A 115,343-nucleotide genomic window follows, 5' to 3' on the forward strand; every position below is an offset into this window, starting at 1 on the left:
CAGGATTCATAGGCTCTCATGTAGTTAGATTATTTGTAAATAAATATAGCAACTACAACATCATCAACTTAGACCTGTTGACTTATGCAGGGAATCTTGAGAACATTAAAGATATTGAATCCTCCAATAATTATAAATTTATAAAAGGAGATATCTGTGATGCTGATTTTATAGAACAATTATTTAAAATAGAGCAAATTACAGATGTCATCCATTTAGCTGCCGAATCTCATGTTGACCGATCAATATCAGACCCTTTAAGCTTTGTAAAAACCAACGTTTTTGGAACAGTAACACTCTTAAATGCCGCGGTGAAGTTCTGGAAGCAAGATTTGTCAAATCATATTTTTTACCACGTTTCAACAGATGAAGTTTATGGCTCTTTACGTGAGGATGGCTTTTTCTTAGAGACAACACCTTATGATCCACAATCACCATATTCAGCTTCTAAGGCGAGTTCCGACCATTTTGTTAGAGCATGGGCTAATACTTATAAGCTACAAGTGAAGATCTCCAATTGCTCAAATAACTATGGTCCAAACCAGTTTCCGGAGAAGTTGTTGCCTCTCATGATCAATAATATAAAGAATAATAAACCCCTACCCGTTTATGGAAAAGGTGAAAATATTCGTGATTGGCTTTACGTAGTTGATCATGCAAGGGCCATAGATGATATTTTTCATAAAGGTACAATTGGAGAGACTTATAACGTGGGTGGTTTCAATGAATGGAAAAACATTGATATTGTCCACCTTCTTTGCAACCTCATGGACAAAAAATTAGGGAAATCTGAAGGCGAATCTGCAAAGCTTATTACTTATGTTACGGATAGAGCGGGACACGATCACCGTTATGCCATAGATGCCAGCAAAATCAAAAAAGAGCTAGGGTGGAAGCCTTCTCTTCAGTTTGAAGAAGGTATGGAAAAAACTGTGGAATGGTACTTAGAAAACCCCAACTGGTTAGAACATGTAACTTCAGGGTCATACAAAGACTATTATAAAAAGACGTACTTGGTGAATTGAATTATCAAATCAATTAATTTTCATGACTGTACCTAATAAAATTATATGAAGCACCTTTTTATATTTGGTACGCGGCCAGAAGCCATTAAAATGGCACCACTTATTAAGGAATTTCAAAAGGATGATACGCAAAAAGTAGTGGTATGTGTCACGGGTCAGCACAGGGAAATGTTAGATCAGGTCCTCAGTTTTTTTGATATCAAACCTGATTATGATTTAAATCTAATGTCTGATAATCAAACTTTGTATGATGTCACGGCAAAAGCACTTTTGGGATTAAAACCTATATTGGATAAGGAAAAGCCTAATAATATTTTTGTTCAAGGAGACACAACAACTGCATTCGTTGGTGCACTGGCAGGTTTTTATGAGAAAATAAATGTTTCACACATTGAAGCTGGGTTAAGAAGCCACAATATTTATTCGCCATTCCCTGAAGAAGGAAACAGAAAACTGGTAGGGCACTTGGCAAATATTCATTTTGCACCTACTAAAAGGGCTGTTCAAAATCTCAAACTTGAAGGGATTACTCACAATGTACATCAAGTAGGAAATACAGTTATTGATGCACTTTTATTAGGTTTAGATATTATTAAGAATCGTGGAGAAGCAACTTTTGAAAAGTATTTTGAAAATATTGATTTTTCCAAAAGAATTATTCTTATCACAGGCCACAGAAGAGAAAGCTTTGGGCCTCCTTTTGAAAGCATGTGTAAGGCAATGAAAGAAATTGCCTTAAAATATTCTGATGTGCAACTCATTTACCCAATGCACATGAACCCTAATATTAGAGATACTGTCAATAGTATTTTAAAGGGAATTGAAAATGTTAAATTGATCGAACCGTTATCATATCCTTATCTTATTTGGTTAATGAGTAAATCATATTTTGTACTTACAGACTCGGGAGGAATTCAAGAAGAGGCACCAACGTTAGGCAAGCCGGTATTGGTAATGAGAGAAGTAACCGAACGACAGGAGGGCGTTGAAGCCGGCACTGCCAAATTAGTGGGCTCCAATTTTGATAACATTGTTAAAGAATGTAAACGATTGCTTGATAACGAAACCTATTACCAAAGTATGGCGAATGCCATTAACCCTTACGGAGATGGCACTACGAGCTTGCAAATTTTAAAACTCATGAAGGACAATAACTAATGAATAAAAATACCAAAGTAGTTATGATGGGATTAGGGTATATAGGATTACCTACGGCTGCTTTAATAGCCAGCAATGAGATATCTGTATTAGGAGTTGATATCAATGAAAATATTGTTAAAACCGTCAACAATGGAGAAATACACATTGTAGAACCTGCTTTGGACGGTTTGGTAAGACATGATGTTGAGCGGGGATACCTGAAAGCAGCGATTAAGCCTGCAGAAGCAGATGTTTTCTTAATTGCAGTGCCCACACCATTTAAGGGTGATAACCATGAACCCGATCTAAAATTTGTAGAATCTGCTACTCGCATGGTTATTCCATATTTAGCTGAAGGTAACCTATTTATAATTGAATCCACCTCTCCTGTTGGTACTACCGAGAAAATGGCAAAGCTTATTTTTTCTGAAAGACCTGAATTAGAAGGGAAAATCTACATCGCTTACTGTCCTGAAAGAGTCCTTCCCGGCAATGTAATTTATGAACTCAAAAATAACGATAGAGCTATAGGTGGAATTGACAATGCTTCAACGAAGAAGGCAGTCGAGTTTTATCAACTTTTCGTAACGGGTGAGTTACACCAAACCAATGCACGAACAGCAGAAATGACTAAGCTGGTTGAAAATGCATCCCGCGATGTGCAAATAGCTTTTGCCAATGAACTTTCAATGATTTGTAACGAAGCTGATATTGACGTTTGGGAGCTAATAAAACTGGCTAATAAGCACCCTCGTGTAAATATACTTCAACCTGGAACAGGAGTTGGGGGACATTGTATAGCTGTTGACCCATGGTTTATTGTTTCCGAATTTCAGGAAAAGGCAAAAATAATTAGAACTGCCCGTGAAATCAATAATTACAAAACCGAGTGGGTTATTGAGAAAGTTAAAAACAGGGCATTAGAATTCGAACTTAAAGAAGGACGCAAACCTGTCATAGCTTGTTTCGGATTAGCATTTAAGCCAGATATTGATGATTTAAGAGAGAGCCCAGCATTATCTGTGGTGTTGTCATTAATTTCTAGTGGTTTAAAGGTAATATCCGTTGAGCCTAATATTAGTACTCAAAATTGTGAGGTTGAATTGTCTACTGTTGATGTGGCTTTAAAAAACTCTGATATTCAAGTAAAATTAGTTAACCATACCAAGTTCAAACAATTGCCCAAAAGTGTTATTAATTTTGTAGGATAAATTGCCTTATATCTTTCCTGCTTGATATATAAACCAGTATCCAAAATTTATCAGATTAATTTTTAAAGAAAATAATGGAAAAATCTCAATTAAGAAAGCATCTTAAATTCAGTATATTCAATAAATTTAGATCATGGGTTCTAAAATTCAAACTAAAGTCAATTGGTAATGAGGTATATATTGACAAAAATGTTGAATTCTTAAGATACCCTAACAACATAACTGTAGGTGACAATGTGGTGATAAAGGAAGGTGCTCGAATATGTAGCTGCAATGAAAAAGCAAAAATTTCAATTGGAAATCATAGTACTATTGGGTATCACACTTTTATTTTTGCATCAAATTCGATTGAAATTGGTGACGATTGTTTAATAGCTCCTTTTGTATACATTGTTGATAGCAATCATAAAATAGAAACAGGCTTGAAGATCAATCAGCAGTCAAATGATACCGCTCCAATAAAAATTGGGAATGACGTGTGGATTGCTAGTAATGTAACGATTCTAAAAGGAGTGACGATAGATAATGGAGCCGTGGTAGCTGCTAACTCAGTTGTTAATTCTGACATTCAGGAATTTGAAATATATGGGGGTACTCCGGCAAGAAAAATTGGAGAAAGAAAATGAAGATTGGTGCCGTAATATTATCTAGATATTCCTCAAGCAGGCTGCCTGGAAAGGCATTAATGAAAATACAAGGTAAAGCAGTGTTAGAGTACATTGTAGAGCGCCTTCTTCTTGTATTTAATAAGAAAGATATAGTTATTGCTACATCTCAATTAGAAAGTGACAATTTAATTGCTTCTTTTGCAGAAAGCCATGGTTTAAATTGTTTTAGAGGTTCTTTGGAAAATGTTGCTGAACGTTTTTTTCAAGCAGCTCAAAGTCTTTCTTTTGATTACGCAACTAGGATAAACGGTGACAATATTTTTGCTGACGTGAACGTAATAAGAGATATGGTTAAAATTACTCAGAATAACAATTACTCGTTTATTTCAAATGTAAAAGATCGCACCTTTCCGAAAGGAATGAGTGTTGAGATAGTGAAAATGTCTCATTATAAATCACTGATGCCAAAAATCAATTGCTCTGAAGAGTATAAGGAACATGTAACGTTATACTTATACGATCACGTTTTGGAAGACTATTATTTCTTTTATAATAGAACCTTTCCAGAGGCAGCTGGCATACAGATGGCATTGGATTCAAATGATGATTTGGATCGTGCAAAAAACATAATAGTCAAATTCAATAAACCTCATTGGCATTACAATATGCAAGAGGTTTTTCAAATTATGAAAGAATACAAATATGAATAACCCATTCGAAGGTAAGCATGGACCATTGCTAATTGCCGAAATTGGAGGAAACCATGAAGGTGATTTTGAATACGCAAAAAAACTAACTCAACTTGCCATTGATACTGATGTTGACTATGTCAAATTCCAAATATATACCGGAGACAGTTTAGTTTCAAGCATAGAGAGTCCAACAAGGAACAAGCATTTTAAAAGATTTGAATTAAGTAAGGATCAACACCGCCATCTAGCTCAGATGGTGCTGAATTCAGGCATAAAATATACCTCTTCCGTTTGGGATATCGACTCCATGTCTTGGATAGATGAATTCATTAGTCTTTATAAAATTGGAAGTGGAGATCTTACAGCCTATCCAGTTTTAAAAAAAACAGCACAACGTGGCAAGCCAATTATCATTTCAACTGGTCTATCTTCTGAAAATGAAGTGCTGGAAACTATTAAATATATTCAGCAAGTAAATCAAGTTTATAGTAATAAGGCCATGCTAGCTGTATTACAATGCACAAGTATGTATCCGATTAACCCTGAAGATGCTAATTTAAACGTAATTACTAGATTAAAAGAAGTTACGGATTTGACAATCGGGTATTCAGATCATACTGAAGGTTCCAAGGCACTTCAATATGCTGCAGCTATGGGAGCAGAAGTTTTAGAATTTCATTTTACTGATAATCGTGAAGGTAAAGAGTTTCGTGATCATAAAGTATCATTGACACCAGAAGAAGTAAAGTCATTAATAACTGAACTTAAGCTCATCAACTCTTATAAAGGAAATGAGATAAAGAAACCTGTACAAATAGAATTGGATAATGGGCATGAACTTTCATTTAGAAGAGCGGTCTATCCATCTAGGGACATTAAATCCGGTGAAGTTTTGACAAACAACAACCTAACAGTTCTAAGGCCAAATCATGGAATAGATGCTAGAAACTACGACCAACTCTTAGGGATGAAGTCAAAAATAGACCTTAAAAAGCATCAAAAATTAACTTGGGATTTGATTGAATGATACAACTAACACAATTTTATATAAGAAACTTTAGACCTTGGTTATTAGGAGTGTATACTCGAATAGTTTATTCTGGGAGTAGGGTAGAAATTGGAAAGCGTTTTAGAACCGATAGCATACCAAGAATAATTGTAGACAAGGGATGTGTTGTTAAAATTGGGAGTAATGTTGAATTCAGAAGAAATATAGAAATACGATCACATGGAATATCAAAAATAATAATTGGGAACAATGTGAGAATTGACAGAGGAGTTAGATTATTGGCAGCCAATACTGCAATTATAGATATTAACGAAAAAGTTAGAATTGGACTATATTCGGTTTTTAACGGTGGGGATTCAATTACGGTTGGAGCTAAAAGCTTGGTGTCAGGTTTTGTTTACCTTCAAACCAGTATGCATGGGTTTGCTCAAAAATCGCTATCCGTTCAAGAACAAGGTTATAATCATGCCCCAGTTGTTCTGGAGCAAGATACTTGGCTTGGAACTCATGTAGTTGTATTACCTGGTATAACCATTGGGAAAGGTGCTGTTGTAGGGAGTAATGCTGTTGTAAGTAAAAATATTTTAAGTTATCAAGTTGTAGCTGGAATACCGGCCAAGCCTATTAAAGAAAGAGAGTAATGTCAAATAGTCCGTTAATTACCATATACATAACCAATTACAATTATGGAAAATTTATTGAGCAATCAATCGAGAGTGTTCTAAATCAGACTTTACAGGATTTTGAACTTTTAATAATTGATGATGGATCAACTGATAATAGCAAAGAAGTCATAGAGAAGTATAGACAAAATGAGCAAATAAACATTATTTATCAGAAAAATAAAGGGCTTAATGTCACGAATAATATTGCTATGAGGGCATCAAAAGGCAAGTATATCATGCGACTTGATGCAGATGATTATCTGGAGAATAATGCGATTGCTGAAATGAGTGCTGTGCTGGAAAGTGATGATGAACTAGGCCTAGTATTCCCTGATTATTATTACGTTGATGCCGAAGGCATCAGAATTGGTGAAGAAAAAAGACACAACTTTGAAAAAGAGGTTTCATTATACGACAATCCTGCACATGGTGCTTGCACTATGATAAGACTTGAATTTTTAAAAAATCTGGGTGGTTATAATGAAAGTTTTACATGTCAAGACGGTTATGATCTTTGGATCAAATTTATCACCCATCATAAAGTAACGAATGTTATAAAACCACTATTTTCATATCGACAACATGGAAATAATTTAACCTCAAATGAGGAACGCATTTTAAGTACACGTAAAAAAATTAAAGAACTTTACGTGGAGGAACACCTAAAAATTCACAATACATTGGCAGTTATCCCGGTTAGAAGCAGCTTTCTTAAGGAGGTGAATTGGCCTTTATTTCAAGTAAATGGGAAAAGTATATTAGAAAGGAAGGTAGATGAATGCTTAAAATCAAAACATCTAAAAAAAGTTGTCATTTCAAGTTCAGATGTGGAAATACTGAATTATGCTAGAGAAAAATTTCACACATATGATGGGGTCAGTGTTTTGGAAAGACCTAGGGAGTTTTCAGGACCCAACGAAACTTTGGGCAGAACATTGGAACAGTCCATTCAATTTGTTAATAACAACTTCTTCACTGTAGAAGCTGTGATGTCCCTGTCATTAGAATACCCTTTCCTAAAAGCAGATACAATCGATGACGCAATAAATACGCTTGCTCTTTTTAAGGCTGATTCTGTTCTAAGTGTTCGACCAGATAATCGAATGTATTATCAACATTCTGGACATTCATTACTGCCTATTTTGGATCAAAGTAACTTCACCAAGCTAGAAAGAGAAGCTATTTATAAGGGAGCTGGAGGCATAGCAGTTTCCACGATAGAAAATTTTGGACAGAATAAAAAATTGGTTTCGGGCAGCATAAGTCATATTGTGGTTGATCAAAAAACAGCGTTTGGCGTATTTGAGCATTTTGATTTTGAACTTTACAGCTCTTTAATATAGTCAATGATTGATTTAAAAAAGTACAATTCTAGAATACTTGTTCTAGTATTAAGAGTGCTTACGATCGGAGTCCGCTTCCTATTTAATTTATTAATTATTAAGGATTTAAGTTTAGAAGAGTATGGCACATATGCAATATTTTATACTTCAATTTCCTTGTCAGTTATTACAATTGGATTAGATTACTATTCTTATAATACACGCGAAATTCTAAAGGCTTCGAAAATTGATCAACGTAGATTAATTGGTGATCAACTTATTCTTCATCTTTTTACTTATTTAGTTTTTATCCCATCGTCCTTTGTTATTCTCAATAACTTCATTCCACTCAACTATCTATTTGTTTTTTATCTAATTCTGGTATTTGAGCATCTTTCTCAGGAGGCGTATAGATTATTCATTGCATATTCAATGCCTATTTTTGCGAATTTTATTCAATTTATAAAAATGGCTATGTGGTGTGTTATAGTAATTGGTATTTCATTCTTCCGAATTGATACAATTGATATCAATTTAGAATCAATCTTTAATATTTGGCTAACCTTTGTTTTTCTTTCTGTTATTATATCTGGGCTATTTATTTGGCGCAAAAACCTTGTGTTTTTTGAAATCTCACGATCAACTTTTAATAGAATATCCAATGGTGTTAAAGTTTCATTTCTATTCTTTATTTCTACGATGCTATTCAAATGCATAGAATTCTCCTCGCGTTATTTCTTGGATTATTTTACAACAAAAGCAGAAGTAGCTATCTTTACATTTTTCAGTAATATTTCCAACTTAATTTATGTCACTGTACACTCTACTAGTATTGTGATTATATACCCACAACTTATTAAGACCTTCAATAGCGATAATTCCGATCAATTCAACATGCTAAGAAAGAGATTTCTTAAGGAGATACTTATAATATCTTGGTTAGTATTTTTTATAATATTAATCTTCACCCCCTATCTTTTAGAAATCATTGAAAAAGAAGCGCTTCAAGCTAATTTTGATGTGTTAGTAGTATTATTAATTGGCATGATGTTTTTCATATTCTCTTATTACCCCCACTACATGCTTTATTTGCAGGGACGTGACAAAAGTCTATTGGCATCATCAGTTATTGCCGCGTTTACAACAATTATTTTGAATTATTTTTTAACAAAAAAATACGGAATTTATGGCTCATCATATGCTACAACTTTAGGCTTTATGACTCTATTTTTTGTGAAGTTTGCATTTTTAAAAAAAGATCCTAAGAAAAAGAATTAGAGGATTCTATCCATTAGCAGACTGCAAAATCTTGGTACAATGAAAAAAATGATTATTAAAAAATTAAAGGATTTTAAAAATTGGGATGAGATTGATGAATTTTCCAATTTCTCTTATCCGTGGCAAAAAGAAGTACCTCCAAAAACTATCTTCAAGACTTATCACGATGAGCACTATTTACATTTTAAGTTTGATGCTTATGGATCAAAACCATTTGTATATGTAAAAGACAATAATAAAATAGAGGTGATATACTCTGAACGTGTTGAACTTTTTTTTCGCAGTAATGAAAAAATGAAGCCATATTTCTGCCTTGAAATGGATCCGTTAGGCCGTATTTTAGATTATAAAGCCAGTTATTATAGGAGTTTTGATCGTGCATGGAATTGGCCCGAACAATTGATGACGAAAACAGAAATAGAGAAAGATAGTTATTCTGTATGCGGAAAGTTAAGTTTAGGAGTTCTGAAAGAATTGGGTGTGTTAAATAATGGAAACGTAGAAGCTGGAATTTTCAGAGGACACTGTTTGGGACTTCGTGGTAAAGAAGCAAAAATAAACTGGATTAGTTGGATAAACCCAGGAACCGAACAACCTGATTTTCATGTTCCATCTGCATTTGGTCGACTGGAGCTTCAATAATTCTAAATTAATAATGGTCATAACTTTTTTCGGATATTACCACCTATTGCGGATTAAGTTTTAACTTTCTGTGTTATGGGTTACACTATAGTAGTTATTCTAACTCCTCTTCAACTTAAGCACTATTTGTATTTGTGCAATCAAGATAAAAACCTTGTCCCACAGCTAATATTTTTTTACAAAAAAAATATATCCATTGAGGCTTTTAGCAATATTGAAATATTAAAGAATGCTACAATTATAGGTTTAGACCATAAACAAATTCTATTTAATAGAATAATAAAACATAAGTTTAAAGAGCTTAAAAGAATTAAAAACCTATTGGTTTCCTTTAAAACTCAAATAGATAAATCCATACCTAAGAATCGGCAGATAAATTTGGTAATAGGTTCGGAAAAAGACCTGTTTACACAAGTGCTAATTTCCGCAGTCTACAACCAAAACCAACTTGAACAATTAATAGCGCTGGAAGAGGGCTCTGCATACTATCGAAGGATGACTGCAAAAGATTTCATATTCAAATTTCTCTACAAATTATTAACCCCAGTAATTATCGGATTCAAATACCACTATTTTTCCACCCTTGGGTCACACACATTAATTAATAAATCTTATGTTCGTTTTCCTGATTTAATACCTAATAAAAGTGATAAAATAGATTATTTAAAATTGGAAATTCCGGTAGAGTTCGCTGACCTAAATAAAATTAAAAAATCAAGGAAAATTCTTTTTTTGACGGCACCTTTCAGTGAAAAGGGAAAAAATTCTATTCAAAGAGATGTCGATATTGTAAAATGGGTTGAAGAGGCTGCAAGAAAATTTGAATATGAACTCTACCTAAAGCCACACCCTAGGGAACAAGCCAATAAGTATGAAGGAGTATTTAGTAATGGAAAAATTATTGAAAAGCACATTGCAGCTGAGTCATTAGAGTTAGATGATTTCCATGCAATCATTCACTTTGGCAGCTCACTAATCTTTAACCTAAAACAAATCAACTATCCCTTTAAAAAGGTAATAACTTTCAACAATCTTCTTGACTCATTAAATTTAGGAAATGCTCTAAAGGAGTCTATAATTGTTGACTTAAACTGTACTCAAAAAGACATAGATCGTTCTTTTCAAAAACTGGTTGAGAATCAAATAATCTAAAGATTGCAAATACATTATTTACTAAAATTCAAACTGAGCCATATCCTTGACATTTGACTTAGAAGAATTAAAATTTATTCTTTCTCAAGAGTAGTATCTATTACTTATATTGCCTATTTCTTGATTGAACGACTACCAAACAAATTGAGATTAGCAAGTTTTTTTTGAATTAGCTGAAACGATAATAACGAAGTAAATACTAAAATGACAAGTTTAAATAAATTCAAATCGCTACTCATAAAGCACTCTGCGATTTTTTGGCTATTAGGTTTATATATTGTCAATATTTATGCACTTTTTATCTTGTCATTAGCTTCGTTCAAAAAAAGTATTCTGAAAGACAAGCTAATAGTCGCTTTGATTATCTTTCTGTTAATTCAAGTTATCTCTTTAATAATAGCCCCTGCCTTTCATGACTACTATACCCTTTCCAGAGTATTTGCAATGGTTCATAACATAGCTGTGTATTCATTTATTTTTGCAGGCTACAATCTTGCAAAACAAGCCAATCAAAATTTTAAAAATGCATTCCCTAAATTTTTAATGTCATTCATTTTACTTGTTTTAATAGGCTTTTTTGTTTCGTCATATTTGCGACATGAGTTAAGCTATGATGGCCTCCTGTCCTTCATTTCAAAAAATAAATATACTACTGTTTCCTTTAACAGAATGGGCTGGACTTGGTTAGGCACTTCTCCAAGAAGTGAAGTCTTTGGAATCTATTCAAACTCTACGGCCTTACTATTATTTTTAACTTATGTCATGTCAGCTTTCTACACAAAAGTAAGAAAAAGAACTTCCATTTTAGTTTTAATATGTCTATTCACCATTGGTTCCAGATCCATGCTATTTTTTGGAGTGATTGCTGTGCTAATTTATCATATCAAATCTAAGAACCTATATCTTTTAGCTGTGTTCATGTTACCATTTTTTGTTTTAGCCCTCACTACTTTACTTCCCATCCTTTCGGAAATGAGACAAGGTTCTAATGATATGAGAATGGCAATCTATTCTGAATCAATCAGATTGACACTTGATACAAATTTCATATTCGGCTTGGGAGTCAAACCCATACTTCCAGATATAATGAGTTTTTCATATCCTGTTGGTTCACACTCAACATTACTAGGTTATTTTGTAAAGAATGGAATTCTTGGCGGTGCATTAGCTCTTACTCTTTACATAAGTGCTTTGTACTACTCAATAAAGTATTATGTTAATACCTTTTTCGTTAGTGTTTATAAATATAAACACAGAGATTTTTTCCTGGTATCATCATTCTTATTTTTGCTTATAATTTCATTAGGTGAAGACTTGGATTCGTATGAGCCTATAATGCTTTTTGTGGGAATTTTACTCTTCCATTTTAAAAAAGCTCTTTTTTGTCATAAAAAATACTTTGTTAAACACTACAAGTAATAAGAATATAGTAACATAGAATAGAAGAGGGTACCATTCAAAACCTAATATACCAAGCTTTACATCAATTCTTGGCTTTATACCAGGTATAGATGCATTAGTCAACTTAAATGATGAGTCAGTTTCTTGGATCTTACATCCAACAAAGCTATAATCAAAGACTTCGATTCCATTGTATAAAAACATATTTTCCTTCAAAAGAGTAACTGTATCTTTGGAGTACATGAAAGGAAACTCAATGGATATCATTGAAATACTCTTCGAATAGTTTTCTTCAGTAAAAACAAAACTTGCTTTCATTTTTTGCATCAATTCATATTGATAAGGAAGCTCGCCATCATGAAATTTCCCATTTACAAAATACACCATAAATCCTATTGACCTTGAGCCCAAGGCATTCATTGTAAATGTATTAGAAAAATAATTTTCCTCTGTCTTATTAAAAAACTCATACCTGTTTACTTGACCCTTAAAAAAGATATAGTTGCCTTTATGCCTAGTAAACTCAACTTGAAATATATTTTTATGATTATTTAAAATCATATGTGGTTTTAATTCTAGAAACTTGTCGATCTGTTCTGGAGTTTCTAGTCTGATAATTTTATTAGGCCAAATAAAATTAATTGATTTAATCTGAATTTGTTTCTTATTTGTAATATCCATACTTATAGTATGAGCTATCTCACTTATCAGATATTTATACTGATGAAAACCAGAAGTTGAATCACTTTTAACTACCTCTGGGATAAGTTCTCTAATTCGCTCTCTTCTTCCACTTATTTCAAATAATTTACATTGAATTGAGTCTGCATCCGATTCCATAACAATGCTAAATTGACCCAGTGCTTGATTCATAGTACCAAACATGATAATCACTAAGAGCGAAAAACTGAATTTAGTTTTGAAAAAAAATGTCATTTTACTTTCTAAAATAATCGTAAGTAAATACTATTATGGCTTTTGGATATAAGATTAAATATCTTGAAATCAATTTTGGTTCCTTATATACTCTATATAGCCATCGCAAATTCAAATCATTGATTATAGAAGGGTAATAATTAAGATTAGTTGCAATTTGTGAGATAAATGCTCCACAGGTGATCCCTATACCTTTCCAACCTTCATTTTTTATTCCCAAAATAACCTCTTCTTGCTTTGGTGTCCCCATACCAACGAATATATAATTTGGATTGAGTTTGGCAATTTTCTTCATTTCCAATTGAGTATCTTCTTTGGAAAGATATCCATTTTGATGACCAACAATAGAAATGTTTGGATATTGTTCTTTGATATTATCAATCGCCAAGTTCAAGGCAATTTCATCTGCTCCCCATATAAATATTGAATTTTTGTTCTTATCAATTTTCAAAAAAACTTCTTTGAAATAAGATGAGAAATCTGGAGAAATTCGAGGCGTTTTTTTTTTATAAAATAATAATAATAGTAACCTGAAAATGATCCCATCTGAAGTGATAAAATCAAATTTTTTAAATAACTCAGGTTGCCTTCTGAAATGTAAATATGAATAATTGTTTATATAGGTGATAAGTAAAGGTTTCCCCTCATTCAGTTCATTTATAAAATTAGTTTTACTTTGTGGAAATTTTTCAATTATGTCTCTTTCCATCTCTAAATTGCATTTTATACTTCACAAATATATATTTTAAAGATGCTCTTTAATCACGAAACGACAATAATTAATATTCCTCTCAAATATAAAGTAGGTCATAAATGTGAAATATCCTATCGAGTGCAGTTAGTGATGCATTTCACGAAATTACCTCACCTTTTCTCTCTAACCACTATGTGTATATGTTTTGCAATTTATTCGATGGACTTGCGGATATCTAGGCACTAATAATTTTACTCTTATACTTGTTGTCGATATCATCTATTTTGATATTCAATTAATTGGTTGCTACTATAAATCAGTAGCAACCAATTATCAGCTTTCCCAAGTCATGAGATAATTATTAAACTTTTATAATGATTTTGATCTTGGAGTTCATCTCATTCTCAAAGAATTTGAATAACTCTTTTATAAAGATAAATTTCTAGGAGCCTTATGGTGGATGACTATAAAGACGAATTAACATGCCCTTGACATAACTTAAGGCCCATATTAATTAGTTCTATTATATTTGAGCTTATAATTCAAGACTGACAAAAAGGATGCTTTTTAACTCAATTGACTTTGCAATTTTCTTACCTATAGTTTTTGCATTCTACTGGTTTGTGGTAAATAGAAATTTGAAGCTGCAAAATGTTTTAATTGTTGCAGCAAGTTATATATTCTATGGATGGTGGGATTGGAGGTTTCTATCATTGATACTCTTTAGTACAGTTATCGACTACTCAATTGGACGTCTCCTCAGAACCCAAGAAAATATAACTAAAAGGAAAGCCTTACTTTGGACAAGTATATTGGTTAATCTTGGATTTTTAGCTTTTTTCAAGTACTACAATTTCTTCCTTGATAATTTCATTACAGCTTTCTCATTATTCGGAACCCCAATAAATGCACAAGGTTTAAATATTATTTTACCCGTAGGTATAAGCTTTTATACATTTCAAACACTTAGCTATACAATTGACGTATACAAAAAGAGGCTGGAACCAACAAAGGATTTCATTGCATTTACTGCATTTGTAAGCTTCTTTCCTCAATTAGTAGCTGGGCCAATTGAGAGAGCAACTAACTTATTACCACAATTCAATAAAAAAAGAGTTTTTGAATATAACAAAGCTGTAGATGGATTAAGACAAATCTTATGGGGCCTATTCAAAAAAATTGTGATTGCGGATAATTCAGCACAAATAGCTAATGAAATATTTAATAATTCGGATGACTTTCCTGGAAGCACTTTAGTGTTGGGTGCTATTTTTTTTACGTTTCAAATTTATGGTGACTTCTCAGGTTACTCTGATATTGCAATTGGAACTTCAAGGCTATTTGGTTTTAACTTGAAACAGAATTTTGCTTTTCCATATTTCTCAAGGGACATTGCCGAGTTCTGGAGAAGGTGGCATATTTCATTATCAACCTGGTTTCGAGACTATTTATATATCCCATTAGGAGGAAGTAGAGGCGGTACTTGGGTGAAGGTTAGAAATACATTTGCAATATTTATTATTAGTGGATTTTGGCACGGTGCAAATTGGACTTTTATAGTTTGGGGCACCTTGAATGCTTTATATTTTCTTCCATTACTTCTACTCAACAAGAATAGGATGAACACTAATACAGTTGCACAGGGGAAATTACTACCCTCATTTAAAGAATTCTATCAAATAGTACTTACATTTAGCACAATAATTTTGACATGGATATTTTTCAGGGCTGAAAATATTGATCATGCATTAAATTATTTGTCAAGAATTTTTTCGAAATCCTTATTTTCATTCCCGAACTTTCAATTAATGGAATTGGCATTTTATACACTGTTTATGATTTCAATATTTATGGTCATTGAGTGGCTAGGTCGTAATAAACAATATGCACTCGAGAATTCGAGTAATATTAAGAGTAACTACTTAAGATACGGTCTTTATTTAGCTATTGTTATTACAATCATGGCTATGGGGAACTTCAATCAAAATGAATTTATATACTTCCAATTTTAATATGAAAAAATTCATTTTCAAAACATCGATATTTTCAGTAACGACACTATTCATTCTTGTTTCAGTAAACTATTTGAGTGACAGCGCTAAAATATTTCATGAAGGATATGAAAAAAAAATTAGCAAAATTATTTTTAGTAATCACAATGCAACAAATATTTCAAACTATGACGAAAGAATTTTACAAAAAGAATTAATAAGTGAGTTAAATAGTAGTCCTGATATTTTGATACTTGGTTCAAGTCGAACAATGCTCATAAATAGTACATATTTTAAAACCAAAAAGGTAATTAACAACAGTGTTACTGGTGCAAGTATTGAGGATCTTATTGCTGTTTATCAAATGTATGTAGCGAAAAATAAATTACCTGAAAAAATTATTTTAGGTATTGACCCATGGCTGTTTAATGTTAATAATGGGCTAACAAGATGGAAATCATTGGAAAAAGAATATTATGGTTTTTCTAATAAAAAATCAGATCTCAAAAAAAGTGTTTTAAATAATAAAGTTAAGCAACTATTTTCATTTTCATATTTCCAGGCATCGTTTGGAAATCTACCAAATCTAATTAATGGAAATTCTGAACCAGTTTCCACAGATGAGATATATAATCAAACTACCACTAAATTAGTTGATGCATCATTATCCTACGGAAAAAAATATAGGGAAGCTTCAATCGACCAAGTGAATAGTAAGGCCAAAAAATATACTTTAGGAAGCATCTATTCCATCGAAAAATTTAATGATATATCCTCTGAAATATTTCAAGAATTTGAAAATTTATGTTTTTCAATATTGCAAAATGATATTGAATTATCTTTTTTTCTCTCTCCATATCATCCAATTGTCTTTGAAAAAATAAATGAAGATTATCAAATTGTATTAGAGGTTGAAAATAAAGTTCTACAATTTGCTAATAAGAAAGGCATAAAATGTTTGGGGTCTTTTAGTCCACAAAAAGCAGAAGTAAATAATTCAGACTTTTATGATGGAATGCACTGTAAAGAAGAGGCCATCAAAAAAATAATGAGAGTACAAACGAACAACAATGATTATAAGCCAATAGGCAATTGGTAGCTCACCTAAATATTGATGCTGTAAGGAATCAATGTGATAGTTTTAATTTGGCACTTTTGATACTCAACTGCTTATACCGACCTTTGATAAAAGAAGGCAAGTATTTTTAATAGAATTGATATTTCAAGGTATAATTTTGGAGTATAAATTACAGAATGTTAGAACTAAAAAATAATATTTAGTAAAAAAACATCTTGGATTAAAATTGAATGTATAACCCTATTCAAATCTTATAAATGCTTAAGCGAGTCTTTTGGGTTGCCCTTTTTACGGGACTGTCACACCTTATTTCAATCATCACAATAAGTTATGTGTTACGTAACCTAGGTGAAGAAACCTCGGGATATTTAGGGGTCATTGACTCAACCATTGTTTTTGTTTCGACTATTATTTCGTTTGGTATTCAACTTGCTGTTAATAGAAATGTAGCAACCAGTGCTAGTTGGAAATCAAATTATAAGCTAGGACAATCATCAAGATTAATGCTAAGTTTTTTTGTACTGGCATTTGGTGTTGTCGCTTATATATTTGAAGGGAATATTAATTTATTAATCTATTGTTATGCCCCTTTAATAGCTCTAAATGGGGATTATGCTCTGTATGGAAATGGGAAACCCATTATTGCAGCTAGCTTAAGTTTTTTACGAGTTGCTTTGCCCAATCTAGGTATTATTGTTAGCGGGCATTACTTTGGCCCAGATGTTCTTCCTATATACATCTTACTCTTGGCATTGGGGACACTCGCAACTGGTTTTATTGCTGCTTATTTTAATGGAGTCAGTTATTTTTATATGCCAAGAAAACATTTCTTGAAATTTTATTTTAAATATTCAAAGATCGGAGTATATCAAGTGGTAGGTGTGCTATTAGTTCCAAGCATTTTAGTAGTGGCGAATTGGTTTTACTCCATCGCAATTATTGGGTTAATCAATGGACTCCTTAAATTGTTAATTGTTTACAAAGGGGGTCTTAGAATAATAGTTCAAACGTTTTTTAAAGAAATCAAAGAAGAGCGTACGGATCTTAAAATAGATAAAGCTTCCCTCATTGCCTGGGGAGCAATAAGTATCCCAATTATAATCTATTTTAAAACTACCTTATTTTTATTATTCGATCATACCTACGATGACATAGCTTCTATACTTCCATTCATTGGAGGAGTAATGTTTTTAGCAGCATTTAGAAATGCATCAGAAGCAAAAGCTCTTATTCAGAAAAAAGATAACCTCAACTTATATGTTTTTTTGGTAGCCTTGTTAATCGAGATTGTTGTAATTATTCTCTTTTCTTACACCAGTAGTTCTATTTGGGGGATTCCGATTGGATTGTTTATAGCTGAACTTACCATAGTCTTGGGTCTTGGCTTTGGGTTGAATAAGGTTAAATTCTTTACAGAGAGACTTAGATTTATAGGAATGCTTTTACCACCTTTAGTGTTAGCTTTCACAATAAAGTTTTTTTTAGGAGAGTCTTATACCACACTTGGTGCTAGTGTAATCATTTATGGAGTTTGGTCGTTAGTTTTTTTTAGAAAGCTTATTTTTGGTTCTTTAACTAAAATGGATACATAAATCCTAATTAACTTGAAATACAAGCACCTTTTAAGCTCTAGCCCACTTCACCCTATACAAATGGCACTCTTTATTTTGATAGAGCTACTGCTAATATTTGGTGAAACTTTTGCAAAATTCAACCTTTGGGGGCCCTTGCATTTATATGATGCTCTTTTATTAACTGTAGGTATAATTTCTATTATTTATTTTGTTAAACAGCCCAAGAAGTTTTGGGTTTGGCCTGTTTTGATAATTCTAGGCTTTAGTCTCCTTTATGTATGTTACTCTTTTTTTATTATTCATAATCCAACAAATTACATAATTAGGCATTATGCACTATTTGTTTACCTCGGTTTAGGCTGGTTAATTTTTTCTTCATTTATAAGTGACCATTTTCAACCATTCAATATCAGTTTTTTTGTACTTATTGGGGTTGGTAGCGCAGTTGTTCAGCTAATTTATTTATTCTATTTAGCTTTTTTTACCAATGACTTTAGCTTGTTCGGAGATTTTAATTATTACTCTAAAATGACAATTGTGGGCATCATAGTATTTGGTGCTTATATATTGGTTAATGTGCATAATAAGTTATTTAAATGGGTTTTGGCTGTTTTCTATCTTTCATTAAGTGTAACGTTAGGACACTCCTCCGCTTTTTTATCTGTTTTTACAGTTGTCATAACTTATATTATTCTACAATTGCCTTTGAGAATCAAACTTGCTGGTGTTGTGGCTTTAGTACTCTTTTCTATAGTTTTCTTTTTATACTTACCTCAATTTAGCGATCACAATGCCGAGTGGAGACTTGTATTTTGGAAGTATTCTCTTAAAGATATCGTTACTAATTATTATTCAATCCTAGGCCATGGTTTTGGTGTACCATATACAACTCAGGAAACACTAGATGCGCTCAGGGAGAATGTTAATTCCCCTTGGTTTGAAGTAAGACCTGAAGAACAGTATTTATCTCCAATGCATAACAGCTTTATTACAATGGCTTTCCATATAGGGCTTTTACCATCCCTATTACTATTCATTCCATTATTTAAGCCCTTTAAGGAAACAATTTTGGCAAAGAATGAATTACGAAATCCTGCTTCTGATTTTCTTCTATTGAGTTGGGTTGGATTAACAGTATGGGCGAGTTTTAACGTTGTTCTGGAACTACCACACAGTTCACTGTTTTACTGGTTGGTTTACTTTGCACTGATTTATCAATTCAAGAACAAAAACAGTCATCTCGCAGATAGTAAAAATGCCTAATAAAGAAAAAGGACTTTTCTTAATTCACCTACCTCCTCCAGTACATGGTGTAAGTGCAATAAACCAATGGATTGTTGATAGTGAGAAAATCAACCATGCAATTGATATAGATTGCGTCAATCTTGCTACTGCGCGGTCAATTAAAGATATAGGTAAGCAGGGGTTTACCAAGTACCTTACACTTGTTAAAATATACCTCAAAACCCTTTCCAAACTCCTGTCCGGTCGATATGACTTTATGTATATCACACTTTCTCCATTAGGAAGTGCTTTCATTAAAGACAGTATTTTAGTTCTTATAGCTAAATTATTCTCAACCCCTGTATTTATCCATCTTCATGGTAAAGGTATTGCTCCAACTCTCAATGGATCTAGTAAAGTGGTTGAAAAATATTATAATTATGTGTTTAAAACTTGTCATGTCATTCACCTAGCTGACTCATTAGTGGCTGATTTAATACAGATAAAATCATACAAGCGAATTTCTATTCTTAACAACGGTATTCCTATTTTTGAACTTGCTAAAAAGACTAAGTCAAGCAAAGTCAGAATTCTTCATTTATCAAATTTGATTGAAGCAAAAGGTAGCTTTACAATTTTGGAAGCCACAAACGAGCTAATTAAACAGGGTGTGCAAAACTTCCAAATTGACTTTGTAGGGAATTGGGATAGTAAATCCTATGAAGATAAGTTTCGGAACCATGTAAAATCACACAGCTTAGAAAAACATGTGAACATAAGTGGCCCTTTGTATGGTCACAATAAGCAAACAAAATTGTCAGAATCAGACCTTTTTATCTTACCAACCTATTATCCAAATGAATGTTTCCCATTGACAATAATTGAAGCTTTTCAAGCAGGGCTTCCTGTAATTTCAACTTACGAAGGGGCTATTCCAGAAATTATTCAAGACGGGGCAAATGGATTTTTGGTGGAGTCCAAAAACCCATTTGAACTTGCAGCGAAAATGAAACTATTAATTGAATCGGAACCTCTAAGGAAAGAAATGAGTCAAAAGGCTATTCAAGCTTATCATACCAAATACACATTTTCTATTTTTGAAGATAATTTCTTAAGCATAATCAAAAAAGCGACTTCCTAAATGTGCGGCATAGCAGGTTTTTTAAATTTCGATTATAACAACCCCTATTTTGATCAGGTCAACATCATTCAGCAACATCGGGGTCCAGATGCACAGAGTAGTTACCAAAATGAGAACCTAAAATTCTTCCATCAGCGATTATCCATTATTGATATTAGTGATGCTGCCAATCAACCTTTTGAGAAAGATGGATTGGTAATTGTGTTTAATGGTGAAATCTATAATTACAAGCGCTTAAGAAAAGAACTGGCAAATAAAGGTGTATCTTTTACAACCACCTCAGATACAGAAGTTCTGTTAGAACTTTACAGGGCTAAAGGCACTGATTGCCTCAATGACCTTGAAGGTATGTTTGCCTTTGCCATCTTTGAAAAGCGATCTAGAAACCTTTTTCTAGCACGAGATCCGTTCGGAATTAAGCCCTTCTTCTTTTACACCAATGGAAATAAATTTGCTTTTGCTTCAGAACTCAAGACACTCGTTAAAGCTCCTGGAGTTAACAAGACATTAAATCTCAAAAGTCTAACAGCCTCAATAAATTATTTATGGGTACCTGGTAACGACTCCATGTTTTCTTCCATAAAGAAATTACCTGCAGGGCATTACGCCATTGTAAGCTCTAAAGGGGAAATTGAATTACAACAATATTATAACCCCTCAACATTAATACGTTTTTCTAATGAAAGTGAAGCCATTGAAGCAATAGATTTTGCGCTTCAAAATTCAGTTAAAAGACATTTGGAAGCCGATGTGCCAGTTAGCGCATTCTTAAGCGGTGGATTAGACTCTTCACTGTTATCCGTAATGGCAGGTAAACACCAACCGTTGTCTACATATAGCATTGCCATTACTCAAAAAGATAAAAACATTGAACAAATGCCTGATGATGCCAAATATGCAAGACAACTGGCAAAACAGCATGGGTTTGAACATCATGAAATACAAATTGACCCATCCATAACTGATGAATTACCTCACATGGTATATCATCTGGATGAACCTATTGGAGACCCTGCCGCGATAAATACCTACATTATATCAAAAGCAGCTCGGGATAATGGCGTAAAAGTTCTTTTATCTGGAATGGGTGCTGATGAATTGTTTTTTGGCTATCGCAGACAAATGGCAACACTTCTTGCACTCAAGTATCAGAACGTCCCTAAACCCATTAGATCATTAGTGAATACAGTGGCAAATGTGATGCCTGTTAGAATTGGAGACAAAGGAATAAAGCCTGTTCGTTGGGCGCAAAGATTTTTGACCTTTGCTAATTTATCAGCAGCTGATGCATACCAAAGGAGTTACTCATATTATGACTCACATGAATTAAGCAGTCTTTTCACAGAAGATGTTACCAATGAAGCCAATGAAATAATAAATTCACATAGGTTCTTATTTAATGAAGCCTATGAAGACAAAGACTATATCAATAAAATGTGCTTTACGGATATGCATTACTTTATGCAGGGGTTAAACCTGACCTATACTGACAGGGCGTCTATGGCTGCATCTGTAGAAGTACGCGTGCCATTTATTGATAAGGAAGTGGTTGAGTTAGCCTTAGCCATTAAAGGAGAACTAAAGTTTAAAAACAGAACCCAGAAATACCTCCTGAAAAAAGTGGGTGAGCGACATTTGCCCAAAAGTATTATTTATAGACCTAAAGCCTCTTTCGGTGCTCCAATTCGTAGTTGGATGTCAGAATCTTTATCACCAATGGTTCAAGACCTATTAAATTCTGATTCTATTAAGAACCGTGGCATTTTTAACCCTAACTTTGTAGAAAAGTTAATAAGAGAAGATAAAGAAGGAAAAAAAGACAATGCCTATCAAATTTACCAACTACTTACTACTGAATTATGGTTTAAAAATTTTGTTGATATCTAGCCTATTGATCGCTTGTGACCATTCCAAAGTAAGAGATCAATTTAGATCTTCACAGTTAGAAAATCCAAGCCTTACTTTATTAACTGACCAAAAAATACCGGATGGCTGGCATCTCGATAAAAATAAGAATTTCTCTATTGAAAAGAGAAATGTTAACCCCATTGATAAACCGTTTATAAGCTCTCAAAAACCTGGAGAAATTCTTTTCAGCCAATCCGTAACCTTAGATTCCGGAGATTATTTTATAATGGCTAAGTACAATGTAAATGTAACTGAAGGCAGTTTTTTTATCAAAACAAATAAAAATCAAGGAATCGAAATTTTTTCTTCTGAAGAAACCTGTCTTAGAACAGTTTTCACTCTGCCAATAAAAGAAAAAAGAGAAATTAAAATTGAATTTGGTTTTAAAGATGGTTCTATTGGGAGCGCTCTACTGGATACCATTATGATAAGAAAAAGGAGTTACATAATTGCTAAAGAAGACTCCATTGAAAGTAAGGTTGAACTGATTGAGCAAAACCTATCTTTAACTTTGCAAAAGGATGAGACCCTCGATCAAAGTGTAAACACTTTAGCAAAAAGCATCAATGATGCTTTTTTATCAAAGAAGGATACAGTTAGCCACAATCCTATTTTAACTTTCAGTTCATCTATATTTAAGGATGAATATACTAGCTATTTAGCAACATATATAAATGATGAAAAAGTTAGAAATGCATACTGCCAAAAATCCAGTCTGTCATTGGATGAGTTACTTAGGCTTTATCAAATCCCTACGCGACAATTACATTGGCAAAAAGATTGTTCCGGGTTTCACCAATTTCTTGAATACTATAATATGTATGATAATAAATGGAAAATTATTGACCCATACTATGGTGTTAGATACATAGATCACACTGGCAATTATCTTAATTTTGAGGGGGTAGAAAGATTGGTTAGAAATAACAATTTTTCTGATAAAAATATTAAAAAAATCAAAATCGGGCGTTTGTATTATAATGAAAGTGAAATATTAGAAGGTTGGACGAAGGCAGACTTAGCAGTTCATGTATTAAATAAATAATAGAACCAACAAGATTACCCTAATTATAAAGTTTAATAGGTTGTAATTAACCTTTTCATTAAATGATTCACCACACGATTGAAAAAAGTTAAATGAAGCAAGTAGTTCAAAGTTTTAAAACTGGAGAAATGGAAGTGAAAGAGGTACCCTTACCTCAGCTTCAATCAAAATATGTATTGGTAGAGAATGCAACTTCACTCATTAGTGCTGGAACCGAAAAAGGTACAGTGAAAGTTGCCAAAGCCAGCTTAATAGAAAAGGCACGCCAACGTCCTGACCTTGTTAAGCAGGTAATTCAAAATATGAAAAAAGAAGGTATTAGAGCCACCTTCGATAAAGTAAAATCAAAGCTTGATTCGCCTAAGGCATTAGGATATAGTACGGCAGGTATTGTAAAAGCTTCTTTAGATTCTAATAATTTATTTAAAACGGGAGATAGGGTTGCTTGCGCTGGCCAGGATCTTGCCTCGCATGCTGAGGTAGTGAGTGTTCCACAAAATTTAGTTGCTAAAATACCGGATAACGTCACTTTTGAAGAAGCTGCATTTACTACAGTTGGTGCAATTGCATTACAAGGTGTAAGGCAATCTGAGCCCAAACTTGGCGAGAATATCTGTGTCATTGGACTAGGCTTAATTGGACAAATCACTTGTCAACTTTTGAGAGCATCAGGAGCTAATGTCTTTGGGGTTGACTTAAGTGATAAGCTCGTAGAATTAGCCTCTAAACATTCCGCAGATGTTGCTAATAACAGAAACAACTCTAATTTATTGGTGAATTGCTTGGCGTTCACAAATGGTCATGGCTTTGACAAAATCATCATAACAGCTGCAACCCCTTCCAATGATCCTATTGAATTATCTGCTGAAATTGCACGCAAAAAAGGATCAGTAATAATGGTAGGGGCAGTAGGTATGAACATTCCCCGCGATCCGCATTTTTATAGGAAAGAATTAGATTTAAAAATGTCGTGCTCCTATGGCCCCGGTCGCTACGACACCTCCTATGAAGAGCTTGGTCAGGACTATCCTATCGCTTATGTAAGATGGACCGAACAGCGAAACATGGAGGCATTTTTGAATGCTATATCAAAAAAGCAAGTCAATTTAAAACCACTTATTACTCATCAATTTACTATAGATAATGCATTAGCAGCTTATGAAATGGTTATCAATCCTGAAGCGGAGTTTAATCTTGGGGTGCTACTGGAATACCCAGAGAGAGCTAAGAAGTTTGAGACACCTAAAGAGCAAAAAAAGATTATTTCAGATCCTAAAAACCCTAATGTTAGTTTTATTGGGGCAGGCAGTTTTGCTCAAAGCTACCTTATACCAAATATTAAGTCTGCTGGTGGGACACTGCAAGCTGTAACAACAGGCAGAGGAATAAATGCTGAGCATGTTGCATCTAAATTTGGTTTTGTTAAGTTCGAATCTGATCCTACCACCATTTTTAAAGATGAAAACTGCAATACCATATTTATTGCAACCAGACATAACACTCATGCAAACTATGCAATAGATGCATTAAGTGAGGGTAAAAATGTATTTGTTGAAAAACCTTTGGCACTTAACACTGAAGAACTTGAAAAAGTAAGTAATGTATACTCCAATTCAGGTAAGCTTTTAATGGTTGGGTTTAATAGAAGATTTTCAAGAGCTGCTCAAGAAGTGAATAAGCTCTTTAATTCTTATGATGGCCCGTTGGCATTTAACTTTAGGGTAAATGCAGGAGCATTGCCGCCAGATCACTGGGCAATTAATGATGAAATTGGAGGGGGAAGAATCATTGGTGAAGTCTGCCATTTTATTGACTTGATGCAATATTTTTCTAATTCATTGGTGAAATCTGTTTATGCACAAAGTTTGCCGGGCACAAGCGAGGTGAATACAAATGCCGACAATGTAATTATTACCCTTACATTTAAAAATGGTTCTGTTGGTAATATCACTTATTTAGCCAATGGAGACAAGGCCTTGCCTAAAGAACACTTAGAAGTTTTTGGTGGCGGTAATTCTGCTATAATCAATGATTTTAATAGTGTTTCATTATATAAAAATGGCTCATTAAAAAAAGTCAAAACTTCTGGGAAAGGACATAAAGAAGAGGTTATGGCTTTTTTAAAGGCTATTTCAGATGGAACAGATTCTCCTATTTCATTTGACTCTATCTACTCTACAACACTTACAACTTTTAAAGTTATTGACTCCATGGCAACTGGCTTGCCACAACATTTATGAAATTAAGCAGAAGTGTAATACTATTTTATGCCCAATTGCTGGTAATTATAACGCTGCCTTTCCATTTATTGGCCAGCAGTTATGCAATTGTTATACTATTAACAGTATTCCTTTATTCCTTATTTCAATCAACTTCCTTTCGCATGGAAGTATGGTCATCATTTCGGTCTAATAAAGTAACTCAGGCACTTGTGTTACTCTTCGTTGCTTATACCCTTTCAACCATATTACATCCACTTATCGATTCTGCTAAAACATTTCGATTTTCTGCTATTGAGAAAAAATTATCATTTCTCATCTTCCCCTTTCTTTTAGCAAATATTAGAGGATATGATAAGAAACAAATTCAAAAAATTTTTTGTGTCTATATAGTAGTTATTGTTTCAAGCACACTAATAGCACTTTCTGCTGGTCTATATAATACAATAAACTCCGGCTCATTGCATTTTTATGATAGTGGAAATCAAGTTGTTTATAATAATTTTATGTACCATCGCTTAAGTTCATATGTAGGTGTTCATGCAGTTTATTATGCAGAGTATGTACTGTTGGCATTTATTATGTGGGTGAGCTTCTGCTATAATAATTTCTTGAATTGGTCTATTAAACGTAGAGTTTTAGCCACCCTTTTAGGGTTATATTTTATAGGAATTATGTTTTTGTTAGAATCAGCAGCAATACTAATTATACTTCTGGCTATAATTATCATGTTCACTATTTACTATCTCTATAAAGCAAAAGATAGAATTTCAATACCCATGAAACTTGCTGTTGTCGTTGCTGGAGTTTTTTTTGTTATGATTTTAGCTGACAGAGCGGTCGATAAAATTGGTTCAAAAGCAGAGTTTTTTACCTACGACTTGTCGCAACCTGGTGGAGGTGAGTGGAATGGCATTAACTTAAGACTAGCTAAATGGAATGTAGCCGTGTTAGCCATAAAAGATAATTGGCTAGTAGGTGTTGGGCCTGGAAATACTACTCCTACATTAGACGGGTATTATGAAAAAGTGGGATTTTCGTATGCTCTTCAGCAGCACTATAACCCTCATAATCAGTTTTTACAAACTTTTCTGGCTTTAGGTGTTGTTGGTGTTTTAATTCTAATAATTGTATTTTTTGTATCCATAAGGTATAGCTTAAATAAAAAAGACTCTGTTATGTTCTTATTTATTATCAGTTATCTATTATTCTCGATGTCAGAGTCAACACTTGCGGTAAATAAAGGAATTGTGTTCTTTTCAGTTTTTTTGAGTTTCTTTTCATACCTGCCTTATAAATCAAGCGATTACTTTAATGCATCCAAATATAACAGCTAGTTTTGATCGTCTGAAGAATGTTTTAGAATCCATTCCTATTGAAGAAAGGTTCAAAGGGTATGATCCTTTTGATGGGTTGAATAGCCCAATTATTAAAAAAACATTTTTAGGCAAGAACAGATTTATAAGACTAATTTGGGTTCAGCTATTCAAACGAAATCCACTTAATTTTAGAAAAATCGTAGGGATTAAGAAACAAGAAAACCCACAAGCTTTAGCCATTTTTTTATCTGCCTATTGTCAGCTATATAAGTTAGATGAACGTGAAGAATATATTAATTCGATAAATTATCTCGCAAACAGAATTATTGCGTTAAGGCAAGATCAATGGTCCGGGGCATGTTGGAGCTATCCATTTGCTTGGCAGGCCCGTGCATTTTACCAACCCGAAAACACACCTTTAATAATACCAACGGCCTATTGTTTTAATGCACTTTTAGATGCTTATGAGAGAACACAAATTGATGAATATAAAACAATTGCCTTAACAACAGCTAGTTTTGTTTTAAATGACCTTAATAGAAATGGAGATCAAGAAATTTTCGCTTTTTCATACTCTCCAGAAGACAACTCAGTTGTTTACAATGCAAGCTTAATGGCGAGTCAAGTTTTAGCTAGGTGCTTTAAATATACTCTGAATACAAGTTATAAAGAGGCGGCTTTAGCCTCAGTTCAGTTTTGCGTCAACGCACAAAACCAAGATGGATCTTGGACATATGGTAAAAAATTATTCCATCAATGGATAGACAATTTTCATTCTGGTTACAACTTAGTATGTTTAATAGATTATAGCAACTTTTGTAATGATGCAAGATTCAATTCAGCAATTGAAAAAGGGCTGGACTATTATATTAATACCTTCTTCACTCAAGACGGATTCAGTAAATACTACAGTAACTCCAAGTTTCCCCTTGATGTAAATAATCCTGCCCAATTAATTATAACTTTAGTAAAAGCTAATAAGCTTGACCCTCACAAAAATCTTGTCGGTAAAGTTGTTCAACAGACTATCAAACAAATGCAGTCAAACAAAGGATGGTTTTATTATCAAAAAAACAAATGGTTTACCAATAGAATTTTATACTTAAGATGGTCAAATTCGTGGATGTTTTATGCCTTATCCCTCCTTTTAAAAAATGATAACTCCTAGGATTACACTATTTAATATTGAAATTGATGCTTTAACAATGGAGCAGACAGTAAGCCTGATCAATAAATCAATACTGGAAAAAAATCAGGTAGTACATAATTGCATTAATGCTAACAAAGTGGTTTTAATGGAAAAAGATAAATTCCTAGAACAAACCCTACAGGATGCTGAGATTATTAGTGCTGACGGGCAAGCAATTGTTTGGGCTTCACAACTTATGGGCAAACCTTTACCTGAGCGTGTGCCCGGAATAGATTTAATGGAAAATCTAATGCTAATGGCCAATAAGAATGGTTATAAAGCTTTTCTATTTGGAGCAAAAGAAGAAATAGTAAAAAAGGTGTTTAAGCATTATAACAACCTATTTGACAACCCCATAATTTCAGGATACCGCAATGGATATTTCAGCGAAAAAGATGAAGTTGAAATTATTGAACAAATTAATAATTCTGGGGCTCAAATGCTATTTGTGGCAATTCCATCTCCTCAAAAAGAATATTTCATAAACAAATACAGGAAAAAACTATCGAATGCAATGTTACTTATGGGAGTCGGAGGGAGTTTTGATGTAATATCAGGCAGCATATCCAGAGCACCTAGGTGGATGCAAGATAATGGACTTGAATGGCTTTTTCGTCTGATTCAAGAACCCCGTAAAATGTGGAAGCGATATTTAATAGGTAACTTTAGTTATATGAGAATAACTTTTAGAGAGTTTCTTTCAAAGAAAAAGTCTCATTGAATTTAATTTGCCCTTAATAGAGAATAAAGTCACCGCCTCCTTAGCTCTAATCATTAATACCTCTTTATCCAATAGAAAAAGAATTCATCGTCTAGATGTAGACATTAAAAGACCCTAAATAAACTATGTCCAAGAAGATTTTAACAATAAACTTAGATAAGATGTAACCTAAGAATTATTGAAAAACAAATAATACCTAATTAAAAAATGCTAATTTCGCATCATAAATTAAAATTGTTGTGGCGCATCACAGATATTCTAAATATTTAAGGCCGATTTCTCTAGGTATTGAAATTATTCTTTTATGCCTTAGTATAGTGTTGTCGCTATATTATATTAATAACTCCGTCACAATTCCTTTCGATCAAGGGACTAAATATTTTTTCATCGTTTCCTTACTGAGTTGGCCATTACTTAATATTCTCTTCAAAGATAACCCGACCAGATCGCTTCGTTTTGCGAAAGTTATAAGAATGACATTAGGAGGGTTGTTATTGCATTTATTATTAGTGATAACAATAGTTTTGTTTATTCAGCAAATAGACATTTCACGTACATTTATACTTTTAACACAGTTATATTTTAGTGTATTAATATTTATTTGGAGATTTCTCTTTTTCTATTCTGTGAGGCTTTATAGAAAGAGAGGCTTTAACTACAGAAATATCGTTGTGGTAGGTTATGGTGAATTAAGTCATGAACTTGAAAGATACTTCAGGGCTCACCCAGAATATGGCTACAAGCTACTAGGTTTTTTTGATAAGAGGGGGCATGGGAAAAATATACTTGGAGAAGTCAAAAGCTTGTTTTCATATTGTAGCAAAAATCCAGTTGATGAAATTTATTGTTGCCTTCCGTACGTAAGGTATTCTCAGATAAAAGAGATTATAGATTTTTCGGATAATAACTTTATTAAAGTTAAGCTCATTGCAGATTTTAGAGGATTTTCTCTTAAAGGAGTTGAATTAGAAAGATACGATTATATACCAGTATTAAATGTTACCTCAATGCCGTTGGATGATAGAAAAAGTCTTTTAGTTAAAAGGTTTTTTGATGTGATATTTTCCTCAATAATTATACTTTTTATTTTTAGTTGGCTTTTCCCTTTAGTTGCTCTGGCTATCAAGTTAGATTCTAAAGGCCCAATATTTTTCAAACAAAAAAGAACAGGTAGGGGAAATGAAACCTTTTGGTGCCTAAAATTTAGGACAATGTATGTAAATGGTAAATCTGAGATAAAGCAAGCAACAAAAGGAGACTCAAGAATAACCAAAGTAGGCGAGTTCTTAAGAAAAACCAGTATTGATGAACTACCTCAATTTTTTAACGTTTTCAATGGTTCTATGTCTGTCGTTGGACCACGCCCACACATGCTTCGTCATACAGAAGAGTATTCAAAAGTTGTAGAGAAATTTATGGTGAGACACTTTGTTAAACCAGGAATTACTGGGTTAGCGCAAGCCAAAGGTTATAGAGGGGAGACTAAAACAGTAGTTTCCATGAAAAATAGAGTTAAGCTAGATAGGTTTTACATAGAAAATTGGTCTATTTTCTTAGATTTAAAAATAATTCTGCTTACTATTTTAAGTTTGTTTAAAGGAGACGAAAACGCATACTAGCCATCATAGATATACTCAAATATTTACTGTCTTCTTTGGCATTTGCATACTTCCTTTATCCAATACTAATTAAAACACTGGAATGGAAGCAGATACTAGATGCTCCAGATAATCGAAAAATTCACACGGTTCACACTCCTTCCTTAGGCGGTGTTCCTATCTTTTTGGGGGTAGCATTTTCATTATTAGTATGGATGTCATCATCAGATGCAACAATGAACAAATACCTATTTAGCTCATTGTCCCTATTTTTTGTAATAGGTCTTCGAGATGATATTATTCCAATGAAACCCGTTTTTAAGCTCATAGGTCAATTGATTCCAATAATCTTAATAATCTTACTTGGATACGTGAGGTTAGAATCTTTTTATGACATAGGAAATCTCAATTTCTCGCCTCCATTTTCCTTAATAATTACCGTTTTTGTAATTATTGTAATTACTAATTCAATTAATCTGATAGACGGAATTGATGGGTTAGCCGGCTCACTTGCTTTAACTTCCCTACTAGTTTTAGGCTCATGGTTTTATCTAACCAATGATACTGGCTTAGCTTTTATCTCCTTCGCATTCATTGGAGCTATTTTATCCTTTTTGATGTATAATTGGAGCCCTTCTAAAATTTTTATGGGTGACACAGGGGCTTTACTTATAGGTTTTTTACTCTCTGTATTAATTATACATTTTATAAACAAAAATTTTGAACTTGAAAGTGCCAGTGCTTACAAGTTCTCAGCCTCAATATCGGCAGCCATATGCTTTATTATCGTTCCACTAACAGATACATTGAGAGTATTTATTATTAGACTAACAAAATTCAAATCTCCATTGATTGCTGATAATAATCACGTTCACCATAGTCTTCTAAGACTAGGCTTAAAGCACTCAAGTATCTCCGTCTTATTGGCAACAATAAATATTCTCTTTATAATACTTGCAATCCTTTTGAAAAACCAAAGTGACGTTTTGGTGCTGCCTATAGTTTTATCAGTTGTAGGTCTTTTATTAGGACTACTTCATTACTATGAATTAAAATCCCAGGCAAAGAAAGCTTGAGTTTAGTAAGTTCTCTTTATTATAAATAAACTCTTCAGGGCCAGTCTCTTTTAAGACTTTACCCCCTGCAGCATTTACCACAGCATGTCCGGCAGCAGTATCCCATTCCATTGTTGGCCCAAAACGATAATAAACATCTGCCCTACCCTCAGCAACCATACAAAATTTTAGAGAGCTGCCAACTGAAATACTATCTACAACATCATATTCCTTTAAAACTGACTCTTCCTCAATAGAAGGATGAGACTTACTTCGAACAGCTATTCTTTTCCCGTTACTGTTATTAACTTTCAGAATAGTCTGTTCTTCTCCTTTTATTTTGAATGCACCCTTGCCCAAAACACCATAATATAATTCATCTAAAAATGGCGCAAATACAAATCCAGCTATCACTTTCCTGTTTTCAATAAATGCAATGTTTACAGTAAACTCCCCATTTCGATTTATAAACTCTTTTGTGCCATCCAAAGGGTCAACCAACCAATATCTATTATATTCTTTACGAATTTCGTAATTCAAATTTTCTCCCTCCTCCGAAATTATGGGAATATTAGGATAGAGCTTACTAAGACCTTGTACAATCACATTATGCGAAGCTCCATCTGCCAAGGTCAATGGCGAATCATCTGATTTATAATCAACCACACTTGATTGATTTGGGTCATTATAAATATTCATTATTGCCTCACCGGCCTTTCTGGTAATTGCGATTAATTGATCAACTTGTAAACTGAACATAATAAAGGTTTCATAGCTATTAAAAAGTACCAAACTATCAATATTTTTATTAATTCGCCCAATAACTTGTAGATTTGCAGGCTTATAATTCAATAGGATGACAGATAATATTTTCCCGATTTTTGACAAATCACTATCGGCCCTTGAAAAAGAAAAAGGACTTAACCAAAAAGGTTTAGTAATCTGGATGGTTGGGTTATCAGGATCTGGGAAAAGTACTCTTGCAACTGGCCTGGAAAATCGCTTACATCAGAATGGATTTCATACCATGTTGCTTGATGGCGATAACTTAAGATCTGGGATCAACTCTAACTTAGGGTTTAGTGAGGACGAGCGCATTGAAAATATTAGACGAGCCGCTGAAATTTCTAAATTATTTGCCCTTAATGGAACAGTTACCATCTGCTCGCTGATAAGCCCAACCGAAAATATAAGGAAAATGGCCGCTGAAATTATCGGTGAAAAATATTGTGAGGTGTTTATCAATTGCCCAATAGAAGTTTGTGAAGAAAGGGATGTTAAAGGATTATACGCCAAAGCCAGAAGAGGGGAAATAAAGAATTTTACAGGGATAGATTCACCTTTTGAAATTCCAAAAAGCCCTTCTATTGATGTTAAAACAAATGAAATGACCCTAGAGAGTTCTCTTGATTATTTATACAATTCGATAATAGATAAAATTAAATTATAATATGTCTTCACTAAACTTATCTCATTTAGACCAGCTTGAATCTGAAGCTATATTTATCTTCAGGGAGGTTGCCGCTCAATTTGAGAAGCCCGTAATTCTGTTTTCAGGAGGAAAGGACTCAATAACAATGGTTCACTTGGCCCGAAAAGCTTTTTGGCCTGCGAAAGTACCTTTCCCATTACTACACATCGATACAGGACACAATTTTCCAGAAGCGCTTGAATTTCGTGACAGCCTGGCAAAAAAGTACAATGTAACTCTTGATATTGGTTTGGTTCAAGACTCTATTGACAGAGGTACGGCCAGAGAAGAGAAAGGTATCAACCCAAGCAGAAACTCGCTCCAATCGATCACATTGTTAGAGAAGCTTGAAGAGGGTGGATATGATGCAGCCTTTGGAGGTGGAAGAAGAGATGAAGAAAAAGCAAGGGCTAAAGAAAGATTTTTCTCCCATAGAGATGAATTTGGACAATGGGACCCTAAAAATCAAAGGCCTGAATTGTGGAACCTTTATAATGGTAAAAAAGCTGTAGGTGAATCGTTTAGAATATTTCCTATCAGTAATTGGACTGAAATGGATGTTTGGCAATATATTAAAAAAGAAAAAATAGAATTGCCAAGTATATATTTTTCCCACAAACGAAGTGTTGTAAACAGAAGTGGGGTTTGGATCGCAGAATCCCCTTACAATACATTATTAGAAAAAGAGTCTTATGAAGAAAGGGTTATAAGATATCGTACTTTGGGTTGTATGACAATAACCGGAGCAATTGAATCAACGGCCTCTACTTTAGATGATATAATAGAAGAAGTGGCTGCTGCAAGACAAACTGAAAGGGGAAATCGAGCTGATGATAAACGATCTGAAGCTGCAATGGAAGATAGAAAAAAGCAGGGATATTTTTAATATATAGAAGTTTAGATCATGACAGAGAAAAAAGGATATATGGACATGGACCTGCTTCGATTTACTACAGCAGGTAGTGTTGATGACGGAAAAAGTACACTGATAGGAAGGTTAATGTACGACACAAAATCAATTTTCCAGGATCAAATTGATGCCATAGAAGAATCTAGTAAAAACCGTGGTGACGAGTATGTAAACCTTGCCTTACTTACTGATGGACTTAAAGCAGAAAGAGAACAGGGTATTACTATTGATGTTGCCTATAGGTATTTTGCTACACCTAAAAGGAAATTTATAATTGCCGATACTCCTGGGCACATTCAATACACCAGAAATATGGTTACTGGTGCGTCTACAGCCAACTTGGCTATCATCCTGATTGATGCACGTAAAGGCGTAATTGAACAGACCAAAAGACATTCATTTATAGCATCGCTTCTACAAATAAAGCATGTTATTGTTTGTATCAACAAAATGGACCTGGTTGATTACTCAGAAGATGTATTCGAAAATATTAAAAGTGAATACCTTGGATTCGATGCCAAATTAGAAATACCTGATATCAGATTTATACCTATTTCTGCTTTGCATGGCGACAATGTAGTTGATAGGTCTAAGAATATGGATTGGTACCAGGGACCAAGTCTGTTGTGGACTTTAGAAAATGTCCAAATCGCTTCGGACAGAAACTTCATAGATAGCCGAATGCCAGTGCAGTGGGTTATCAGGCCTCAGTCAGATAAATATCACGATTTTAGAGGATTTGCTGGTACCATTAACGGTGGGGTGTTTAGAAAGGGGGAAGAAGTTGTAGTGCTACCTTCAGGGTTTACGTCAAAAATCAAGTCTATTGAGACAATGAATGGGCAGCTAAATGAAGCTTATGCACCCATGTCTATTGCGCTAACATTAGAAGATGAAATAGATATCAGTCGTGGTGATATGATAGCCAAACCAAACAATCAACCAAAATCATCACAAGATATTGAAATTATGGTTTGCTGGTTAAATACAAACGGTCTTAAGCTGGGTTCTAAATATATTATAAAGCACACAACAAATGAGGCGAAGTGCTTAATAAAAGACATCCGCTACAAGGTAAATGTCAATACATTAGAAAAAATAGAAGGTGTTGATGGCCTTGAGGTTAACGATATTGGAAGAATTCAAATTAAAACTGCAAAACCCTTGTTTTACGATCCGTATATGAAAAATAGAAATACTGGATCTATAATTCTAATTGACGAATTTACAAATGAAACAGTTGGAGCTGGAATGATAATATAATATGAACAGTAAAGTAGAAAGCGTTCTTAAGGAAATAGAAAATTTTAAAGCCACTACTGAAAAGGAGCTTGAAGAATTCCGTTTAAAATTCATTAGTAAAAAAAGCGTTGTCACAGAGCTTTTTAGTGAATTGAAAAATATTCCTAACGATCAGAAAAAAGCATTTGGCCAACAGCTAAATGAGGTTAAACAAGCTGCTCAAAATAAATTCAAATCTATAATAGACAACCTAAATTCATCCAATGAATCAGGAAGTCAAAGTCATGTGGATTTAACGTTACCTCCATCTGGTGGAGAAATTGGAAGTCTGCATCCACTTACCATAATTAGAGCTCAGATTATCGAAATTTTTGAAAGAATTGGCTTTAATGTTTCTGATGGCCCTGAAATAGAGGATGACTGGCACAACTTTACTGCACTAAATTTTCCTGAGAATCACCCTGCCAGGGAAATGCAGGATACTTTCTTTATCGAAAGGAACCCTGATATGCTTCTTAGAACCCATACTTCCAACGTTCAGGCAAGGCTGATGAAAAGTGGAACGCCTCCATTCAGGTCTATTATGCCAGGTCGGGTATTTAGAAATGAGGCGATTTCTGCAAGAGCACATTGCGTTTTCCATCAGGTTGAAGGTTTGTATGTAGCAGAAGATGTCAGCTTCGTTGATCTTAAACAAACCATTTACCATTTCGCTAAAGAGATGTTTGGTAAGGAAACGCAAATACGTTTTAGACCTTCATACTTCCCTTTTACCGAGCCAAGTGCGGAAGTTGACATATCATGCCAGATATGCAAAGGGGATGGCTGTCAGCTATGTAAATACACCGGCTGGGTAGAGATAGCTGGCTCAGGTATGGTTGACCCTAATGTCTTAGAAAATTGTGGTATTGATTCCGAAAAATATACAGGTTTTGCGTTTGGTATGGGGCTGGAAAGAATAGCCCAGCTAAAATATCAAGTCAATGACTTGCGTTTATATACTGAAAATGATGTTCGCTTCTTAAGTCAGTTTAAAACCGGATTGTGATACAAAAAGTTGATGATATAAAGTCGATTGCAGTTGTTGGGGCGGGCACCATGGGTTTGGGTATTGCTCAGCTTTCAGCCATGGCAGGCATCAAAACATTACTTTTTGATATCGATGAATCAACGCTCAATAAAGCTCATTCCAACATTGTCAAGAACCTGGACAAAGGCATTGAAAAAGGCAAGTTAAGTGAGGCAGTGAAAACTGAAACACTTGAGAATCTCAGTCTTGAAAAAGACATTAAAAATCTCAAAGCTGACTTTATTATCGAGGCTGTTGTAGAAAAATTGGAGGTTAAGCATTCTATTTTTAAGCAGTTAGAAGAAATTAATTCTCCAAATACAATCTTAGCCACTAACACTTCTTCTATTCCAATTACTCAAATTGCAGCTCCACTTAAAAGGCCTCAAAATCTTGTAGGTATGCATTTTTTTAACCCTGCACATATCATGAAGTTGGTGGAAGTGATTTCGGGAGCAGCAACTAATAAAAAGGTTGCTAAAATAACTTCTGAATTAGCATTGAAACTAGGCAAAGCACCTGTTTCAGCTGCAGATTCACCGGGGTTTATAGTAAACAGGGTGGCAAGACACTTCTATGTAGAAAGCCTTAAAATAGCTGAAGAAGGCGTAGCCGACTTTGAGACCATTGACAAACTCATAAAATCTTCAGGTTTCAAAATGGGCCCTTTTGAACTTATGGATCTCATTGGTGTGGATACCAATTTTTCTGTAACCACTTCAATGTTCAATGCATTCCATCAGGATTCTAAATTTAGACCTAGCAGAATTCAGCAACAGAAAGTTGATGCCGGACATCATGGCAGAAAGAGCGGAAGAGGTTTCTACAGCTATGAGTAAACTACGGCATCTTATCTGGATTACTTTATTATTCGTCTGTTCCTGTGATGACAATTTAGGTCAAGATCAAATACCTATAGCTGATTTTCAAGACGTTGTAATTAATCTTACCCTACCTGAATATAGAGATTTAAATAGAGATGGCACGTCCATCTATCTAAATAGAGGTGGATTAAGAGGACTGATATTATATAGGGAAAATGCTTCGAGCTATATTGCCTTTGAGCGAACTTGCTCCTACCTGCCAAATGAAGCGTGCGCTAATGTAGAAATTCACTCCTCTACGCTCTATATGACAGATCCATGCTGTGGGTCAACATTTCAATTTCCAAACGGCCAACCAACCAGTGGGCCAGCCAGATTTAATCTTAGAATTTACGAGACACAATTGGACGGGAGCGTATTAACAATAACAGACAATATTGCCAATTAAATCAAAGCATCTATAATCTTATCGATGGTCATACCTTCCGCTTCAGCTTTGAAGTTTCTAACAAGTCTATGTCGCAAAGTAGGTTTTGCCACTGCCTGAACATCTTCTATGTCTGGTGAGTATTTACCATTCAGTAATGCATTGCACTTTGCTCCAATTACCAGGTATTGAGAAGCCCTGGGGCCTGCACCCCACTCCAGGTAATCATTAGCCACCTGAGATGCTCTTTCTGTATTAGGCCTTGTTTTATGAACTAAGCTAACAGCATATTCAACCACATTATCCGCAATTGGAACCTGACGAACCAGATGCTGAAAATAAACAATTTCTTCACCAGTCAGCACAGGCTTTACTTCCACTTGCTCATCAGAGGTGGTGTTCTTTACAATATCAAGTTCCTGCTGATACTCAGGGTAGTCAAGGAATACATTGAACATAAACCTATCCAACTGCGCTTCAGGCAAAGGATAAGTTCCTTCTTGTTCTATTGGGTTTTGGGTTGCCAATACAAAGAATGGCCTCTCTAAAGGATAATTATGTCCTCCGGTAGTCACAGAGTATTCCTGCATTGATTCTAGCAATGCTGCTTGTGTTTTAGGAGGTGTCCTGTTTATCTCATCTGCTAAAATTATATTGGCAAATACCGGGCCTTTAATAAATTTAAAATTCCTGTCTTTATCCAATGTTTCTGCACCAATGATGTCAGAAGGCATAAGATCAGGAGTAAACTGAATTCTATTAAAATTTAAATGAAGCGCTGATGCCATAGTCTTTATCAATAAAGTCTTTGCAAGGCCGGGAACACCGACTAACAAACAGTGTCCCTGACAAAATACAGAAGTTAGCAATAAGCGTACAACATCATCCTGACCAACCACAACTTTAGATATTTCACCTTTCAAGGTGTTATAGGCCTCAAAAAGTCCATTCGCTGCTTCTACTTCATTACTAAAGTGCTTCATATTTCTAAAGGTTTTGTAGTGTTACGCAACAGGCAATATTTGGTTTATCAGTTTAAGATTTGACAGAAGTCATATTGCTTGTCAATGCTAATAAAGACATCATTGCGCGCTTTATCAAACCACTCAGCTAATATTCTTGATTTCTTTTCGTTGAGTGTCGCTGATTGGATTTTCTGCCAGTCATCATTTAGGTTGGCCTGATGAGGTTTTATTTTTGATTTGTAGTATAGTATTCTTACCGCTTCCTTTCCATCATCCCTCCTGTATACAATTGGGTTACTAACATTACCTACATCCATACTATCTATGGTGAAAAAGATAACCGGGTCAAGGTCTTCAACTGATACTCTCTGCCCCCCTGTTTCATCTGTAAAAAACCCTCCACTACCTGCTGTATATTTATCATCAGAGTAATCTTTAGCTACTTTTTGAAATGAAATACTGTCTTTCAAAACCAGGCTTCTTACACTATCTAATGAGTTTTTAGTTCTCTGAATGTCTTCAGGCCCCGGGTCAGGGATTAAAATGATGTGTCTCGAATTATACTCATTACCTCTTCTTTCCAGAAGCTGAACAATGTGGATTCCAAACTCAGTTTCAAACGGTTGGCTAATCTCATTTGGTTTAAGCTTTAATGAGCTGGCTTCAAACTCAGGAGCCATGGTTCCTCTTTGAGCAAAGCCTAAATTACCACCATATTTTGCACTAGGCCCTTGTGAGTATTCTTTGGCCAGTGCTTCAAAACTTTCGCCAGCAATTATTCTATCTCTAATCTTACTCAATTTAAGTTTGATTTCGTTCTTACGCTCCGAGCTAATCGTTGGAATTTTTACAATTTGTCCAACTTCAACTTCAGTGGAAAAGTAGGGCAAACTGTCTGACGGGATTTTGTTATAAAACTTTCTCACCTCCGAAGGCGTAACTTTAACGTTCTTGATAATTTCATCCTGCATACGCTGAACTACCAACTGTTCTTTAATGTCATCTTTAATATCATTTTGGATTTGCTCGATCGTCTTGCCATAATATTGCTCTAGCTGTTCCTCAGAACCACCATATTGAGATAAGATCATCTGCATTCTACGATCCAGGTTATTGTCTACTTCTTCTTCGGAAACAATCACTGAATCTATTTCTGCTTTCGCAACCATTAATTTACCACTAATAAGTTGTGCGAGCATTCTGCATTTAGCTCCTGTATTTGCCGCATTACCGTTTGCCAAATAACTTAAATAGGCCCTTTCCAAGTCCGATTTAAGTACAATGTAATTATCTACCTTGCTTATTATTTCATCAACAACAACCTTTTGATCTTGCCCAAAAGACTGTGTCAGTGAAAATAAAAATATAACCAAAGCAGTGATTATGCCCTTAGTAGATTTCAAATTCTTTGTTTTTAGTTGCTCGCTCATATACATCTTCTTCCAGCTGCTGTGCCAACTGCACCTTTCGCTTGTTAATTATTATATTCTTAATGTCCTCCTTCACAAACTCCAAAGGAGATGTGTTATCGGAAATACGGTACTCCAAAATCTTCAAAAAATACCTGAATTGAACGTCCGCAGTTTCTATGTATCTATTAGCCTGCAAAAATTGCACTTTATTTGGAATTTCAGCCAATGGAGAGTTTTTAATTACTTCATCAAACACCATCCATACTGAATCATTTAACTGATAAGTTGCTGCAAAACTTAAGGCATAAGAGTTTAACTCTTCAATGTTCTCTTCTCTTGTTGAATTTAAAAGGTTTTTGATCCTATCCATCTTTGGAGCACCAGTGGGAAGTTTAATAAACCTTCCTCTAATAATGTTTTGCTTCAAAATGAAATTATCGATATTCTCATTGTAGTAGGTTTCTATCTCAGCATCATCAACCTCCATATTCAAATTTTGGTTGATGTAGTAAGATTGATATTCATAACCCATCAAACTGTATCGGTAGTCTAATATCTTTCTTTCAATTTCTGCTTCATCAAACTCAATCTTAGTGGCTGCTTCTCCAATTAACAATTGCTTCCTGATCCAATTGTTTACAAAGCGCATGGTTCGCTCTGTACTATCTTCTACTGACATCCCTGAGGTGGCAATACCCTCCAGATCTTCAGGATATAAATAGTTTTCGCCTACTCTGGCTACAGGATTAGCCTTAACGGTTTCCTGAGGCTGATCTTCTTTCATCTTAATGAGATCACATGATGATGCCACCAAAAGTATTATGAACAGATAGACCAGGTTATTTCTGAAGTGATTCATAGACATAGTTAAGTACTTCATTGTTCATTGAAACGCTATACTTTTCTTTTAATTTTACCAACCAGTTTTTTTCTAAAACCTCCTGATAATCAGATATAACCGCCCCCTTTGTTTCTTGCAAAGTTTTTATTTGAGGCGGTAAAATCTCCTGAATCCAAACCAGGTGTGACTTACCGCCAAATTCCAATTTCTGAATGCCAACTTTCCACTCTGCCAAGTCCAGCACTTCCTTCACTCCCCGTTCAAAAATACCTGATTCTGACTGCAAAATAAGGTTTGAGCCAGAATTATACTTCTTGTACAGGCTCTGTTTAGTTAAGAACACGCTATCTTCCTTTTCAATAGCATTAGATATCTCTTGCAATATTTTTTCAGAAGCAGAATAAATTGATGCCTTTGCTCTTTCGTCCCACTTATAGTTATCTTTTCTTGACTGATAAAATGCTTCCAGGCCTACAGTATCCTCAACCGCCCTATTCCAAACCTCATTTTCCATAAGATTGAAAAGCAGTATCCCTTCACGGTATTCTTTAACAATCATTTTATAATCAAAGTACTTTTCTGCCAAATGATCTTCTTCATAAGCAATGATTTTACTCTTTTGAAAATCATTATAGAGCTGACTTGTATAATGTTTCAATTCATTATTTGTAGGTTTTTGATTCTCCTTAATGTATGTAGCGAAATCGTTAAGAAGATGTCCTTTATCTGCAACTTTGAATAATACGAGGTTATCTTGAGCCGAAGAGGTGTATTCCCAATTACCCCGAAGCAAGGTGCTGTCAGTTATGGACAGCGCAATTCTTTTGTTTTCAGCATTCTCCGAAAATCCATTTTCCTTTTTCAGCCTGTTAATAAGGGCTATTTCATTAAGTTGGGCTCTGGAATCCCTGCTAATTCTGGATTTTATACTAGATTCCATTTGCTCAAATGACTCTATTGGTTCTCTGTTAATAAGTTTAATAATATGCCATCCATATTGAGTCTTCACCGGATCAGAAATTTCACCCGGCTCAGCTAATGCAAATGAAGCTTCCTGAAACTCCAATGGCATTTGACCAACAGAAAAAGCTCTAAGTACTCCATTTGTATTTCTGCTATTAACATCTTCTGAGTAAAGCTTTACAAGCTCAGCCCATTCTACTCCGCCTTTAACCTGGTCATAAATTTCAAAAATCTTATTTCTTACGGCTGTGGTATCTGACTTAGCTCTGAGCATAATATGAGCCACTTGGACTTTACCGTTGGCCGCTCTTCTGTCTTTTACCTTTACCAAATGATAGCCAAATTGGGTTCTGGTTGGAGCAGACACTTCTCCAACATTAGTTTGATATGCAGCAGATTCAAAAGGGTAAACCATTTGAAATGATGTAAAATACCCTAAATCTCCACCATTAACTTTAACAGAAGGATCTTGAGAATATTGTTTGGCTAAATTTTCAAAGCTCGCACCTTTATCTAGCTGCTTCTTAATTTCCACTATCTTATTGTAAGCATCCAGAGTATCTTCTTTCGCATTTATGAGTATGTGGGAAGCCCTTACTTCATATTTAAATCTGTCATAGGCTTCAGAGACAAGTCGTTCGGTAACTTTATTCTCAGTCAGATATGGCTTCTTAAGCTGTTCTTTATAACCATTAAATTCATCAATAAAAGCCTTTGATTTATCCATTCCTCTGGACTCAGCCTCTTGAATCTTCAATTTAAAATTGACATATAAGTCCAGGTATTCTTTAATGTCAGTTTTGGTGAATGCACTGTCATTATTAATGTTGTTCTTGCTATAAACGTATTTAAACTCTTCGGCAGTTACACCCTCTCCATTTACTGTGAATAATATTTGTTCATCACTATTATCTAGATTAACAGAATCAACAACATTGGTTGACTTGCATCCTGCCAGAAGTAAAAAAATAAAGAGAAGTTTTCTCAGCATATTCAACACCATTTTCCTTAAAAACCCTGCAATTTTAACGATTTTATGCTTAAGAAAGTACGATTGATCTGGTTTAGATCACATCAATCCGTTTTGTGAGACGGCAAATGTTCCTTGAAGAATCATGAATGATTTCTATATCATCCATTATGCGTTTTACTAATATTAATCCAAGGCCTCCTTTTCGTTGCTTTTTGATAATATCTTCCAGTTTTGGCTCTTCATATTGACCAATATCAAAAATCTCAGCTTTATCTATAATGTCAAAGATGATTCCGTCATTCTGTTTAACACTTATCTGAAGCTCAATAGAATCCTTGGCGTTACATTGATGTGCATGAATAATAAGATTAGCACAAACTTCATCTATAGCTAAAACAAGCGTACTTGCGTCAATTTCTGACAAACCGTGTTTGTCTAAAATCTCCTTTACAAAGCTGCGGATGTCCCGAAGCTTTTCCTTTTTACATGGTACCTTGTAGCTATATTTCATCTCACAATGCCGATTTCGCCTCTTCCTTTTCGCCCCTAATAGTAAGTAATTGATCCAACCCTAAAATTTCGAAGACATTGCGCACCTTTTCATTCATGCCAAATAGGACTATGTGAATGTCATTTTTCTTAAAATCTTCTATATAGGACATAAAAACACCTAGCCCTGCTGAAGAAATATATTCCAATGAAGTACAATCTACCAAGAAGGCCTTATTACCACTCTTTATAGCCTCAGCAATGGCATTGTCCAATTCTATTGAAGAACTGGCATCCACCTCGCCTACTATGGTGATAAGATCATATTTTCCTTCCTGTATCCTTTTAACGTCAACCATAACTCTTTTACGTATTGTTATTACTTATGTTATTTATTCAAATCTTACTTAAACTTTATAATTAGTGTGGTATAATCATCATCAATAACCGGTGTGCCTGTAAACTTATACAGATCATTTATCAAGGCATCTTGTATGCCTAATGCTTCTTTATCTGCCATTTTGGAAACTACGTCTAACATTCTATCATACCCATACTCATCCCCCTTGCTGTTTTTTGCCTCGGTTATTCCATCCGTATATAATACTATGATATCATCAGGGTTGTATGTGAACGAATTCAATTGAATATAGTTCTCAAACCCACTGTTTCTTAAAATTCCTAAACCCAGGCCTTTGTTTTGGAAAAACTGCCATTCCTTCAATTTGGAATCGTAGTACAAGGTAGGGCAGTGCCCTGCTCGTGCGAAATCAACTACCTTCTTCTTTGTATTAATAACAAAGTAGCTGGTGGTTATAAAAGACGCTTTATCCAGGCACTTGCTCAAGGCATTATTTGCCATTGTTAAAAATGTCTTTGGATCCATACCCACCTGTGCCAGGCTATGGAAAACCCCTTTCATTTGAGACATATGAAAGGCAGCCGAAGTTCCCTTACCGGAAACATCACTTATAATAATGGCGGTCTGATGCTCATCAATTTTTAGGGTGTCATAATAGTCACCGCCCACTTCATCTGCTGCTTCAGAAAAAGCCACAAGATTAAAGTCCTTATTTTGATCAAGCTCCTTGGGTAATAGGCTGCTTTGAACATTCTTCGCAATCTTAAGCTCTTCTTTGTACCGCTCATTTTGAAGCGCCTCAGAAAGTAACCTGAAGTTCTCAACTGATATTCCGGCCTGATTGGTGAAGGTATCTATGATTTTGGCATTCTCTTTATTAAAGCCATCTGATACATCTTTGAGAAGTGCAAGGGTGGCTTCTTGTTTGCCTTTAACATAAATAGGGAAAGCCATCATTGATCTAAAATGGGTTCCCTTGAGCGTTGCAAGATGTTTACCAAGGTTTTTGGTTCTATCACTGCCTTTATCCAGAATACCCTTTACATCATTGGCAACAAAATGGGCTTTAATCCTCTTTATCTCATCTTCCTTGATATTATGGGTGTGGAAGATAGACTTTCCATCCTCTGCAATCTCCTCAATCCAGGCAGCATCGGCTAAAACTGTACTTATAGAACTTTCTAAAAGTATGTCATAAACCCTGTCTTCACTCTGCTCTGTTTGTATAGACTGACTAAGTCTTTGGAAGTTAACCACCTCCTCTAATTTTTGCTCAAAAACAGATGATGTTGGCAGGTTGAAAAGAATAACCAATAGTGAAAATAATGAGTAAACAAAAATGAAACTCATTATGGCAATTAAAAACACGCTATCCCTAAAATCCTGAAAAGAGGTTGTAACCTCTGAAATATCCACGGCAAAGCCTGTAAGGGTAAATGTAAAATAGCCAAGATAGAACATGGCCAGCGCTATCAATAAAATGCCTTTCCATTTCTGTTTGAAATTTAGAAAAGCCACCCATTTCATATTTGCAGAAAGCACCACACCTATAAGAACAAGAATGCCTTTATATACATCCTCAAACCATGAGAAAGCAGGTAGGTCAATTAGATTGTACAACAAGCTTAGGAAAAGGCCATATTCGAAAATCTTCCAGGTAGCCATCAAAAACTTAGATTTTTGATAAAGAATCAGGCGCTTCCAAACTATAAATGTAGACACAAGAAATCCTATGACTAACCCCAAATTAATGAGATAAATGAAATCAAGGAATATTACATTCTCTGCAAGTTTGGTATTGCCTAGAAGATTTAAAAGCAGCCTAAAAAGAAGTGAAACTATGGTCGCAACTAACCCTGAAACAAATACCTTCCAAAGTAAATCAACGAAATTAATACTCTCAGCTTTCTCTATTCTGTATTTATAATACACAAATATTGAAATAATGAATAAGCTCAAAAGTACAGGCGGAATGTTAGCGCCAACACTCGGAGCAACATTGCTTGTGCTACTAAATACAATTGAAAGATCTGTAAATACCAGACTTACCCACGACAATATCGCGAGCAGTGTACTCAATCTTATTATGGCTTTCCTGCTGATCATTTTTAAATCGCCATGAAGATAATAAATAATGTGTTTACAGAACGAAAAAAGCGAAACCAAGGGCCTCGCTTTTAAAATTTTTATGGTTTATTAACTACCTGCTGTAGTTTGGGGCTTCCCTGGTAATGAATATATCATGCGGGTGACTTTCATTAACACCAGCCGCAGTTATTTTTACAAAAGTAGCATCGCTTAAAGATTCAATATCTTTTGCTCCGCAGTAACCCATACCAGCCTTTAACCCTCCAACCAATTGGTATAATACTTCGGAAACCAATCCTTTATAAGGTACTCGTCCTACAATTCCTTCCGGAACCAATTTTTTGATATCATCCTCAGCATCTTGAAAGTACCTGTCCTTGGAACCATCTTCCATAGCTTCCAATGAACCCATACCTCTGTAAGATTTAAACTTACGGCCTTCGTAAATGATTACTTTACCCGGGGCCTCCTCAGTACCAGCTAATAAAGAACCAATCATTACACTATTAGCTCCTCCGGCCAGGGCCTTAACAATATCTCCAGAAAATCTAATACCTCCATCAGCAATAACAGGAACTCCTGAACCTTTAATAGCTTTGGCCGACTCATAGACTGCTGAAAGCTGAGGCACACCAACACCTGCTATTATTCGGGTCGTGCAAATACTTCCTGGTCCGACACCTACCTTAACGGCATCTGCACCTGCATCTACCAATGCCTTGGCGGCAGCACCAGTGGCTATGTTCCCAACAATAATTTCCAGATCACCATAGGCCTTCTTTACCTCCTTAAGCATGTCTATTACACCCTTTGAGTGACCATGAGCAGTGTCGATACTGATAACATCAACCCCGGCATTTTTAAGAAGTGTAATTCTATCCAGAATATCAGGTGTAACACCTACTGCAGCCCCAACCCGCAATCTGCCGTATTCATCTTTACAGGCAAATGGTTTATCTCGTTTCTTAAGAATATCCTTATAGGTAATTAAACCTGTTAATACTCCAGATTTATTTATTATAGGAAGTTTTTCAATCTTATGCTGCTGAAGTATACCCTCTGCCTTTTCGAGATTAATATCCTCTTCAGCGGTAATCAGGTTGTCTTTTGTCATGATGTCCTTAATAGGAGTACTCATGTCTTTATGAAATCTAAGATCCCTATTGGTAATAATACCAATTAATTTGCCTGACTCATCAATAACAGGAATACCCCCAATTTTGTATTCCTTCATAATATTTTCTGCATCCAATACTTTTGAATTAATATTCAAAGTAATAGGATCGAGGATCATGCCGCTTTGTGATCTTTTTACCTTTCTTACCTGGCTAGCCTGCTCTTCTTTAGGCATGTTTTTATGAATAAACCCAAGGCCACCTTCGAGGGCCATGGCTATAGCAAGGTGGTATTCTGACACCGTATCCATTGCAGCGGACACAAGTGGTATATTTAATCTAATGTTTCTTGTTAATTGAGTTGAAGTGTCGGTATCTCTTGGTAAAACGTCTGAGTAACCGGGCTGAAGAAGCACATCATCATAAGTAAGCGCTTCAAAAAGGAATTTGGATGTATCTAAGGACATAGCAAATAAGCGTTAATGTTATTTGCCGTGCAAAACTACAGTAAACCAACCTATTAAATTAATAATTTAGCAAAAAGAATTTAGCTCAAGGTTCAATGGGTTAATTTGTTATATTTAAAACAGTATTAACAAATATTGATAAATAAGAAAGTGATGAATTTAAAGATATTAATATCAGCTGTCTTGCTGCTAATAGCAGTTTCTTTAGAAGCACAAATTCAGGAGGGTAAGGCCTCTTACTATGCCGATAAATTTGAAGGCAAACCAACAGCTAGTGGAGAGAAGTATAAGCACTCAAAACTTACAGCTGCTCATAAAACTTTGCCCTTTGGTACGGTTATAAAAGTAACAAGTGTAAGCAATGGCAAAAGCGTAGAAGTAAGAATCAATGACCGTGGCCCCTTCGTAGAAGGCCGGGTTATTGATTTGTCCCGATCGGCCGCTGAAAAAATTGGTTTAATCCATGTTGGAATTGCAGATGTAAAAATTGAAGTTGTTGATGCTGGTGATGGCAAAGGAAGTGGGCCAATAAAACCAATTGACCATGTTGTTGTAGATGAAAAGGAATTTTATGAATTTGATGTTGACCGAATCAATCCAAATGGATTTGGCATTCAGATAGGAACATTTCAGGAGCTTGCCAACCTTGTGAGGTTAGCCGACAATCTTAAATCCTCCTATCAGAAAGAAGTGACCGTTCAGGTTAAGCTAATTAATGGGGTTAAAGTGTACGCCATTATTGTAGGCGACTTTAAGAATAGGGAAAAAGCCACTGACTTTAAAGTCAAACTGCAGCAGAGATATCCAGATGCGTTTATTGTAGAATTTGACAAGATATGAAGTTCAGGCTGTTAACATTGACAGTACTTTCACTTATCTGCCCTTTAGTAAACGGGCAAGATACCTTGGTATATTTTAACGAATTGCATTTTAACTCCGATTTCGAAAAGCAGGCATTGACCAAATTTATCAAGCAAAACGACTTCAATTATATGGAAGTCTTTATGGCGATTGATCCCTCCATTGACAATGCTAAATTTGAAGACGCTCAATTAAGATATCAAACCCAATTTAAGTCAATTTACAATGAGAAGGTAAAATCAAAGCGGGCAGACAAAAAGTTAAAGATCATTTATGATGAAATACACGATGCTTTTCTTACCCAATATAAAGAGCGTATTCTCTTCAATTCAATTTTTGACAATGGCCAATACAACTGTGTGTCAGCGTCTGCTCTATATAGTATGGCTCTTGAAGAAGCTGAAATTCCCTATATTATAAAAGAGCGGCCTACACATGTTTATGTATTGGCTTATCCGAAAAATGAGCAAATAGTTGTTGAAGCTACAGATCCTGCAGGAGGTTATGTGAAATTTAACTCCAGCTATAAACAAGCCTATATTGACCGTATGGCCAAGGCGAAGATGATTAGCGATGCCGAGGTTAAATCCAAATCCGCAGATCTTCTTTTTGATGAATATTACTTTACTGATACCGATATTAATTTAACCCAATTAATAGGCATACAATATATCAATGACGCTATATACCGGGTAGACAACAAAGATTTAGAAGGTGCCTATCAGCAATTGGAAAAGGCCTGGATGTTATATCCTAGCCAGAAAGTCAATACGTTGATGCTGGCCTTTCTGGCAGAACTCATAAATGGTCAAAAATATGAGGAATTAAAATATGTAGGCTATTTGCAAAAACTTTCACGTTATAAAGCTTATGATATTGATAATGAGGTTATTAAAAGTGAGTTTGGTAGGATGATAAACACACATCTGATTGAAAATGGAGATGCCAAATTGTTAGAAACCTTTTACAATGAATTTTTGCAAGGCATTAGCAATACAGAGTTAGAATCGGAAATATCCTATTTATACAATTATGAGCAAGGACGGGCCCTATACAATCAAGGCAAATTTAGGGAAGCGCTGGAATATTTTGAACAGGCTTATACTATCAAAACAAGCAACCTTGATATCAATAATATTCTGGTCACTACCCTTATCAGAACAATGCAGAACGACTCGAATACTGAGGCTTTGGTGGTGCTGGAGAAGTACAAATCGAAACATGTGCTATTAATAGAAAACAACTTATTCAAAAGTGCATTGGTCAACACTTATCTTATTGAAATGGGTAATTCTTATGATTTGAGTGATGAAAAGAGGGGACTTAAATATAAAGGTCTATATGAAGAGTTATATGATCCGCAATTAACAATTGACAGAAACAATATAGGAAGGGCATACTCTTTGGCCGGGGTATATTACTTCAGGAAAAACAATAAGTCAAAAGCCCTGAAAGTGATCAATGAAGGCTTAAATATGGCTCCCCACAGTCATGAGCTACTGGTTAGAAAAAGAATGATCCAGTAGCTACAAGCCTCGGTTTTCTATTGCCAAATTATGCTTTGTTAAAACTATGTATGGATTACCGAGTGTAGTAGTAATCTCTGCGACAAAGTGCAGCTCTTCCATAATAAAGGTATTTTCAGGTAGGTTAAATTTTACTTCCAATACACCCGGCTCACTTAGATTAGTTGAAGGTTCACCTCCTTCCAGACAGCCATTGGCACCAAGTTTAGTATTAACAAAGAACTTGATTCTTGAAGTGCCATCTGATGATTTGATCCTCAAAATGTAAGTGCCATTTTTAAGGACATTATCTATTGGCTGAACAACCAACTTAGGATATTGCTTCTTTAGACTCCCATCTAGCAAGTACTCCTTCAAACCCTTACACGGTCTGTCATAGTTATATGGCACCTCAGCCATTAACTTCCCATTAGGACGGTACTTTTTTCTGATACCATGTATCAAATTATTCTCGTATGGTGTTATCTGAAACACTTTTCCCGTTTCATAGTAAGTAATAGCATCTCCATTCTTCTTGTCATTTACATATGCTATCTGCTGGTGGAGTCTACCATTTTTATAGTAGTTTTTTGCTATACCATTTCTTTTACCATCCTTATATTCAATCTCATTCTTTAAAACCTTATTTGCATAGTACTGCTTCACCACACCATCCTTAATTTTATTCTGGGAAGTTTCCTTGGGCAAGTCTTCACAAGCCAATAGGAAGCAGCAGCTAATAACTAAATATCTCGATAAATACATTTAAAACTGAAAAGGGTAAACAAGTATATAATTTCATAAAAATAGTAAAATAAGAATATCTTTGGGCAGCATGGATGAATTGATAAAAGAGAGCTGGCACTACTTAATAAATATCAACATAATCGAGGCGCTAGGTCTCATTTTTGGGTTACTGGCCGTTTACTACTTAATAAAAGAGGACATTCTCACCTGGCCTGCTGGTATTACCTACGTCTTATTATCCTTTGTTATTTTCTGGCAGCAACAACTTTATGGTGATTTTTTGTTGCACATCTTTTTTCTGGTACTCAATATATATGGTTGGTACCATTGGAAGTATGGAAAACCCAGAGATGAATCAAAAGTACCTGTAACATGGATGACTCTAAAGAGAAATGCCTTTTTCGTCATTATTTCCTTTGTGGGTATCTTCTTATTTGGTTATTTCCTTTCTTCGGTGCACCTGATCTTTCCAAACCTTAAGCCTGCATCCGTTCCCTATTGGGATGCAGCTACAACTTCACTTAGTGTTATTGGAATGTGGCTTACGGCCAGAAAACATATTGAAAACTGGATTTATTGGTTTGTTGTTGATGTATTGGCAGCAGGCATATATTTCTACAAGGGCATTCATTTTTATGCACTACTGTATTTTATTTACATTGGTCTGGCAATAGCTGGTTTTATTGAATGGAAGAAAATAATCCGTCAACAACAAGTATAAAGAAGGTAGTACTGGTAGGTCCTGAGTGCACTGGCAAGAGTACGTTGGCTTCACTATTGGCGAAATATTATAACACCGTTTGGGTGCCAGAATATGCTCGACATTATATCGACCGTCTAGACAGACCCTATGAAGAAAAAGACCTTCCCATTATTGCTAAAGGCCAGATAGAACAAGAGGATACGCTAGCACAACAAGCCAATAAGCTGCTCATTTGTGACACAGACCTAACCGTAATTAAAATTTGGGGCGAGTATAAGTACGGAGCATGTTATGATGAAATACTGGAAGAATATCATCAAAGAACCTATGACCTCCATTTGTTAATGGGCATTGACATCCCCTGGCATGATGACCCGCAGCGTGAGAACCCAGAGCTGCGCCAATTTTTTTATGATTTATTTAAATCAGAATTGCAGCAGCGCAATACCAATTTTGTTGAAATTTCCGGTGATCATTATAGGAGAATGAGTTTAGCGGTGGCAGCTATCGATCAATTGCTAAGTGAGCGTTAGCAAGATAAGTAAATGCATAGCATGTTAAACTTGAAAGCTTTATCAGCCATAATCATGCTGTATTCAGAGAGATTCCTGCCTTCGTAGGAATGACGATGAAAATGAGATTGACGGTAAAATCTGGAGAAGCATGTATGGCAGAATGGTTATGAAAATTAAGAGTACGTGGCAAATCAGACTGGCCATAAACATCAGATTGACCTCGTAAATCAGACTGGTCATTCAAATGCAGCCCGTCATGGCTGCCTTAGCCGTTCAACCAACCGACCAACTCCGTCATTCCTGAGAGCCTGCCTGTCCGGTAGGCACAGCGAGTCAGGAATCTGGATTATTGAAAATCAGAAACTTCATCGAACAAGTCTTTTTTTGTTGGATTAAATGATAAGATGAGGTTTTCTTTCCATTCTCGCTTCCATTTCTTCAACTGTTTTTCTCTTTGTATGGCTGATTCTATTCTTTCGTAAAACTCAAAGTACACTAAGTCGTGACACTTGTATTTCATGGTATAGCTGCTGCCTTCATTATTTTTATGCCCATATGCTCTGGCATAGAGATTTGAAGTAACTCCAATATAAAGTACTGTTCTTGTCTTGTTTGACATAATGTAGACATAACCTCCTTTAGCCACAGCATGAAAATAATAAATTTTAGAGAGATTCCTGCCTTCGCAGGAATGACGATGAAAATGAGATTGTCGATAGAAATCAGACTGGTCATTAAAATGCACACCGTCATAGCAACCTAAGCCGTTCAACCGACCAACTCCGTAATTGCAGAGAGCCTGCCTGCCCGGTAGGCACGCGCAAAGAATCAGAAATCTTTAAAATTGCTTTAAACAAAAAAGAGGCTCCCAATGGGAGCCTCTTTTCATAAAATATTTAAGATTAATTAAAATCTAAATCCTACTTTCAGGAATGGCTGAGTAAAGAATGACAAAGTTGTTGTTTCAGCTTGTCTTTCTTCTAAACCAGGAGCCGGAATTTGGGTTGAATAAGCATAAATGAAAGAGATAGGCTTGATTTCAAAACCAAAGAAAAATCCCTCCATTAAGTAATAGTCAACACCAGCAGCCGCTTGAATTCCAAAACCAAGAAGTTCAGCACTTCTTTGACCATAATCAGTTATTACTGGATTTGTTCCTCCAGAAACTGTAGGATCAAACACAGTGTATCTTCCATAATGGAATGGAAAATTAGCACCTACGTAAGGAAACAATCTTTCATATTTTGACGAAAAATGGTACTCCCCTCCTAAGTTAATAGTCATGTAGGCCTCATTTTCAGCATCAACCGCAGCATAATCCGGGATGGTTTGAACACTTCCTGGGGCTGCATTTGGTGCAGGGGCATTAGGCTGATCAGGTGTATTCCTGAAAATCGCTGCTCCTCCCAATTTCACTGCAATTCTGTTCGTAATGAAGTAACGTGCCTCTCCACCAACCATGTTTGAAGCACTGTTCATATCACTCACAATCCTGTAAGCAGTAGGAGATGATCCATCAACCGTACCACCAAAAGGGAAACTATTAGGAACATCCAAGGATAAATCCAAAAAGAGTCCTCTCCCAAACAGAATTGCCCCTGAAAGATCTCCAGCTGCAGGTGCGTAACCCGCATCACCAGATCCCTGATCAGAACCAGTCTGGTCGTCATCTTGTGCCAATGCGAAGCCCACTGAGCCCAGCAGCATTAGCGTACATAATATATATTTTTTCATATTATCGTCTTTAGGATGTATTAAAAATTTTAAAATTAACCCCTCGGCTAAGCCGAGGGATTTATTATGGTATCCTAAAGAGGAATTATCCTGCTATTGCAGCGTTCATAAGCGCTAAATACTCAGCAGCTAAAGCCTCCCAAGAAGCCAACTCTTGCTGCAATGCTTCTAGTTCTTGTTGCTCAGCAGCAATAATATCATTCCACTCTTGCTCATCGATCATGTTATCACTAAGATCTTCTTGAAGGCTTGTGATGTTATCTTCAAGGTTCTCAATTTCGTTAAGAACATCTTCGATTACAGAATTAATATCGTCTAACTGATCTTCAATTACGTCTACTAAATAGTCTGCTGCATCATATTGGTCTTCAAGTGCATCAGCCACATCATATAGGTCATTCCAAATCTCTTCTTCTTCCAAATACAACTGATAAGCAGCAGCAACGTCAGCCTCAGTAGCAGATGCCAATGGCTCCCATAGTGTTACTCTTCCTTGCGCTTCAGCTAATTCCCCCTGTGCTTCACCTAAGTTATTGGTTGTTTCAAATAAGTCATCTTCAAGACTATTAAGGGTAAAGTTGTAACCATCAACTGAGTTTTGTTTGTTGTTTCTAAGGTTTTCCGCTGCATTTGCAATATTATTAGCCTCACTCCATGCATCAAATGCTGCATCATAAGCATCATCGGCTGCATCATAAGCATCTATAACTGGATCAATAGCATCCAAAGCTGCTAAATAAGCATTTTCAGCAGCAATTTCTTGAGCATCAGCTGCAGTCTGAGCAGCCAGTGCAGCTGTTAGAGCAGCTTCTGCAACAGGAAGAGCAGCAGTTGCGTCAGCTAAATCCTCATCAACATCATCAATAAGTCCTTGCCAAAATTCTAAATCAGCCTGAGCTGCAGCTAAAGCAGCTCTAGCTGCATTCAAAGCGTCCAAATTAGCCTGTGTTGCTCCATTTGGTGCATCATAAGCTGCCTGAGCGTTCGCTACATTCGTTGTTTCCGTAGCTACATTAGTTTGTGCAGCGTCTCTATTGGTAACATATGTTGGTTTATCGTTGGTAACAGCAAATTGAGCATCAACTAAATCTTGCTCAGCAATGTCTCTATCATTTTCAGCATTGGCTACGTCATTATCAGCGTCATTAGAAGCATCTACGGCATCAAAATAATCTTGTAATGCCTGATCATCACCAAGATTTGCAAGATCAAGATCTGTCTGAGCAGACGCTAAAGCAGCCTCAGCAGCATCTCTGGCTGTTAGTAACCCATTTGCAGTAGTTCTTCTTGCAGTAGCCTCTGTTGTTAAGGCAGCTAAATCTGCAACAGCTGCATCACGTAAACCAGTAAAGTAAGTGATAAGCTCGTTTATGTCTACAATATCTTCTTCGTAGCCTCTAATATTGTCCTCGGCATTTATAACATCATTCTTAGCATCCTCAAGCTCAGCTCCCGGATCTTTGTAATCCTCGTTACCCCACCAAGAAGATCCTCCAATTAACATTTGATAGGCATCATAAGCAGGAGCAACATTAGTCACCTCATATTCGTCAGCAGCTCTGTCAGCAGCTTCTATTTGGTTGTTTAACGTCTCCAAATCTGCATATAAAGCAGGCAATTGATCTGCCAAAACAGCTGGATCGTCTTGAGCAGCTTCTACTTCTGCCAAAATACCTTCCCATAACGCTAATTCAGCAATTTCTAAATCCAAATCCCTTTGAATTCTTGCAGTGATCTGCGCATAGTTAGTTCCTCCTTGATCCAAATCAGTTAAATCCTGTAAGTATGCAACCTGATCCAACACATCATAATTAAGGTCATAAACCTCGTCCATTGCATCTGCATACAGATCTAAATACTCTTGAGCCTTCTCTAAGCCATGCTCAGCCAAATATTCAGCCAGCTCGTCAATAGCTTGTTCTAAAAGCAATTCTTGCTGAGCAAGGTACACTTCCAAAGCAGCGATATCTCTTTGAAGTTGAACAGAGTCCATTGCTGCCTCAATCTCTTCTTGTAGTGCCAATGCGGCTGTTAATCTGGCTTCAGCCTCCACATAGGATGCCTGAGCTTCTCTTAACCTGGTCACCTCAGGAGCCACCTCATTATCGATACATGAGGTTAAAGTTGTCATTGCTGCGAACAGCCCAAATGCCAACAGTTTTGTAATTCTTTTCATAATAAAAAAATAGTTTGGTTTGAAATAATTGTTATTAATTAAATTTTGCGTTTGAGTTTCATACTGAAAGTTACAATAAGGTAAATTCTAAAATCAAAATTTTGATTTAGATGTTTAGAAGTGCATAATGTAGCCAACATTAGAAACATTAACTGCGAATCTCTATAATTAATTTTAAAATGCGAAGTCTAATATGGTAAAAATTAATGATGTAACAAAATAATAATTTTAACATTATATTATTCTAAGAATAATAGGACTATTCGAATGGAAAAACCAGATTTAACCGAAATTTATATTGTTGTAACATTGAATAATCGGCTAAATAATAATTATAGAAATTAAAAATGTTAATATATCTGTATTGCGCCACTTTGTATCACAACACCCATTACTTTGATTGTAAGTCTTATTTCATGTAATATATTATTAGTTTTTGTCAAAAAATAGCTAGCAACAAATGACGAAAAAAAAGAAAAATGTCATTTTAATAATATTTCAGCTGCATTTGAGGTATTTCCAACTCAGCCTTGACGTGGTTTTGGGAGGAGTAACTTCCTGCCTCTTTATGGGCCTTCTAACACAATCACAATCGAATGTTACTTCAAATATTACTCTAGGTCTTGTAATTTGGTCCATCTACACCTTCGACCATTTGTTAGATGCCAAGAACAGCAAAGCGGATCAGCTCAGTGCTAGGCTAGCATTTCATAAAAGGCACGCTTCCCTACTATCAAAAATTCTAATTTTTATGATTGTACTAATTGCTGTTCTAATTCCATTTATACCTTACAAAACATTACTATATGGCACAATCTTAAGCTGTGCTGTACTGGTGTACTTTTTATCTATTCATTTCCTAAAAAGTAAATATGTCCTTCACAAAGAGCTGGTAATTGCCATTATTTATACTGCTGGTATTTGCCTTGGTCCGGTGAGTCAAATGACTAACCCCATTTCCAGTTTTCAGTGGTTAGTCATTACTATCTTCTTTATTATAGTGCTGTTCAATTTGTTGCTGTTTTCACTAATGGATAAAAAAGAAGACCTTTCTGCAAAATTTCCTTCGTTTGTTATTGCAGCAGGAGAGCCTGTTACATTAGTTGTACTAAAACTGCTAGGACTAATAGGAATTGTATTGATTACATATTTGATCTCATTGGGATTTGTAAAAGAGTCCATACTGCTGGCATGTATGTTTGGGGTATTGCAAATCATTTTCTGGAAGCGGAAGAATATGTACATGATTAAATACTATCGCTATGCCGGAGATGGCATTTTCCTTTTCCCCATCTTCTATCTTCTGTGAAGAATAATTTCAACTTAATAGCACCCGTTTATGACAAACTGGGAAGCTTTATTTTTGGGAATAGCCTAATAGATTCCCAAAGGGCTATGCTCCACCATTTAAAAGCGGACAATCATGTATTGATTTTAGGTGGCGGATCAGGAGATATACTCAAAGAACTTGATAAACTGGAAATGCGCCTATCCATCTCATATGTAGAGCTTTCATCAAAAATGGTTGAGCTCGCCAGGAGCAAACAACCATTCAAAAATCTGGAAGTTGCTTTTATTAATCAAAACGCTCAAAGTATTGATCTGCCAAAAGCTGATATAGTCATAACCAATTACTTTTTAGATGTTTTTACTTTAGAGAATCTCTCCATGATTATGAAGAAAATCGATCTGGCTTTAAATGATTCAGGGATCTGGTTCTGCACAGACTTTAGGAAAACCAACTCCTTTTTCAAAAACGCTCTGATAAAATTAATGTATCTGTTTTTCAAAATATTTAGTCAGTTAGAAGGCACTAAACTTCAGGATTTTGAAGGACAATTCGAGGCTCTTGGTTACAAAAAAATAGATACTAAGTTTTACTTTGGTAAAATGATAGAATCATGTGCTTATCAAAAATCTAAACTCGCGAAATGAAAAATCTCATCTATATATGTTTGATCACCGCAGCTCTACTTGCCTGCAACGGAACCGAGAATAAAGAGGCTATGAATAATAGTGCTGTACTTCCCGCTCCACTCATGCCTTCTAACAAATTGAACGTGGCTTTTTTAATAGTAGATGGCGTTTACAACTCTGAGCTAATCGCACCTATGGACATATTGCACCATACCGTATTCCATACTGAAAAAGGCATGTCAGTATTTACAGTTGCTCCTGATTCAACTATAATAACCTCATTCGAAGGACTCAAGATTATTCCTGATTATGCCTTTCTTTATGATTCACTACCACCAATTGATGTATTGGTGGTGCCAAGTGCCGAGCATAGTATGGATTCTGATCTTGAAAATGAGGCTCTTATCAATTTTGTAAAGACAACAGGTAACAATGCTAAATATGTGATGTCTCTGTGCGATGGTGCTTTTGTTTTAGCAAAAGCGGGATTAGTAGATAAAAAAGAGTCAACCACATTCCCATCTGATATTAAAAGGTACAAAGAGACCTTCCCAAACCTCAAGGTGCATGAAGGAGTAAGCTTCGTTCATGACGGCAAACTCATTACTTCTGTTGGTGGTGCCAAATCCTATGATCCGGCACTGTACTTGTCAGAGATATTGTATGGTAAAAAGGCTGCTAAAGGAATTGCCAAAGGTTTGGTTATTGATTGGAATGTTGAGGAGATAGAATTTGTAAGGGTTCGGTAGCTATATCAAACTTGTCTTAACCACAATTTCGTTATGCAGCGTCCGGTGAACCGGGCATTTATCAGCAATCTCCAAAAGTTTAGCCTTTTCCTCTTCAGAAAGATTGCCGGTAAGTTCAATATATCTTTCAATTTGATCAATTGAACCCGGTTTGGTTTCGCATGAACTACAATCAGCACTATGAACTTTCTCATGTTTCAGGTGAACTTTTACCTCTTTTAAATCGATATTCTTCCTGTCAGCATACATTCTCAAGGTCATACTCGTGCAGGCTCCTAAGCTCGATATTAGTAAATCATAAGGATTTGGACCAAGGTTAAGTCCTCCAACAGATTCTGGCTCATCGGCAATCAAACTGTGGCCAGCTGCTTTTATTTCTGTAGTATAGCCTTGTTCACCCGTCATTACCACGGCCTGCAAATCTGTATTCAGTTCATTTGTGGTTTCTGCATCCACATATCGTTCAGCCCAGGCAGCAATGGTATTACCAACATAAGTTGAGTCAAACTTATCAGATAACAAATGATCTGCTTTGTCAAGGGAAATAAAGCTTTTCGGGTGCCTAGCCGCCAAATAAATTTCCTTAGCATTAGAAATATCAACAACCTGATCTTGCGGTGAGTGAAAGATCAACAATGATTTATTCAGTTTATTAATACTCTCATCTTTGGAAACCTCTTCCAAATCATCAATAAGCTGTTTTTTGATTTTAAATGGCCTACCTCCAATATCTACAGTAGCCTCTCCCTCATTTTCAATAAGTTCTTCCTTTATTTTAAAAAGTTTTTTTAGATGGGCTGGATCATATGGAGCCCCTATTGTAACTATACCTTTTGCTGCCTTAAAATTATGAGCGGCAGATAAAACTGCAGCCCCACCGAGAGAGTGGCCAATAACTAGTGCAGGTGCTTTATAATTAGTTTCTAAAAACGCATAGGCCGCTATCAGGTCTGTGGTGTTTGTTGTAAAGTTAGTATCGGAAAACTCCCCCTCACTTTCTCCCAATCCTGTAAAATCAAATCTTAAAACCCCAAATCCATGTTGGGCCAGGGCTCTTGAAATATTAACTACCGCAGAAAGGTTTTTTGAACAAGTAAAACAATGAGCAAAGATTGCATATGCCTTTGGTTTATTGTCAATTGGTAATTCAAGCTTAGCAGATATAGTATGATTTTCTTTGTTGCTAAAAGTGACCTTGGTAGATTTCATAATTATACTATTTTAAGATTTAAATTTTAGAGTCAGTAGGCTTAATTGCCTTCATCAACCCAAAAATTAACTCTAAAGTTGCTTTTTAAAGGATTTTCTTACAATTCACTTGAATCTCACATTCTAACCCTTATATTGCAAATTTTATTTTGAGAAATAATATTGATGAACAAGTTGGGTGCGGATAGTCTCTATATTTCAGATTTAATAGAGGCCAGTGTTGATGGTATATTTTTGCTCGATGACGACTGCAAAGTCATTGCGTGGAATCCAAAGATGGTGGACACGACTGGATTAACCCCTGGTCAGGTTATGGGTAGACCTATATTTACAGTTTCCTTCCAGTTTGGTCAAAAATTCTTTCTAGAAGGTTTAAAACAAGCTCTCAATAATAGTGGTAATGTTCTAAAAAACAACTTTCATTTTGCTACTGATGGAAGTAATCATATCTGTCAGGCCAGTTTGTCACCTTTTAACCTGCCCTTTGGAGAAGGACTTGGCTGTATGGTCATCTTACGAAAGGTATCTCAGAAGTTTGCAGCCCATGGCAGAATGAAACATCTCATTGAGGAATCTCCAATAGCTACGGCCATATATCATAAAGATGGCCGCCCAAGATACTTTAATAAGGCATATGGAGATTTGTGGGGTGCTAATAGTGGTATGGCCATTAAGGCAATCACTAATTACAACATATTGGAAGATGACCAACTCGTTGACTTAGGCATCATGCCATTTATTGAAAAAGGATTTGCTGGCAGCCCATGTGATATTCCTATTATAGCTTATAACCCGTATGATACTCCATCAATAAAGTCGTTAGGGATCAATGAAAAGAAATTTATTAAAGGCCATATTTTTCCGGTAAAAAATGCCAATGAAGATCTTGAGGAAGTAATATTAATGTTGACTGATATTACTTTTCAACGACAGGCCGATGAAATTTTATCTGAAACACACCTTAAGTTTCAGATGCTCACCATGGGACTGCCGGGTGTTATTTATGAATATGAAGAAATAGGCGACAATCCGCATAAGTTCAGATATATAAGTCAGGGGTGTCAGGAGATGTTTGGATTCTCACCTGAGGAGATTATGGAAGATGCCAACAAACTCGAACTGCGTATCCACCCAGATGACCTGGCAACCTTTAGAAATTCAACACAAAGCAGTGAGTTCGAAGCCAAGAACTGGGAATGGCAAGGCCGTATTATTGTTGATGGTGAAGAAAAGTGGATTGAAGGTAAGAGTAGCCCGGCAAAACTGAAAGATGGTACCATTGTGCGCTATGGCTTATTGCTTGATATTACAGATAAAAAAGAAGTCGAACACCAATACAAACTGTCCCAGGAAAGGTTAACACTAGCTCTAGAAGGTGCCGAACTGGGTTTGTGGGAATGGAAAGCTAAATCGGGAAGGACATTTCTTAATAAATCATGGGCTGCCAAACTGGGGTATTCTAAAGAAGAGTTTGACGAAGCCTTCAAGGATTGGAAAAGCATGATTCACCCTGATGATGTTGATGAAGTGCGTGCTAAAATGGAACGTCACATAACAGGAAAGTCAAAAGTTTTCGAATCGGAATACCGTGTTAAAAAGAAATCAGGGGACTGGTTCTGGGTGTTGGACAAAGGAAAAGTTACTGAACGTAGTAAAAAAGGAGAAGTTAAAAAGTCAGCCGGAACGCTTCTAGATATTAACGATTCAAAAATCACTCAAAATATTATCGAACAAAATGAACAGCTGTTTTCTCAGCTGTTTGATAATGCTCCTATGGGAATTGTACTCCTTGATGATGAGCACAAGGTAGTCCAAATGAATAGCGGGTTTGAAAAAATGTTTGGGTTTGGAGAGGAAGATATCATCGGAAACCAGCTTAACCATATCATTGTGCCTGAAGACAAAAACAAAGAGGCCATAGATATAAACATTATTACTGCCAAAGGCACGGTAGGAGTTTTGGAATCGAAACGATTGCACAAAAACGGCTCACTAATTCCTGTTATTATATATGGTGTACCGGTGTCTTTTAATAATAAGACCATTGGCATTTATGGCATCTATGTAGACATCACCGATCGTGTGAATGTAGAGCATGAACTTCAGATCAGGAATAATGAACTGGACAACTTTGTTTACAAAGTCTCACACGACCTTAGAGCCCCACTGTCATCCATCCTCGGCTTAGTTCATTTAGCCAGCCACGATCAAAATGAAGATGACATCAGACAGTATATATCCATTATCGAAGACAGGGTAAAGCAACTTGACAGTTTTATCAATGATGTATTGAGTCATTCGAAAAATCTGAAAATGGATGTTGCTGTCAACAGGATTGATTTCAAGAAAGTGATTGAGAACTGTTTTGAAGGACTTGGCTATTTGAGAGGCGCCAGCAACATCGATAAATTCATTACCGTTTCAGATCATGAATTTTATAGTGATGAATGGAGAGTTAATGAGATTTTCAGAAACCTTATTTCCAATGCCATCAAGTATTTAAATACTGAGGTGTCAAACTCTTTTATCAAAATAGATATTGATATTAATGCAAATCAGGCATTGATAAAAATAGAGGACAATGGTATTGGTATTGATGAAAGTGCACTTCCTAAAATCTTTGACATGTTCTTTAGAGCTACTACTTCAGCAGAGGGTTCAGGTATTGGCTTGTACATTGTTAAAAATGCCATCGAAAAACTAGGTGGTAATGTAAACATTGAAAGTGCTATTGACAAGGGCACTACCTTCACCATTATTTTACCTAATACAAAGGATAAAGCGGCAATTAAGGCCTAGAACTCTTATACTTGCACCTATGAGAGTTGTTGAAGTAAGTAATAAAGCTCAAGCCCAGGAGTTTATTAAATTGCCGGTACGTCTTTACATGAATAACCCTAAATGGATAAGGCCTCTTGACAAAGATATTGACGCTGTATTTGACCCTAAAAAGAACAAGACTTTTAGGAATGGTGAGTGTATCCGTTGGATACTGGAAGACGATAGCGGAAAGATTGTTGGGCGTGTAGCAGCTTTCATTAATAAAAAAACCGTATCAAAAGATAACGACCAGCCTACTGGAGGAATGGGTTTTTTTGAATGTATAAATGATAAAGAAGCGGCCTTTTTGTTATTTGACACCTGTAAAGCATGGCTCATAAAAAATGAAATGGAGGCCATGGATGGCCCTATTAATTTTGGAGAGAGAGACAAGTGGTGGGGCCTTCTGGTAGACGGATTTGAAATTGAGCCTAACTATAACTGCAACTATAACCCTCCATATTATCAAGATCTTTTTGAAGCCTATGGCTTTAAAGATTACTTCAAGCAGTTTACTTTTGGTCGTAAGGTAAGAGATCCATTCTCAAGTAAGCTGATGGAAAAAGGGGAAAAAATTCTCTCTCAGAAAGATAGTGGATACTCTTTCCGTCATTTGGAGTTAAGCAAGCTTGATAAATACACAGAAGATTTCCGAATTGTATATAATAAGGCATGGGCGCGTCATAAAGGTGTGTCACAAATGTCATCATTGCAAGCCAAGGCCATCATGAAGCAGATGAAGCCAATCATTGATGAAAAGATTGTTTGGTACGGCTACTACAATGAAGAACCAATAGCATTTTATATAAACCTGCCGGAGGTCAATCAAATTTTCAAATATGTAAATGGAAAGCTAGACCTTATCGGAAAGCTGAAATTTGTTTATCATAAATGGAGAAAGAGCTGTAAAAAAATGCTCGGCCTTGTTTTCGGAATTGTACCTGAGCATCAGGGAAAAGGTGTAGAAGGTGCCTTGGTGTTGGCCACAGCTCAAATGGTGCAAAAGGACTACCCACGTTATGATGATCTTGAAATGAACTGGATCGGAGATTTTAACCCTAAAATGATCCGCGTGGTAGAACAAGTAGGTGGAGACATTGTTAAAACCCATATCACATACCGAAAGCTTTTTGACGAGAATCAGGAGTTTAAACGTTGTCCTATTCAGTAGTTCACCCATGAGTTTGCTTAATTTCAGATCAAGGATTTTAATAAAGAATATAGCCAAGGGGTTATTATGGCTTGTTGGTCTTTTGGTCCTTTTTTATGTTTTTGAAGAGTACACCAATTTTAATGCATTTTTAGAACATATAGCCAAGTGGCCAATGGCTGTATATGCGGTTTTTATTGTTTCAGAGGTCATTTTTGGTATTATACCTCCTGAATTCTTTGTAAAATGGTCAGAAAATCATGGCCTTTTCAATACTTATGTAGCCAACGTAACATTGTTGGCAGTTATCTCCTATTTGGCAGGTGTTTTGGGTTATTACATTGGGTCTAAACTTGGTAAAGTTGCACTCTTTGAACCCTACTTTACAAAATATATCCACAAATACAAAAACCTACTAAGGCGTTATTCTGGTTTTTTAATTGTAATAGGTGCAGTAACTCCCGTACCTTTTTCTGCAATATGTATGTTGGTTGGAGCTACTAATTTTAATTTCAACAGTTTTCTATTAATTTCTTTAACAAGATTTTTAAGGTTTGCATTTTATTCAGCAGCCCTATTCTATTTTTAATATATATGAAATCAAAAACAGGAGTTTTATTGATAAATCTTGGTACACCTGATAGCCCCAGTGTATCTCATGTAAGGTCATATTTATCACAGTTCTTAAATGACCCTCGTGTTATTGACATTCCCGCAATAGCTCGATTACTACTTGTGAATTTGATTATTGTTCCGTTTAGGGCTCCAAAGTCTGCCAAAGTGTATAAAGAACTGTGGACAGAAGAAGGATCTCCTTTACTAACAATCAGTAACAATGTAGCTAAACTATTAGATACAGAACTGGGAGAAGGTTATGATGTGCACTTGGCCATGCGGTATAAGAACCCAAATATTGTAGATGTTTTGGAGCAAATGAGGTTAAAGAACTACAACAAGATAGTAGTGCTCCCTATGTTTCCTCAATATGCCTCTGCAAGTACCGGCTCAGCTTATGAGCTGGTGATGGATGTTGTTAAAAAATGGTGGATAATACCTGAAATCAGGTTTGTGGGGCAATATTTTGATAATCCAGATTTTATTGATGCTATTTTAGATAGAGCTTCCAAGTATAATATTGAAGATTATGATCATGTACTCTTCTCTTACCATGGACTACCTGACAGGCACGTGGATAAGGTATATCAGGATGGCCTATGCAGTGACAGGGATTGTGAGCATGAGTTGACTGAAGAAAATAAGTATTGCTATAAGGCAACTTGTTATGCCACAACAAGGTTGATTGCTGAAAAGTTGAACTTACCAGAAGATAGATATACTGTCTGTTTCCAGTCACGGCTTGATAAGAACTGGCTAACTCCTTTTTCTGATAAGGTAGTTGAAGAATGGGGCAAAAAAGGAGCTAAAAAACTATTGGTGTTCTCTCCGGCTTTCACAGCAGACTGCCTTGAAACCATCATTGAAATAGGTGACGAGTACCAGGAAATATTTGAAGAACATGGTGGCGAGAAAGTTCAGCTGGTTGAGAGCCTAAATGAGCACCCACTCTGGATTAAATGTTTGAAGGATTTGGTATTAAATAAGTCCTAGTTTTTAACAGCTAACTCACTGTAAAACTCAGCCACTTTTTCTGCGGCATAGTCTATCTCTTCAGGAGTGTTGTATTTACTGAATGAGAATCTTACCGCACCCCGGTTTGGATCTGCATTAATACCCGAAAGCACATGCGAGCCTTTAGATGCCCCGCTTGAGCAAGCGCTTCCACCAGAAGCAGAAATTCCATTTATATCCAAAGTGAATAAAAGCATATCATTGTCCGGAGATGGAGGCAAACAAACATTCAATACCGTATACAGGCTTTTGTCCTTATTTTCTGACTCACCATTGAACCCAACCCCTTCAATAGTGTTTTTCAATTTAGAGATCATACGGTCTTTAAGTCCTTGGATATAAACCTGATGCTCTTCCATATCCCTGTAGGCTATTTCCAAAGCCTTGGCCGTACCTATAATGCCATAAACATTTTCTGTACCTCCGCGCATATTGCGCTCCTGGGCGCCACCGTGGATGAAAGGTGCAATTTTGGTATGCTTATCGATGTACATAAAACCAGCACCTTTAGGCCCATGGAATTTATGCCCAGCACCTGTTATACAGTGCAGTTTAAGTTTTGATAAATCGTGCTTATAATGCCCCATGGTCTGAACAGTGTCAGAATGAACAATGGCACCATAGTTTTCACATAGGTCACCTAACCTATCAAGATCAATTATATTCCCTATTTCATTATTGGCGTGCATTAATGACACCAATGAGCGGCCATTATTTTTAAGTAGCTCCTCTAAATGATCAAAATCTACATTGCCGTTGCCATCAAGATTTACAAAACTCAATTTTATATTACCTTGCTTTTCAAGGTTCTCTAAAGTGTGAAGCACAGCATGATGCTCAATTTTAGAGCTGATGGCGTGCTTTAAATCATAGGATTCAATCGATGAACAAATAAGTGCGTTATCAGCTTCTGTTCCCCCTGAAGTGAAGAATATTTCACTTGGTGAAGCATGAAGCAACTCAGCCACCGTTTTTCTGGCATATTCAATAGCAGAACGCACTTTTCGCCCATGAGAATGGATTGAAGATGGATTACCATAATTTTCTAATAGATAAGGCTTCATGGCCTCAAATACTTCACTATCTATAGCTGTTGTTGCTGCATTGTCCAGATAAACATTCATAATCTTATGCTTTAGCTGTTATTATTTCTTTAATATCGGAGATTATTTTCTTTGCCAGATGCTCGGCTGTAGCTTCAGACTCTGACTCTGAATATATTCTAATAATGGGTTCTGTATTGGACTTTCTTAGGTGAACCCACTCTTGGTCAAATTCAATTTTCACACCGTCAATCGTGCTGATCTTTTTTGACGCGTATTGTTTTTGAATTTCAACCAAAATTTTGTCTACATCCACTTCGGGGGTAAGCTCAATTTTATTTTTAGAGATATGGAAATTCGGATAGCTAGCTCTTAGTCTTGAGCAGCTTTTTCCAAATTTGGCCAAATGCGTGAGGAACAAAGCAATACCTACAAGAGCATCCCTACCGTAATGTAACTCTGGGTAAATAATCCCTCCATTACCTTCACCACCAATCACTGCATTCGTCCTCTTCATTTCCTCAACAACATTTACCTCACCAACTGCCGATGATGTGTAAACACATCCATGCTTTTCAGTAACCACTCTTAAGGCCATGGATGATGACATGTTAGAAACGGTATTCCCTTTTTTATTAGATAAAATATAGTCAGCAACGGCCACTAAGGTATACTCTTCACCAAAGGGTGTTCCATCTTCCTGAATTAGCGCTAATCTGTCCACATCAGGATCAACTACAATTCCCAAGTCAAATTTTCCTTTCTCCATTTCTGAGGAAATATGATTTAGGTTTTCTGGTAATGGCTCTGGATTATGAGGAAAGTGACCAGTAGGCTCGCAATAAAGCTCAGTAACCTTAACGCCCATTGCTTTAAGCAATCTCGGTACAGCAATTCCTCCAGTTGAATTTACGGCATCCACAACCACACTGAACTTCCGTGCTTTAACGGCCTCCACATCAACCAAAGGTAATTTTAAGATGCTATCTATATGCTTATCGATATAAGAATCATCAGTTTTTAGCTTTCCTAAGGCGAGCACCTCAGCAAATTTATAGTCATTTGACTCAGCCATTTTCAGCACTTCCGCACCATCATTACCTGATATGAATTCTCCAGTACTGTTAAGAAGCTTAAGCGCATTCCACTGTATCGGGTTATGGCTGGCTGTTAAGATTATTCCTCCTGCTGCATCTTCGGCAGGCACGGCCATCTCTACAGTGGGTGTTGTAGACAGGCCAAGGTCAACCACGTCTATTCCCAAACCAACTAATGTATTGACCACCAAGCCGCTTACCATCTCCCCAGAGATACGCGCATCTCGCCCTATGATAATCTTCTTCTTACCACTTTGCTTTACAGCCCAGCTACCAAAAGCCGCACTGAATTTAACTATATCTAATGGAGTCAATCCTTCACCAGGCTGTCCGCCAATTGTTCCTCTTATTCCTGAAATGGATTTTATTAAAGTCAATTTTTACTAGGTTAAAATGAATGTGCAAAGTTAACATTTTTCATTTTAAACAGGATTTGTGACTTTAATATATTTACACGTCTCACCCTTAATTCTTTTATTATCAAAAAGTTAAATGTTATATATTTTTAAATATATTCGCTTGATGAAAATTATCCACTCATGACTTATTTCCTATTTATTGTTGGCTTTGTGTTGCTAATCAAAGGTGCTGACTTCCTTGTAGATGGGGCATCTTCAATTGCTACCAGATACAATGTTTCTCAAATGATTATTGGGTTAACAATTGTCTCTTTTGGAACATCTTTACCTGAATTGCTGGTAAACGTTACAGCGAGTTTTGGAGGCAATCCGGGTCTGGCCATTGGAAACATCTTTGGTAGTAACATTGCAAACATCTTATTGATTTTAGGGATAAGTGCTATTATCAGACCGCTACCTATTTCAAAGAATATCTATTTTTCTGAAATTCCATTTTCCTTGGTAGCCACTTTGCTGGTAGGTTTTTTGGCCAATGCAGCACTACTTTCAGATGTACGGACACTCACCCTGAGTAGAGTTGATGGCGTTATTCTGTTAGTGTTTTTTGTTCTTTTTATGGGTTATATCTATGTGGTTTTCAAGGCAGATAATGAAAAACTGGAAGAAGAGGCTAATAAGCCTGAACCATCGATGACCATAAAAAAAGCCTCCCTTTTCATTCTTTTAGGTTTAATAGGTCTTTATTTTGGTGGCGAATGGGTGGTAAATGGGGCAGTAGATATTGCCAATCAGTTTGGCTTAAGTGAAACTTTCATTGGTCTTACAGTAGTGGCCATAGGTACATCACTGCCTGAGTTATTTACCTCTGCAGTAGCCGCCTATAAAAATAATACAGATATAGCAGTAGGCAATGTTGTAGGTTCTAACATTTTCAACCTGCTGTGGATATTGGGAGTAAGTGCTTTGATTAGACCGCTTCCTTTTGATGTGGCCAGTAATACTGATATTGTGATGATTGTTCTCGCAAGTGCCTTGTTACTATTTGCAGTTGCCGTAGGTAAAGGTGCCCGTATTGTAAGGTGGGAAGGTATGTTATTTGTAGCGGTTTACATCGCCTATATTTCTTATCTGGTGTTCAGAGGCTAAGCTTAAGAAAACTTGGACATTACTTTGTCTACCTCGTTATCGGGATTGCCACAAGACTCATCTCCTGTCATGGTCTTACCACAGTAACCACATTGCGCTCCTTCTTTATTTAAGTATGGGTTCTGAGAGGCACACGTTCCCTTAAACTGTCCATCCTTTAAAAAAATTAGTCGTACTGACATCAGGATGAAGAAGAAGGCCACAAATCCGATTCCCAATAGTAATGTAGTCATGTTTCTTTATTTTTAGGCAAAAATACTTATTCACTCAAGAAACAACAGCAATCGAACCAAAGTTTCTCAAAAACAGCATTCATGAAAAATATTAAAACAACACCAGACCTTAACCGCAAAGCTAAATTAGAAGCATTTGACAGGTTACTAACCATCATGGATGAACTTAGGGAAAACTGCCCCTGGGACATGAAGCAGACCATGGAAAGCCTAAGGCACCTTACGATTGAAGAAACCTATGAGCTCACCGATGCCATCATTGAAAATGACATGCAGGAAGTCAAAAAGGAGCTGGGCGATCTGATGCTTCATAATACTTTCTATGCAAGAATTGGATCGGAAAAAGGCGCTTTTGATATGGCTGATGTCCTTAATGGCGTTTGTGAAAAGCTTATCAATAGGCATCCCCACATTTATGGTGATGTGGAAGCCAAGGATGAGAGAGCTGTGAAGGAAAATTGGGAGAAAATCAAACTCAAAGAAAAAGGTAATCAAAAGAAATCCGTTTTGGGTGGAGTGCCAAAATCACTTCCAGCAATGGTTAAGGCCATGCGCATTCAAGAGAAAGCCAGAGGTGTTGGTTTTGACTGGGAAAAGAAAGAGCAGGTTTGGGAGAAAGTAGAAGAAGAAATGAATGAGTTCAAGGCAGAATTTAATATAGAAAATGAAACAGAAATTGATAAAACCAAAGCCCAGGCAGAGTTTGGGGATCTTATGTTTTCATTGATTAATTATGCGCGCTTCTTAGATATCAACCCTGAAGAAGCTTTAGAAAGGACGAATAAAAAATTCATTAAGCGTTTCAATTATCTCGAATCTGAATCAGCAAAAGATGGCAAGAATATGTGGGAGATGAGCTTGGCGGAGATGGATGAATATTGGAATAAGGCCAAATCTTTAAAATAATGAATAGGCTTATGTCGTAAACATTAGTTATTTTTCAAATTCCAAAATAGTGTTTATGGCCGAACCAAATATGCTAGTAGTTCTTTTGGGCTTTTTGATTGTCGCAATTTCTGCGAATCAAATTGCTAAACAATTTCAAAGGATCAAGTTGCCTTTAATAACGGGATTACTGGTAATCGGGGCTTTATCGGGTCCATTTTTCTTAAACCTGATTACTCCAGATTCAAAGGAGGCACTAAAATATGTGAATGAAATGTCATTGGCTTTTATAGCTTTTGCAGCTGCCGGTGAATTGTATTTCAAGGATTTAAGGAGTCGTATAAACAGTATAAAATGGCTCACCATTGGTCAACTGTTGATAACCTTTCTAATAATAACTACTGCCCTTTTCTTTATAACTGAGCTTGTACCTTTTACATCAAACTTAAACTGGAGCTCCCGACTTTCTGTTGCACTATTAATTGGCACTATTTTTTGCGCCCGTTCTCCATCCTCAGTCATTGCAGTTATCAATGAAGTCAGGGCCAAAGGGCCTTTTACCCGATCTGTGATGGGTACAACAGTTCTCATGGATTTTTTAGTCATTTTGCTATTTGCCACTGCCTTATCATTTGCCTTGGCATTAGAGCTTGGCGGTCAGCTAAATTTCTTTTTTGTAATAATCATTCTCCTGGATATTGCCTTATCAATCGTACTTGGCTTTCTGTATTCGCTGTTGCTTAAATCGCTGCTAGCCCTAAAAATCAGGTTGTCTGCTAAAAGTATCCTTCTTCTACTTATAGGATTCAGTGCTTTTTATGTGGGAGGTTTCGTAGCACTGTTAGGACAAAAAGCCTTTGGTATTTCTCTACACCTCGAGCCACTCTTAATATGTATAGTAGCTGGGTATAGAATTACAAATTTCACCAGATACAGACAGGAATTCCTTAAAATTATTGATGATATTGGGCCTTATGTTTACTGCGCCTTTTTTACATCAGTTGGCGCCTCACTCAATATACCACTGATCTACAAAGTATTACCAGTAGCCCTAGCCCTTGTTGCACTTAATGCAGGAGCACTTTTTGCGGGCACAGCATTTGGCGCAAAAGTTAGTAAAGAGCCCACATTAAATGTTAGTTTATACTGGATGGCCTTTCTTACCCAGGCTGGTGTGGGGCTTGGACTGGTGACAACTGTTGCTGATGCTTTTCCTGAATGGGGACAGGAGTTTTCTACTCTTGTCATTTCTGTAATTATACTTAACCAATTTATAGGCCCCCCACTTTTTAAATGGGCAATTACAAAAGTTAAAGAAAGCAGGCTTAAAGCACCTGTGCCTGATTTTGATGGTATTAGAGACGCTATTATTTTTGGCTATGAAAGTCAGTCTATCGCCCTGGCACGTCAACTCCAGTTACAAGGCTGGAAGGTTAAACTAGCAACGCGTAAGCAAAATATTACGCCAGAAGATTATCCAGATATCGATATAAGAACTATAAAAGGTTTGGATTTGGATGCTCTAAAATCGTTGGATGCACCCCTGTCAGAAGCCATTGTGTTAATGCTCACCGATGAGGAGAACCTTCAACTGTGTGAGTTAATATATCAAAATATAGGCACCAATGATGTAGTAGTAAGACTCAATCATAGATTCAATTTTGATAGTTTCCACAAATTGGGGGCGCTGGTGGTCGATCCTTCTACCGCTATAGTTAGCTTGCTGGATCACTTTGTTCGTTCGCCTCAGGCTACATCACTACTGCTGGGCATGCAATCCGGACAAGATACCATCGACCTGCAAGTACTCAATCAGGACTTATACGGCCTTCCACTGCGTGACTTGAGGTTACCGTCAGACACTATTATTTTATCCATAAGAAGAAAAGGGCAAATGATTATTTCCCATGGATATACCAGACTTAGGAAAGGCGACTGGATTACCATGGTTGGATCAAATGAAAGTCTCAGAAAGATGACATTGCTTTTTGACAACGCTTCGAATTAAAGGTTAAGGCCTGAATAAACAATATATATTAGTTTTGTACCCGCATGGGCACATTAAAATTGTACCATTATAACGAATGTCCGAGACGAGCGATAATAACGACAATGGATTTTCAATTGACACTTTTAGTGTCTGGGCGTTGGAAAAAAGGATAAGGCTTACACGCCAAATTGCCTTTCTGGCCATTGTCATATCATTGTTTTACCTGGCTTTTGATTATTTCAACGGGGCTGTTGAATATATTCCTTATTACTTTATTTTACTGCTTGGAGCAAACGCATGCCTTATACTACTAAGGCTCAAGTGGTATACTGCAGCAAAAATGACATTAATGCTTTCTGGTGTTACCCTTTTGGCAATCCTGGCATCTTGGGAAACATCAGAAACTGGGGTCTTCATGTACTTTTTGGTAGTAGCAGTAGCATCTCTTACACTGTTTGGGGCAGAAGAAAAATTAAGTGCCTTTATCATAGTGGGTGCAAGCATAAGTGGCTTTTATATAGTCTATTTTACCAATTGGATAGAATTTGAACAACTGCCATTGTCCCAGTCTTACATAGATCAAAGCTTTCTAATTAATTTTAGCATTTGCATTGTTGCTTTGGTTACCATGGTGTATCACATTCTGACCATCAGTAGAAAGTATGAGGAAAGAATGCATAACTCCCAACAATCCCTTATTGGGCTCACAAAGGAACTTACAGAAAGCCGCAAACGCTTCGAGTTAGCCATTCAGGGTTCAAGTGTAGGTATTTGGGATTGGGATGTGCCAAGCGATCGCATTTTCATTAGCCCTCTATTGCTTAAAATGCTTGACTATACAGATGACAAACTAGTTGGTATAACGTCTCAACGATTATTTAGAATTCTGCATCCTGAAGATCAAGGAAAATTTAAATCTGTGCTAAATGACCATTTTACAAATAGCACACCTTTCCGAATTGAATGCAGGTTAAGAAAAGCCGATGGTAGCTATATATGGGTGCTCGATACAGGTCAGGCCCAATGGGATAAAAAAGGCAACGTCATCAGAATGGTAGGCACTATTTTAGATATTGATGACCGCAGGAAGGCCTTCAAAACTGTAGAAGAGCAAAATGAACTACTGGCCAAGACTAATGAAGAGCTCGACCGGTTTGTCTATAGTACTTCACATGATCTAAAGGCTCCTTTAAGTTCCATATTAGGCCTGATTAATGTAGCCGAAATGTCAAATGATCCAACGGAGTTTGGGGACATACTTTCCAGAATGAGGAAAAGAGTTGGCGCTCTCAATGGGTTTATTGCCGAAATTATTGATTATTCAAGAAATACCAGACTAGAAGTTGAAGCCTCTTCCATTAATTTGAAAGACCTCATTGCTGAGGTAATCGATAGTTTAAAGTACTATGAAGATTCTCAACGAATTGCTATTAGTATTGAATTCGATGATGATTTGCTTATCAATTCTGATAGAGGAAGACTAAAAATAATTTTGAACAACCTTATTGCTAATGCCATCAAGTATCACAATGCAAAACAGAAAAACCCTTTTATCAAAATCCAGTGGGATTTTAAGGAAGGCCTTGGCGTAATAAAGATAGTAGACAATGGTACAGGTATTGAAGACAGTCTTCAGGATAAAGTATTCAATATGTTTTTTAGGGCAACTGAAAGCTCAGAAGGATCAGGTCTTGGCCTTTACATTGCCAAAGAAATGACTGAAAAAATCTCAGGTCAGTTGTCCTTCGAATCAAACATTGGCGAAGGAACAACCTTCTATATTCATATTCCCCATAAGCCAATAGCTGAAGAAGTTGTGACTACACAATCAAAGTAATGTGATTGTAGTCCCATGGCAAATCCTTAACTCCCTGTTTATTAGCAAATAAGCTTCAATAATTATAAATTTACCACTGTAGAAGTTTTAGACAAGCGTTGAATCAATCAGCTAATTCTCAATTTTTCCGAAATCTGTATCTAGGAAGTCATTCTAATATAGAAAAGACGGACACCGCTAAGCGAGCCATATTAACTGGCCAGCTAAGTCTATTCTGTGCTATTATAGCCATATTCTATACTTTCTTTGATTTGTGGCAAGGTGCTAAAAGCTCATTTATTGTCTATCAATTACTATTCGTTCTTTGTTTAGGCTCATTTTTTATAAATCGAGCAGGTAAGCATCAAGTGGCCACATTCATGCTGCTGCTAAGTGCCAATCTTATTTTATCATTCTCTGTAGAAAAGGAGGCTCAAGAGACAGGTGTATTTATGTTTTTTGTGCCAATTATTGTTGGCTCATTTGCCCTGTTTGGCTTTGAGCAAATGAATAAGGCCATTGTAATGTCCTTATTTTCCCTCATACTCTGTTTAGTTGTATATAAATATGAATTTGATTTTGTGCAGAAATCAGTAATTCCCCCAGGTGGAGTGCAACTAAATTTTATGTTTAATACTACCATTTCTGCTATTACAGCATGCATCATTATAATTTTCATTTTACGGTTGAATAACACTGCTGAACTTAAACTCGAAAAAATATCTGAAGAGCTGAAAATGAATAAGGACAGGTTCGAACTGGCCATTCAGGGCTCAAGTGCTGGTATCTGGGATTGGGATGCCATCAATGATAAACTCTTCCTGAGCCCTTTATTGATTGATCTGCTAAATTATCCGCCAGAAAAATATGAGAACATGACTTCTGATAAATTAAATAAAGTCGTTCATCCCTCAGACCTTCCTAAGATAAAAGCTGTACTTAAAGAGCATCTTGAAGACAAAAAGCCTTTCTACAAAGAAGTACGGATCAGAAAAGGAGACAATACTTACATTTGGGTGTTGTTATCAGGGCAAGCACAGTGGGATGAAGATGGCAAACCACTAAGAATGGTAGGTACACTCCTGGACATCAATGATAAAAACAAAGCCTTCAGGCAAATAGAAGAACAAAATGTACTTCTTGAAAAAACCAATGAAGAGCTTGACAGGTTCGTTTATAGCACCTCTCATGATCTGAAGGCTCCACTTAGTTCTATCTTAGGCCTTATTCAGCTGGCACGAATGACTGACGCTCCTGATGAACTGGGTGAATATCATAATATGATGGAAAAGCGAATCCATACTTTAAATGGGTTTATCACTGATATCATAGATTACTCAAGAAACACAAGGTTAGCCATTGACACAGAAAATGTATACCTCAAGCCTTTGATAGAAGAGGTGGTGGAAGGGCTACAGTATTATGAACACTCACAATCAATAGACATTCAAATTCTAATTCCTGACGATATCTCGATAGACACAGACAGAGGACGTCTAAAAATTGTCCTTAACAACCTGATTGCCAATGCAATTAAATATCATGACATGGATAAGGCCAACCCTCACATTTTGGTAAGCTGGGAAATGAAAGAACAAACAGCAGTGATTAAAATTGAGGATAATGGAACAGGCATTGAAGATGAGCTGCAAGACAAAATTTTCAACATGTTCTTTAGGGCCACTCAAAAATCAGAAGGCTCAGGGCTGGGATTGTATATCGCCAAAGAGATGACCGAAAAAATATCAGGCAAGATCGCTCTTGAATCTACCTATGGAGAGGGCACCATCTTCTTGCTCGAACTTCCATATCAAAAAGTTATGGAAGAGGCTAATGCCTAGCAATTAGATCATTTTTATATCTTTGCGCCCTATGGCGAACCAAGACGATAATTTGTTGAAAAAAATAATTGCCCATGCCAAGGAGTATGGCTTTATTTTTCCTTCTAGTGAAATTTATGATGGACTAGCTGCGGCTTACGATTATGGCCAAAATGGCGTAGAGTTAAAAAATAACCTGAAGTCATTCTGGTGGAAGGCCATGGTTCAAATGAATGAAAACATTGTTGGCCTGGATGCATCAATTTTTATGCACCCAACTACCTGGAAGGCATCGGGTCATGTTGATGCTTTTAATGATCCTATGATTGATAATAAGGATTCGAAAAAGCGCTATAGAGCTGATGTTTTAATAGAAGATCATATTGCTAAAATTGAAGCTAAAATCAACAAGGAAGTTGATAAGGCAGCCCAGCGTTTTGGAGAGTCTTTTGACAAGGAGCAGTATCTAGCCACTAATGCGCGTGTTATGGGCTATCAGGCTGAGATTGATAGTATCAACGACAGAATGAAAACTGCATTGGAGTCTGGCAATCTATCTGACCTAAAAACATTAATAGAAGATTTAGGCATAGCAGACCCTGTTTCAGGATCTAAAAATTGGACCGATGTGCGCCAGTTTAACCTTATGTTTTCAACAGAACTTGGTTCGGTTGCTGAGGGAGCCAGTAAAATTTATCTAAGACCTGAAACTGCTCAGGGAATTTTTGTCAACTTCCTGAATGTACAGAAGACTGGCAGAATGAAAATCCCATTCGGAATAGCCCAAATAGGTAAAGCTTTCAGAAATGAAATTATTGCCCGACAGTTTATCTTCCGTATGCGTGAGTTTGAGCAAATGGAGATGCAATTTTTTGTAAAGCCAGGTGACGAAATGAAGTGGTATGAACACTGGAAAAACACCAGAATCAGCTGGCATAAACTACTTGGCTTAGGTGAGGATAATTATAGATTCCATGACCATCTAAACCTTGCGCATTATGCCAATGCTGCTTGTGACATTGAATTTAACTTCCCAATGGGTTTCAAAGAATTGGAAGGTATCCACAGTAGAACAGACTTTGACCTTAAAGCTCATGAAGAGCATTCAGGAAAGAAATTACAATTCTTCGACCCTCAGGAAAATAAGAGCTATGTACCGTATGTAATTGAAACTTCAATTGGTCTTGATCGCCTTTTCTTAGCGGTAATGACTTCTGCTTATAAGGAAGAAACACTGGAAGATGGCAGTGAAAGAACTGTGCTTAAGATTCCTGCAGCTATAGCTCCAACCAAAGTTGCCGTATTGCCGTTGCTGAAAAAAGATGGCCTTCCTGAAAAGGCAAGAGAAGTATTAGACAGCCTGAAACTGGATTTCAACTGCACTTATGATGAAAAAGATGCCATAGGTAAGCGCTACAGAAGACAAGATGCTGTTGGTACACCATACTGTGTTACTGTTGATCATCAGACACTTGAAGACAATACTGTAACTATAAGAGATAGAGACAATCTGCAACAGGAGCGTATTGATATCTCTCAGCTCCATGCCAGGGTTTCTGACCTTGTATCTGTAACCAGCCTGCTGAAAAAAATCTAGTTGGGATACTTTTTATTACTAGTAGTAATTGGGCTTTTAATATTCGGAGTCTGGTCGGTTTTTAATGATATATATGTTTATATCTATGATCAGGTTAGATACAGCCTTAAGGTAAGACAGCCCTTAAAAAATAGCAGGAAGCAGATACTTAATAAATACAGCGCTTACTATAAAGTGCTGCCTTTGCCCGAAAAGAAGGAGTTTGAAAGGCGTGTGCAGCGTTTTATTTATTCTAAAAAGTTTATTTCCAGGTCATCACTACCTATATCGGAAGAGATGAAGGTTTTGATCTCTGCTAGTGCGATACAACTGACTTTTGGATTGCCAGGGATTTACCTTTCAAACTTTGATAAAATACTGATCTATCCTGATTCCTATTATTCCCGCATCACCAAAAAATATCACTTGGGTGAGGTGAACCCGAGGGCTGGCATCATCTTGCTTTCATGGAATCACTTTGTAGAAGGGTATGGAGATCTTACTGATTCCTTTAATGTGGGTATTCATGAAATGGCCCATGCCATACACTTCGAAAACAGAATAAGAAATGAGGAGTTTGACTTTCTTAATAAGGATGCGCTTCAAACACTGAGTATCATCACCGATAGGGAAATGCCAAAAATCAATAGTGGTCAGCCGCATTTATTAAGGGCCTATGCTGGCACCAATGAATATGAATTTTTTGCTGTTGCCCTCGAATATTTCTTTGAGCAGCCATCACAAATGAGCGAACAACTTCCTGACCTTTATCAAACTATTGCCATGTTGCTGCGTCAGGATCCTTTGAAATTATATAATTTTAGTAGTCCAAAATAGCAATCATGAATTGGGAAGAACTTTTATCTAATCAGCGTACTCCAGAGAAAAAGACCGCACATGAGCCTAGCAGAAGTGCTTTTGAGCAGGACTATGATCGGATTATATTTTCTCATCCGTTCAGGAGGCTGCAAGATAAAACCCAGGTTCATCCCTTGCCAGAACATGATTTTGTGCATACCAGGCTCACTCATAGCCTTGAAGTATCCAGTGTTGGCAGAACCTTGGGAAAGCGCGTTGGAGAAATCATTTTAGAGCGACACCCGGGGCTTAAATCGAGCTTTTCAATCCATGATTTTGGTGCTATAGTAGCAGCTGCTTCTCTTGCGCATGACATTGGCAACCCTCCCTTCGGACATTCTGGCGAAGATGCAATATCAGGCTTCTTTAAAGAGGGAAGTGGCAAGCAATATCAATCATTAGTCAATGAACTGGAGTGGGCTGACCTCACTACCTTTGAAGGAAATGCGCAGGGTTTTAGGTTATTTAACAAAGAGCGGTACCAGGGCATGAAGCTTACGTATGCCACACTAGCGGCCTTTAGTAAATACCCTAGGCAATCCATCATTAAGTCTAAAGACCCAAATCGTAGAAGCCAGAAGAAATATGGTTTCTTTCAAAGCGAAAAAGACACATTTAAATCTATTGCTGAAAGCACTGGCTTAATCCAGTTTGAAGATTATAGCTGGTCACGGCATCCGTTGGCGTTTTTGGTAGAGGCTGCAGATGACATTTGTTATCATCTCATTGATCTGGAAGATGGCTGTAGGCTTGGGCTAGTCAGTTATGAAAAAACAGTTGAGCTCTTTGCCAACATTTTGAAAGAACGGTTCAGTTTAGAAAAGCTCTATAAGATTGATACTATTAACGAAAGAATAGGCACACTCAGGGCTCTTTCAGTAGGTCAATTAATTGATGAATGCTGTGCTTTGTTTTTGGATAAGGAAAATGAAATTATCAGCGGGGAATTTGACATATCACTAACAGATGCCATACCATCTGCAGGAGTCTTAAATGATGTTATCAAAATCTCTATCGAAAAGATCTACAGATCACGGCAGGTTATGGAGACCGAGGCTGCAGGTTTTGAAGTGCTTCCCGGACTATTAGAGGCTTTCACTCAGGCTGCTGTGGATTTATCCCGAAATGAAAAGGCTTCCATTAAAAACCAATCACTTTTACGTTTAATGCCTCCAGAGGCAATTTTAGACATCAAACAGAACAAAGGCAATTCCTATTCTGTGTTGATGAGTTGCATCGATTTTGTTTCAGGCATGACAGACAGGCACGCCATCTCTCTGTTCAGAAAGATCAAGGGGATTTCATTGCCAAACAGCTAATTCCAGTCACCATAATTAACTGTTTTTTGGCAATCGCCTTCTATCCTATTTTTAACTACTGTTTCTAGCTAAAATCATTACCTTTGTGCCTTTGTTTTAGCATGTGGACTAAGCTTTCTCATATCATCATAAAACAGCGACTATTACTAGTTGCTATACTGGTGGCCATTACGGCCTTCATGGGCTATCATGCGCGCTTTGCAGAGATGAGTTATGACTTTGCAAAAACTGTTCCTGCTGATGACCCTGACATGATCGAATTCCAAAACTTCAAATCGTTATTTGGAGAAGATGGAAATCTGGTAGCACTGGGCATACTTGATAGCAGTGTTTACGAAACCGACAAGTTCAAATCGCTATATAAATTAAGCAAGGAGCTTGACACCCTTGATGGTGTCAATAATGTTCTTTCTCTACCATTAATTCAACTGCTGGAAAAAGATACTGCCAACAATAAATTTCTTCTAAAGCCCATTTTCGCAAATGGCATCCCTGATGACCGTGCAACTTTAGACAGCCTTATGACAGAGGCATTTAATCAGAAATTTTATGCAGGGCAGCTTGTTAATGAATACAACGGAGCCACTTTGGTACTAATTTCTATACAGCGTGAAGTGCTCAACTCCTCTAAAAGACTGGATCTTACCCAGAAAATAATAGACAATGGTGAGGCTTTTGAAAAGGAAACTGGCATAAAATTACACTATGCAGGGTTGCCTTTTGTGCGCTCTGTAGTTGCAGGAAAAGTAAAAAGGGAAATGCAGGTTTTTCTTTTCCTTTCTGTAGCTGTTACAGGTCTGATTCTATTTTTATTCTTCAGAACCTGGGATGCTGTTGTTTTTCCAATGACCATCATAGCTGTTGTTGTAGTTTGGGTAATGGGCTCCCTTGTGCTTTTCGGTTATAAAATAACCATCCTTACCGGGCTAATACCTCCAGTAATTGTTGTCATAGGCATACCCAACAGTGTCTACCTGCTCAATAAATATCATCAGGAATTTGAAAAGCATGGCAATAAGGTGATGGCCATTAGTAGGGTAGTGAGGAAAATAGGCCTTGTTACCTTGATTACAAACTTTACCACTGCTGTAGGCTTTTTAGTGCTTGCCTCCACAGACATTACTATTCTTAGGGAGTTCGGAATAGTAGCAGGGCTAAATATCATGGTTACTTTTTTGGTAAGCATAATTCTTATTCCTGCTGTCTTCTCATGGCTGCCATCCCCGGGCGGAAAGCAGTTGAAGCATTTACGTTTTAAGGGGGTTGACTTCATACTTAATAAAATGGATATTCTTGTGCACAGGCACAGGGCCATCATCTATTCAATAACAGGAGTATTGGTGGCAGTGTCAATTTACGGAATGTCAAAAGTTGAGGCGGTATCTTATATGGTGGATGACTTGCCCTCCAGAAGTGAGATAAAGCAAGATTTAAGATTCTTTGAGAAGCACTTTAGTGGCATTATGCCATTAGAGATTGTGGTTGATACCCAAAAGCGCAGAGGGGTGATTGATCTTAAAAACTTAGAGAAAATTGATGAATTCGAAACCTTTTTAGCGGAACAAAGAGATATATCAAAACCTGTAAGTGTGGTTAGTTTTATAAAAGCATCTAAGCAAGCATTTTACAATAACAACCCTGCAAGGTATAGTCTGCCGAATAACCGAGAGAAGAATTACATCCTCAGGTACATGCGAAATCAAGGTGATAGCTCAGGACTTTTTAGCTCCTTTGTTGATTCTACCTTGACCAAAATGCGACTGTCCATGCAAGTAGCTGATATTGGTTCACATAAGATGGACTCGTTGATTAAAGGGGTTGTTCAACCTAAAATTGATACCTTGTTTGGCGATACGGACTTAAAATTGAGCATCACTGGCACTACTCCATTATTCATCAAAGGCAATAAGTTTCTGATTCAGAATCTATGGTTTAGCCTTTGCTTGGCATTTATCATTATCGCCATTATTATGGCCGTATTGTTTGTCAACTTTAGAATGATAGTGATATCATTGGTGCCAAATGTAATCCCATTAATTATTACTGCCGGTATTATGGGCTTTGCCGGTATTCACCTTAAACCGAGTACCGCACTGATATTTAGCATTGTATTTGGTATTTCAGTCGATGATTCTATCCATTTTTTAGCAAAATACAGACAAGAGTTATTTGCTCATAAATTTTTCGTTCCGTTGGCCGTAAGCAGAAGTCTAAAAGAAACAGGAGCAAGCATGATGTATACATCCATCATTCTTTTTGCTGGTTTTGTGATTTTTGTTTTTTCCGACTTTGGAGGTACAGTGGCATTGGGAATTTTGACGTCAATCACATTGTTAATTGCTATGATTACCAATCTTATTTTATTGCCTTCATTGTTAATGACATTTGATAATGGCAAAAGGAGTAAAACGCTTCATCCCCTTATCGAGCAATATGATGATGGCTTCTATCAGGAAGATGAGGATGAGGAGATTGACTTGGAATTGATCAGAGTAGCCAAGGAAGAAGAAGACAGGTCAAAGGAAATTAATTCATAATATTTAAAGGAGTAATACGGTGAAGTATAAAGAGTATAAAGGGCTTAACTATGCTGAAATAGCCAATGAAGTACTTGATTATTGGAAGAAAGAAGAGGTCTTCAAAAAATCTATAGATACAAGGGAAGGGCAGCCGACATTCACATTCTATGAGGGCCCTCCCTCTGCTAATGGCACACCTGGTATTCACCATGTGATGGCCAGAGCTGTAAAGGATATTTTCTGCCGCTATAAAACCCTTAAAGGCTTTCAGGTAAAGCGAAAAGGCGGCTGGGATACACATGGCTTGCCGGTTGAGCTTCAGGTGGAGAAAGAACTCGGTATTACTAAAGAAGATATTGGCAAAAAAATATCCGTTGAAGAATACAATGAGAAGTGCCGTGAGACGGTGATGAAGTTTAAAGATCAATGGGATGACCTAACTGAAAAGATGGGTTACTGGGTTGATTTGGATGACCCTTATGTGACTTTTGAGAGAGATTACATTGAGTCATTATGGAATATATTAAAGCAGCTTTATGATAAAGGATTGCTTTATAAAGGCTATACCATCCAGCCGTTCTCACCAGCTGCTGGCACAGGACTTAGCTCTCACGAGCTAAACCAGCCTGGTACTTACAGAGATGTAAAAGACACCACTGTTACTGCCCAGTTTAAAAAGAAAGGAACTGACAATGAGTATTTCCTGGCATGGACAACCACACCATGGACACTTGCAGCCAATACTGCTTTAGCAGTAGGTGAAAAAATTGACTATGTCAAAGTTGAAACTTTCAACCCCTATACATTTGAAAAGGTATTTGTAATTCTGGCGAAAGATAGACTGAGTTCTTACCTTAACCCTAAGGATGCTGAAGCAAAAATAGAAGATTACAAAGCGGGTGACAAAGTTGTTCCTTATAGAGTAGTTGAAGAATTCAAAGGCAAGGACATCGTTGGTCAGGAATATGAGCAATTGCTTCCTTACATCCAGCCTGACGGCCCTGCTTTTCAAGTGATTCCTGGTGATTATGTAAGTACTGAAGATGGTACTGGCATAGTTCATATCTCTCCAACATTTGGTGCTGACGATTACCGCGTAGCTAAGCAAGCAGGCATAGGTGCTATATTGGTTAAAGATAGTGAGGGCAAAGATTCTCCTATAGTTGACCGTCAGGGCCGATATGTGAAAGAGATGGGCGAGTTTGCTGGTATGTATGTCAAAAATGAATACTACAGCGATGCAGATGCTCCTGAGAAGTCGTTAGACGTGCTATTAGCTATCAAGCTAAAAGAAGAGAATAAAGCTTTTAAAGTAGAGAAATACGAACACTCCTATCCACATTGCTGGAGAACGGACAAGCCTATTCTGTACTATCCACTTGACTCATGGTTTATCAAAACCACGGCTGTTAAGGATGACCTCGTTGCTTTAAACAAAACCATCAATTGGAAACCTGAATCTACCGGTACTGGCAGGTTTGGTAACTGGCTGGAAAATCTGGTTGACTGGAACCTGTCAAGATCAAGATTCTGGGGAACACCATTACCAATTTGGGTATCTGAAGATAAAGATGAGCAGAAATGTATCGGCTCTATGGAAGAGTTAAAGGCTGAAGTAGCTAAGGCTGTAGAAGCTGGATTTATGGATGAAGAACTTTCAGATGATTTTGACTTACACAGACCATTTGTGGATGATGTAGTGCTGGTATCTGATTCAGGTAAAAAAATGTTTCGTGAGCCAGATCTTATAGATGTTTGGTTTGACTCAGGAGCTATGCCATATGCTCAATGGCATTATCCTTTTGAGAATGAAGACATTTTCAAGGCCAATTATCCTGCAGACTTTATTGCTGAAGGTGTGGATCAAACGAGAGGCTGGTTCTTTACATTGCATGCTATTGCGGTAATGCTTAACAAAAGTGTTGCCTTCAAAAATGTAATTGCCAATGGGCTTGTTTTAGATAAGAATGGAAACAAAATGTCCAAGCGATTGGGAAATGCTGTTGATCCATTTAAAACACTGGCTGAGCACGGGCCTGATGCCACGCGTTGGTACATGATCTCAAATGCCAACCCTTGGGATAATCTTAAATTTAATATTGACGGTATTACTGAAGTTTCAAGAAAGTTTTTCGGTACACTTCACAATACGTATTCATTCTTTGCACTTTACGCTAATCTTGACAAATTCGATTATAGTGAAGGCGAAATAGATTTAAGAGCAAGAACAGAAAGTGACCGTTGGATATTAAGCAAGCTTAATAGTTTAATAGCCAAGGTTGATCAGGCATATGAAGATTATGAGCCTACTAAGGCAGCACGTTTAATTCAGGACTTCACCATAGATGATTTAAGCAATTGGTACGTTCGTTTGAATAGAAAGCGTTTCTGGAGAGGTGAATACAATGATGATAAACGCTCAGCTTATCAGACTTTATACAACTGTCTGGTAACTATTGCTAAGCTTTCATCGCCAATTGCACCATTCTACATGGATAGATTGTATCAGGATTTAAATGCTGTGAGCAATTTGGAACCGTTCGAGTCCGTACATTTAACGAGTTATCCTCTATCAGATAGGAGCTATATCAATGAGGATTTAGAAACTCGTATGGCGTTAGCACAGGATATTTCTTCACTAGTTCATTCCTTGCGTAAGAAGCATTTGATCAAAGTGCGTCAGCCTTTATCTAAGATTTTGGTACCTGTGCTAAACGCGCAGTTTAAATCTCATGTTACTGCGGTTGAGGAGTTGATCAAATCTGAAGTGAATATCAAGACTATCGAATTTGTTGATGATGAGTCCGGTATACTTGTTAAGAATGTAAAGCCAAACTTCAGGAAACTGGGTCAGGAATACGGGCCTAAGATGAAAGAAATAGCTGCGAAGATCAATCAACTAAATGCTGATGATATCAGCAAGTTAGAGGCTGATAATAGTTTAGAAATATCTCTCGCAGATCAAAAGGTAACGTTGACGTTGGAAGATGTTGAGGTAACATATCAGGATATTCCAGGCTGGTCCGTGGCTACAGAAGGCAGGTTGACAGTGGCCTTAGACATCACCATTGATGATGAGTTGAAAAAAGAAGGAATTGCAAGGGATTTGGTAAACCGTGTGCAGAACATGCGTAAAGACATGGGACTTGAAGTACAGGATAAGATCAACATCTTAATAGAAAAGAATACTGATCTTGTTAATGCTGCTCTTGAAGCCAACAAGGAATATATATGTACAGAAACCCAGGCTCTGTCGTTAAACATTTCTGATAGTATAGTTGATGGAAGTTTGCTTGAAATGGACGAGCATAAGTTAAAAATAAAAATTGAGGCCTAAGATTATGAAGCTGAATATGACTTTGTTGAGGTATTTTTTGGTGGCTTTAGTTGTCATTGCTATCGACCAAACATCTAAGTTATTGGTACATAACAACATGATGATGGGTGCTGGTGGTGAAATAGATGTGCTAGGTGACTGGTTCAAACTTCATTACTTGCTCAATCCGGGTATGGCCTTCGGTTTAAAATCGAGCCATGAGTATGGCAAGTTATTATTAACCCTATTCCGTCTTGGTGCAATGTTTGGCATCGGCTATTATATCTATTACTTGTACATCAAAAAAGCTCATACAGGCCTTTTGTGGTGTATGGGTTTAATTTTAGGAGGTGCTGTAGGTAACGTTATTGACAGTACACTTTATGGTGTATTATTAGACAATGCTCCTGCAGGATCACCAACACCATGGTTTCACGGTCAGGTAATTGATATGCTATTCTTCCCATTATTTGACGGCCATTATCCTGAATGGATGCCGTTTGTAGGTGGGGATTATTTCTTATTCTTCAGCCCTGTATTTAATATTGCTGATTCTTCCATTTTTATTGGTGTAGTCATCATATTAATCTTCCAGAAGAAATTCTTCATCCCTAAAGAGCAGTTGCAAGGGGTGAAATCTGAGGAGGAATTAAAGAAAGAACAAGAAACTACTCAGGAAGAGGTGGTTTCTTAGAGGCAGTTATCAAAATTAAATTTCTTTAAGATTTTAGTAGAAGGCTAAACATTTAATCATGTTTAGCCTTTCTTTTATTGGTGTTAATACAATAGATTTACATTATCAAGAATAATATTTTTCTTATAAAAACTAACCTAAAACCAATATGATGAAAAGATGCTTAAGTGTTTTAACCGTTTTTCTGTTCGTTCTGACAGGATTCGTTAACGCACAAGAAAAAGAAATTAAAGGGAGCTTAAATACTCCGCTTCCAACAGATCCGAATGTAGTTGTAGGGAAGCTTGATAACGGCATGACCTACTACATCCGTAAAAATGAAAAGCCTGAGGACAAAGTGGAGCTCAGACTGGTTGTTAATGTAGGCTCTACCGTTGAAGATGAAAATCAGCTGGGTCTGGCTCACTTTCTGGAGCATATGGCCTTTAACGGTACTAAAAACTTCGAGAAAAATGAGCTGGTAGATTACTTACAATCAGTAGGTGTAAAATTTGGCGCAGATCTTAATGCCTACACTTCATTTGATGAAACAGTATACATTCTTCCTATTCCTTCTGATAATGAAGAGACCCTTAACAAAGGGCTATTGGTTTTAGAAGACTGGGCACACAACATCACCTTATCTGATGAAGAAATAGATAAGGAAAGGGGTGTGGTTATGGAAGAGTGGAGATTAGGGCAAGGCGCTAATCAAAGAATGCGTGATGAGTGGTTTCCAGTTATGTTCAAAGACTCAAGATATGCCAATAGATTGCCTATTGGTAAGAAAGAAGTATTGGAATCATTCGATTATGAGACCATTAGAAAATTCTACAAAGACTGGTACCGCCCTGATCTGATGTCAATTGTTGCAGTTGGAGATATCGATCCAGCTGAAATGGAGAAAAAGATTAAAGCTCAATTCGGCAAGATCAAAAACCCAAAAAACCCACGTGAAAGAAAATTCTATGATGTACCTGATCAGGACAATACTGCAGTGAGTGTGGTAACTGATCCTGAGGCTTCATTTACACAAATTCAACTGATCTATAAGCAAGACAACGAAGAAACTAAAACCTTGGATCAGTTTAGAAGGGACATTGTTTACGACCTTTACTCAGGCATGATTACCCAAAGACTTGATGAGTTGAAACAGTCGCCAGAACCTCCATTCTTTTTTGCAAGTACAAGCTATGGCAGTATGGTTCGTACCAAAAGTAATTACTCTTCATTTGCAGTAGTAGGTGAAAATGGAGTAGAAAATGGCCTAAATGCCTTGGTAACTGAAAATGAAAGAGTAAAGAAATTCGGTTTTACAGAAGGAGAACTGGAAAGGTATAAAGCCGATATGTTAAACCGTATGGAGAAGGCATATAAAGAGGCTGACAAGACTGAATCGCAAAACTATGCCTCTGAGTATATCAGAAACTTTCTATCAGATGAGCCAATTCCTGGTATCGCCTTTGAATATGATTTCTATAAAAAGGTATTGCCAACAATCACCGTTGAAGAGGTAAATGCGCTGGCTAAAAAATGGATCAGCAACTCAAATAGAGTGGTAGTTATTACCGGTCCGGAAAAAGAGGGAGTAGTTATGCCAACTGAAGAAGAGGTCAAGAAAATTCTTTTCAAAGCGCAATTAGCCAAGATTACCCCTTATGATGATGGCACTGTAGGTGCAGAACTATTGGAAGAAAAACCAGCTGCAGGAAAAATTGTTTCACGCAAAGAGTTGGAAATAGTTGGAGCTACAGAGCTTACTCTATCTAATGGTGTTAAAGTGGTTTTAAAACCTACTGATTTTAAAAATGATGAGATTTTAATGAGATCATTTAGCCCGGGCGGACAGTCGATTTACCCTGATGCTGATGATAAAAATGCTGGCTTCTCTTCTCAAATCATTAACGAGAGTGGTGTGGGTGAATTTACGGTAACTGACTTGCAAAAAATGATGTCAGGAAAAACTGTAAGGGTAAACCCCTTTATTGGAGACCTTACAGAAGGGGTGAGTGGCAATGCCGCACCTAAAGATCTGGAGGCAATGCTACAGATGGTTTATTTGTACTTCACCAACCCAAGAAAAGATGAAAAGTCATTTGAGTCATTCAAATCAAAAAATAAAATGCTTTTGGGTAATTTGATGTCTAACCCTCAGTTTTATTTCTCTGATCAGGTAAGCAGAATCCTTACTCAGGATCACCCAAGAGGTGGTGGATTCCCAACTCCTGAAGATCTTGATGCCATTAATTTCGAAAGATCATTTGAGATTTATCAGGACAGATTTGCCGATGCCAGCGATTTCACATTCTTATTTGTAGGCAATTTTAACATCGCTGAGATCACGCCATTGTTAGAAACTTACCTTGGCGGTCTGCCTTCTACATCGAGAGAAGAAACCTGGAAAGACCTAGGTATCAGGCCTCCATCGGGCAAGGTTGAGAAAGTGGTGAATAAAGGAACAGATCAGAAAAGCTCTGTTAACATTGTATTTACTGACAAAACAGAATACACAAAAGAGGACAGCTATAATCTAAGAACCCTAGGTGAGCTACTTACAATCAAGCTTATCGAGATACTTAGAGAAGAAAAAGGTGGAGTATATGGCGTAGGTGCTTCAGGCAGCATTAGCAAATATCCTTATGAAAATTATACTTTCAGAATTGGATTCCCATGCGGCCCTGAGAACGTTGATGACTTAGTACAGGCAACTTTTGATGAGATTGAAAAAATCAAAAAAGAAGGTGTTTCTGAAGAGGATATAAATAAGCTAAAAGAGACCCAACGAAAAGAAAGAAAAGACAACCTTAAGGAAAATCAATATTGGCTGAACTCACTGTATGGCTACTATTATAATAACTATGACTTATCGGGTTATTATGAGTATGAAAAACAGATTGAAGATTTAACATCAAAAGATCTTCAGGAAGCAGCCAAAAAGTTTTTGCCTGCTGACCAGTACATCAAGATTGTATTGATGCCAGAAGAATCCGGCAAATAATAATTTTAAAATTACATGAACCCCACTCTCTTTAAAGATTGTGGGGTTTATAATTTCATGATAATGAAGAAAATTCTACCCTTAGTTTTACTCTTCTTTTCTTCACTCGTTCCTACATCGGCCCAGATTAATGTAATTAAAGGACAGATATTAGATGAAGACAACAACCCTGTGAGCTACGCCAATATTGGAATTGCTAACACTCAAATTGGCACTGCTTCAAATGAGCAAGGCTACTTTGAATTAATTATATCTCAAGCGCCAGACAGTAGCGAGCTGCAAGTATCTGCCATTTCTCATAAGACTTATAAGGTAAGACTCTCCCAAATAAGTGATCATAATAACCTAATTATCAAATTAGAATATCACTATGTGCAAATGAAGGAGGTTGAAGTAAATGCCAGAGATGAAAATGCTAAGAATATTGTAAGAAAAGCCTTAAACGCCAGGAGCGTAAATTATACAAATAAGAAATACCAATTGAAGGGTTTCTACCGGGAATTAATTAGAAATGATAAGGAGTATGTAACGTTAACGGAAGCGGCATTTACGGCAGATGACAAAGGCTATCACAAGCGGGATGAGAAAAGTTTCCGACTGGATGCACTTCGCAAAAGTGATGATTTGAGAGAAATGGATAGCCTTGACATACATTATGACACACTTGTGAGACATAATGACCTAATGTCTATGTTCAATCGCGACTATATAGATGCAAAAGGTAGTCAATGGAGTTTTTTCATCTTCCCTTACTTTAACGAAAGTATGGTAGAGAATTTTGATTTTCTCTTAGATAGTATGGCCTATTATGATAATCATTTGGTTTACTGTATATCCTTCTTTTACAATCATAAGACAGTGGAGTTGAATTCAGTAAAGAAAGTTATGGAATACAGTCAAATGTTTATTAGAACTGATGATTATGCACTAATTGAAATGACGCGCAGTAGTGCTCCAAAAGAAGTAACGAAAACCGATAAAGACGTTAAAGGAAATGTCAGTTACACCGTGGATGGACGAAATTATGGAAAACTCTCAATAAAATATAAACAATACCACGGCAAATGGTACCCCCATCTTATTACTTCACATTCTTCAATGACTGGAGGCGACCGCCAAAAGGCCAGCAGAATAGCCTATGAGCAAATGCGTGCCTCAGGGTCAACTGAACTCGATTTTACCAATACTGAATACAATGGTCGCAAATTAGACCCCGATAAGAACAATTATTACAAATACAGGCAGCTATTGATTACCCAGGTATTTGATCATAGAGATAAATATCAAAAAATCAGACGCTCAGAATTAATGCAGGAAAACAAAAATGTAAGGAATTACCATATGCCTTACAACCCAAGATTCTGGAAGGATTTTAATAAAACATTAATGAACTCTTATCTCAAGGCGGCACAAAGACAACTTCAAAAAAACATACCTCTAGAAGAGCAGTTTAAGAAAAACGGCCAATAAAAAAGCCCATCAGCCAAATGGCAGATGGGCTTTTACAAATAGTATATCAGCTATTATCCTAAAGCTTCTGCTCCACCAACAATCTCCAAAATCTCTTTTGTAATTGCTGCTTGACGTGTTCTGTTATAGGTTAATTTAAGCTCTTTCAACAACTCCCCAGCATTATCAGTTGCCTGATCCATGGCTGTCATCCTTGCTCCGTGCTCTGCAGCATTAGAATCCAAAATAGCCTTGAACACCTGAATCTTTAGAGATTTTGGTATCAATTCAGTCACTATTTCTTCTCTGTTAGGCTGGAATATATAATCTGTTGAAAATTCACTGCTTGATTCTGGCGGTAATACAGGTAAAAACTGTTCCACATTCATAATTTGTGTTGCCACATTTTTGAACTCATTATAAACAATTTCTACTTTATCATACTGTCCTTTGGCAAAAGCTTTCATAGCAAATTCAGCAGCAGCCGCACTAGCTTCAAAAGACACAGGCATAAACATATTCCAGAAATCAGGGATTACACTATAATTTCTCTTTGTGAAATAGTCTAAAGCCTTTTTACCCAAAGGCATGATATCTACATTACCACTTTCAGATTGTTTCTTATAATTATCCTGAATGTGCTTATTGGTAGCCTTAAACACATTACTGTTAAAAGCTCCGCAAAGGCCTTTATCAGAAGTAACAACCATTATTAATACCTTCTCCACATCTCTAACTTCAGTGTACTCACTAGAGCTTTCACCATCATTCTGTGCAGATAGGTTTTGAAGTAAGCCAGCCAATTTAGCAGCATAAGGTCTCATCTGGGTGATGTTATCCTGTGCTCTTCTCAACTTAGCAGCAGCAACCATCTTCATAGCTTTGGTTATCTGCTGTGTTGATGTTACTGATTGTATTCTACTTTTTACTTCTTTTAAACTTGCCATTTAGCGCTATTTAAATAGTGATTTTACACTAAAATCTTAATAATGATTCGAATGTTCTTTTGCTACAGCTGCCAAAACATCTGTAACGCTATCTTCAAGCTTTCCTGCCTTTAATGAATCCAATGCATCTCTGTGCTTAGATCTTAAAGTATCAAGGAAATTTCTTTCAAACTCCTTTACTTTCTCAACTGGCACATTATCCATCATACCTTTAGTAGACACAAAGATAATGGCTACTTGCTCCTCCACCGGCACTGGAGAAAACTGCGCTTGCTTCAATATTTCAAGGTTTCTTCTACCTCTTTCAATAGTCAATTTAGTAGCCGCATCAAGGTCAGAACCAAACTTAGCAAAAGCTTCCAATTCACGGAATTGAGCTTGGTCAAGCTTCAATGTACCAGCAACCTTTTTCATTGATTTAATTTGCGCATTACCTCCAACTCGGGATACAGAAATACCAACGTTAATTGCAGGTCTGATACCAGAGTTGAAAAGGTTAGTCTCCAAGAATATCTGTCCGTCAGTAATAGAAATTACGTTTGTCGGGATATAAGCAGAAACGTCACCCGCCTGAGTTTCAATAATTGGAAGAGCTGTTAATGATCCACCACCTTTAACTTTACCTTTCAAAGATTCAGGTAAGTCATTCATTTGCTCAGCAATTTCTTGACTGGTAGTTATTTTAGCTGCTCTTTCTAATAATCTTGAGTGAAGATAGAATACGTCACCAGGGTATGCCTCACGTCCCGGAGGTCTTCTTAATAGAAGTGATACCTCACGGTAAGCTACCGCTTGTTTTGATAAATCATCATAGATTACCAAAGCAGGTCTTCCTGTATCCCTGAAGAACTCACCAACAGCTGCACCAGTAAATGGAGCAAAGAACTGCATAGGAGCAGGATCAGAAGCTGAAGCAGCAACCACAACTGTATAAGCCATAGCGCCAGCTTTCTCTAAAGAAGCAACCACGTTAGCTACAGTAGATGCCTTTTGCGCAACAGCTACATAGATACAGAATACAGGCTCGCCTCTATCATAAAATTCTTTTTGGTTGATAATAGTATCGATAGCCACTGCTGTTTTACCAGTTTGTCTATCACCAATGATCAACTCTCTTTGTCCTCTTCCAATTGGAATCATTGAGTCAATTGCCTTGATACCAGTTTGAAGTGGCTCGTTTACAGGCTGACGATAAATAACTCCAGGAGCCTTTCTTTCCAATGGCATTTCGAAAGTTTCGCCTTCGATTGGCCCCTTTCCGTCAATTGGGTTACCCAAGGTATCAACCACACGGCCAACCATACCCTCACCTACATTAACCGAAGCAATTCTTCCGGTTCTCTTTACAGTGTCACCTTCTTTAATTCCTTTTGACTCACCCAAAAGTACGGCACCCACATTGTCTTCTTCAAGGTTAAGTACAAGGGCTTTCAAACCGTTCTCAAACTCCAAAAGCTCACCTGACTGTGCTTTTGATAGTCCATAGATCCTTGCTACTCCATCACCAACCTCAAGTACGGTTCCAATTTCTTCTAGTTCGGCTTCAGTTTTAGCACCTGAGAGTTGTTCTCTTAGTATTGCTGAAACTTCATCTGGTCTTACGTCTGCCATTTTTATATTGTCTTAAATTAAAATTCTTTTATATATGGATTGTGAGTAAACTCAAGCTCTAGGGCCTTAAGCTTACTTTTTATTGAATCATCGATTTGCCTGTCTCCAACAGTAAGTATATAACCACCGATAAGGTCTTTATCTACTTTCTCTTCCAGCTCTACCTTATTAAAAGATGATATCTTAGAAACAATTGCTTCAATTTTAGCTTTGATGTCCTTATCAAGAGGAACAGCCGAAACTACTCGGGCAACCTCAATACCTTTATGAATGTTGTACTGTAGGTGAAACTCTTTAGATATTGCATCTAATATAGACTCTCTGTTCTTTCTTGTTATTATATCGAATATAGCCAGAGTGAGCTTATGTACCTTGCCTTTGAATATGGCATTAAGTATGGCAAGCTTTTTATCATGCTTGATAATTGGATTTTTAAGCATTAAATAAAAATCACGACTATCAGTACATACCTTATGAAAACTCACCATGTCAGCATGTACTTCTTCAAGTACACCTTGCTCAGCAGCTAGTTCTAATAATGACTTGGCATATCTCGATGCTACTCTTAATTCTGACATTGCTTAGTTGAGTTTTAAATCTTTAACAAACTCGTTTATCAAATCTTTTTGGGCTTTATCTGACTCCAAAGATTTTCTAAGAAGCTTCTCAGTGATTTGAAGGGATAAAGTGGCCACCTGAGTTTTAACTTCAGCCATAGCTGCTTGCTTTTCAGTATTAATAGCCATTTTAGCATCAGCAATCATCTTTTCAGCTTGCTTGTTAGCTTCGGCTTTTGCTTCTTCCTGAAGGCCTGCTGCTATTTCCCTGGCATCCTTAAGGATAACATCTCGTTCCCTTCTGGCTTCTTCCAATAGCTTCTGGTTGTCAGACTGAAGCTTAGCCATTTCTTCTTTAGCTTTCTCAGCTGCTTCTAAAGCATCCTTTATAGAGTCTTCTCGTACTCTAATTGAGTTTAAAATAGGCTTCCAGGCTACTTTTACTAAAATGAAAAGTAGTATTAAGAAGATCACCGTTTGCATGATGAACAAGCCCGGTGAGAAGTCGTTTATTAATTGCTCCATTTGTTTAGTTTTTTGTTTAATAAGAGATGTTATTCAAGGCCTATCGCCATGAATAACATCTCACAGGATTATTTACCTAAGATCAATGCAGCGAAGGCTAGTCCTTCTAATAATGCCGCAATAATGATCATCGCAGTTTGAATCTTACCTGTTGCTTCTGGCTGTCTGGAAATACCTTCCATTGCCTTACCACCGATTTGGCCTAATCCAAGACCAGCTCCGATAACGATTAAACCCGCTCCAATTAAATTGTACATAAAATTTGATTTATATTAATTAAACAAAAGTTCCAAAATTAATGATGATCATCAGCCACTGCCATTCCAATGAATAGCGCTGACAACATCGTGAAAATATAGGCCTGAAGGAATGCAACTAGTAATTCAATCATGCTAATAAAAAACGCTAATACAAATGACATACCTGTTGAAGCCACTACTCCAAACTGCGCCTTCAAAGTTATAGTTAATGCTATCAAACTCATAACAACAAAGTGACCCGCTGTCATGTTAGCAAAAAGACGTATTAATAATGAGAATGGCTTGGTTAACATTCCTAACACTTCTACAGGCATTAATATTATTTTCATAATAATCGGTACACCTGGCATCCAAAATATGTGCACCCAGTAACTTTTGTTACCACTAAACTGAACAATGAAAAAGGTGAACAATGCCAAACAAACTGTTATTGCAATATTACCTGTTACGTTAAAACCAAGAGGAGTCATTCCCATAAGGTTTAACAACCAGATGTAAAAGAATACCGTTAAAAGAAACCCTGAAAAATCCTTATATCTCTTCTCTCCAATATTTGGTTTTGCTATTTCGTCTCGAACATAAATTACTAATGGTTCTAGTACTCTGCCTACACCTGTTGGTAAAGGACCCTTTTTATAACTATTAGCAAGTGATCTAAATCCCAAAATCAATAGCAGACCCGCCAATAACATCCCTACAACATTTTTTGATATGGAGATATCCAGCGGCTTAACATTGGTTGCATGCCCGGCTTCATCTAAGTTAATATCACCAGCTTCATTAGTTCTGTAGATTTTACCATGGTATATGGCATAGTGCTTTCCTTGAGATTCAGCCACAGATTCTCCATGATGAAATTTAGAAGACATGAACATGTGCAGCCCTTCATCTATAAAGATCACTGGTAGCGGAAACCCAAAATGCTTTCTAGGCTCACTGCCATAAGAAAACAAGGTGAAATCATGTGAGTCTTTCAAGTGATGCTGAATGTACTCGTTAATCTCCTCGGGGGTATCTACTTGAGCCGTTTCATCATGTTTTTCAACACCTTCCGAAGCATAAGAAAACTTGGGTGTTAACAGTGCGAAAATACTTACGAGTGCGATCGAAAAAGAAGTTCTTAACATATCCTATCCAAATTCAGCCGCAAAATTAAAAATAAAATCTAAAACCTCATTACTAAATAAGATTTTATTAGGCTGTTTTAAGACTAAGAATGCTCAGTTAATTTAATAACCTTCACGCAATATAGCACTTCAAATAAAATGTAGATCAACATGGGTGCTATTATTGACAACCTATCTTCATATGGCAGCGCCTCTTTCTCAAATAACTTAGAATAAAACAGCACTCCAAATAGTATGAGTTTAATCACAAATGACCACATGTAGGCCATGCCGGTATATACAGGTGCAAGTTTATTTACCAGCTCAATAGCCTTAGTAACCATTATATAAGCCAATAAAAAAAAGAGATAGGTGTCTAGTAAATTGTAGCTCAACTCAATTGATGCACTCTTTAATATATATTGATGACCAAGATAAAGTGGTATTGAAATCAAACTGACGATAAGGGATAAAAAAATAAACCTTTTAATCATTACTATCTTTAAGTACTTGCCTAATTACAGAAAAAATAGAAAGAAAAACTGCTAATAGTGTGATTACCTTACTATATAGTGAAGCCTCGTTTTGAAAGCGATCATCCAAATACTCTCCAAGCAAGCTCCCTAAATAAATGGTGATTCCCATTTGGAGGGCAAGCCCGGAGTATTTAATTATCGAATTATACCGCTTTGACTCCTTGGGGTCTGAGGGTGGTGTTGCTTTGGCCATTGTCTCCTATTTTAATTTCCTTTTGTGAGACACCCATTTTACAACCTCCATTAAATGTAGCTCCTGATTCGACAATGATCTTGTTTGTAATAATATCACCATGAATAACGGCTGTAGGCTTAAGTATTAAAATATCCGTAACCTCAATTTTACCTTTTACCTCGCCTGCTACCTCAGCATTTTGTGCCAGTATGTTACCTTCAACATGAGATGACTGACCTAAAGCTACCTTTGACTTAGTTTTTATATTGCCAATTACCTTACCTTCTATTCTTATATTTCCGAAAGTTTCAATATTACCTTCCAGTATGGTGCCCTTTCCTATGATATTGCTTGAATTGCTTATCTCTTCGGCTACTTTATGATCTTCTTTTGAGGCAAACATTATATTTAAATTTAAAAGGTTACAAATTCTTCCGGATTCACTGAGTTTCCATTAGACCACAACTCAAAATGTAGGTGCGGGCCATCAGTAAGTTCTCCTGTATTCCCAATAATGGAAATAATCTCACCGGCATTCACAAAATTACCAACTTTTTTCAATAATTCAGCATTATGCTTATATACGGAAATCAGGTTGCCACGATGTTGAATAGCTATTACATAGCCAGAATCCTGTGTCCATGATGCCATTATAACGGTGCCATCAGCCACACATTTTACAGGCTCGTTTTTCTTTGCAACAATATCAACACCAAAGTGTCCCTCCTTTACTCTATATGGCGCAGATACAAATCCTGAGATTGGAGAGAAGAAAAATATCTCCTGAAGCTCATTATAGGAAGCTGAGTTAAAGTTAAGTAGCGATAGGTCTGTCTGTTCAAATTCCTGCCTGAACTGCGAATCTATTGGGGACAGTTTATTGACATCTACAGCAGCCGTTATGGTTTGGTCATTGGTAGGTGCCGAATTTTCATAATTATCATATACATCAGAAGTATCTCCTCTGAGCACACGCTGAAAATTCATTATAAAATTATCTTTTTCCTCAACTTCCTGAGAGAGGGAATCCATTTTAACAGCAAGCTCATATAGCTTTTTGTTCGCTTCCATTTGAGCATGGCGCGGATCAAACCACTGAGCTAATAGTGTCTTTACCAAAAATAAACTTAGTGCCATTAATAGTATAAATACCGTAACGGTCAGTAATATTACCTTAGCGTATGTAAAGCTGAATGTAGTCTTTTCTGCGAAGTTTTCTTCATTCCTGATAATTAGCAGATACCTGTTGACTAACCAGCTCGAAAGTGTCTTTCTAGCTTTCAAATTGAATGTTTATTTAAATTTGAAGGACGGCAAAAATAGATATTATAAACTATTATTGTATTAAATATGCCTTTTTTTACGTTTCATTACAGGTTAAACGAAAACAGGTCCTCTTGTTACATTTAAGACAATTTTTATTTTTTTCAGTGGCCATTTTAATGGCTCTCTTGTTGGACGGTTGCTCAGCAGAGCGTAAGAATATTTTAAGCAAAACATATCATAATACTACCGCACGGTATAATGCATATTTCTATGCCAAAAAGAGAATTAAAGAGATCGAAGCTATTCTAAAAGAGAATATTGATAACGACTACAATAACATTTTAAGAATATATCCTGAAATTGACAGCACCCTTGCCACCACCTATCAGGACAAAATAGATGACTGCATAAAAAAAGCTTCCATTGCTATCCAAAGACACAAAAACAGTAAGTGGGTAGACGATAGTTACATATTTATTGGAAGGGCACGCCTGTACAGTCTTGACTATGTGAATGCTATAGAGACATTCAAATTCGTAAACACCGAAAGCGAAGATGATAACGCCAGGCATGAGGCGCTAATAAGATTGCTAAGAACGTTTGTAGACTATCAGGAATTTGAAAATGCTGTCGCTGTTGAGGATTACATCAAAAAAGAAAAACTCAATAAGCAAAATCAAAAGCTTTTATATTTAAATCAGGCTCATCACTATCAAGTGAAGGAAGATTTTGATAAAATGGTGGCCAATCTGGTATTAGCCGCTCCACTACTTAAAAGAAAGGATGGCAAGGGTAGAATATATTTCATTATTGGGCAGATTTATCAGGAGCTCGGCTTTGATGCAGAAGCCTTTAACTATTATCGCAAATGCCTTGCCAGCAACCCTGAGTATGAACTGGATTTCTACACACGGTTAAATATGGCTCAGGTGACCGAACTTGGTAAATCAAGTGATGTGAGAGCTGCAAGAAAAGTATTGAATAGCCTTCTCAAAGACTCCAAAAACAAAGAGTTCAAAGACAAAATCTATTTTGAAATGGCAGAATTTGAATTAAAACAAGGAAACCGCAATAAAGCCATTGACAACTTTGAGTCATCTATAGCCAGTAGCGTTGGCAATCAAAGGCAAAAAGGACAATCTTATTTAAGACTTGGCGAGGTGTATTATGATACCTTAAAAAGGTATGAGTTGGCGCAAGCTTACTATGATAGTGCCATTCAGGCTCTGCCTCAGGATTTCGAAAATATAAATGCCATAAAAGCCCGACAGCAAGTGCTCGGAGAGTTTGTTAAAAACCTCAAAACAATTGAAGTTCAGGATAGTATTTTGAGACTATCAACATTAGATTCAGCGTCTATAACAGCCAAATTGAATAACTACCTTGACGAGCAGGCGGAAAAAAGAAAAGCGCTACAAAAGAAGGAGGAAAGAAAAGCCAGAAGAACCCAGGCCTCAGCCTTTAACAGTAATTCAGGTATTAGTTCCACTGGATGGTATTTTGGAAATCCGTCCGCAGTAGCGCTGGGTCAATCAGAATTTAAGAGAATCTGGGGTGAGAGGCCATTGGAAGATAACTGGCGAAGATCAATTAAAGAATCAGTCCAATCCCTTAATGTAAACAACACCTCAGCAGAAGTAGAGGAAAATACAGATGTGGCCAATAGCCAGACCTCCGAAAATATTGATGCCGGAGCCAATTTGAATGCTTTATATCGAGAAATTCCATTTTCAGAGGAAGCCAAACAAGAGTCACTAAATAAAATAGAAGCAGCTTACTATGCTCTAGGCAATATTTACAAATATGATCTTGACGAAGATGCGAATGCAGCAGATGCTTTTAAGACTTTAATTACAAGATTTCCAGAAACAGAAAATAAACCAGAAGCCTTGTATCAGCTCTACCTCATATATAAGGAACTAAGTAATGAGGAATATAATATTTACAAAGACGCACTGCTAAATGACTTCCCAAATACTGTTTATGCTAAGTTAATAGCTAACCCTAACTATACAGAGGAAAGTACAGCTACAAATGAGAAGCTAAAGAAAATCTATGAGAAAGCCTATGGATATTTCAGCCAAGAGAATTATGATACTACATTATATATTCTAAATGATGCTCTGAGCAACTATGAAGAGACTGTTTTTACATCACGACTAAAGCTTCTAAAAATCCTGGTTACAGGTAAAACTGAAGATATTAATCTGTATCAATATCAACTGTCTGAATTTATTAAAAATAACCCTGACAGTGAAGTGGCTCCATATGCTGAGGAACTATTGGCAGCATCAAGAAGTTTTCTTGAACGCAAGCGCAAGCGCTTAGGGACCGAGTATGTAAAATATCTGGAACAGTCGCACTATTTAGTATATATATATGAGCTAGAATCAGGATTAACTGATGCCGTCAGCCAATCTATTGACAATTACAATGCTAAGCATGCAGGGCTAAATTTAAAAACCAGTAATTTAATTTTGAATGACGATTTGGCTATGATTTTGATCTCTGATTTTGAAAATAAGATTGACGCCTTTGAGTATTATTCAGATTTTGTAAAATCTGATCCAATAGATGAAGCTAAACGCAACTCAAAGTTTTATAAATTTGTAATAACAAAAGACAACTTCAATATCTTTTATCAAAGTAAAGACCTTGAAGCCTATTTAAAGTTTTTTGAAAAAAACTATATCAATGGAATTAATTGAAAAGCTAGGTAAACCAAATTCTAAAATTAAAATAGCATTTAAGGCTATATGGATACTGGCCATTACTGGGTTAATAGTATTGCCTCTCTATATTTTTACTGTGAGCATTGATTTAGGAGGCCTTTATGGTGGTATGCCGAGCCTTAAGTCGTTAGAAAACCCTGAAAATGACCTGTCTTCTGAGTTGATTTCTTCTGATGGTGTTTCGCTTGGAAGATACTATAGATATAATAGGAGTCAGGCTTTGTATGAGGAATTGTCACCACAATTAGTAAACACTTTATTGGCCTCAGAAGATCATAGATTTGAAACACATTCTGGTATAGACTTACAAGGACTTCTGCGAGCTGTAGCGGGGGTGCTCACTTTTCAATATGCTGGTGGTGGCAGTACTATAACTATGCAGTTGGCAGAAAATCTTTTCAACACAATGTCAGAAAATGAAGGCCTATTGTATAATGTGCCAGGTCTCAAGCAAATCATTATCAAAACAAAAGAATGGATAATTGCTGCCCGCTTGGAAAAAAACTTTACAAAGAAAGAAATCCTGGCAATGTATCTTAATACTGTATCTTTTGGTAGCAATGCATTTGGTATAAAAACAGCTGCTGAGACATTTTTTGCTAAAACCACTGATAGCCTGAACTATCAGGAATCTGCCGTAATCATTGGACTGCTGCAAGGCACAACAGCCTTCAGCCCAGTCTATAATTATGACAGATCGATAGCCAAAAGAAATCAGGTGTTGAATAAAATTTATCGTCATGGCCATATTGATAAAACCGAGCTAGACTCCTTAAAACAATTGCCTATTGACCTTTCTTCCTATGGCGTTTCAAATCATAATACGGGTCTTGCCACCTACTTTAGGTCAATGATAAAAACTGAACTGACATTATGGGCAAGAGAACACGGGTATGACTTATATGAAGATGGTTTGAAAATCTATACAACCATAGACAGTCGAATGCAAAAATATGCAGAGGAAGCCGTTGAAAAGCACATGGCCGATCTTCAAAAAGTATTTAATGAGCATTGGAAAGGTCAAAATCCATGGCGCGATCTACAAGGGAGGGAAATTCCTGATTTTCTGGAAAACCGCTTTAAAAGCTCTGAACATTACAGGGCACTTGTTAAAAAATATGGTGCAGGAAATGACTCCATAAAAATTGTTATGAACCTACCTCGAAAAATGACTGTGTTTTCCTGGGAGGGTGAGATTGATACTGTCCTAAGTCCGCTAGATTCTGTAAAATATTACAAACATTTCCTGCATACGGGTATGATGTCTATGGATCCGCACTCAGGACATATAAAAGCATGGGTAGGCGGTATTAATCACAAGTATTTCAAGTATGATCACGTAAGACAGGGTAAGCGTCAGCCAGGCTCAACATTCAAACCCTTTGTATATGGCGCTGCTGTTGAAAATGGATACCCACCTTGCTATGAAGTTCCTGATGCTATGGTAACATTTCAGGTTGTGGGTGATCCTCCGACATGGTCGCCACCTAATCATGATGGTACTTATGGCTCTGGTGAATTAATGACCATCAGACAAGGACTGGCAAGATCTGTAAATACTGTGACGGCCTTTTTAATGCAACAAATTCAACCACAAAATGTAGTAGACTTTGCACATCGGGTAGGTATCGAGAGTGAGTTAGAAGCCGTTCCCTCTTTGTGTTTAGGTGTAAATGACGTATCTATTTTCGAATTGGTTGGTGCATATAGCACCTTTGCCAACATGGGGATATCGACTAAGCCGTATTATATCAGCAGAATTGAAGATAAAAATGGCAATGTCATCGAAAATTTTGTTCCTAAAACAAAACAAGCGATAAGCCCTCAAACGGCCTATAAAATGCTGTATATGCTTAGAGGTGGAGTAGAAGAGCAGGGTGGAAGTTCCCAAGGCCTAAGCATGGAATTGAAAATTGACAATGAGATTGGAGGTAAGACAGGAACAACGAACAACGCCTCGGATGGCTGGTACATGGGTGTAACTAAAGACTTGGTATCAGGAGTGTGGGTAGGCGGTGACGAAAGGAGTATTCATTTTAGAAATTGGTCTTTAGGGCAGGGATCAAAAACAGCGCGCCCCATCTGGGATCAATATATGCGCAGTGTTTATAGTGACCCTACTTTGGGTTATGAAAAGGGTAAGTTTCAGCAGCCCCCGGGAGGAATAGATGTTGCTTTGGATTGCAGTAGATATGGCACCGTTAATTCGGACAGTACCGTTGTTGAAGAACCTGCCTGGGATCCGAATAGCATAAACTAAATGAAATTCTCAGGTTATAATCTTAACCAGAAAAACATTCTTCCTAACTCACCAGGGGTTTATAAATTCTTTAATGAGGCTCAGAAGTTAATATATGTTGGTAAGGCGAAAAGCCTTAAGAAAAGAGTTGCCAGCTACTTTAATAAGAGCTCTAACATCAATAGGAAAACCCTTAAGCTAGTTAGTGAAATCAGGTATTTTGACTTCACTATAGTTAGTAGTGAATTTGATGCCCTCCTTTTAGAAAATAATATAATCAAGGAAGAACAACCTAAGTACAATATTCTCCTTAAGGATGATAAAACATTTCCCTATATCTGTGTTGTCAACGAACGATTTCCAAGAATCATTACCACCAGAAAATTAAATAAATCCAAGGGTGAATTTTTTGGCCCATATTCGAGTGTTGTTGCCATGAATAATGTTCTCGAACTGATCAGAAAACTTTATACAATCAGAACTTGTAAGCTTAACTTATCAGAAAATAAAATCAACAATGGAGATTTTAAAGTCTGCTTAGAGTATCATATTGGAAATTGCCTCGGCCCATGCGAGGGACTTCAAACAGAAGACAGCTATAACCAAGATATCAGCAGTGCAAGAAACATATTGAAGGGTAACCTCTCTGTTGTTAAAAATCATTTTGCCGAAGCAATGAATACCTATGCTGGTGATCTTCAATTTGAAAAAGCGCAATCGGTAAAGGAAAAGATTGATCTGTTGGAAAAATTTCAATCTAGGTCTACAGTAGTAAATCCCAAGCTTTCCAACATCTCAGTATTCTCAATAGTTTCTGATGAAAAAAATGCATTCATTAATTTTCTTAGTATTCACAATGGTGCTATAACCACAGCTCAGACCTATGAAATTAAAAGAGCGCTTGACGAGTCAGACGAGCAGATACTTGAAACAGTAGCATTCAACCTGCTAAGAGAAGAAGGAGAAATTAAAAAGGAAATATACAGCAATATACCCTTTACAATTGGTGATATAACGGCAAGCGTTCCTCAGATAGGAGATAAAAACAAGCTTGTGAAACTTTCATTGAGAAATGCACTTGAATTTAAAAAGAACAAGATTTTAAGTAAACCTATACATGATAAATCCATCCTGATTCTAGAGCAGCTAAAAAAGGATTTAAGATTATCAGAACTACCAAAACACATTGAATGTTTCGACAATAGTAACATTCAAGGCACTAACCCGGTGGCATCAATGGTTTGTTTTAAAAACGGCAAGCCATCAAAAAAGGATTACAGGCACTACAATATTAAAACAGTCATTGGCCCTGACGATTTTTCCTCAATGAAAGAAGTTGTGGGCAGGCGATATAAGAGGCTGGTTGAAGAAAATCAGCCTCTACCCCAACTCATTGTTATTGATGGTGGTAAAGGGCAATTAAGTAGCGCCTGTGAGGCGCTTAAAGCTATTAACCTATATGGTAAAATACCCATCATTGGAATTGCCAAAAAACTAGAAGAAATATATTACCCCGAAGATCAACACCCATTACACATAAGTAAAAAATCTTCTTCTCTTATGCTGCTTCAGCGTCTTCGGGACGAAGCCCATAGATTCGCTATTACTTTCCACAGGAATAAAAGAAGTAAATCAAGCATTACAAATGAACTAACAAATATTGAAGGTATAGGGCAAAAAACTTACGAGCAGCTTATATCTAAATTCAAATCGGTAAAGAAACTTAAAATGGCCAACAAAGAAGCCCTAACGGAAGTAGTTGGAGCCAGTAAAGCGAATAAAATCTGGAAATACTTAAAACAAAAAAAGGAGGCCTAAGCCTCCTTTATGTTATATTACTTTGAGAGCTATTAGTACTCCCATAAATTGTGTTCCTTTTCCATTAATTGCATTTCCCACCATTCAGATGCCATTACAGCCTCCTTACGGTTTTTATACATATCAATGATCGGATCATCATCTGGGTTTTCAAACTTAAACAGTGACGCTCTAAATAACCTCAAAGTAAATGCGTCAGCAAAATTCTTGTTTTCAGCGCTATTATACCTGTTTATCCAAATAGCTGATTCAGGGTGGTCTTTAAATACATTGTACAATTCTTTGTACTTAAATACTCCCAAAGGCTTTTCTACACCATCTGCTGTTTTATCACCAGGAATAAATAATTGAATCGATTGAATTTGATGATACAATCTTGATCTTCTTCTATCAAAGATTACATCCTCCATAATTCTCATCTTACTTATATCCCTTGGAAGATAATTAACAGCAGCTCCAGCTCCTGGGTTTGGCTCCCAATCATCCGGATTATCAGGAGTAGAGTAAACCTCATCAAATATGGCTGTATAAACCATGCCGTTGTAAGAAACTCTATCACCTTCGTAATATGTAGCTCCATTTTCCCATGCAGGGAATTCCTGACCTTCCAATTGAACCAATGACTTCATAAAGTCATCTTTAGTCATTTTTGTTTTTAAAGAATCGTTTACATATATCTCGCTTATTTCTCCTGATTTAACAGCATTAAGCAGAAATAACGTAATCTCACCACCGCGAGCAAAAAAACCTTTATTTTGCTTCTCTTTAAGGTCAATATTTCTCCACACTCTTCTTTTGAAAAGGTGCTCATACCTTGCAATAGGATCTATCGAGTTCGGATTGTATTGTTCTACATCTCCCAACTGAGCCCACGCAGGCATTGACAAGAAACTTGCCATTAAAACCAACAAACAATTCTTCAACTTAAACATCATTCTTATTAGTTAATTGGAATACTATATATAGTAGTCAAAGGTTTTACTCTTTCATTCTCACCAGTATAAGTTCTGCGAGTAACATTCTCTACTTTAATAATCAACTGATCACCAGGTCTGAACTGACTTCTCCATGAGGTAAGATTAACGGTTTCAGATGAAAAATTCTCCACTTTAATCTGTCGTCCAGCTCTTGCCAATTTAACTTCAACCCTGGATACTCTGTATCTAGCATCATTAGGCACTTCTCTGGCAAAGTTTTCCTCAGCCTCTGCTGCCACTCTAACCTCTGTTAAAGCACCGCCACTTACACCTTTTTCAAAGTCAACTTCCCTACCTCTGTTAGTAATCTTAATATTTGGTGGTGGCACCTTTTTAACATCAAAGGTCTCCGTTCCAAGTGTACTCCCAGCATTGCTAACCGTTAACTTAACTTTGCTTCTTCCTTTAGGCACTACTGTTATCAATCCTGCTCTGTTACCTTTTACAATAGAAGCATCTCCAGAAGAGAATGAAGGATTATAGTTTGTACCTAGGGCAGGAACCTGAACATCAAGCTCATTACCACAATTCATATAAAGTGCAGATAAAGCTGCAGATCTAACCTGAATTACTGGTTTTACAACGAAATATTTGTGGGTAATCTTGTAAGTAGAGTCATTTAATTCAATTTCAGCTTCAAAACTTTTTTCTGCAGTCAAAGTTTTCGAATCATAGTTACCAGCAGTAGCTGTAAATTCTATTTTACCATACTTGATACCTGCCTCATTCGCACTAGCTTCTACTTCCTTATTATCATACATAAATGTAGGATTAAGGCCAGAGGCAGATGCTGTAATAAACAATTCTGCTTCAAATTTAGCACCTGCTGCAACAGTATTAGAAGCTGGTCTTACCAAAGGAACAATTTGATCAAATTCTACATCTTTTGCTCCTACTTGCTCAGCTAAATCACTGAGTGCTCTCGATTCATAATTTAACACCTCAGTCTCTAGGTGACTAATGGTAGCCATACCAGCAGCAGTCGGTGTCTTCATAAAGTAATAATCTTCGAAAGTTTTATTCTGCTGATCAGGATCATTTTTAGCAATATCTATATCCTTAGCATCCCTTGCCAAAGGCGTAAAAGCATCGCCAGTCAATTCACCTAACTTCTTGGAATATTCATTCAACTTTTTCTTTAATTCAGCTCCGTTACCCTGTGTTACCATAAAGCTACTAACGATTTCATCGTCTTTAGCACCAACTAACTGTCCATTCTCGTCCTTTCCTCCGGTAATCTCAACGAATTGGTCACGAAGGCCATTCATGTACTTCTTAAGCTCAGCCGTCATTTCACGAACTTGCTTAGCCTTGTCCAGAGCCTTCTTATCATCAGGTCTGTTACCTTTTTTCTCAACTTCTGAGGATATTGCTGAAACAAGGCCTACATTCTTCTCAACGATTTCTGCGCCTTGCATTTGTAAAGCCTCGTCAATAAAAACGAATTTCTCGAGAACGGAATTACTTACCTGTAATGCTAACAAGGCAGTTAGCACCAGATACATCATTCCGATCATCTTCTGTCTCGGGGTTTCTTTTCCGCCTGCCATTCTATTTAAATTTTATTAATGAATAAATCATAATTTCTAATAAACAAACCTTAACCTTTAGGCTGGTTTGGAGATCCACCTCTCATTGCAGTTAGCATATTGCCATATACATTATTAAGAGATGTTAAATTACCAGTAAGTTTATCCAACTCGTTGGCAAAACGCTTGGTGTTTTCACCTGCACTTGTCATTCCTTCAAGAGCCTGAGCCATATTCGTGTAGAACTTGTTCATAGCTTTCACGTGGCTGTCAGAATCTTTTAACTCCATTTCGTAAACAGCATTCAATGCACCAAGATTTTTGGTAACGTTTTGAATTTGAGAGTGATATTCTTTAGCGTCTTTAGATGCATTTGCCATTTCCACCATTGCGTTAGCAGTAGTAGCATATGATTTATTCATTTCTAACAATGATTGAGAGGCGGTTTTTACATTCTTAGCGTAATCGTTAGTGGCAACTGCAGCGTCTGCCAGATTTGACATTTTAGAAGCTGAATCAGCCATATTTCTCATACCTTTTCCAAGGCTATCGATCAATTCAGGGCCAATTTTTGCTTTTTCCAACATTTTGTCAATCTCTTGGGTTGGTGAAGCACCAGAGGCAGCTTTATTTGAAATTCTTGGTGCAGCAGTAGGTCCATCATAGTCTTCTGCTAGTTCAGGATATACTTTTGACCAATCTGGTTCTGCGTGTGGTGGTTCAAATGCACTTAGGAAGAAAATTCCAGCTTCCACAGATAAACCAATCATAAGCATTTCATTGGCACCAGGAAGGTGAAGTATTTTAAATAATGCACCGATAATTACAACGGCAGCACCTATACCATATACCTTAGGCATAATGGTCTTATACATAAGTTCTGCAAATCCGCCTTTCTTTTTACTCATTGTCTTAAGGTTTTAATTTAATACTAGTTAAGTTTAATCTAATTGGTTGATAAAATCAAATTTAAAATTCAGCTCCTGATGATCTACCCAAGTGAGTCATAGCATTTCTGAATCCTATATATGCTCTAGTTGAATCTTTAAATTCGAATGTTCTTGTTCCTGTCTCTAAATAATAAGCCACATCTTTCCATGACCCTCCTCTTATAACCTTCTTAGGTATAATGTCAGGATTGTATTTAGGGTGGTTAGGGTCAGTTCTCTTCTCAATATACTGTGGATTTAAGTCCCATACTAATGGAACAGATGCTGGATTGAAATCATCAAGACACCACTCAGAAACGTTTCCTGCCATATCATACAATCCATAGTCATTGGCAAAGTATGAAGCTACAGGCGCAGCATAAGCAAAACCATCATCATAGAAGTTACCTCTTCCTGGCTTGAAGTTAGCTAACATACAACCTTTAGAATTTCTTATGTATGGATTACCCCAAGGATACTTGGCCATATCCCTTCCTCCTCTTGCAGCATATTCCCATTCGGCTTCGTTAGGCAGACGGAAAGACGGCATTGGAACTTCTCCAACACTTCTTCTATAGTCAGCCCAATAAGCAGTTCTCCATTTTGAGAAATAAACCGCAGCTTCCCAATCAACACCTACAACAGGATAATCATCATAACCAGGATGCCAGTAGTAATAGTCCATAACAGGATCACCCATATGGTGAGCAAAATCCTTAACCCATACAGTAGTGTCAGGATAATAGTCTGCCATGATTTTGTCTTCTCCTAATACACTTATAGAGTCCTGCATCAATAAATCAATAAATTGACGGTACTCATTATTAGTGATTTCGGTATCGTCCATATAAAACTGGCCGATAGTAATCTGTTTGTTGAAGTTTATTTGTGTTGAAGCAGGATCTTCATCTGCCTGACCCATGTGAAAGGTACCTGCAGGTATTGGCATCATTCCATATGGCTGCACCATCACCCAACCTTCACGGCCAGGCACACCTACCAACTCCCCTTGGTCACCACCACCTCCGCCACCTAGGCCGAGAAGACCGCAACCCCCCAATAATGCTGATGATAACAACACCAACGAATAGAAGAATCTCCTAATTAGTATACGCATAACACTTTATCTTTAATCCTTTAACTACCATTCAGTTAAAGCCAACAAGTTTAGTTCAAATTTCAAAGTGGAAATATATAAAAAAAAATCTATTTAAAATCTTTGATTAAGGTTTTTCAGTCTTCGAATTTTTAAAATTTATTTTACAAATTGTATAATTTATTACTAAATCCAAAATTTTTCATTTGTTAATGTCTGAACCTTGGAGTTCGTACTACCTTCTTACCAGTTCCAGGGTTAACAGGCAATTGATAACTTAACAACACTTCATGTGTTGTGGCCTGTTTCGCATCCTGATCCTTGATTACATAACCGAAGGAATAGCCAAAGCTCAACGACTTATCCTTCAAAAAATTGTATCCCAACAAAATATTCACATCATCACCTTGTCTAAAAGATGCGCCTCCCCACATAGTATCTTTATAATAAGCCAAACCACCGATAATAAAACTGTATTCATTAAAGTCAGTTTGCACTAACATGGATGGAGAAAGCTTTAAATCAAAATTAACATTATGTATGTATCCTAAAGTTAGATAGGCATGATTTTCAAGAGCGTTTCTAACATTATTTACTCCAAAATCAAACTCAGACTTTAATACGTGATTAAATGATGCTCCAGCATAATACTTCTCTGACCTAAAGTAAACACCGAGTGCCATATCAGGCCTTACCTGAGATTCCTTACCATTTTTGTCAATCAGGGCAGGATCATCAGGCTGGATTGCCCTGTACTGATCATAGTCTATGGACTGAGAAAAAACCCCTGCTCTAAACCCAAAGCTTAGCTTAGAATTCTTAATGCCCAAATGATAAGCATAAGACATTTGAACTTCAAGGTTATTCAACGGCCCCAGATTGTCATTAACTATATGAGCTCCAAAGCCACTTCTAAACTTATATATAGGAGTAGTGACACTAAACACCTGAGTTTGAGGAGCACCTCCATCATCAAATGTAGAAGCATAACCTGCCCACTGAGTCCTATGAAGAAGTGTTATTTGGGTAATTCCTTCAGATCCGGCAAAAGCTGGATTATAATACAACATGTTCTTCATATAGTATGAGAACTGTGCATCTTGTTGAGCCAACGCATGCTGAGCGTTAAAAAAAATGGCTCCTAACCATATGTAAAAAATAAACTTGCGCATATACAAAGTCAAAAGCAGTCTTAAATATAAGGTTTTTTTGACAATAGATTCAAATGGTTAGCTTTAAAAGGCAAAAAATTAAAGTTAAACTAAAAAAATAGTAACACGAATTACATTATTTCAAACCATTTGCCTTTTTTATATAAAGCTCAATAGCACCCGTCATAGACGGAGCATTTGGCAAAGGAGCTTCTATATCAAGTTCTAAACCGGCATCTCTTACCGCCTTAGCAGTTGTTGGTCCAAAGGCCGCAATCCTGGTAACATTCTGTTTAAAATCAGGGAAGTTCACCAAAAGTGAGTTAATTCCTGAGGGACTAAAAAAGGCAAGAATATCATAATAAACATTCTCCAGATCACTTAAGTCACTGGCCACAGTTCTATATATGATGGCTTCAGAGTATTTAAAACCATTAATATTCAAGAATTCCGGTATGTCCTCTTTTCTGATATCAGAACATGGAAACAAATACTTTTCATTCTTATGTTTTTTAAGAATTTCGATCAAATCTTCAGCAGTACGATGACCTGTGAAGATTTTTCTCTTCCTGATAATTATGTACTTCTGAAGATAATTAGCTGTCTGCTCTGAAATACAGAAGTATTTCATATCTGCAGGCATTTCTATTTTTAGCTCCTGACAAATACTAAAAAAATGATCTACGGCATTCCTACTGGTAAAAATTACAGCAGTATGATTAAGTATATCAATTTTCTGTTTCCTAAACTCCTTAATAGAAACCGGGTCAACCTGAATAAATGGTCTAAAGTCTACCTTTAGATTGTATTTTTCGGCTAGTTTAAAGTAAGGTGAGTTTTCGTCTTGTGGTTTTGGTTGAGAAACCAGGATACTCTTAACTTCGCGCATCCTCTCTTTCACTTGATCTGTCATATCAGCAATCAACGATTTACCTGTTGTTAGAATGATTTATTTATTCCTAAACTCAGAATTATTACAAAAGGGATCAATTCTGTGGCGCAAAGGTATGAAAATAAATGTAGATTTTTAAAAGGCGCTGAGCTCAATAATTTAAGGTAAATAATAACTGAGAGTAGTGTAAGTGAAAATATAGCAGCGATATACATATTGTAATATGTAGCAGCATCGAGATGAAAACCCCCAAGCTGGAAAAATGTAATTAGCAACAGCACAAAGCAGGCAATCATTAGAAGTAGTCTGGTAAAATTGTAAAAATGACTATTTATAAAGCCTTGTAAACTATACAGACTGGCGAAATAACCCACTACAATGAGTTTCAAAAAAATGGCTCCAAATACAAGCACCGATATTTGCAACCATGACAATATGGCCTGACCAAAAGTGGATGGGTGAAATATCTCCATTTGAGGCAGTGCCCCAGAAATATTCACTAGCCCCAGAACATTAAACGCTATTACCAAACTGAGAAAAGCATAAACAAACATGTTACTAGCCACCAATGGCCTGCTTTTTAATAAGTTTTCATCTAGCTCTCTTGGGGAAATGGCTCTGGAAAGCCTAAAATACTCAGACATAACTTTCGGAAATCTGTTCATTAATATGGCAAAGAAAATACCTAAAACAACCAAAGAAGAAATCAAGAAATTAAAAAAGGTGTCACTTGACCTGGGGTTGACAACAACAACATCGTCTTTTAATGGATCCAAATTACCATTAATGACCCTGTATGCCCCCGTTGATAAGAGATAAGGATTTAGTGTTTTTGAATAAATAGAAAGAGATACTATGTCATATTCCCCTCCTAGTTCTTGAAAATCAAGAATTATCTTATCAGAAAAAACATCTATCAAACTTCCGTTAACAAAAAGAGAAATCTCCTGCGATGATTGAATTGATAATAAGGCATCTTCATAATCACGCTTATCAATACTTAGTGTAACAATATTCCCTTTAAAGTCCGATTTTCTAACAAGAGGCAGTTGTTTGTTGCCATCAAAAAAATACCATTCATTGCTGAAGTCTTTAACCAAAACAGTATCGGTCTGGGCAAAAGCACCTCCAGAAAAGATTATTAAAATGATAATGTAAAAAAAAACTCTCAATGGCTGCTAATTTGGCTTCTAAGTTATCAGAATCTGGCTACATAACCGAAATGAAATTTGGAGAGATTTAAATCCAGCTCCTGATCTGAAGATTTCCCAAGCGCATAAGCCAGGTTAAGCTGCCCGGTATTCATTTGCAAGGCAAGACCTACGCCTATGCCCAATGGTTGATCTTCTTTGATTAATTCTAATATTGAATTAGTTAGAAACGCCTGATCATAAAACATGAATATGTAAGAGTTGCTTTGGAAGTGAAGTTGCAATTCCATGTTTGAAATTGCTGCTTCAGAGGCAAAAAAGAAATTTTCATTAAACCCCCTGATTGTTTTTAATCCCCCAACCCTCATCAGGTCGTTCTTAAACAGATAATCATTAAATATCCTTGAATAGGATATCCCATTATATAGCACAAAATACTTGCCAAGCCAAAGAGAGTTTGTAATTCTAGCTTTAACTAAATATTGAATACTTTTTTCTTCTACGGCATCTTTAATACCGGCATCAAGATTCCTGTTTTCTCCAATTGCCTTATTACCTATTGCCACTTCTGATTGAAAACCCAAACCACGCTTCTTCAAACCCCTGATGGGCCATTTATTGTATCGGTATCTTAATCCATAATAGTCCAAATTAATATCCGCCAGGTCATTATCTACAACTTCATTGGTTAAAACAGACATATTCCTGTTCCTATAGAAAATAGATAAAGAACCTTTAGCCTGTTTCATATTAAAGCCCAACTCGGCTTCACGATTAAGAAACATGGTGTCCTCTTTCAGCAGATTGAAACTCGCTTCAAAGTTAATGGCTGACTTGAGAATGTTAGGTTGGAAATATTCTACTTCCAAAGTCTGTGATCTGGCCTTTAAGCTTTGCCATTGAAGTCCTAACCTTTTTCCAGAACTAAAAATATTATCCAGAGACAAATCCAACTGACCTGTAATCAACAGCCGTCCATCCTCTTGCTCATTGGGCAGAAACCCTACAATACCATCTATATAGTTTGATTTTACATCAGAAATCTCCAGATGAACAGTTGCTTCTTCATTTTGAAATGTGACAACGGGTACTGACTCAAGATTAAGAAATGTAAGTTCGGATATTCGTAAACCAATTTCATCTACTTTTTTTTGGTTGAAAAGCTCACCTTGCCTGATACCCAAATAAGCTGAAAGCCATGATTTTTTTACTTTCTGAGTGCCTCTGATTGAAATAGAATCAAAACGAATTTCAGGACCAGAATAATAATTTAAAACAGCCGATATTTTATCAGAGTGTATTTGCACCGAATCTAGCTTAATAGCGGTAAAAGGAAGTCCCGCATTCTGACTTTCACCCAATACGCGTTTAAACAATTTGTTTAGTTCAGTTACTCTAATAGGTTTGTCTGTGAAGAACCGCTGCCGAAAACCTGATTTTGATAAAATGAGCTCCGGCACATTGCCTTTCTTTAATTCAGCCCAGCTATATCTGGCCCCAGGGTTAATCATTACCTCAAAACCCGTTGTATTTCTTTTTATATTGTAACTGGCCAATAAATTACCATTGGTACGATAAGATTGAATGATCCTATTCAGTTCATAAACCAATCTGGATGAATCCTCAATTGTCTTTACGTTTTCAATATCTTTTGCGAACTGAGCATCCTTGCCCAAAAAATGAATAATATTTTGCTGGCCACTTATTAACCCGGCATTTAGGAGAAACAATAATATCAAAAGGAAATGCTTTGGCAAGAATTGAAGTATTTTTGAAGTCAACCCAAATGTAATCACTTGGCAGGTATATATATTCATATTCCTTTTTGTAAGCAGGCGTGTCATTATTGTGACTTTCACTTCAGTACTAATTTAAAAAATAAGCAACTGATGATTGAGGCTATCAAGCAGGAATTAGTACTTCAAAGGAATTACTTAAATGAACCTGTACAAACTATATACTTTGGTGGTGGCACACCCTCAATATTAGAAGCCTCAGAGCTTAATGACATATTAGAAACAGTCTCGACTAACTATAATGTAACAACCGAGCCAGAAATAACATTGGAAGCCAACCCGGATGACCTTTCTTTTAGTCAATTGGATGCTCTAAAATCAATTGGAATAAACAGGTTGAGTATAGGGATCCAGTCATTTGATGACGAAGTTTTGAAATTTCTAAATCGGGCGCACAACCGAGTACAGGCCTTAGATTGTATGGAAAATGCCAGAAATGCTGGCTTCGAAAACATCAGTATTGACCTTATTTATGGAATTCCGAATCGGGATCACAAAAAATGGCTAGAGGATTTGGATAAAGTAACTGCCATGAATCCAGAACATATTTCTGCCTACTGCCTAACCATTGAGCCTCAGACTGCCTTTGGGAAATGGGCAAAAAAAGGACAACTAAAGCCCGTTGAAGATGACTATGCGGCAGCGCAATTTGATACTATGATAAGCGTGCTCAGCCAACATGGTTTTGAGCAGTATGAAGTTTCTAACTTTTGCCGAGATAGTTTTTATTCTACTCACAACACTTCCTACTGGCAGCAGAAACCCTATTTAGGAGCTGGCCCGGGCGCGCACTCTTATAACCTGGAAAGCAGACAGTATAACATTCGTAATAATCAAAAATATATCAATTCATTAGCTGAAGGTATTATACCTTTTGATATTGAGCATTTATCAAAAAATGATATCATCAATGACTATATATTAACTGCCATAAGAACCAAATGGGGGATTGATCTTGAAAAGTTAGCAGGACTTGGCTACCTAAATGACACTGATTATATCAACTCACTATTAGCTAATGAGCTTGCCTTTACCGAAAAGAATAATTTAATATTAACTACTACAGGGAAACTACTTGCTGATAAAATATCTTCTGATCTGTTTATAATTGACTAAAATGAAAATTGAAATCTCTCATCAACGCCAAAAGTTTCAAGCCGATCTTAACGAGCCAATAGATATTTCTATTCCAATAAAAAATGGAGCAGAAAACCCCAACTGCTACTATGCCTCTGATGTTGAGTTTAAAACCATAAAAAGTGGTGATTTTGTGGGTAGCGTTGCACTAGGGGGATCTGTGAATTATAAAGAAGTTCGGTTAACCCCACATGGAAATGGCACTCATACTGAATCATATGGACACCTCAGTGCTGATATGTTGGCGAATGTAAACACCCTTTTATCTTCGTTTCATTTTATTGCTGAGCTAATAACTTTAGATATCTCTCAGTCCGGGGAAGATCAGGTGCTGGTATTTGAAGACTATTTGAAAAAGAGAAAATTCCAAACTGATGCTGTAATTATCAGAAGCTCGCCTAATGATAAAAATAAGTTGACGAGAAAATATTCCGGCACCAATCCTGCTTATCTTAACCATCGGATAGCTGAAAAGCTTAAAAAAGAAAAAGTGAAGCATCTGCTCATTGACTTGCCTTCTTTAGATAAAGAGGTAGATGGCGGTGCTCTACTCGCTCACCGGGCTTTTTGGAATATGTCTGAAAGAATAAGGGGTGGCTGTACTGTAACTGAGTTGATATATGTTGATGACGGTATTAAGGATGGAC

97 protein-coding genes (2 of these 97 only partly in view) are annotated in these 115,343 nt (G+C 36.6%); 60 read left to right on the forward strand and 37 right to left on the reverse strand.

What is annotated here, in order from left to right:
• From rfbB to RIB54_RS20415, 12 genes are all read left to right on the forward strand, one after another.
• Window positions 1–1,025 carry the 3' portion of a dTDP-glucose 4,6-dehydratase gene (gene rfbB / locus RIB54_RS20360; protein WP_350067885.1) on the forward strand. 28 nt of this gene lie to the left of the window's left edge, so 1,025 of the gene's 1,053 nt are visible here — the last part of the coding sequence; its start codon lies beyond the left edge, outside the window; it ends in the stop codon at window positions 1,023–1,025.
• A gap of 45 nt (window positions 1,026–1,070) precedes the next feature.
• On the forward strand, window positions 1,071–2,183 hold the full coding sequence (gene wecB / locus RIB54_RS20365) for a non-hydrolyzing UDP-N-acetylglucosamine 2-epimerase (RefSeq protein WP_350102721.1): 1,113 nt from the start codon (window positions 1,071–1,073) through the stop codon (window positions 2,181–2,183).
• Window positions 2,183–3,376: a UDP-N-acetyl-D-mannosamine dehydrogenase gene (wecC, locus tag RIB54_RS20370; protein WP_350067881.1), complete on the forward strand. Its 1,194-nt coding sequence runs from the start codon at window positions 2,183–2,185 to the stop codon at window positions 3,374–3,376. The genes wecB and wecC overlap by 1 nt, the downstream gene beginning before the upstream one ends.
• Before the next feature lie 74 nt (window positions 3,377–3,450).
• The gene (locus tag RIB54_RS20375; protein ID WP_350067879.1) at window positions 3,451–4,002 is read left to right on the forward strand and encodes an acyltransferase; all 552 of its coding nucleotides are present in this window, start codon (window positions 3,451–3,453) and stop codon (window positions 4,000–4,002) included.
• Complete coding sequence (locus RIB54_RS20380) at window positions 3,999–4,694, forward strand: cytidylyltransferase domain-containing protein (protein ID WP_350067878.1); 696 nt, start codon at window positions 3,999–4,001, stop codon at window positions 4,692–4,694. The genes RIB54_RS20375 and RIB54_RS20380 overlap by 4 nt, the downstream gene beginning before the upstream one ends.
• The gene (locus RIB54_RS20385) at window positions 4,687–5,703 is read left to right on the forward strand and encodes an N-acetylneuraminate synthase family protein (RefSeq protein WP_350067876.1); all 1,017 of its coding nucleotides are present in this window, start codon (window positions 4,687–4,689) and stop codon (window positions 5,701–5,703) included. Before RIB54_RS20380 ends, RIB54_RS20385 begins: the two co-directional genes overlap by 8 nt.
• On the forward strand, window positions 5,700–6,326 hold the full coding sequence (locus RIB54_RS20390) for an acyltransferase (protein WP_350067874.1): 627 nt from the start codon (window positions 5,700–5,702) through the stop codon (window positions 6,324–6,326). The genes RIB54_RS20385 and RIB54_RS20390 overlap by 4 nt, the downstream gene beginning before the upstream one ends.
• The gene (locus RIB54_RS20395) at window positions 6,326–7,693 is read left to right on the forward strand and encodes a glycosyltransferase (protein WP_350067872.1); all 1,368 of its coding nucleotides are present in this window, start codon (window positions 6,326–6,328) and stop codon (window positions 7,691–7,693) included. Before RIB54_RS20390 ends, RIB54_RS20395 begins: the two co-directional genes overlap by 1 nt.
• Window positions 7,694–7,696: 3 nt before the next feature.
• Complete coding sequence (locus RIB54_RS20400; RefSeq protein WP_350102722.1) at window positions 7,697–8,950, forward strand: lipopolysaccharide biosynthesis protein; 1,254 nt, start codon at window positions 7,697–7,699, stop codon at window positions 8,948–8,950.
• A 39-nt stretch (window positions 8,951–8,989) separates the two neighbouring features.
• Entirely contained in the window at window positions 8,990–9,592 is a 603-nt protein-coding gene (locus RIB54_RS20405) for a DOMON domain-containing protein (RefSeq protein WP_350067869.1), read from the forward strand.
• Between the two features lie 75 nt (window positions 9,593–9,667).
• Window positions 9,668–10,744 (forward strand): polysialyltransferase family glycosyltransferase, encoded by a 1,077-nt coding sequence (locus RIB54_RS22400; protein ID WP_502879622.1) that lies wholly within the window; start codon window positions 9,668–9,670, stop codon window positions 10,742–10,744.
• Between the two features lie 357 nt (window positions 10,745–11,101).
• On the forward strand, window positions 11,102–12,163 hold the full coding sequence (locus RIB54_RS20415; protein WP_350102725.1) for an O-antigen ligase family protein: 1,062 nt from the start codon (window positions 11,102–11,104) through the stop codon (window positions 12,161–12,163).
• Here the strand turns inward: RIB54_RS20415 and RIB54_RS20420 are convergent.
• Together RIB54_RS20420 and RIB54_RS20425 are read right to left on the reverse strand one after the other, a co-directional pair.
• Window positions 12,098–13,018, reverse strand: coding sequence for a hypothetical protein (locus RIB54_RS20420; RefSeq protein ID WP_350102727.1), 921 nt, complete (start codon window positions 13,016–13,018; stop codon window positions 12,098–12,100). The two genes, RIB54_RS20415 and RIB54_RS20420, sit on opposite strands and share 66 nt — an antisense overlap.
• A 64-nt stretch (window positions 13,019–13,082) precedes the next feature.
• Window positions 13,083–13,790: a WecB/TagA/CpsF family glycosyltransferase gene (locus RIB54_RS20425; protein ID WP_350102728.1), complete on the reverse strand. Its 708-nt coding sequence runs from the start codon at window positions 13,788–13,790 to the stop codon at window positions 13,083–13,085.
• A 545-nt stretch (window positions 13,791–14,335) separates the two neighbouring features.
• On the opposite strand from RIB54_RS20425, the gene RIB54_RS20430 reads away from it, so the two are divergent.
• From RIB54_RS20430 to RIB54_RS20490, 13 genes are all read left to right on the forward strand, one after another.
• On the forward strand, window positions 14,336–15,787 hold the full coding sequence (locus RIB54_RS20430; RefSeq protein ID WP_350102730.1) for an MBOAT family O-acyltransferase: 1,452 nt from the start codon (window positions 14,336–14,338) through the stop codon (window positions 15,785–15,787).
• Between the two features lies 1 nt (window position 15,788).
• On the forward strand, window positions 15,789–16,865 hold the full coding sequence (locus RIB54_RS20435) for a hypothetical protein (protein ID WP_350102731.1): 1,077 nt from the start codon (window positions 15,789–15,791) through the stop codon (window positions 16,863–16,865).
• Window positions 16,866–17,101: 236 nt separating this feature from the next.
• A complete protein-coding gene (locus RIB54_RS20440; RefSeq protein ID WP_350102733.1) occupies window positions 17,102–18,436 on the forward strand; it encodes a polysaccharide biosynthesis protein in 1,335 nt (444 codons plus the stop codon).
• Between the two features lie 519 nt (window positions 18,437–18,955).
• Window positions 18,956–19,681, forward strand: a complete 726-nt coding sequence (locus RIB54_RS20445) for an O-antigen ligase family protein (RefSeq protein ID WP_350067859.1) — start codon at window positions 18,956–18,958, stop codon at window positions 19,679–19,681.
• Complete coding sequence (locus RIB54_RS20450; protein ID WP_350102734.1) at window positions 19,674–20,783, forward strand: glycosyltransferase family 4 protein; 1,110 nt, start codon at window positions 19,674–19,676, stop codon at window positions 20,781–20,783. Before RIB54_RS20445 ends, RIB54_RS20450 begins: the two co-directional genes overlap by 8 nt.
• Window positions 20,784–22,670, forward strand: a complete 1,887-nt coding sequence (gene asnB / locus RIB54_RS20455; protein ID WP_350102736.1) for an asparagine synthase (glutamine-hydrolyzing) — start codon at window positions 20,784–20,786, stop codon at window positions 22,668–22,670.
• The gene (locus RIB54_RS20460; protein WP_350102737.1) at window positions 22,660–23,736 is read left to right on the forward strand and encodes a hypothetical protein; all 1,077 of its coding nucleotides are present in this window, start codon (window positions 22,660–22,662) and stop codon (window positions 23,734–23,736) included. The genes asnB and RIB54_RS20460 overlap by 11 nt, the downstream gene beginning before the upstream one ends.
• Before the next feature lie 92 nt (window positions 23,737–23,828).
• A complete protein-coding gene (locus tag RIB54_RS20465) occupies window positions 23,829–25,976 on the forward strand; it encodes a bi-domain-containing oxidoreductase (RefSeq protein ID WP_350102739.1) in 2,148 nt (715 codons plus the stop codon).
• A gap of 143 nt (window positions 25,977–26,119) precedes the next feature.
• Window positions 26,120–27,292 (forward strand): O-antigen ligase family protein, encoded by a 1,173-nt coding sequence (locus RIB54_RS20470; RefSeq protein ID WP_350102741.1) that lies wholly within the window; start codon window positions 26,120–26,122, stop codon window positions 27,290–27,292.
• Complete coding sequence (locus RIB54_RS20475) at window positions 27,270–28,442, forward strand: delta-aminolevulinic acid dehydratase (protein WP_350102743.1); 1,173 nt, start codon at window positions 27,270–27,272, stop codon at window positions 28,440–28,442. Before RIB54_RS20470 ends, RIB54_RS20475 begins: the two co-directional genes overlap by 23 nt.
• Entirely contained in the window at window positions 28,429–29,184 is a 756-nt protein-coding gene (locus RIB54_RS20480; protein WP_502879623.1) for a WecB/TagA/CpsF family glycosyltransferase, read from the forward strand. The genes RIB54_RS20475 and RIB54_RS20480 overlap by 14 nt, the downstream gene beginning before the upstream one ends.
• Window positions 29,185–29,423: 239 nt before the next feature.
• Complete coding sequence (locus RIB54_RS20485) at window positions 29,424–30,803, forward strand: undecaprenyl-phosphate glucose phosphotransferase (RefSeq protein WP_350070171.1); 1,380 nt, start codon at window positions 29,424–29,426, stop codon at window positions 30,801–30,803.
• Between the two features lie 35 nt (window positions 30,804–30,838).
• Entirely contained in the window at window positions 30,839–31,858 is a 1,020-nt protein-coding gene (locus RIB54_RS20490; protein WP_350102744.1) for an MraY family glycosyltransferase, read from the forward strand.
• On the opposite strand, the gene cysQ is transcribed toward RIB54_RS20490, so the two are convergent.
• The gene (cysQ, locus tag RIB54_RS20495; RefSeq protein ID WP_350102746.1) at window positions 31,832–32,596 is read right to left on the reverse strand and encodes a 3'(2'),5'-bisphosphate nucleotidase CysQ; all 765 of its coding nucleotides are present in this window, start codon (window positions 32,594–32,596) and stop codon (window positions 31,832–31,834) included. The genes RIB54_RS20490 and cysQ overlap by 27 nt on opposite strands.
• A 97-nt stretch (window positions 32,597–32,693) precedes the next feature.
• On the opposite strand from cysQ, the gene cysC reads away from it, so the two are divergent.
• From cysC to RIB54_RS20525, 6 genes are read left to right on the forward strand one after another with little or no spacing between them, the layout of a single operon-like run.
• The gene (gene cysC, locus RIB54_RS20500) at window positions 32,694–33,287 is read left to right on the forward strand and encodes an adenylyl-sulfate kinase (protein WP_350102747.1); all 594 of its coding nucleotides are present in this window, start codon (window positions 32,694–32,696) and stop codon (window positions 33,285–33,287) included.
• Between the two features lies 1 nt (window position 33,288).
• Window positions 33,289–34,194, forward strand: coding sequence for a sulfate adenylyltransferase subunit CysD (gene cysD, locus RIB54_RS20505; protein ID WP_350070183.1), 906 nt, complete (start codon window positions 33,289–33,291; stop codon window positions 34,192–34,194).
• A gap of 18 nt (window positions 34,195–34,212) precedes the next feature.
• A complete protein-coding gene (gene cysN / locus RIB54_RS20510) occupies window positions 34,213–35,481 on the forward strand; it encodes a sulfate adenylyltransferase subunit CysN (protein WP_350070186.1) in 1,269 nt (422 codons plus the stop codon).
• 1 nt (window position 35,482) lies between these two features.
• Window positions 35,483–36,508 carry a phenylalanine--tRNA ligase subunit alpha gene (gene pheS, locus RIB54_RS20515; RefSeq protein ID WP_350070189.1) on the forward strand — a complete coding sequence of 342 codons (1,026 nt, stop codon included), beginning with the start codon at window positions 35,483–35,485 and terminating at the stop codon, window positions 36,506–36,508.
• Window positions 36,508–37,368: a 3-hydroxyacyl-CoA dehydrogenase NAD-binding domain-containing protein gene (locus RIB54_RS20520; protein WP_350070225.1), complete on the forward strand. Its 861-nt coding sequence runs from the start codon at window positions 36,508–36,510 to the stop codon at window positions 37,366–37,368. Before pheS ends, RIB54_RS20520 begins: the two co-directional genes overlap by 1 nt.
• Window positions 37,328–37,801, forward strand: coding sequence for a Rieske (2Fe-2S) protein (locus RIB54_RS20525; RefSeq protein WP_350102749.1), 474 nt, complete (start codon window positions 37,328–37,330; stop codon window positions 37,799–37,801). The genes RIB54_RS20520 and RIB54_RS20525 overlap by 41 nt, the downstream gene beginning before the upstream one ends.
• Here the strand turns inward: RIB54_RS20525 and RIB54_RS20530 are convergent.
• The 8 genes from RIB54_RS20530 to guaB form a co-directional block, all read right to left on the reverse strand.
• Window positions 37,798–38,763: an AAA family ATPase gene (locus tag RIB54_RS20530; RefSeq protein ID WP_350102750.1), complete on the reverse strand. Its 966-nt coding sequence runs from the start codon at window positions 38,761–38,763 to the stop codon at window positions 37,798–37,800. The genes RIB54_RS20525 and RIB54_RS20530 overlap by 4 nt on opposite strands.
• Window positions 38,764–38,810: 47 nt before the next feature.
• Window positions 38,811–40,148, reverse strand: a complete 1,338-nt coding sequence (locus RIB54_RS20535; protein ID WP_350102752.1) for a peptidylprolyl isomerase — start codon at window positions 40,146–40,148, stop codon at window positions 38,811–38,813.
• On the reverse strand, window positions 40,135–41,016 hold the full coding sequence (locus RIB54_RS20540; protein WP_350102754.1) for a peptidylprolyl isomerase: 882 nt from the start codon (window positions 41,014–41,016) through the stop codon (window positions 40,135–40,137). The genes RIB54_RS20535 and RIB54_RS20540 overlap by 14 nt, the downstream gene beginning before the upstream one ends.
• A complete protein-coding gene (locus RIB54_RS20545) occupies window positions 40,997–42,952 on the reverse strand; it encodes a peptidylprolyl isomerase (RefSeq protein ID WP_350070204.1) in 1,956 nt (651 codons plus the stop codon). The genes RIB54_RS20540 and RIB54_RS20545 overlap by 20 nt, the downstream gene beginning before the upstream one ends.
• Before the next feature lie 73 nt (window positions 42,953–43,025).
• A complete protein-coding gene (locus tag RIB54_RS20550) occupies window positions 43,026–43,445 on the reverse strand; it encodes an ATP-binding protein (RefSeq protein ID WP_350070207.1) in 420 nt (139 codons plus the stop codon).
• A 1-nt stretch (window position 43,446) separates the two neighbouring features.
• Window positions 43,447–43,782 (reverse strand): STAS domain-containing protein, encoded by a 336-nt coding sequence (locus RIB54_RS20555; RefSeq protein ID WP_350070209.1) that lies wholly within the window; start codon window positions 43,780–43,782, stop codon window positions 43,447–43,449.
• Between the two features lie 44 nt (window positions 43,783–43,826).
• Window positions 43,827–45,890 carry a GAF domain-containing SpoIIE family protein phosphatase gene (locus RIB54_RS20560; RefSeq protein ID WP_350070212.1) on the reverse strand — a complete coding sequence of 688 codons (2,064 nt, stop codon included), beginning with the start codon at window positions 45,888–45,890 and terminating at the stop codon, window positions 43,827–43,829.
• A 94-nt stretch (window positions 45,891–45,984) separates the two neighbouring features.
• Window positions 45,985–47,454: an IMP dehydrogenase gene (gene guaB / locus RIB54_RS20565; protein ID WP_350070214.1), complete on the reverse strand. Its 1,470-nt coding sequence runs from the start codon at window positions 47,452–47,454 to the stop codon at window positions 45,985–45,987.
• Between the two features lie 153 nt (window positions 47,455–47,607).
• Between guaB and RIB54_RS20570 the strand changes: the two genes are divergently transcribed.
• A complete protein-coding gene (locus tag RIB54_RS20570; protein WP_350070217.1) occupies window positions 47,608–48,294 on the forward strand; it encodes a septal ring lytic transglycosylase RlpA family protein in 687 nt (228 codons plus the stop codon).
• Window positions 48,291–49,841 carry a tetratricopeptide repeat protein gene (locus tag RIB54_RS20575; protein WP_350070219.1) on the forward strand — a complete coding sequence of 517 codons (1,551 nt, stop codon included), beginning with the start codon at window positions 48,291–48,293 and terminating at the stop codon, window positions 49,839–49,841. Before RIB54_RS20570 ends, RIB54_RS20575 begins: the two co-directional genes overlap by 4 nt.
• On the opposite strand, the gene RIB54_RS20580 is transcribed toward RIB54_RS20575, so the two are convergent.
• Window positions 49,842–50,585, reverse strand: a complete 744-nt coding sequence (locus RIB54_RS20580) for a toxin-antitoxin system YwqK family antitoxin (protein ID WP_350070222.1) — start codon at window positions 50,583–50,585, stop codon at window positions 49,842–49,844.
• A gap of 70 nt (window positions 50,586–50,655) precedes the next feature.
• On the opposite strand from RIB54_RS20580, the gene pnuC reads away from it, so the two are divergent.
• Window positions 50,656–51,288 (forward strand): nicotinamide riboside transporter PnuC, encoded by a 633-nt coding sequence (pnuC, locus tag RIB54_RS20585; RefSeq protein WP_350102755.1) that lies wholly within the window; start codon window positions 50,656–50,658, stop codon window positions 51,286–51,288.
• Entirely contained in the window at window positions 51,255–51,803 is a 549-nt protein-coding gene (locus RIB54_RS20590; protein ID WP_350066083.1) for an AAA family ATPase, read from the forward strand. Before pnuC ends, RIB54_RS20590 begins: the two co-directional genes overlap by 34 nt.
• 328 nt (window positions 51,804–52,131) lie before the next feature.
• Here the strand turns inward: RIB54_RS20590 and RIB54_RS20595 are convergent, their stop codons facing one another.
• The 3 genes from RIB54_RS20595 to RIB54_RS20605 form a co-directional block, all read right to left on the reverse strand.
• Window positions 52,132–52,431 (reverse strand): GIY-YIG nuclease family protein, encoded by a 300-nt coding sequence (locus tag RIB54_RS20595; RefSeq protein WP_350103009.1) that lies wholly within the window; start codon window positions 52,429–52,431, stop codon window positions 52,132–52,134.
• 260 nt (window positions 52,432–52,691) lie between these two features.
• Complete coding sequence (locus RIB54_RS20600) at window positions 52,692–53,519, reverse strand: BT1926 family outer membrane beta-barrel protein (RefSeq protein WP_350066081.1); 828 nt, start codon at window positions 53,517–53,519, stop codon at window positions 52,692–52,694.
• An 85-nt stretch (window positions 53,520–53,604) separates the two neighbouring features.
• The gene (locus tag RIB54_RS20605) at window positions 53,605–55,695 is read right to left on the reverse strand and encodes a hypothetical protein (protein ID WP_350102756.1); all 2,091 of its coding nucleotides are present in this window, start codon (window positions 55,693–55,695) and stop codon (window positions 53,605–53,607) included.
• Window positions 55,696–56,155: 460 nt separating this feature from the next.
• Between RIB54_RS20605 and RIB54_RS20610 the strand changes: the two genes are divergently transcribed.
• From RIB54_RS20610 to RIB54_RS20620, 3 genes are read left to right on the forward strand one after another with little or no spacing between them, the layout of a single operon-like run.
• On the forward strand, window positions 56,156–57,004 hold the full coding sequence (locus RIB54_RS20610) for a UbiA family prenyltransferase (RefSeq protein WP_350102758.1): 849 nt from the start codon (window positions 56,156–56,158) through the stop codon (window positions 57,002–57,004).
• Window positions 57,001–57,630, forward strand: coding sequence for a class I SAM-dependent methyltransferase (locus tag RIB54_RS20615; protein ID WP_350066075.1), 630 nt, complete (start codon window positions 57,001–57,003; stop codon window positions 57,628–57,630). The genes RIB54_RS20610 and RIB54_RS20615 overlap by 4 nt, the downstream gene beginning before the upstream one ends.
• Window positions 57,627–58,361 carry a DJ-1/PfpI family protein gene (locus tag RIB54_RS20620; RefSeq protein WP_350102759.1) on the forward strand — a complete coding sequence of 245 codons (735 nt, stop codon included), beginning with the start codon at window positions 57,627–57,629 and terminating at the stop codon, window positions 58,359–58,361. The genes RIB54_RS20615 and RIB54_RS20620 overlap by 4 nt, the downstream gene beginning before the upstream one ends.
• Here RIB54_RS20620 and RIB54_RS20625 read toward each other — a convergent pair whose 3' ends face one another.
• A complete protein-coding gene (locus tag RIB54_RS20625) occupies window positions 58,362–59,570 on the reverse strand; it encodes a bifunctional alpha/beta hydrolase/OsmC family protein (protein WP_350102760.1) in 1,209 nt (402 codons plus the stop codon).
• A 165-nt stretch (window positions 59,571–59,735) separates the two neighbouring features.
• On the opposite strand from RIB54_RS20625, the gene RIB54_RS20630 reads away from it, so the two are divergent.
• The 4 genes from RIB54_RS20630 to hemH are packed head-to-tail and all read left to right on the forward strand — an operon-like array spanning window position 59,736 to window position 65,148.
• Complete coding sequence (locus RIB54_RS20630) at window positions 59,736–62,369, forward strand: PAS domain S-box protein (RefSeq protein WP_350102761.1); 2,634 nt, start codon at window positions 59,736–59,738, stop codon at window positions 62,367–62,369.
• A 19-nt stretch (window positions 62,370–62,388) separates the two neighbouring features.
• Complete coding sequence (locus tag RIB54_RS20635) at window positions 62,389–63,561, forward strand: hypothetical protein (protein WP_350102763.1); 1,173 nt, start codon at window positions 62,389–62,391, stop codon at window positions 63,559–63,561.
• A 7-nt stretch (window positions 63,562–63,568) separates the two neighbouring features.
• Complete coding sequence (locus tag RIB54_RS20640) at window positions 63,569–64,129, forward strand: YqaA family protein (RefSeq protein WP_350066065.1); 561 nt, start codon at window positions 63,569–63,571, stop codon at window positions 64,127–64,129.
• 5 nt (window positions 64,130–64,134) lie between these two features.
• The gene (gene hemH / locus RIB54_RS20645) at window positions 64,135–65,148 is read left to right on the forward strand and encodes a ferrochelatase (RefSeq protein WP_350102764.1); all 1,014 of its coding nucleotides are present in this window, start codon (window positions 64,135–64,137) and stop codon (window positions 65,146–65,148) included.
• On the opposite strand, the gene RIB54_RS20650 is transcribed toward hemH, so the two are convergent.
• Complete coding sequence (locus tag RIB54_RS20650) at window positions 65,145–66,293, reverse strand: cysteine desulfurase family protein (protein ID WP_350102766.1); 1,149 nt, start codon at window positions 66,291–66,293, stop codon at window positions 65,145–65,147. The genes hemH and RIB54_RS20650 overlap by 4 nt on opposite strands.
• A 4-nt stretch (window positions 66,294–66,297) precedes the next feature.
• Window positions 66,298–67,686 carry a phosphoglucosamine mutase gene (gene glmM / locus RIB54_RS20655; protein ID WP_350066059.1) on the reverse strand — a complete coding sequence of 463 codons (1,389 nt, stop codon included), beginning with the start codon at window positions 67,684–67,686 and terminating at the stop codon, window positions 66,298–66,300.
• A 162-nt stretch (window positions 67,687–67,848) separates the two neighbouring features.
• Between glmM and RIB54_RS20660 the strand changes: the two genes are divergently transcribed.
• Window positions 67,849–68,814, forward strand: coding sequence for a calcium/sodium antiporter (locus tag RIB54_RS20660; RefSeq protein WP_350102768.1), 966 nt, complete (start codon window positions 67,849–67,851; stop codon window positions 68,812–68,814).
• A 2-nt stretch (window positions 68,815–68,816) separates the two neighbouring features.
• Here RIB54_RS20660 and RIB54_RS20665 read toward each other — a convergent pair whose 3' ends face one another.
• Window positions 68,817–69,047 (reverse strand): hypothetical protein, encoded by a 231-nt coding sequence (locus tag RIB54_RS20665; protein ID WP_350066055.1) that lies wholly within the window; start codon window positions 69,045–69,047, stop codon window positions 68,817–68,819.
• 81 nt (window positions 69,048–69,128) lie between these two features.
• Here RIB54_RS20665 and mazG point away from each other — a divergent pair, with 81 nt between their 5' ends.
• The 12 genes from mazG to RIB54_RS20725 all read left to right on the forward strand — a co-directional run bounded on the left by mazG (window position 69,129) and on the right by RIB54_RS20725 (window position 90,287).
• The gene (gene mazG, locus RIB54_RS20670; RefSeq protein ID WP_350102769.1) at window positions 69,129–69,953 is read left to right on the forward strand and encodes a nucleoside triphosphate pyrophosphohydrolase; all 825 of its coding nucleotides are present in this window, start codon (window positions 69,129–69,131) and stop codon (window positions 69,951–69,953) included.
• 55 nt (window positions 69,954–70,008) lie between these two features.
• The gene (locus tag RIB54_RS20675; RefSeq protein ID WP_350102771.1) at window positions 70,009–71,940 is read left to right on the forward strand and encodes a cation:proton antiporter domain-containing protein; all 1,932 of its coding nucleotides are present in this window, start codon (window positions 70,009–70,011) and stop codon (window positions 71,938–71,940) included.
• A gap of 76 nt (window positions 71,941–72,016) precedes the next feature.
• Complete coding sequence (locus tag RIB54_RS20680; RefSeq protein WP_350066049.1) at window positions 72,017–73,759, forward strand: sensor histidine kinase; 1,743 nt, start codon at window positions 72,017–72,019, stop codon at window positions 73,757–73,759.
• A gap of 98 nt (window positions 73,760–73,857) precedes the next feature.
• Window positions 73,858–75,579, forward strand: coding sequence for a sensor histidine kinase (locus RIB54_RS20685; RefSeq protein WP_350066048.1), 1,722 nt, complete (start codon window positions 73,858–73,860; stop codon window positions 75,577–75,579).
• 31 nt (window positions 75,580–75,610) lie between these two features.
• Complete coding sequence (locus tag RIB54_RS20690) at window positions 75,611–77,155, forward strand: glycine--tRNA ligase (protein WP_350102772.1); 1,545 nt, start codon at window positions 75,611–75,613, stop codon at window positions 77,153–77,155.
• Complete coding sequence (locus RIB54_RS20695; protein WP_350066044.1) at window positions 77,156–77,971, forward strand: zinc-dependent peptidase; 816 nt, start codon at window positions 77,156–77,158, stop codon at window positions 77,969–77,971.
• A gap of 5 nt (window positions 77,972–77,976) precedes the next feature.
• Entirely contained in the window at window positions 77,977–79,311 is a 1,335-nt protein-coding gene (locus tag RIB54_RS20700) for a deoxyguanosinetriphosphate triphosphohydrolase (RefSeq protein WP_350102774.1), read from the forward strand.
• A 101-nt stretch (window positions 79,312–79,412) separates the two neighbouring features.
• Window positions 79,413–81,848, forward strand: coding sequence for an efflux RND transporter permease subunit (locus tag RIB54_RS20705; RefSeq protein ID WP_350102776.1), 2,436 nt, complete (start codon window positions 79,413–79,415; stop codon window positions 81,846–81,848).
• A 19-nt stretch (window positions 81,849–81,867) separates the two neighbouring features.
• Window positions 81,868–85,167, forward strand: a complete 3,300-nt coding sequence (gene ileS, locus RIB54_RS20710) for an isoleucine--tRNA ligase (RefSeq protein ID WP_350102777.1) — start codon at window positions 81,868–81,870, stop codon at window positions 85,165–85,167.
• A 4-nt stretch (window positions 85,168–85,171) separates the two neighbouring features.
• On the forward strand, window positions 85,172–85,840 hold the full coding sequence (locus RIB54_RS20715) for a lipoprotein signal peptidase (RefSeq protein WP_502879624.1): 669 nt from the start codon (window positions 85,172–85,174) through the stop codon (window positions 85,838–85,840).
• Between the two features lie 151 nt (window positions 85,841–85,991).
• The gene (locus tag RIB54_RS20720) at window positions 85,992–88,817 is read left to right on the forward strand and encodes a M16 family metallopeptidase (protein WP_350102778.1); all 2,826 of its coding nucleotides are present in this window, start codon (window positions 85,992–85,994) and stop codon (window positions 88,815–88,817) included.
• A gap of 63 nt (window positions 88,818–88,880) precedes the next feature.
• Window positions 88,881–90,287, forward strand: a complete 1,407-nt coding sequence (locus tag RIB54_RS20725; RefSeq protein WP_350102780.1) for a carboxypeptidase-like regulatory domain-containing protein — start codon at window positions 88,881–88,883, stop codon at window positions 90,285–90,287.
• Window positions 90,288–90,340: 53 nt separating this feature from the next.
• Here the strand turns inward: RIB54_RS20725 and atpG are convergent, their stop codons facing one another.
• From atpG to RIB54_RS20775, 10 genes are all read right to left on the reverse strand, one after another.
• Window positions 90,341–91,213 carry an ATP synthase F1 subunit gamma gene (gene atpG, locus RIB54_RS20730; RefSeq protein ID WP_350066033.1) on the reverse strand — a complete coding sequence of 291 codons (873 nt, stop codon included), beginning with the start codon at window positions 91,211–91,213 and terminating at the stop codon, window positions 90,341–90,343.
• Between the two features lie 36 nt (window positions 91,214–91,249).
• A complete protein-coding gene (gene atpA, locus RIB54_RS20735; protein ID WP_350066031.1) occupies window positions 91,250–92,824 on the reverse strand; it encodes a F0F1 ATP synthase subunit alpha in 1,575 nt (524 codons plus the stop codon).
• Window positions 92,825–92,841: 17 nt separating this feature from the next.
• A complete protein-coding gene (atpH, locus tag RIB54_RS20740) occupies window positions 92,842–93,402 on the reverse strand; it encodes an ATP synthase F1 subunit delta (protein ID WP_350102781.1) in 561 nt (186 codons plus the stop codon).
• A gap of 3 nt (window positions 93,403–93,405) precedes the next feature.
• The gene (locus RIB54_RS20745; protein ID WP_350066027.1) at window positions 93,406–93,906 is read right to left on the reverse strand and encodes a F0F1 ATP synthase subunit B; all 501 of its coding nucleotides are present in this window, start codon (window positions 93,904–93,906) and stop codon (window positions 93,406–93,408) included.
• A 68-nt stretch (window positions 93,907–93,974) separates the two neighbouring features.
• A complete protein-coding gene (atpE, locus tag RIB54_RS20750; protein ID WP_155187116.1) occupies window positions 93,975–94,163 on the reverse strand; it encodes an ATP synthase F0 subunit C in 189 nt (62 codons plus the stop codon).
• A 38-nt stretch (window positions 94,164–94,201) separates the two neighbouring features.
• Window positions 94,202–95,293 (reverse strand): F0F1 ATP synthase subunit A, encoded by a 1,092-nt coding sequence (atpB, locus tag RIB54_RS20755; RefSeq protein ID WP_350102782.1) that lies wholly within the window; start codon window positions 95,291–95,293, stop codon window positions 94,202–94,204.
• A gap of 83 nt (window positions 95,294–95,376) precedes the next feature.
• Window positions 95,377–95,766, reverse strand: coding sequence for a DUF6168 family protein (locus RIB54_RS20760; protein WP_350102784.1), 390 nt, complete (start codon window positions 95,764–95,766; stop codon window positions 95,377–95,379).
• Window positions 95,759–96,001 (reverse strand): AtpZ/AtpI family protein, encoded by a 243-nt coding sequence (locus RIB54_RS20765; protein ID WP_350102785.1) that lies wholly within the window; start codon window positions 95,999–96,001, stop codon window positions 95,759–95,761. The genes RIB54_RS20760 and RIB54_RS20765 overlap by 8 nt, the downstream gene beginning before the upstream one ends.
• Window positions 95,952–96,386, reverse strand: a complete 435-nt coding sequence (locus RIB54_RS20770) for a bactofilin family protein (protein WP_155179777.1) — start codon at window positions 96,384–96,386, stop codon at window positions 95,952–95,954. Before RIB54_RS20770 ends, RIB54_RS20765 begins: the two co-directional genes overlap by 50 nt.
• 11 nt (window positions 96,387–96,397) lie before the next feature.
• Entirely contained in the window at window positions 96,398–97,267 is an 870-nt protein-coding gene (locus tag RIB54_RS20775) for a M23 family metallopeptidase (protein ID WP_350102787.1), read from the reverse strand.
• 158 nt (window positions 97,268–97,425) lie between these two features.
• On the opposite strand from RIB54_RS20775, the gene porW reads away from it, so the two are divergent.
• From porW to uvrC, 3 genes are read left to right on the forward strand one after another with little or no spacing between them, the layout of a single operon-like run.
• On the forward strand, window positions 97,426–99,957 hold the full coding sequence (gene porW / locus RIB54_RS20780) for a type IX secretion system periplasmic lipoprotein PorW/SprE (RefSeq protein ID WP_350102788.1): 2,532 nt from the start codon (window positions 97,426–97,428) through the stop codon (window positions 99,955–99,957).
• Window positions 99,944–102,241, forward strand: a complete 2,298-nt coding sequence (locus RIB54_RS20785) for a penicillin-binding protein 1A (RefSeq protein ID WP_350068946.1) — start codon at window positions 99,944–99,946, stop codon at window positions 102,239–102,241. Before porW ends, RIB54_RS20785 begins: the two co-directional genes overlap by 14 nt.
• Window positions 102,242–104,038, forward strand: a complete 1,797-nt coding sequence (gene uvrC, locus RIB54_RS20790) for an excinuclease ABC subunit UvrC (protein WP_350102790.1) — start codon at window positions 102,242–102,244, stop codon at window positions 104,036–104,038.
• A 32-nt stretch (window positions 104,039–104,070) separates the two neighbouring features.
• Here uvrC and porN read toward each other — a convergent pair whose 3' ends face one another.
• The 8 genes from porN to RIB54_RS20830 all read right to left on the reverse strand — a co-directional run bounded on the left by porN (window position 104,071) and on the right by RIB54_RS20830 (window position 113,622).
• Complete coding sequence (porN, locus tag RIB54_RS20795) at window positions 104,071–104,973, reverse strand: type IX secretion system ring subunit PorN/GldN (RefSeq protein ID WP_350068952.1); 903 nt, start codon at window positions 104,971–104,973, stop codon at window positions 104,071–104,073.
• 5 nt (window positions 104,974–104,978) lie between these two features.
• Window positions 104,979–106,565 (reverse strand): type IX secretion system motor protein PorM/GldM, encoded by a 1,587-nt coding sequence (gene porM, locus RIB54_RS20800; RefSeq protein ID WP_350102792.1) that lies wholly within the window; start codon window positions 106,563–106,565, stop codon window positions 104,979–104,981.
• Window positions 106,566–106,615: 50 nt separating this feature from the next.
• Window positions 106,616–107,452, reverse strand: a complete 837-nt coding sequence (porL, locus tag RIB54_RS20805) for a type IX secretion system motor protein PorL/GldL (protein WP_350068958.1) — start codon at window positions 107,450–107,452, stop codon at window positions 106,616–106,618.
• Between the two features lie 61 nt (window positions 107,453–107,513).
• The gene (gene porK / locus RIB54_RS20810; RefSeq protein WP_350068961.1) at window positions 107,514–108,590 is read right to left on the reverse strand and encodes a T9SS ring complex lipoprotein PorK/GldK; all 1,077 of its coding nucleotides are present in this window, start codon (window positions 108,588–108,590) and stop codon (window positions 107,514–107,516) included.
• A gap of 188 nt (window positions 108,591–108,778) precedes the next feature.
• Window positions 108,779–109,741 (reverse strand): PorP/SprF family type IX secretion system membrane protein, encoded by a 963-nt coding sequence (locus RIB54_RS20815; RefSeq protein WP_350068964.1) that lies wholly within the window; start codon window positions 109,739–109,741, stop codon window positions 108,779–108,781.
• A 115-nt stretch (window positions 109,742–109,856) separates the two neighbouring features.
• Window positions 109,857–110,633 (reverse strand): uroporphyrinogen-III synthase, encoded by a 777-nt coding sequence (locus tag RIB54_RS20820; protein ID WP_350068967.1) that lies wholly within the window; start codon window positions 110,631–110,633, stop codon window positions 109,857–109,859.
• Between the two features lie 26 nt (window positions 110,634–110,659).
• The gene (locus tag RIB54_RS20825) at window positions 110,660–111,784 is read right to left on the reverse strand and encodes a DUF4271 domain-containing protein (RefSeq protein WP_350102793.1); all 1,125 of its coding nucleotides are present in this window, start codon (window positions 111,782–111,784) and stop codon (window positions 110,660–110,662) included.
• 26 nt (window positions 111,785–111,810) lie between these two features.
• Entirely contained in the window at window positions 111,811–113,622 is a 1,812-nt protein-coding gene (locus RIB54_RS20830; protein WP_350102795.1) for a POTRA domain-containing protein, read from the reverse strand.
• On the opposite strand from RIB54_RS20830, the gene hemW reads away from it, so the two are divergent.
• Together hemW and RIB54_RS20840 are read left to right on the forward strand one after the other, a co-directional pair.
• Window positions 113,560–114,675 carry a radical SAM family heme chaperone HemW gene (gene hemW, locus RIB54_RS20835; protein WP_350102796.1) on the forward strand — a complete coding sequence of 372 codons (1,116 nt, stop codon included), beginning with the start codon at window positions 113,560–113,562 and terminating at the stop codon, window positions 114,673–114,675. The genes RIB54_RS20830 and hemW overlap by 63 nt on opposite strands.
• Window position 114,676: 1 nt before the next feature.
• A protein-coding gene (locus RIB54_RS20840; RefSeq protein ID WP_350102798.1) for a cyclase family protein crosses the window boundary here: on the forward strand, window positions 114,677–115,343 show its 5' portion. It continues 86 nt past the right edge of the window; 667 of the gene's 753 nt are visible here — the first part of the coding sequence; its start codon is at window positions 114,677–114,679; its stop codon lies beyond the right edge, outside the window.

It is taken from the genome of Fulvivirga sp. (assembly GCF_040218215.1).
Lineage (GTDB): Bacteria > Bacteroidota > Bacteroidia > Cytophagales > Cyclobacteriaceae > Fulvivirga.

Coding starts and splice junctions, on each gene's coding strand:
- RIB54_RS20530 (WP_350102750.1), bottom strand. CDS start 38,763: ATGAAGCACTTTAGTAATGAAGTAGAAGCAGCGAATGGACTTTTTGAG.
- RIB54_RS20725 (WP_350102780.1), top strand. CDS start 88,881: ATGAAGAAAATTCTACCCTTAGTTTTACTCTTCTTTTCTTCACTCGTT.
- RIB54_RS20385 (WP_350067876.1), top strand. CDS start 4,687: ATGAATAACCCATTCGAAGGTAAGCATGGACCATTGCTAATTGCCGAA.
- cysC (WP_350102747.1), top strand. CDS start 32,694: ATGACAGATAATATTTTCCCGATTTTTGACAAATCACTATCGGCCCTT.
- RIB54_RS20540 (WP_350102754.1), bottom strand. CDS start 41,016: ATGAATCACTTCAGAAATAACCTGGTCTATCTGTTCATAATACTTTTG.
- RIB54_RS20690 (WP_350102772.1), top strand. CDS start 75,611: ATGGCGAACCAAGACGATAATTTGTTGAAAAAAATAATTGCCCATGCC.
- RIB54_RS20745 (WP_350066027.1), bottom strand. CDS start 93,906: ATGGAGCAATTAATAAACGACTTCTCACCGGGCTTGTTCATCATGCAA.
- RIB54_RS20575 (WP_350070219.1), top strand. CDS start 48,291: ATGAAGTTCAGGCTGTTAACATTGACAGTACTTTCACTTATCTGCCCT.
- cysN (WP_350070186.1), top strand. CDS start 34,213: ATGACAGAGAAAAAAGGATATATGGACATGGACCTGCTTCGATTTACT.
- RIB54_RS20700 (WP_350102774.1), top strand. CDS start 77,977: ATGAATTGGGAAGAACTTTTATCTAATCAGCGTACTCCAGAGAAAAAG.
- pheS (WP_350070189.1), top strand. CDS start 35,483: ATGAACAGTAAAGTAGAAAGCGTTCTTAAGGAAATAGAAAATTTTAAA.
- RIB54_RS20705 (WP_350102776.1), top strand. CDS start 79,413: ATGTGGACTAAGCTTTCTCATATCATCATAAAACAGCGACTATTACTA.
- RIB54_RS20425 (WP_350102728.1), bottom strand. CDS start 13,790: ATGGAAAGAGACATAATTGAAAAATTTCCACAAAGTAAAACTAATTTT.
- atpH (WP_350102781.1), bottom strand. CDS start 93,402: ATGTCAGAATTAAGAGTAGCATCGAGATATGCCAAGTCATTATTAGAA.
- RIB54_RS20390 (WP_350067874.1), top strand. CDS start 5,700: ATGATACAACTAACACAATTTTATATAAGAAACTTTAGACCTTGGTTA.
- RIB54_RS20630 (WP_350102761.1), top strand. CDS start 59,736: ATGAACAAGTTGGGTGCGGATAGTCTCTATATTTCAGATTTAATAGAG.
- atpA (WP_350066031.1), bottom strand. CDS start 92,824: ATGGCAGACGTAAGACCAGATGAAGTTTCAGCAATACTAAGAGAACAA.
- RIB54_RS20555 (WP_350070209.1), bottom strand. CDS start 43,782: ATGGTTGACGTTAAAAGGATACAGGAAGGAAAATATGATCTTATCACC.
- RIB54_RS20610 (WP_350102758.1), top strand. CDS start 56,156: ATGACGAAAAAAAAGAAAAATGTCATTTTAATAATATTTCAGCTGCAT.
- porL (WP_350068958.1), bottom strand. CDS start 107,452: ATGAGTAAAAAGAAAGGCGGATTTGCAGAACTTATGTATAAGACCATT.
- RIB54_RS20785 (WP_350068946.1), top strand. CDS start 99,944: ATGGAATTAATTGAAAAGCTAGGTAAACCAAATTCTAAAATTAAAATA.
- RIB54_RS20470 (WP_350102741.1), top strand. CDS start 26,120: ATGGAAGTATGGTCATCATTTCGGTCTAATAAAGTAACTCAGGCACTT.
- RIB54_RS20675 (WP_350102771.1), top strand. CDS start 70,009: ATGGCCGAACCAAATATGCTAGTAGTTCTTTTGGGCTTTTTGATTGTC.
- RIB54_RS20400 (WP_350102722.1), top strand. CDS start 7,697: ATGATTGATTTAAAAAAGTACAATTCTAGAATACTTGTTCTAGTATTA.
- RIB54_RS20605 (WP_350102756.1), bottom strand. CDS start 55,695: ATGAAAAGAATTACAAAACTGTTGGCATTTGGGCTGTTCGCAGCAATG.
- hemH (WP_350102764.1), top strand. CDS start 64,135: ATGAAATCAAAAACAGGAGTTTTATTGATAAATCTTGGTACACCTGAT.
- RIB54_RS20465 (WP_350102739.1), top strand. CDS start 23,829: ATGAAGCAAGTAGTTCAAAGTTTTAAAACTGGAGAAATGGAAGTGAAA.
- RIB54_RS20580 (WP_350070222.1), bottom strand. CDS start 50,585: ATGTATTTATCGAGATATTTAGTTATTAGCTGCTGCTTCCTATTGGCT.
- cysQ (WP_350102746.1), bottom strand. CDS start 32,596: ATGTTCAGTTTACAAGTTGATCAATTAATCGCAATTACCAGAAAGGCC.
- RIB54_RS20570 (WP_350070217.1), top strand. CDS start 47,608: ATGAATTTAAAGATATTAATATCAGCTGTCTTGCTGCTAATAGCAGTT.
- RIB54_RS20815 (WP_350068964.1), bottom strand. CDS start 109,741: ATGCGCAAGTTTATTTTTTACATATGGTTAGGAGCCATTTTTTTTAAC.
- uvrC (WP_350102790.1), top strand. CDS start 102,242: ATGAAATTCTCAGGTTATAATCTTAACCAGAAAAACATTCTTCCTAAC.
- RIB54_RS20620 (WP_350102759.1), top strand. CDS start 57,627: ATGAAAAATCTCATCTATATATGTTTGATCACCGCAGCTCTACTTGCC.
- cysD (WP_350070183.1), top strand. CDS start 33,289: ATGTCTTCACTAAACTTATCTCATTTAGACCAGCTTGAATCTGAAGCT.
- RIB54_RS20760 (WP_350102784.1), bottom strand. CDS start 95,766: ATGATTAAAAGGTTTATTTTTTTATCCCTTATCGTCAGTTTGATTTCA.
- RIB54_RS20680 (WP_350066049.1), top strand. CDS start 72,017: ATGTCCGAGACGAGCGATAATAACGACAATGGATTTTCAATTGACACT.
- mazG (WP_350102769.1), top strand. CDS start 69,129: ATGAAAAATATTAAAACAACACCAGACCTTAACCGCAAAGCTAAATTA.
- wecB (WP_350102721.1), top strand. CDS start 1,071: ATGAAGCACCTTTTTATATTTGGTACGCGGCCAGAAGCCATTAAAATG.
- RIB54_RS20480 (WP_502879623.1), top strand. CDS start 28,429: ATGATAACTCCTAGGATTACACTATTTAATATTGAAATTGATGCTTTA.
- RIB54_RS20440 (WP_350102733.1), top strand. CDS start 17,102: ATGCTTAAGCGAGTCTTTTGGGTTGCCCTTTTTACGGGACTGTCACAC.
- pnuC (WP_350102755.1), top strand. CDS start 50,656: ATGGATGAATTGATAAAAGAGAGCTGGCACTACTTAATAAATATCAAC.
- RIB54_RS20430 (WP_350102730.1), top strand. CDS start 14,336: ATGCTTTTTAACTCAATTGACTTTGCAATTTTCTTACCTATAGTTTTT.
- RIB54_RS20435 (WP_350102731.1), top strand. CDS start 15,789: ATGAAAAAATTCATTTTCAAAACATCGATATTTTCAGTAACGACACTA.
- RIB54_RS20420 (WP_350102727.1), bottom strand. CDS start 13,018: ATGAATCAAGCACTGGGTCAATTTAGCATTGTTATGGAATCGGATGCA.
- RIB54_RS20550 (WP_350070207.1), bottom strand. CDS start 43,445: ATGAAATATAGCTACAAGGTACCATGTAAAAAGGAAAAGCTTCGGGAC.
- porN (WP_350068952.1), bottom strand. CDS start 104,973: ATGATGTTTAAGTTGAAGAATTGTTTGTTGGTTTTAATGGCAAGTTTC.
- RIB54_RS20380 (WP_350067878.1), top strand. CDS start 3,999: ATGAAGATTGGTGCCGTAATATTATCTAGATATTCCTCAAGCAGGCTG.
- RIB54_RS20475 (WP_350102743.1), top strand. CDS start 27,270: ATGCATCCAAATATAACAGCTAGTTTTGATCGTCTGAAGAATGTTTTA.
- guaB (WP_350070214.1), bottom strand. CDS start 47,454: ATGTCCTTAGATACATCCAAATTCCTTTTTGAAGCGCTTACTTATGAT.
- RIB54_RS20450 (WP_350102734.1), top strand. CDS start 19,674: ATGCCTAATAAAGAAAAAGGACTTTTCTTAATTCACCTACCTCCTCCA.
- RIB54_RS20650 (WP_350102766.1), bottom strand. CDS start 66,293: ATGAATGTTTATCTGGACAATGCAGCAACAACAGCTATAGATAGTGAA.
- RIB54_RS20770 (WP_155179777.1), bottom strand. CDS start 96,386: ATGTTTGCCTCAAAAGAAGATCATAAAGTAGCCGAAGAGATAAGCAAT.
- atpE (WP_155187116.1), bottom strand. CDS start 94,163: ATGTACAATTTAATTGGAGCGGGTTTAATCGTTATCGGAGCTGGTCTT.
- RIB54_RS20660 (WP_350102768.1), top strand. CDS start 67,849: ATGACTTATTTCCTATTTATTGTTGGCTTTGTGTTGCTAATCAAAGGT.
- RIB54_RS20640 (WP_350066065.1), top strand. CDS start 63,569: ATGAGTTTGCTTAATTTCAGATCAAGGATTTTAATAAAGAATATAGCC.
- RIB54_RS20525 (WP_350102749.1), top strand. CDS start 37,328: ATGGCAGAAAGAGCGGAAGAGGTTTCTACAGCTATGAGTAAACTACGG.
- RIB54_RS20600 (WP_350066081.1), bottom strand. CDS start 53,519: ATGAAAAAATATATATTATGTACGCTAATGCTGCTGGGCTCAGTGGGC.
- wecC (WP_350067881.1), top strand. CDS start 2,183: ATGAATAAAAATACCAAAGTAGTTATGATGGGATTAGGGTATATAGGA.
- RIB54_RS20375 (WP_350067879.1), top strand. CDS start 3,451: ATGGAAAAATCTCAATTAAGAAAGCATCTTAAATTCAGTATATTCAAT.
- RIB54_RS20820 (WP_350068967.1), bottom strand. CDS start 110,633: ATGACAGATCAAGTGAAAGAGAGGATGCGCGAAGTTAAGAGTATCCTG.
- asnB (WP_350102736.1), top strand. CDS start 20,784: ATGTGCGGCATAGCAGGTTTTTTAAATTTCGATTATAACAACCCCTAT.
- atpG (WP_350066033.1), bottom strand. CDS start 91,213: ATGGCAAGTTTAAAAGAAGTAAAAAGTAGAATACAATCAGTAACATCA.
- RIB54_RS22400 (WP_502879622.1), top strand. CDS start 9,668: ATGGGTTACACTATAGTAGTTATTCTAACTCCTCTTCAACTTAAGCAC.
- RIB54_RS20395 (WP_350067872.1), top strand. CDS start 6,326: ATGTCAAATAGTCCGTTAATTACCATATACATAACCAATTACAATTAT.
- RIB54_RS20625 (WP_350102760.1), bottom strand. CDS start 59,570: ATGAAATCTACCAAGGTCACTTTTAGCAACAAAGAAAATCATACTATA.
- RIB54_RS20635 (WP_350102763.1), top strand. CDS start 62,389: ATGAGAGTTGTTGAAGTAAGTAATAAAGCTCAAGCCCAGGAGTTTATT.
- RIB54_RS20590 (WP_350066083.1), top strand. CDS start 51,255: ATGGAAGAAAATAATCCGTCAACAACAAGTATAAAGAAGGTAGTACTG.
- atpB (WP_350102782.1), bottom strand. CDS start 95,293: ATGTTAAGAACTTCTTTTTCGATCGCACTCGTAAGTATTTTCGCACTG.
- RIB54_RS20560 (WP_350070212.1), bottom strand. CDS start 45,890: ATGATCAGCAGGAAAGCCATAATAAGATTGAGTACACTGCTCGCGATA.
- porK (WP_350068961.1), bottom strand. CDS start 108,590: ATGCGTATACTAATTAGGAGATTCTTCTATTCGTTGGTGTTGTTATCA.
- RIB54_RS20765 (WP_350102785.1), bottom strand. CDS start 96,001: ATGGCCAAAGCAACACCACCCTCAGACCCCAAGGAGTCAAAGCGGTAT.
- RIB54_RS20405 (WP_350067869.1), top strand. CDS start 8,990: ATGAAAAAAATGATTATTAAAAAATTAAAGGATTTTAAAAATTGGGAT.
- RIB54_RS20715 (WP_502879624.1), top strand. CDS start 85,172: ATGAAGCTGAATATGACTTTGTTGAGGTATTTTTTGGTGGCTTTAGTT.
- RIB54_RS20720 (WP_350102778.1), top strand. CDS start 85,992: ATGAAAAGATGCTTAAGTGTTTTAACCGTTTTTCTGTTCGTTCTGACA.
- porM (WP_350102792.1), bottom strand. CDS start 106,565: ATGGCAGGCGGAAAAGAAACCCCGAGACAGAAGATGATCGGAATGATG.
- RIB54_RS20545 (WP_350070204.1), bottom strand. CDS start 42,952: ATGCTGAGAAAACTTCTCTTTATTTTTTTACTTCTGGCAGGATGCAAG.
- RIB54_RS20665 (WP_350066055.1), bottom strand. CDS start 69,047: ATGACTACATTACTATTGGGAATCGGATTTGTGGCCTTCTTCTTCATC.
- porW (WP_350102788.1), top strand. CDS start 97,426: ATGGCTCTCTTGTTGGACGGTTGCTCAGCAGAGCGTAAGAATATTTTA.